Annotated in this window: 103 protein-coding genes and 1 tRNA gene (2 of these 104 running past the window's edge); 39 read left to right on the forward strand and 65 right to left on the reverse strand. The window is 69.4% G+C overall.

Features of this window, described 5'->3' with window-relative positions; all coding sequences use genetic code 11:
• Positions 1 to 476, reverse strand: partial view of a DUF3857 domain-containing protein gene (locus Q0654_RS20860; RefSeq protein ID WP_298857007.1) — the start only. The gene continues 1570 nt to the left of window position 1, outside the view; 476 of the gene's 2046 nt are visible here — the first part of the coding sequence; it begins with the start codon at positions 474 to 476; the stop codon falls past the left edge of the window.
• 271 nt (positions 477 to 747) lie between these two features.
• Between Q0654_RS20860 and Q0654_RS20865 the strand changes: the two genes are divergently transcribed.
• Positions 748 to 1134 (forward strand): hypothetical protein, encoded by a 387-nt coding sequence (locus Q0654_RS20865; protein WP_298857009.1) that lies wholly within the window; start codon positions 748 to 750, stop codon positions 1132 to 1134.
• A 278-nt stretch (positions 1135 to 1412) separates the two neighbouring features.
• Positions 1413 to 1865 carry a hypothetical protein gene (locus Q0654_RS20870; RefSeq protein WP_298857011.1) on the forward strand — a complete coding sequence of 151 codons (453 nt, stop codon included), beginning with the start codon at positions 1413 to 1415 and terminating at the stop codon, positions 1863 to 1865.
• A 163-nt stretch (positions 1866 to 2028) separates the two neighbouring features.
• Here Q0654_RS20870 and Q0654_RS20875 read toward each other — a convergent pair whose 3' ends face one another.
• From Q0654_RS20875 to Q0654_RS20895, 5 genes are all read right to left on the reverse strand, one after another.
• A complete protein-coding gene (locus Q0654_RS20875; protein ID WP_298857013.1) occupies positions 2029 to 3306 on the reverse strand; it encodes an RNA polymerase sigma factor in 1278 nt (425 codons plus the stop codon).
• Positions 3299 to 3667 carry a DUF1428 domain-containing protein gene (locus tag Q0654_RS20880; RefSeq protein ID WP_298857015.1) on the reverse strand — a complete coding sequence of 123 codons (369 nt, stop codon included), beginning with the start codon at positions 3665 to 3667 and terminating at the stop codon, positions 3299 to 3301. Before Q0654_RS20880 ends, Q0654_RS20875 begins: the two co-directional genes overlap by 8 nt.
• Positions 3668 to 3690: 23 nt before the next feature.
• Positions 3691 to 4143 (reverse strand): SRPBCC family protein, encoded by a 453-nt coding sequence (locus Q0654_RS20885; RefSeq protein ID WP_298857017.1) that lies wholly within the window; start codon positions 4141 to 4143, stop codon positions 3691 to 3693.
• Between the two features lie 22 nt (positions 4144 to 4165).
• Positions 4166 to 4498, reverse strand: a complete 333-nt coding sequence (locus Q0654_RS20890; protein ID WP_298857019.1) for a YciI family protein — start codon at positions 4496 to 4498, stop codon at positions 4166 to 4168.
• Positions 4499 to 4574: 76 nt separating this feature from the next.
• Positions 4575 to 4850 carry a hypothetical protein gene (locus tag Q0654_RS20895; RefSeq protein WP_298857021.1) on the reverse strand — a complete coding sequence of 92 codons (276 nt, stop codon included), beginning with the start codon at positions 4848 to 4850 and terminating at the stop codon, positions 4575 to 4577.
• Between the two features lie 263 nt (positions 4851 to 5113).
• Between Q0654_RS20895 and Q0654_RS20900 the strand changes: the two genes are divergently transcribed.
• Positions 5114 to 5875 (forward strand): DUF4349 domain-containing protein, encoded by a 762-nt coding sequence (locus tag Q0654_RS20900; RefSeq protein WP_298857023.1) that lies wholly within the window; start codon positions 5114 to 5116, stop codon positions 5873 to 5875.
• A gap of 444 nt (positions 5876 to 6319) precedes the next feature.
• Here Q0654_RS20900 and Q0654_RS20905 read toward each other — a convergent pair whose 3' ends face one another.
• From Q0654_RS20905 to Q0654_RS20915, 3 genes are all read right to left on the reverse strand, one after another.
• Positions 6320 to 8533, reverse strand: coding sequence for a TonB-dependent receptor (locus Q0654_RS20905; protein ID WP_298857025.1), 2214 nt, complete (start codon positions 8531 to 8533; stop codon positions 6320 to 6322).
• Between the two features lie 131 nt (positions 8534 to 8664).
• On the reverse strand, positions 8665 to 11841 hold the full coding sequence (locus Q0654_RS20910; protein WP_298857027.1) for an EAL domain-containing protein: 3177 nt from the start codon (positions 11839 to 11841) through the stop codon (positions 8665 to 8667).
• Positions 11838 to 12665, reverse strand: coding sequence for a transporter substrate-binding domain-containing protein (locus tag Q0654_RS20915; RefSeq protein WP_298857030.1), 828 nt, complete (start codon positions 12663 to 12665; stop codon positions 11838 to 11840). The genes Q0654_RS20910 and Q0654_RS20915 overlap by 4 nt, the downstream gene beginning before the upstream one ends.
• A gap of 182 nt (positions 12666 to 12847) precedes the next feature.
• Here Q0654_RS20915 and Q0654_RS20920 point away from each other — a divergent pair, with 182 nt between their 5' ends.
• On the forward strand, positions 12848 to 14425 hold the full coding sequence (locus tag Q0654_RS20920) for an inorganic phosphate transporter (RefSeq protein ID WP_298857032.1): 1578 nt from the start codon (positions 12848 to 12850) through the stop codon (positions 14423 to 14425).
• Complete coding sequence (locus tag Q0654_RS20925) at positions 14425 to 15285, forward strand: alpha/beta hydrolase (protein WP_298857034.1); 861 nt, start codon at positions 14425 to 14427, stop codon at positions 15283 to 15285. Before Q0654_RS20920 ends, Q0654_RS20925 begins: the two co-directional genes overlap by 1 nt.
• 383 nt (positions 15286 to 15668) lie before the next feature.
• Here the strand turns inward: Q0654_RS20925 and Q0654_RS20930 are convergent, their stop codons facing one another.
• The 16 genes from Q0654_RS20930 to Q0654_RS21005 form a co-directional block, all read right to left on the reverse strand.
• Positions 15669 to 15938: a hypothetical protein gene (locus Q0654_RS20930; RefSeq protein ID WP_298857036.1), complete on the reverse strand. Its 270-nt coding sequence runs from the start codon at positions 15936 to 15938 to the stop codon at positions 15669 to 15671.
• A 265-nt stretch (positions 15939 to 16203) separates the two neighbouring features.
• On the reverse strand, positions 16204 to 18198 hold the full coding sequence (locus tag Q0654_RS20935) for a head maturation protease, ClpP-related (protein WP_298857038.1): 1995 nt from the start codon (positions 18196 to 18198) through the stop codon (positions 16204 to 16206).
• A 10-nt stretch (positions 18199 to 18208) separates the two neighbouring features.
• Positions 18209 to 18619, reverse strand: a complete 411-nt coding sequence (locus Q0654_RS20940; RefSeq protein ID WP_298857040.1) for a hypothetical protein — start codon at positions 18617 to 18619, stop codon at positions 18209 to 18211.
• The gene (locus tag Q0654_RS20945) at positions 18612 to 19145 is read right to left on the reverse strand and encodes a hypothetical protein (protein ID WP_298857042.1); all 534 of its coding nucleotides are present in this window, start codon (positions 19143 to 19145) and stop codon (positions 18612 to 18614) included. The genes Q0654_RS20940 and Q0654_RS20945 overlap by 8 nt, the downstream gene beginning before the upstream one ends.
• Before the next feature lie 267 nt (positions 19146 to 19412).
• Entirely contained in the window at positions 19413 to 20612 is a 1200-nt protein-coding gene (locus tag Q0654_RS20950; protein WP_298857044.1) for a hypothetical protein, read from the reverse strand.
• A gap of 469 nt (positions 20613 to 21081) precedes the next feature.
• Positions 21082 to 21549 carry a hypothetical protein gene (locus tag Q0654_RS20955; RefSeq protein WP_298857046.1) on the reverse strand — a complete coding sequence of 156 codons (468 nt, stop codon included), beginning with the start codon at positions 21547 to 21549 and terminating at the stop codon, positions 21082 to 21084.
• Complete coding sequence (locus Q0654_RS20960; protein ID WP_298857048.1) at positions 21546 to 21830, reverse strand: hypothetical protein; 285 nt, start codon at positions 21828 to 21830, stop codon at positions 21546 to 21548. The genes Q0654_RS20955 and Q0654_RS20960 overlap by 4 nt, the downstream gene beginning before the upstream one ends.
• Positions 21817 to 21981 carry a hypothetical protein gene (locus Q0654_RS20965; RefSeq protein ID WP_298857050.1) on the reverse strand — a complete coding sequence of 55 codons (165 nt, stop codon included), beginning with the start codon at positions 21979 to 21981 and terminating at the stop codon, positions 21817 to 21819. The genes Q0654_RS20960 and Q0654_RS20965 overlap by 14 nt, the downstream gene beginning before the upstream one ends.
• Positions 21978 to 22241: a hypothetical protein gene (locus Q0654_RS20970; protein WP_298857065.1), complete on the reverse strand. Its 264-nt coding sequence runs from the start codon at positions 22239 to 22241 to the stop codon at positions 21978 to 21980. The genes Q0654_RS20965 and Q0654_RS20970 overlap by 4 nt, the downstream gene beginning before the upstream one ends.
• Positions 22238 to 22417 (reverse strand): hypothetical protein, encoded by a 180-nt coding sequence (locus tag Q0654_RS20975; protein WP_298857067.1) that lies wholly within the window; start codon positions 22415 to 22417, stop codon positions 22238 to 22240. Before Q0654_RS20975 ends, Q0654_RS20970 begins: the two co-directional genes overlap by 4 nt.
• Before the next feature lie 299 nt (positions 22418 to 22716).
• The gene (locus Q0654_RS20980) at positions 22717 to 22938 is read right to left on the reverse strand and encodes an AlpA family phage regulatory protein (protein WP_091237418.1); all 222 of its coding nucleotides are present in this window, start codon (positions 22936 to 22938) and stop codon (positions 22717 to 22719) included.
• Between the two features lie 109 nt (positions 22939 to 23047).
• Positions 23048 to 23674, reverse strand: a complete 627-nt coding sequence (locus tag Q0654_RS20985) for a hypothetical protein (protein ID WP_298857069.1) — start codon at positions 23672 to 23674, stop codon at positions 23048 to 23050.
• Complete coding sequence (locus tag Q0654_RS20990; RefSeq protein ID WP_298857071.1) at positions 23674 to 24882, reverse strand: integrase arm-type DNA-binding domain-containing protein; 1209 nt, start codon at positions 24880 to 24882, stop codon at positions 23674 to 23676. Before Q0654_RS20990 ends, Q0654_RS20985 begins: the two co-directional genes overlap by 1 nt.
• A 220-nt stretch (positions 24883 to 25102) precedes the next feature.
• A tRNA-Leu gene (locus Q0654_RS20995) sits at positions 25103 to 25189 on the reverse strand.
• Positions 25190 to 25283: 94 nt separating this feature from the next.
• A complete protein-coding gene (locus tag Q0654_RS21000; protein WP_298857073.1) occupies positions 25284 to 25691 on the reverse strand; it encodes a Fic family protein in 408 nt (135 codons plus the stop codon).
• A 34-nt stretch (positions 25692 to 25725) separates the two neighbouring features.
• On the reverse strand, positions 25726 to 25950 hold the full coding sequence (locus Q0654_RS21005; protein ID WP_298857075.1) for an AbrB/MazE/SpoVT family DNA-binding domain-containing protein: 225 nt from the start codon (positions 25948 to 25950) through the stop codon (positions 25726 to 25728).
• Positions 25951 to 26145: 195 nt separating this feature from the next.
• Here Q0654_RS21005 and gspL point away from each other — a divergent pair, with 195 nt between their 5' ends.
• The 7 genes from gspL (at position 26146) to mazG (ending at position 31856) form a co-directional block, all read left to right on the forward strand.
• Complete coding sequence (gspL, locus tag Q0654_RS21010) at positions 26146 to 27294, forward strand: type II secretion system protein GspL (RefSeq protein WP_298857076.1); 1149 nt, start codon at positions 26146 to 26148, stop codon at positions 27292 to 27294.
• Positions 27291 to 27776: a type II secretion system protein GspM gene (gene gspM / locus Q0654_RS21015; RefSeq protein ID WP_298857078.1), complete on the forward strand. Its 486-nt coding sequence runs from the start codon at positions 27291 to 27293 to the stop codon at positions 27774 to 27776. Before gspL ends, gspM begins: the two co-directional genes overlap by 4 nt.
• 214 nt (positions 27777 to 27990) lie before the next feature.
• Positions 27991 to 28761: a type II secretion system protein N gene (locus Q0654_RS21020; protein WP_298857080.1), complete on the forward strand. Its 771-nt coding sequence runs from the start codon at positions 27991 to 27993 to the stop codon at positions 28759 to 28761.
• An 8-nt stretch (positions 28762 to 28769) separates the two neighbouring features.
• The gene (locus Q0654_RS21025; RefSeq protein ID WP_298857082.1) at positions 28770 to 29576 is read left to right on the forward strand and encodes an inositol monophosphatase family protein; all 807 of its coding nucleotides are present in this window, start codon (positions 28770 to 28772) and stop codon (positions 29574 to 29576) included.
• A 5-nt stretch (positions 29577 to 29581) separates the two neighbouring features.
• Positions 29582 to 30145 carry an ADP compounds hydrolase NudE gene (gene nudE / locus Q0654_RS21030; protein ID WP_298857312.1) on the forward strand — a complete coding sequence of 188 codons (564 nt, stop codon included), beginning with the start codon at positions 29582 to 29584 and terminating at the stop codon, positions 30143 to 30145.
• Positions 30142 to 30951, forward strand: coding sequence for a 3'(2'),5'-bisphosphate nucleotidase CysQ (gene cysQ, locus Q0654_RS21035; protein WP_298857084.1), 810 nt, complete (start codon positions 30142 to 30144; stop codon positions 30949 to 30951). Before nudE ends, cysQ begins: the two co-directional genes overlap by 4 nt.
• 92 nt (positions 30952 to 31043) lie before the next feature.
• A complete protein-coding gene (mazG, locus tag Q0654_RS21040; protein WP_298857086.1) occupies positions 31044 to 31856 on the forward strand; it encodes a nucleoside triphosphate pyrophosphohydrolase in 813 nt (270 codons plus the stop codon).
• A gap of 291 nt (positions 31857 to 32147) precedes the next feature.
• Here mazG and Q0654_RS21045 read toward each other — a convergent pair whose 3' ends face one another.
• Together Q0654_RS21045 and Q0654_RS21050 are read right to left on the reverse strand one after the other, a co-directional pair.
• Complete coding sequence (locus tag Q0654_RS21045) at positions 32148 to 33665, reverse strand: aminotransferase class III-fold pyridoxal phosphate-dependent enzyme (protein ID WP_298857088.1); 1518 nt, start codon at positions 33663 to 33665, stop codon at positions 32148 to 32150.
• Between the two features lie 555 nt (positions 33666 to 34220).
• Positions 34221 to 36737, reverse strand: a complete 2517-nt coding sequence (locus Q0654_RS21050) for an Ig-like domain repeat protein (protein WP_298857090.1) — start codon at positions 36735 to 36737, stop codon at positions 34221 to 34223.
• A 174-nt stretch (positions 36738 to 36911) separates the two neighbouring features.
• On the opposite strand from Q0654_RS21050, the gene queA reads away from it, so the two are divergent.
• From queA to secF, 5 genes are all read left to right on the forward strand, one after another.
• Positions 36912 to 38036 (forward strand): tRNA preQ1(34) S-adenosylmethionine ribosyltransferase-isomerase QueA, encoded by a 1125-nt coding sequence (gene queA, locus Q0654_RS21055; RefSeq protein WP_298857092.1) that lies wholly within the window; start codon positions 36912 to 36914, stop codon positions 38034 to 38036.
• A 105-nt stretch (positions 38037 to 38141) separates the two neighbouring features.
• Entirely contained in the window at positions 38142 to 39263 is a 1122-nt protein-coding gene (gene tgt, locus Q0654_RS21060) for a tRNA guanosine(34) transglycosylase Tgt (protein ID WP_298857094.1), read from the forward strand.
• Between the two features lie 96 nt (positions 39264 to 39359).
• Positions 39360 to 39686: a preprotein translocase subunit YajC gene (yajC, locus tag Q0654_RS21065; protein ID WP_298857096.1), complete on the forward strand. Its 327-nt coding sequence runs from the start codon at positions 39360 to 39362 to the stop codon at positions 39684 to 39686.
• A gap of 68 nt (positions 39687 to 39754) precedes the next feature.
• The gene (secD, locus tag Q0654_RS21070) at positions 39755 to 41641 is read left to right on the forward strand and encodes a protein translocase subunit SecD (protein ID WP_298857098.1); all 1887 of its coding nucleotides are present in this window, start codon (positions 39755 to 39757) and stop codon (positions 41639 to 41641) included.
• Positions 41642 to 41662: 21 nt separating this feature from the next.
• A complete protein-coding gene (gene secF / locus Q0654_RS21075) occupies positions 41663 to 42637 on the forward strand; it encodes a protein translocase subunit SecF (protein ID WP_298857100.1) in 975 nt (324 codons plus the stop codon).
• Between the two features lie 383 nt (positions 42638 to 43020).
• Here the strand turns inward: secF and Q0654_RS21080 are convergent, their stop codons facing one another.
• Positions 43021 to 43821 (reverse strand): inositol monophosphatase family protein, encoded by an 801-nt coding sequence (locus Q0654_RS21080; RefSeq protein WP_298857102.1) that lies wholly within the window; start codon positions 43819 to 43821, stop codon positions 43021 to 43023.
• 150 nt (positions 43822 to 43971) lie between these two features.
• Here Q0654_RS21080 and Q0654_RS21085 point away from each other — a divergent pair, with 150 nt between their 5' ends.
• The 3 genes from Q0654_RS21085 to Q0654_RS21095 all read left to right on the forward strand — a co-directional run bounded on the left by Q0654_RS21085 (position 43972) and on the right by Q0654_RS21095 (position 46841).
• Positions 43972 to 44823, forward strand: a complete 852-nt coding sequence (locus Q0654_RS21085; RefSeq protein ID WP_298857104.1) for an RNA methyltransferase — start codon at positions 43972 to 43974, stop codon at positions 44821 to 44823.
• Between the two features lie 411 nt (positions 44824 to 45234).
• Complete coding sequence (locus tag Q0654_RS21090) at positions 45235 to 46182, forward strand: histone deacetylase (protein WP_298857107.1); 948 nt, start codon at positions 45235 to 45237, stop codon at positions 46180 to 46182.
• Positions 46183 to 46196: 14 nt separating this feature from the next.
• On the forward strand, positions 46197 to 46841 hold the full coding sequence (locus Q0654_RS21095; protein ID WP_298857315.1) for a rhomboid family intramembrane serine protease: 645 nt from the start codon (positions 46197 to 46199) through the stop codon (positions 46839 to 46841).
• A gap of 499 nt (positions 46842 to 47340) precedes the next feature.
• On the opposite strand, the gene Q0654_RS21100 is transcribed toward Q0654_RS21095, so the two are convergent.
• Positions 47341 to 50004 (reverse strand): alpha-amylase family glycosyl hydrolase, encoded by a 2664-nt coding sequence (locus Q0654_RS21100; protein ID WP_298857109.1) that lies wholly within the window; start codon positions 50002 to 50004, stop codon positions 47341 to 47343.
• A 370-nt stretch (positions 50005 to 50374) separates the two neighbouring features.
• Here Q0654_RS21100 and Q0654_RS21105 point away from each other — a divergent pair, with 370 nt between their 5' ends.
• Positions 50375 to 53032 carry a TonB-dependent receptor gene (locus Q0654_RS21105; RefSeq protein WP_298857111.1) on the forward strand — a complete coding sequence of 886 codons (2658 nt, stop codon included), beginning with the start codon at positions 50375 to 50377 and terminating at the stop codon, positions 53030 to 53032.
• Between the two features lie 614 nt (positions 53033 to 53646).
• Here Q0654_RS21105 and Q0654_RS21110 read toward each other — a convergent pair.
• Positions 53647 to 55164: a tryptophan halogenase family protein gene (locus Q0654_RS21110; RefSeq protein WP_298857113.1), complete on the reverse strand. Its 1518-nt coding sequence runs from the start codon at positions 55162 to 55164 to the stop codon at positions 53647 to 53649.
• A 713-nt stretch (positions 55165 to 55877) separates the two neighbouring features.
• On the opposite strand from Q0654_RS21110, the gene Q0654_RS21115 reads away from it, so the two are divergent.
• Positions 55878 to 56504 carry a glutathione S-transferase N-terminal domain-containing protein gene (locus Q0654_RS21115; protein ID WP_298857115.1) on the forward strand — a complete coding sequence of 209 codons (627 nt, stop codon included), beginning with the start codon at positions 55878 to 55880 and terminating at the stop codon, positions 56502 to 56504.
• Between the two features lie 320 nt (positions 56505 to 56824).
• Here the strand turns inward: Q0654_RS21115 and Q0654_RS21120 are convergent, their stop codons facing one another.
• From Q0654_RS21120 to Q0654_RS21145, 6 genes are all read right to left on the reverse strand, one after another.
• Positions 56825 to 58411, reverse strand: coding sequence for an amidohydrolase family protein (locus tag Q0654_RS21120; RefSeq protein WP_298857117.1), 1587 nt, complete (start codon positions 58409 to 58411; stop codon positions 56825 to 56827).
• A 411-nt stretch (positions 58412 to 58822) separates the two neighbouring features.
• Positions 58823 to 60181: a GTP-binding protein gene (locus tag Q0654_RS21125; RefSeq protein WP_298857119.1), complete on the reverse strand. Its 1359-nt coding sequence runs from the start codon at positions 60179 to 60181 to the stop codon at positions 58823 to 58825.
• Positions 60181 to 60726 carry a YceI family protein gene (locus tag Q0654_RS21130; RefSeq protein WP_298857121.1) on the reverse strand — a complete coding sequence of 182 codons (546 nt, stop codon included), beginning with the start codon at positions 60724 to 60726 and terminating at the stop codon, positions 60181 to 60183. Before Q0654_RS21130 ends, Q0654_RS21125 begins: the two co-directional genes overlap by 1 nt.
• A 30-nt stretch (positions 60727 to 60756) precedes the next feature.
• Positions 60757 to 61488, reverse strand: coding sequence for a cytochrome b (locus Q0654_RS21135; RefSeq protein ID WP_298857123.1), 732 nt, complete (start codon positions 61486 to 61488; stop codon positions 60757 to 60759).
• The gene (locus Q0654_RS21140; protein WP_298857125.1) at positions 61469 to 62209 is read right to left on the reverse strand and encodes a YceI family protein; all 741 of its coding nucleotides are present in this window, start codon (positions 62207 to 62209) and stop codon (positions 61469 to 61471) included. Before Q0654_RS21140 ends, Q0654_RS21135 begins: the two co-directional genes overlap by 20 nt.
• Positions 62206 to 63693, reverse strand: coding sequence for a GTPase (locus tag Q0654_RS21145; protein WP_298857128.1), 1488 nt, complete (start codon positions 63691 to 63693; stop codon positions 62206 to 62208). The genes Q0654_RS21140 and Q0654_RS21145 overlap by 4 nt, the downstream gene beginning before the upstream one ends.
• Before the next feature lie 206 nt (positions 63694 to 63899).
• Between Q0654_RS21145 and Q0654_RS21150 the strand changes: the two genes are divergently transcribed.
• The 4 genes from Q0654_RS21150 to Q0654_RS21165 all read left to right on the forward strand — a co-directional run bounded on the left by Q0654_RS21150 (position 63900) and on the right by Q0654_RS21165 (position 69485).
• Positions 63900 to 67430, forward strand: coding sequence for a two-component regulator propeller domain-containing protein (locus Q0654_RS21150; protein ID WP_298857130.1), 3531 nt, complete (start codon positions 63900 to 63902; stop codon positions 67428 to 67430).
• A gap of 120 nt (positions 67431 to 67550) precedes the next feature.
• Positions 67551 to 67934: a response regulator gene (locus tag Q0654_RS21155; RefSeq protein ID WP_298857132.1), complete on the forward strand. Its 384-nt coding sequence runs from the start codon at positions 67551 to 67553 to the stop codon at positions 67932 to 67934.
• Positions 67927 to 68544, forward strand: a complete 618-nt coding sequence (locus Q0654_RS21160; protein WP_298857133.1) for a chemotaxis protein CheX — start codon at positions 67927 to 67929, stop codon at positions 68542 to 68544. The genes Q0654_RS21155 and Q0654_RS21160 overlap by 8 nt, the downstream gene beginning before the upstream one ends.
• A complete protein-coding gene (locus tag Q0654_RS21165; protein WP_298857135.1) occupies positions 68541 to 69485 on the forward strand; it encodes a GGDEF domain-containing protein in 945 nt (314 codons plus the stop codon). The genes Q0654_RS21160 and Q0654_RS21165 overlap by 4 nt, the downstream gene beginning before the upstream one ends.
• 60 nt (positions 69486 to 69545) lie before the next feature.
• On the opposite strand, the gene hemE is transcribed toward Q0654_RS21165, so the two are convergent.
• From hemE to Q0654_RS21190, 5 genes are all read right to left on the reverse strand, one after another.
• A complete protein-coding gene (hemE, locus tag Q0654_RS21170) occupies positions 69546 to 70610 on the reverse strand; it encodes a uroporphyrinogen decarboxylase (protein ID WP_298857137.1) in 1065 nt (354 codons plus the stop codon).
• Entirely contained in the window at positions 70607 to 70864 is a 258-nt protein-coding gene (locus Q0654_RS21175; protein ID WP_298857139.1) for a hypothetical protein, read from the reverse strand. The genes hemE and Q0654_RS21175 overlap by 4 nt, the downstream gene beginning before the upstream one ends.
• 10 nt (positions 70865 to 70874) lie before the next feature.
• Positions 70875 to 73592 carry an HAD-IC family P-type ATPase gene (locus Q0654_RS21180; protein ID WP_298857141.1) on the reverse strand — a complete coding sequence of 906 codons (2718 nt, stop codon included), beginning with the start codon at positions 73590 to 73592 and terminating at the stop codon, positions 70875 to 70877.
• 114 nt (positions 73593 to 73706) lie between these two features.
• On the reverse strand, positions 73707 to 74777 hold the full coding sequence (gene aroB, locus Q0654_RS21185; protein WP_298857144.1) for a 3-dehydroquinate synthase: 1071 nt from the start codon (positions 74775 to 74777) through the stop codon (positions 73707 to 73709).
• Positions 74764 to 75345: a shikimate kinase gene (locus tag Q0654_RS21190; RefSeq protein ID WP_298857146.1), complete on the reverse strand. Its 582-nt coding sequence runs from the start codon at positions 75343 to 75345 to the stop codon at positions 74764 to 74766. The genes aroB and Q0654_RS21190 overlap by 14 nt, the downstream gene beginning before the upstream one ends.
• A 45-nt stretch (positions 75346 to 75390) precedes the next feature.
• Here Q0654_RS21190 and xrtH point away from each other — a divergent pair, with 45 nt between their 5' ends.
• The 5 genes from xrtH to ahpF all read left to right on the forward strand — a co-directional run bounded on the left by xrtH (position 75391) and on the right by ahpF (position 80350).
• Positions 75391 to 75918, forward strand: a complete 528-nt coding sequence (gene xrtH, locus Q0654_RS21195; RefSeq protein WP_298857148.1) for an exosortase H — start codon at positions 75391 to 75393, stop codon at positions 75916 to 75918.
• Between the two features lie 40 nt (positions 75919 to 75958).
• Entirely contained in the window at positions 75959 to 76792 is an 834-nt protein-coding gene (locus tag Q0654_RS21200) for an NAD-dependent epimerase/dehydratase family protein (protein ID WP_298857150.1), read from the forward strand.
• A gap of 130 nt (positions 76793 to 76922) precedes the next feature.
• Complete coding sequence (locus Q0654_RS21205; protein WP_298857152.1) at positions 76923 to 77621, forward strand: response regulator transcription factor; 699 nt, start codon at positions 76923 to 76925, stop codon at positions 77619 to 77621.
• Positions 77622 to 77991: 370 nt separating this feature from the next.
• On the forward strand, positions 77992 to 78555 hold the full coding sequence (gene ahpC / locus Q0654_RS21210; RefSeq protein ID WP_298857154.1) for an alkyl hydroperoxide reductase subunit C: 564 nt from the start codon (positions 77992 to 77994) through the stop codon (positions 78553 to 78555).
• A 217-nt stretch (positions 78556 to 78772) separates the two neighbouring features.
• On the forward strand, positions 78773 to 80350 hold the full coding sequence (gene ahpF / locus Q0654_RS21215) for an alkyl hydroperoxide reductase subunit F (protein WP_298857155.1): 1578 nt from the start codon (positions 78773 to 78775) through the stop codon (positions 80348 to 80350).
• Between the two features lie 80 nt (positions 80351 to 80430).
• On the opposite strand, the gene dxs is transcribed toward ahpF, so the two are convergent.
• From dxs to Q0654_RS21255, 8 genes are all read right to left on the reverse strand, one after another.
• Positions 80431 to 82332, reverse strand: a complete 1902-nt coding sequence (gene dxs, locus Q0654_RS21220) for a 1-deoxy-D-xylulose-5-phosphate synthase (RefSeq protein WP_298857157.1) — start codon at positions 82330 to 82332, stop codon at positions 80431 to 80433.
• 227 nt (positions 82333 to 82559) lie between these two features.
• Positions 82560 to 83639, reverse strand: coding sequence for a hypothetical protein (locus Q0654_RS21225; protein ID WP_298857160.1), 1080 nt, complete (start codon positions 83637 to 83639; stop codon positions 82560 to 82562).
• A 111-nt stretch (positions 83640 to 83750) separates the two neighbouring features.
• On the reverse strand, positions 83751 to 84365 hold the full coding sequence (locus Q0654_RS21230) for an HNH endonuclease (RefSeq protein WP_298857162.1): 615 nt from the start codon (positions 84363 to 84365) through the stop codon (positions 83751 to 83753).
• Positions 84366 to 84651: 286 nt separating this feature from the next.
• Positions 84652 to 85140 (reverse strand): N-acetyltransferase, encoded by a 489-nt coding sequence (locus Q0654_RS21235; RefSeq protein WP_298857164.1) that lies wholly within the window; start codon positions 85138 to 85140, stop codon positions 84652 to 84654.
• 98 nt (positions 85141 to 85238) lie between these two features.
• Positions 85239 to 87035, reverse strand: a complete 1797-nt coding sequence (locus Q0654_RS21240) for an acyl-CoA dehydrogenase C-terminal domain-containing protein (RefSeq protein ID WP_298857166.1) — start codon at positions 87033 to 87035, stop codon at positions 85239 to 85241.
• Positions 87036 to 87063: 28 nt separating this feature from the next.
• Entirely contained in the window at positions 87064 to 87573 is a 510-nt protein-coding gene (locus Q0654_RS21245) for an LEA type 2 family protein (protein WP_298857168.1), read from the reverse strand.
• A gap of 81 nt (positions 87574 to 87654) precedes the next feature.
• A complete protein-coding gene (locus Q0654_RS21250; RefSeq protein ID WP_298857170.1) occupies positions 87655 to 88362 on the reverse strand; it encodes a UDP-2,3-diacylglucosamine diphosphatase in 708 nt (235 codons plus the stop codon).
• A gap of 74 nt (positions 88363 to 88436) precedes the next feature.
• Positions 88437 to 89078, reverse strand: a complete 642-nt coding sequence (locus tag Q0654_RS21255) for a peptidylprolyl isomerase (RefSeq protein ID WP_298857171.1) — start codon at positions 89076 to 89078, stop codon at positions 88437 to 88439.
• A gap of 198 nt (positions 89079 to 89276) precedes the next feature.
• Between Q0654_RS21255 and gltX the strand changes: the two genes are divergently transcribed.
• The 3 genes from gltX (at position 89277) to Q0654_RS21270 (ending at position 93009) form a co-directional block, all read left to right on the forward strand.
• Positions 89277 to 90671 carry a glutamate--tRNA ligase gene (gene gltX, locus Q0654_RS21260; protein ID WP_298857172.1) on the forward strand — a complete coding sequence of 465 codons (1395 nt, stop codon included), beginning with the start codon at positions 89277 to 89279 and terminating at the stop codon, positions 90669 to 90671.
• A 72-nt stretch (positions 90672 to 90743) separates the two neighbouring features.
• A complete protein-coding gene (locus Q0654_RS21265; protein WP_298857174.1) occupies positions 90744 to 91250 on the forward strand; it encodes a Fur family transcriptional regulator in 507 nt (168 codons plus the stop codon).
• A complete protein-coding gene (locus Q0654_RS21270) occupies positions 91237 to 93009 on the forward strand; it encodes a succinylglutamate desuccinylase/aspartoacylase family protein (protein ID WP_298857176.1) in 1773 nt (590 codons plus the stop codon). Before Q0654_RS21265 ends, Q0654_RS21270 begins: the two co-directional genes overlap by 14 nt.
• A 17-nt stretch (positions 93010 to 93026) precedes the next feature.
• On the opposite strand, the gene Q0654_RS21275 is transcribed toward Q0654_RS21270, so the two are convergent.
• The 4 genes from Q0654_RS21275 to Q0654_RS21290 form a co-directional block, all read right to left on the reverse strand.
• Positions 93027 to 93806 (reverse strand): response regulator transcription factor, encoded by a 780-nt coding sequence (locus Q0654_RS21275; RefSeq protein WP_343230156.1) that lies wholly within the window; start codon positions 93804 to 93806, stop codon positions 93027 to 93029.
• Positions 93794 to 95014: a hypothetical protein gene (locus Q0654_RS21280; RefSeq protein ID WP_298857179.1), complete on the reverse strand. Its 1221-nt coding sequence runs from the start codon at positions 95012 to 95014 to the stop codon at positions 93794 to 93796. The genes Q0654_RS21275 and Q0654_RS21280 overlap by 13 nt, the downstream gene beginning before the upstream one ends.
• Before the next feature lie 94 nt (positions 95015 to 95108).
• Complete coding sequence (locus Q0654_RS21285; protein ID WP_298857180.1) at positions 95109 to 95477, reverse strand: hypothetical protein; 369 nt, start codon at positions 95475 to 95477, stop codon at positions 95109 to 95111.
• A gap of 19 nt (positions 95478 to 95496) precedes the next feature.
• Entirely contained in the window at positions 95497 to 97074 is a 1578-nt protein-coding gene (locus Q0654_RS21290; protein WP_298857182.1) for an ATP-binding protein, read from the reverse strand.
• 231 nt (positions 97075 to 97305) lie between these two features.
• Between Q0654_RS21290 and Q0654_RS21295 the strand changes: the two genes are divergently transcribed.
• Both Q0654_RS21295 and Q0654_RS21300 read left to right on the forward strand, forming a co-directional pair.
• Entirely contained in the window at positions 97306 to 97887 is a 582-nt protein-coding gene (locus Q0654_RS21295; RefSeq protein WP_298857184.1) for a hypothetical protein, read from the forward strand.
• A gap of 198 nt (positions 97888 to 98085) precedes the next feature.
• Positions 98086 to 98319 (forward strand): hypothetical protein, encoded by a 234-nt coding sequence (locus Q0654_RS21300; RefSeq protein ID WP_298857186.1) that lies wholly within the window; start codon positions 98086 to 98088, stop codon positions 98317 to 98319.
• A 445-nt stretch (positions 98320 to 98764) separates the two neighbouring features.
• Here Q0654_RS21300 and Q0654_RS21305 read toward each other — a convergent pair whose 3' ends face one another.
• Positions 98765 to 100861, reverse strand: a complete 2097-nt coding sequence (locus Q0654_RS21305; protein WP_298857188.1) for a TonB-dependent receptor — start codon at positions 100859 to 100861, stop codon at positions 98765 to 98767.
• A gap of 157 nt (positions 100862 to 101018) precedes the next feature.
• Between Q0654_RS21305 and Q0654_RS21310 the strand changes: the two genes are divergently transcribed.
• A complete protein-coding gene (locus Q0654_RS21310) occupies positions 101019 to 101486 on the forward strand; it encodes a MerC domain-containing protein (protein WP_298857191.1) in 468 nt (155 codons plus the stop codon).
• A 20-nt stretch (positions 101487 to 101506) separates the two neighbouring features.
• On the opposite strand, the gene Q0654_RS21315 is transcribed toward Q0654_RS21310, so the two are convergent.
• Complete coding sequence (locus Q0654_RS21315; protein ID WP_298857193.1) at positions 101507 to 101995, reverse strand: DUF4442 domain-containing protein; 489 nt, start codon at positions 101993 to 101995, stop codon at positions 101507 to 101509.
• A 213-nt stretch (positions 101996 to 102208) separates the two neighbouring features.
• Here Q0654_RS21315 and Q0654_RS21320 point away from each other — a divergent pair, with 213 nt between their 5' ends.
• The gene (locus tag Q0654_RS21320; RefSeq protein WP_298857195.1) at positions 102209 to 102364 is read left to right on the forward strand and encodes a 30S ribosomal protein THX; all 156 of its coding nucleotides are present in this window, start codon (positions 102209 to 102211) and stop codon (positions 102362 to 102364) included.
• Positions 102365 to 102465: 101 nt separating this feature from the next.
• On the opposite strand, the gene Q0654_RS21325 is transcribed toward Q0654_RS21320, so the two are convergent.
• Genes Q0654_RS21325 through ccmA form a run of 10 tightly spaced genes read right to left on the reverse strand, consistent with a single transcriptional unit; the run spans position 102466 to position 110635 of the window.
• Positions 102466 to 103587, reverse strand: coding sequence for a homoserine O-acetyltransferase (locus Q0654_RS21325; RefSeq protein WP_298857200.1), 1122 nt, complete (start codon positions 103585 to 103587; stop codon positions 102466 to 102468).
• Complete coding sequence (locus Q0654_RS21330; protein ID WP_298857202.1) at positions 103584 to 104777, reverse strand: tetratricopeptide repeat protein; 1194 nt, start codon at positions 104775 to 104777, stop codon at positions 103584 to 103586. The genes Q0654_RS21325 and Q0654_RS21330 overlap by 4 nt, the downstream gene beginning before the upstream one ends.
• Before the next feature lie 5 nt (positions 104778 to 104782).
• Positions 104783 to 105220 carry a cytochrome c-type biogenesis protein gene (locus Q0654_RS21335; RefSeq protein ID WP_298857204.1) on the reverse strand — a complete coding sequence of 146 codons (438 nt, stop codon included), beginning with the start codon at positions 105218 to 105220 and terminating at the stop codon, positions 104783 to 104785.
• Entirely contained in the window at positions 105217 to 105759 is a 543-nt protein-coding gene (locus tag Q0654_RS21340; RefSeq protein WP_298857317.1) for a DsbE family thiol:disulfide interchange protein, read from the reverse strand. The genes Q0654_RS21335 and Q0654_RS21340 overlap by 4 nt, the downstream gene beginning before the upstream one ends.
• The gene (locus Q0654_RS21345) at positions 105759 to 107738 is read right to left on the reverse strand and encodes a heme lyase CcmF/NrfE family subunit (RefSeq protein ID WP_298857205.1); all 1980 of its coding nucleotides are present in this window, start codon (positions 107736 to 107738) and stop codon (positions 105759 to 105761) included. The genes Q0654_RS21340 and Q0654_RS21345 overlap by 1 nt, the downstream gene beginning before the upstream one ends.
• A 31-nt stretch (positions 107739 to 107769) precedes the next feature.
• Positions 107770 to 108321, reverse strand: coding sequence for a cytochrome c maturation protein CcmE (gene ccmE, locus Q0654_RS21350; RefSeq protein WP_298857209.1), 552 nt, complete (start codon positions 108319 to 108321; stop codon positions 107770 to 107772).
• An 11-nt stretch (positions 108322 to 108332) separates the two neighbouring features.
• Complete coding sequence (ccmD, locus tag Q0654_RS21355) at positions 108333 to 108524, reverse strand: heme exporter protein CcmD (protein WP_298857210.1); 192 nt, start codon at positions 108522 to 108524, stop codon at positions 108333 to 108335.
• Positions 108521 to 109270 (reverse strand): heme ABC transporter permease, encoded by a 750-nt coding sequence (locus tag Q0654_RS21360; RefSeq protein ID WP_298857215.1) that lies wholly within the window; start codon positions 109268 to 109270, stop codon positions 108521 to 108523. Before Q0654_RS21360 ends, ccmD begins: the two co-directional genes overlap by 4 nt.
• The gene (gene ccmB, locus Q0654_RS21365; protein ID WP_298857217.1) at positions 109267 to 109950 is read right to left on the reverse strand and encodes a heme exporter protein CcmB; all 684 of its coding nucleotides are present in this window, start codon (positions 109948 to 109950) and stop codon (positions 109267 to 109269) included. Before ccmB ends, Q0654_RS21360 begins: the two co-directional genes overlap by 4 nt.
• Complete coding sequence (gene ccmA, locus Q0654_RS21370) at positions 109943 to 110635, reverse strand: heme ABC exporter ATP-binding protein CcmA (protein ID WP_298857219.1); 693 nt, start codon at positions 110633 to 110635, stop codon at positions 109943 to 109945. The genes ccmB and ccmA overlap by 8 nt, the downstream gene beginning before the upstream one ends.
• Positions 110636 to 110974: 339 nt before the next feature.
• On the opposite strand from ccmA, the gene Q0654_RS21375 reads away from it, so the two are divergent.
• Positions 110975 to 112236 carry the 5' portion of a S8 family serine peptidase gene (locus tag Q0654_RS21375; protein ID WP_298857221.1) on the forward strand. It continues 2851 nt past the right edge of the window, so the window shows 1262 of its 4113 coding nt (coding positions 1-1262); the start codon lies at positions 110975 to 110977; the stop codon falls past the right edge of the window.

Genomic DNA, 112236 nt, shown 5'->3' on the forward strand with positions numbered 1-112236 from the left:
AGCGCGGACACCTGGCCCGTTGCCATGTCGCTCTCGAACTCGCCCTCGCGGCGCGCGAGCGTGATCGATTCGGGCTTGAAGCGGTCGCTCCAGACACCCTCGCGGCGCACCTCCACGGCGTGGATGCGCAGGCGCTCGAAGGCGGGATTGAAGCCGATCTCGAAGCGCGCGGCGGTAGCGAGCAGTGGTTCGCTGGCGGTTTCGATCACGTGCTCGTGGAAGCGCACCGGCTCGGCGCCGCGATAGTCGCTCTGCTCGTCGATCAGCCAGTTGCGCCAGCTCGCGCCGGAGGCGCCGGGCGCATCGGCCGGCCATTCGGCAGCGATCTCGACGCGCTCGACGAAGGCCTCAGGCGGCCCATACTCGAACGCGAACTCGCCGCGCTCGAAGCGCTGGACATCGGTGGGCGCGGCCGTGGCAAGGCCGGCGAACGAACAGACAAGAGCCGCCAACGCGGCACGGACAACAGCAAACATGCGCAGTATTCCCCCTTCATGGACGTGCCGAAGGGGCACGCCCGCGCGAGTCTAGCCAAAGGGATGGAGCGAGTGTGAGCGCAGGGGCGGTTGATCTGATACTCGCCGATCAGCGGGGTTCTGCGTCGGGGTTCCGCCGTGCATCGACTGGCTGCATCGCGGATGTTCGCTTGGGGCGCGCGCGCGTCCGACGGAGCGCACTTCGCACTGCGGGTCCTCGGAAGAGCTTGGGCTCCAACGGGCACATCAATCGAACGCGAGGTGCCTGCGCGTGAAGACGTACCGAGAGCTGCGCAAGCACCCACCTGATTTCATCGTCCGCTATCGCCTGTACGCGCCCTCGGAAGGTGGCCGCACGTTGACCTTCCAGCACCTGCGCTGCGACTTCCTCTACGCGGGTGATGATCCGGCCAGGGATGGTATCCATATGATCCACCCCGAGTTCCTCGATGCAGCGGGCGAGCCCCTGCCGAAGGACAGGCCGGTTCCGCTCATGGGCAGGGCATCCATGTGGATTCTGGTGGCGGAGACGCGGGCATCGGTGCATCGGGGGCGTCTCCGGCTTGGCGTCCGCGGGCACTTCATGGAAGCGGCCCGCAGGATCGGCGATGTGGAGGTTGAGTCGATTGAGGGGCTGCACGAGAATCCGTCGGCGTGATCATGCAATCGGGCCGTCGACCTTTGGCGTTCAGCCATTCAGCGGACTTTTGCGTGCTCTCTGGGCATCGAGTAGGACGCGCTGGTTGGCTGCACCGAGAACCAGCGGGAAAGTCCGACGGGGTCACGGCCCCCGGAGCATGATTCAATCTTTGAGCGCGCGCCAAGCGGAGTTGCAGGGCTTTGTAATCGCGCAGTGCTGAAGGCGCCAACTCTTGTTCTTGCATGCGACAGCCCGCTGGGAATGGCTTGGGCACGTCCACAGGAAGTCATCCACTCATGAAGATTCAGGTTTGCCGTTTGTTCGTCGTCTTGATCGCCTTGTGGGCGGCGTCCCCCGGCCATGCGGCGGACAGCGCATTGCTGACGGAGCGCAGCACTTGGGGCGAGCTCGCGCGGCTTTCTGAGCCGACGAAGGACTGCCCGGGAGGACGCTTGGAACAACTTCGCCAGCGTGTCGGTGTGGCAGGCCCTTCCTCGATCGAGGAGCTCGATCGGCAACAGTCGGAGGCTGAGGTGGCAGACCGGAAAGCCGGTGCATCGACCTCGATCGTCTGGCTATACCCGGTGTCGGACTTCATCCGGCAGCACCTGCGGACACCCTCCGAGCTGTATACCTTCGAGTACTCCACCGATCCCGACCGATCTCCCTGGTGGGGCTTTCGGGGCCTGCTGGTGGCGCGACAAGGGTGCGTGATCCACGCCGAGATCACCGGGTTCGATCACGGTTGATCTGACGGGTCGGGCGCAGGTCCTCGGCTCGCGTGGAACCGGGTCAGGGCGAGGTCGAGTGTGCTGCAGACGACGATGGCGAGCATCGCGATCCTGCGCAGGCGTTCGAGCCCTACGCGGGGCCCACGGTTGGCACAAGCATTCCGCTACTGCCGAGCTTGGTCTATCGGTACTCGCGGCTGGTCTGCTCGCACGTCTGCAGTGACTCCCACTGCCGCTCGAAGTACCGCCGCTCCGGCTCCTGCTTCGACAGCTCGAAGGCCCGCCGGAAATGCGCTGCAGCGTCCTCGCTGCGCCCCAGCCTCCGCAGCAGCTCCGCTCGCGCTGCATGCGCTGGGCAGTAGTCCTTGAGCGCGCCCGAGTCGATCAGCTGTTCGATCAGCGGCAGGCCGTACTGGGGGCCGGCGGCCATGGCGATGGCGACGGCGCGGTTGAGTGCCACGACCGGCGTGTGTTCGAGGCGCAGCAGCACTTCGTAGAGGCCGACGATCTGGCGCCAGTCGGTGTCTGCGGCGGATGGCGCTTCGGCGTGGACGGCGGCGATCGCGGCCTGCAGCTGGTAGGGGCCGATGCGGCGGGCGCGCAGGGCCTGCTGCACGCGGGCGCAGCCCTCCTCGATCAGGGCGCGGTCCCAGCGGCTGCGGTCCTGATCCTCCAGCAGCACCAGGTCGCCGGCTTCGTCGCTGCGCGCGGCGCGACGCGCTTCGGTGAGCAGCATCAAGGCCAGCAGACCCTGCACCTCGGGTTCGGGCAGCAGTTCGACCAGCAGGCGGCCCAGGCGAATCGCCTCACCCGACAGATCGCCGCGGGTCAGCTGTTCGCCCAGCGTGGGCGCATAGCCTTCGGTGAAGACCAGATAGACCACCTTGAGCACGGCATCCAGACGCGGCGCCAGTTCGTTCGGCGCCGGCACGATGTAGGGGATCTTCGCGTCGCGGATCTTGGCCTTGGCGCGGACGATGCGCTGGGCCAGCGTGGCCGGCGAGGTGAGGAAGCTGCGCGCGATTTCTTCGGTCGTGAGTCCGCAGACCTCGCGCAGGGTCAGCGCGACCTGTGCCTCGAAGGCGAGCGCCGGATGGCAGCAGGTGAAGACCAGGCGCAGGCGGTCGTCTTCGACGGGCTCGATGTCATCAAGCTGGGGTTCGTCGCGCAGCAGCTCCTCTTCGATGGCGATGCCGCGGGCGATCTCGTCGAATCGCGCGCGCCGGCGCACCCGGTCGATGGCCTTGAAGCGTCCGGCCGAGACCAGCCAGGCGACCGGGTTGGCGGGCACGCCCTCCTTGGGCCATTGCTCGACCGCGGCCGCGAAGGCGTCGGAAACGGCGTCCTCGGCCAGCTCGAAGTCGCCGAGCAGGCGGATCAGGGTCGCCAGCACCCGTCGCGAGTCGCTGCGATAGAGCGCGTCGATCTGCGCGGCGAGTGCGGGCCCGGCCTCAGCCATCGGCGCGCGCGCCGACCAGCACCTCGAAGCCGCCGTAGCCCATGCGTTTGCAGTCGAAGGGCATGGACTCGGGCGACATGCTGGCGATGCGCGGATCCTCCATCACCTTGGCGTTGACCTCGTCGCGGTGCGCGCGCGAGCGGTAGCGGATCCAGGCGAAGACCACGGTCTCGCCCTCGGCGGCGCCGATGACTTCAGGGAAGGGCCGGGAGAAGTCGTTCTTCATGTCTTCGGCCACGCACTCCCAGTACTCGAGCGCGCCGTGCTCCAGCCAGACTTCGCAGGCGGTGGCGGCGATCTTGCGGTAGTCGACGATGCGGTCGGCGGGGCAGGGCAGCAGGAAGCCGTCGATGTAGGACATGGGGTGTCTCCTAGTGTGGGGGTTCAGGGGCCATGATCGGGAATGGTCGGCTCGACCAGCTGGGCCAGCAGCTGCATCGATTCCTGCCAGCCGAGATAGCAGGCCTCGACCGGAATCGCATCGGGAATGCCGCTCTGCTCGATGCGCAGCTCGGTGCCCATCGGCAGCTCGCGCAACTCGACGGTGGTGAACATGGTGCCGGGCAGTGCCTCCGCATCGAAGCGGTCGCTGTAGCGCAGGCGCTGGTTCGGCACCAGCTCCAGATACTCGCCTCCGAAGCTGTGCGTGGTGCCGGTCGAGAAGTTGGTGAACGACATCTTGTAGAAGCCGCCGACCCGCGGATCGGAGTGGGTGACCTTGCCGGTGAAGCCATGCGGCGGGCTCCATTTGCACATGGCGTCGGGGTCGAGAAAGGCGCGATACACGCGTTCGGCGGGCGCGCGGATCACGCGGTGCAGGGTGACGGTGCCGGGCATGTCGATACTCCTTGGCAGGGGCTCAGGGCTTGAGTTCGCGGATCGGGCGGATCTCGATGCTGCCGACCCGCGCGGGCGGGATGCCGGCGGCGACTTCGATGGCCTGATCCAGATCCTTGGCGTCGATCAGATAGAAGCCCGCAAGCTGCTCGCGGGTTTCGGCGAACGGCCCGTCGGTCACCTGCACCTGGCCGTCGCGCAGACGCACGGTGGTGGCGGTGGACACCGGCTGCAGGGCATTGCCGGCGAGCATCAGGCCGCGTTCGACCAGGCCGCCGGCGTAGTGCATGCAGTGGGCGTCGGGCAGTTCAGCCTGGTGGGATTCGTTGTAGTAGACGAGACAGAGGTATTTCATTCGGGAGCCGGGATTGGGGATTCGGGATTCGGGATTCGGGATTGGGGATTCGTGGAGCGCGCGCTGGCGGAGTCTGCTACGGGTTGGAGCGTTCGAGCGAGTGCAGTTCGAGCAGGCAGCCGGGCGGCAGCGGTTCGCGGGTGGCGATGCGCAGGGCTTCGTTGAGATCGCGGGCCTCGATCCATTGCACTGCAGCAAGGTTGGCGGCGCGGCTTTCGGCGAGCGCACAGGGGTGGGCCGGTGTGGGGCCGGGGCCGAGGCGCAGGGCCTCGCCGGCCAGCCGCCAGCGGGCGCCGCGGCCTTCGGGCGCGGGCTCGCGAACGGCTTCGTACAGCAGGGCGAGATAGGGCATGGCGCGTGCCTTGCCACCCGGCATAGGGCGGCTGTTCGTAGATGGTCGAAGCAGTGCGGACAGTTTCGACAGGTCCGGAGCAGGCGCGCTCGGCGGTCGGCACCCGCGCGCGCGTTCGCATGCGCTGTGCGGGAGCGCCACGGTTCATGCGCGGGACTCTAGGCTGCGCCAGCGCACGGCGCGGCGGGTCGCCCGACGTGCATCGCCCCATCGCCCAACAAGGGAGAGCCTTCATGCTGCGTCCGGTCCTGTGATGCCTGCTGGTGTTCGTCTTGTTGGGCTGTGCCAAGAAGGAAGCCGTCGAGTCGGCTCCAGCGGCGATGCAGGGCATGGCCAACGCGGAGGCTCTGCTTGCCTACGAACACAGCGTGGCGATCGAGCTGCCGCCGGCAGCGCTGTCGACGCGCATGGCGGCGCTGCGCACCGCCTGCACGCAGGGCGTGCACGGGCGCTGCAGCTTGCTGGAGTTCACCGAGAACGCCGGTGAGTACGCCAGCGGGCGGATGCAGATGCGGTTGGTGCCAGAGGCGGTCGAGCCGATGTTGGCCGGCGCAGCGGAAGGCGGCGAAGCCACTCGCCGCAGCACGCGTGCCGAGGATCTGTCGGTGGCGGTGGCCGACAACGCGCGCGAGCGCGATCGCCTGAGGCTGCAGCAGCAGCGCCTGGATGCCCTGGCGGATCGCACGGATCTGTCGGTGGCCGAGCATCTGCAGCTGGCGCGCGAGCTGTCGGCACTGGAGGCCGAGCGGCTTTCGGCGGAACGCGTGGCTGCGCAGCAGACGCTGCGGCTGGAGACCAATCTGCTGAGTCTGGAGTTTCGCGCCAGCACGCCGAGTGGCTCGCGCTGGTCGGCGCTGGGCCTGGTGCTGTCGGAGTCGATGGACAACTTCGTCGACGGCCTGATCGAAGCGATCGAGGTCATTGCCTACGCCTTGCCCTATGTGCTGCTGGCCTTTCCGCTGGCCCTGCTGTGGTGGGCGCTGTGGCGCCTGGCGACGCGGGGTTTGCGGCGAGGTCGGGAGTGAGCGCCGCATTCTGGTGAGCGTCCGATCAGCGGGTGGCCTGAGGGAGTGCCCCGATGCCTGCAGGGTGGGGTGGCTGTGGTGCAGGTGCGGCGAGTGTCCAGGCCATGGTGGGCCAGGGCCCACCCTATGCAGCTCGTGCTGCTGCACGCCGAAAGCCGAATGCCGAGTGACGAGTGCTGCGCTTCACGCGGGCAGCTGCGTGATCGCAGGCGGGCAGCGGCGTTCCCGAATCCCCATAGGGTGGGCCCTGGCCCACCATGAGCGCGATGCTGGCCTCGCTCTGTACTGTCGCAAGAGGGTGGTGAGCACATCGCCCGAGCCCATCACCACGAGCGCGCGAGGCGGGAAGCTCGCTGCGGGCAGGCGATGGGAATCGCTCTGTTCCTTGGCGGCGGTGTCCGCCGCGGCGCGCAGGCGATCGCCTGCGCGCCGCGCGAGGTCCAATCAGAAAGTCGTGGTGAACTCGACGCCCCATACCCGGGGCTCATTGACGAAGCCGGTGAGGTTGTTGAAGTCGATACCACCCACGGCGACCAGCTTGTCGGTGATGTTGCGGCCGAACAGGGCCAGCTCGTGCTTGCCGTAGTTCCAGCTGTAGCCGGCGCGCAGGCCGCCTTCCAGCAGGGCCTTGCCGCGGAACTCGGCGGCCTCGTACAGGAAGAAGTTGATCTCGCTGCGGTAGGCCCAGTCGGTGTAGATGAAGATCTCGTCCTCGCCGACCGGGATGCTGTAGCGGGCAGTGACGTTGGCGACGTTCTTCGGCGCCTGCGGCAGAGGGTTGCCGTAGATCGACACCGTACCGGCTGTGGCGCCGGCCGGGTCCAGCACGGTGCAGCCGCCGCCGCAGGGGGCGATGGCCAGGCCGCGGTCGCGGATCTCGGTCTTGTTGTGGCTGTAGCCGAAGGTCAGCAGCAGGTTGTCGGTGACATAGGCATCGAGATCGACTTCGACACCGCGGCCGATCGACTTGTCGGCGTTGATGAGAGTGTTGAAGTTGGTGGTGCCGCCGACGGCGGTCAGCTGCTGATCCTTCACCTCATACGCGAACGCAGCGATGTTGAAGCGCGCGCGACCGTCCCACAGGTTCGACTTGAAGCCGAGCTCGATCGAGTCGACGGTCTCGGAATCGGCCACCGAGATCGAGTCGCCGAACAGCAGGCGGCCCTGGATGCTGGGCGCGCGGAAGCCGCGGGCGTAGCGCGCGTAGACGGTCCGGTCCGAATCGATGAACCAGCTTGCGGACAGATCGCCCGAGACATTGCTGTCGCTCGGATTGGCGGTCAGTACGCCGGTGGCGCCGCCGCCGATCGGGCTGACCAGGCGCTGGGCGCTGAAATCCTTCTCGTCGCGGGTGAAGCGCAGGCCGCCGGCCAGGCGAAGGCTGTCGGAAACGTCGTACTCGCCCGAGGTGAACAGGGCGTAGGCCTTGTTGCGCTGCTCCTGAACCGCGTAGCCGTTCTGCGCGCCGCTGAAGGTGTTGAAATTGAAGCTGTCGATGGTGATGTCTTCATCGAACAGGAACAGCCCGGCCTGCCAGTCGAAGGCGCCCCACTCATTCGAGGCCAGGCGGAATTCCTGGGTGAGCTGGCGGTGGTCCGGCAGGCCGTCGGCGCTCTGCGCGTCAAAAGGGATGAAGCCCGGGCCGAAGGGCGGCGCGTAGCTGGCGCCGAAGCCGCCGTCGATGTCGCCGCGCGAGTAGCTGTCGACGCTCTCGTAGCCGGTGACCGAGTACAGGGTGACGCGGTCGAGATCGAAGGCCAGGCGCGCGCTGCCGCCGACATTGCGCAGGGTGCTGCGGTTGTCGCCGTCAATGGCGACCACGCTGCGGCGGAAGCCGTCGACCAGGTCATTGCTGCCGGGCTTGAACACATTGGCGCGGAACAGGCGAGCGGTGCCGTCGAGGTCGCGCAGATGCACATTGAACAGGGCGCGGCTGCTGTCGTTCGGCTCGTACAGGAACTGCGCGCGGCCGGCGAATTCGCGGTAGCCCTCGTACTGGTCGCTGCGACCGGTGAACGCGTTGTCGACCCAGTCGCCGCGGCGCTGGTACAGACCCGACACGCGCGCCGACCAGGCCTCGGACAGGCCGCCGCCGATGGCGCCTTCGGTGTTCACGGTGTCGAAGCGGCCGTAGGCGAACTGGCCATAGCCGCTGCGCTCCTGCGCAGGCTGCACCGATTCGAACTTCAGCACGCCGGCCGGCGTGTTGCGCCCGAACAGGCTGCCCTGCGGGCCGCGCAGCAGCTCGAGGCGATCCAGGTCGAACACCGGGAAGCCTTTCAGCAGAGGGTTCTCCAGCACCACCTCGTCGTAGATCAGCGAGACCGGCTGCGAGGCATTGAGATCGAAGTCGCCGTTGCCGAGACCGCGGATGTAGAAGCGCGGAAACGCGCGGCCGAAGCTGGATTCGATATTGAGGCTGGGCAGGCGCCCGGACAGGAAGCGGATGTCCTCACCGCCCGAACCCAGGATGTCCAGCTTCTCGGCGCTGACCGTGGTGATCGCCAGCGGAATCTTTTGCGGGTCCTCGGCGCGGCGCTGGGCGGTGACAGTGATGGCGTCGAGCTGGGCGGGCGAGGTGGACGCGTCCTGCGCGAACGCGGGCAGGGCGGCGGCCAGGGCCAGGCTCAGGGCGGCCGGACGGAGAGTGCGCGGCATGTCGATGTCCTTGGAAGGGGCGTTCGGGGTCGGGGCCCCGGCTGGGGCCTGCGCATGCTGCGGCTGCACATGGGCCGTGCGCAAGCGACGCGCCGTCACTTCAGCTGCACCGAAGTCGCTTGCGTGTGGCGTCAGGGGCTGTGCTTGCCGTACCGCTCGAACAGCGCATCCGGCGGCAGCGGCTTGCTGAACAGGTAGCCCTGCGCCAGCGCGCAGCCGCGCGCGCGCAGGAAGTCGCGCTGGCGTTCGGTCTCGACGCCCTCGGCCAGCACCTGGATGCGCAGCTTGCGGCCGAGGTCGATCACCGCTTCGACGAGGAATGCGTCGCTGGTGTCGGTCTCGATATCGGTGATGAAGCTGCGGTCGATCTTCAGCTTGTGCACCGGGAAGCGCTTCAGCGAGGCCAGCGAGGAATAGCCGGTGCCGAAGTCGTCGATCGCCAGCTTGACGCCGAGGCCATGCAGCTCGCGCAGGAACACCTCGGCGCGCTCGCCCTGTTCCATCAGGCCGCTCTCGGTGATCTCCAGCTCCAGCCGCTCCGGCGGCAGCCCACTGTGCTCCAGCGCGCGCCGCACCCGCGCCTCCACCGGATAGCGGCCGACCTCCGAAGGCGACAGGTTGACCGCCACGCTGCCGAAGTCCCAGCCCCGGTCCAGCCAGCGCCGGGCCTGCAGGCAGGCTTCGAGGGTGACCCAGTCGCCGAGCTGGTTGATCAGCCCGGTCTGTTCGAGAATCGGGATGAACTGGTCCGGCCCCACCGGCGGCAGGCCGGGCTGGTTGAGACGCACCAGTGCCTCCAGGCCGACCATCCGGCCGCTGGCGACCTCGACCAGCGGCTGGTAGACGAGGCTGAACTGCTGCTCCTGCAGGGCAAGACGCAGCCGCTGCTCCAGCTGCATGCGCTGTCGCGCCTGCTCGCCCATCGCCGGAGCGAAGCGTCGCCAGGTGTTGCCGCCGCCGCGCTTGGCCTCGAACAGCGCGACTTCGAGCTTCCGCAGCAGCAGCTCGGCCTCGCCCTCGGCATCCTCGAAGCGGATCAGGCCGAGGCTGGCCTGGGTATAGGCCCGCTCGTCCTGGCCCAGCTTGATCGGTGGCCGCAGGCAGGCCTGCACGGCCTGCACGAAGCGTTCGGCCTCATCGACGCCGGTCAGGCGTTCCAGCACCAGCACGAACTCGTCGCCGCCGAGACGGGCGAGGGTGTCGCCGGGCCGCATGAGGGCGCCCAGGCGCAGCGCTACTTCGCGCAGCAGTTCGTCGCCGTGCCCCCAGCCGGCGTTCTCGTTGACCGCGCGGAAATTGTCCAGGTCCAGCATGATCGCCGCGCCCAGCTGGCGCGCCTGGCGATGTGCATCGAGCGCGGCCTGCAGGCGGATCAGCAGCAGATCGCGGTTCGGCAGGCCGGTCAGGGCGTCGAAATGGGCGATCCGGCTGAGGCGCGCATCGGTCTCGCGCTGGCGCGTGATGTCGGTGAACAGCAGCACCCTGCTGGCCTGTTCGGCCTCGCCGCCGTCCACCCGCGCCAGCGACAGCAGCAGCGTGTGCAGCTGGCCGCTGCCGTGGCGGGCCAGCACTTCGCCCTGCCAATGGCCATCCTGCCGCAGGGCCTCGCGCATCGCGCGGGCGTAGTCGGGATCGCGCTCCAGGTCGGCGAGCAGCGAGGCCGGCTGCTCGCGCAAGCGCTCTTCGTCGCTGCCGAGGAACTCGCAGGCGGCCGGATTGGCCGACAGGATGCGGCCGCGCGCGTCCAGCAGCAGGATGCCGTCGCGGCTGCTGCGCAGGGCCAGCGCCTGCTGTTCGAGATGGGCCTGCATGCGCTCGCGCTGGCGGCGCTGGCGCATCAGCTGCAGGGCGTATTCGATGTCGCCGGCGACCTCGGCCAGCAGCGCTTGCTGCTCGTCCTCCAGGTCGAAGGGGGTGTCGGAGTGCAGCACCAGCACCAGCCGCTGCCCTTCGTGTTCGCCCAGGCAGACCAGGCTCAGGCCGGACAGTCCGGCGCTGGCGCAGGCCTCGGCCCAGGCGAGCCCGGGACGCGGGCTGACCCGCCGGCTGTGCACCCGCAGGGCCGGCGGTTCGTGGGCCAGCAGCTCGAACAGCGGTGAGTCGGCGTCTTCCAGCAGGATCTCGGGCAGGCGTGCGCCCGCGTCGAGCCCGCTGGCGACCAGGCGGCGCGAAGGCGGCGCGCTCGCGATCCAGGCCAGCCGGTAGCCACCCGAGCGCACCGCGGCCGCGGTGACCCGCTCGAACAGGCTGGCTTCGTCCTTGCTGAATACCAGCGCCTGGTTGCAGGCACTGAGCATGCCGTAGAGGCGGCCGAGCTGGGCGATGCGTTCGCTGTGGCGAACCCGCTCGGTCACGTCCCAGCTGACCCAGACCACGCGGTCCGCGCCGCTCACGGCCGTTGTTCGGGCCTCGAAGATCCGCTCGCTGCCACCGATCAGCAGGCGGTACTCGGCCCGCCCCTTGCCTTGCGCCAGCGTATCCGCGATCAGGCCCATGAAGGCGGCCGTCTGTTCGGTCGGGAAAAGATCCTTGATGAGTCGCCCAAGTGCCTGTTCCGGCGGCACCATCAGCAGCTCGGGGCGGCTGGCGTGCACGCGCAGGAAGCGGCCTTCGGCATCCAGCAGGAAGGAGATGTCGGGCACCGAGCCGGCAAAGGCATCGAGCTCGGCTTCACGCGCCTCCCGCGCGGCAGCCTCGATGTCGGTCTGCCGGGCCGCGCGCTGCTGCCAGAGCGCGAACGCAACGCCGATGCCCGCCAGCATCAGGATCAGCGCGGCGGTGAGGCGCGCAAGGCCGCTGCGTGAAGCGTCCATGGCGTCGAGCGCATCGGCTTCCAGCTGGGCCAGTGCGGCCTCCAGCCGTCGCTGTTCACCGCGCATGGCCAGCCGCACCTGTGGCGCCGAGGCGGCATCGCGATCGGCGAGCAGGGTATCGAGCGCACGCAGCGAGTCGAGCAGGCGCTCGACCGACGCAGCCGTGTCGGGATCGGGCGGCGTGTCGCGCCAAAGCCCGCGCAGCGCGCCCTGTCCGCGGCCGATGTCGGCCGCGGTCTGCTGCGCGCGCTGCAGGCTGGCGCGCACCAGATCGAGGCCGCTGCCGCTGTCGCCGGCGGCATGACGCTCGGCGTGCAGCTGGGCCAGCAGGGTGGCCTGGCGGATGGTGGCGATCTGGTCCTGCCGCACCAGCAGCTCGGCGTGCGCGCGCTGGGCGTGCTGCTGGCTGCCCGCCAGCAGCAGCATGGCCAGCAGGATGACGCCCGCCGAGGCCCAGGTGCGGGCGATGCGTCGCCGTTGCTGCGCTGGCCTCATGGCTGGGCCCGTCCCTCGATGGCAGGGAGCACGTCCGACTCCAGAAAGCCGTAGGCGGCGACGGCGCGCAGATGCTCCGGGCTGCCGAGATAGGCCGCGAGCGCAGCATCCAGGCGCGCGGTGAACCCGGCTTCGGCATGTGCGAGGGCAAACGCGGGATAGCCGCGTCGCGGGGTGTCGATCAGCTGCAGCGTGAGCGCGCCGCCGCTGGACCAGTTCTGCGCCATCCAGCGCAGGCTGGGCGCCGACAGCGCGAGCGCATCGGCCTCGCCCAGGCTCAAGGCTGCCATCGCCGTGCGCGCATCGGGCAGGCGCAGAATGCTGTGCTCACCCAGAACGAACTGGCCCGGATCCGCAGCCTCGACCGAGCCTTCAATCACCGCCAGGCGGATCGGCTCGCCGGCGACCGGCGGTGGATCGCGCAGCAGCAGCGCAGGGCCGACGGCCGCGGTGGGACGGGTGAAGCGGACGCGACGCTCGCGCTCCGGGGTAATGAAGAGACCGCCGGCGATCAGATCGATGCGGCCGGCTTCGAGCTCTTCCAGCAGGCTGCCGAAGTCGAGGCGCACGTGCTGCACGGCGTCGATCCCGAGCCGATGCAGCACGTGCTGCAACACGTCCACCGACTCGCCGCGCAGCTCGCCCGCGGAATCCATGTAGGCATAGGGGGCTTCCAGCGCATAGCCGATGCGCAGCGGATAGCCGCGCTGCAGTCGTTGATCGATGCTGCTGTGACCGGGCGACAGCGCGTAGAAGGCCAGCGCGACGCCGAGGCCTGCGACCGCGAGCACGGCCAGGAGCGTGTGCCTGCCGAGGGCGCTCACGGCTGTCTCCGCAGGTTCGCTCCACGCGCGTGACGATCAGCAACGGCCGCACGCCGCGCATGCGACCCGGCGGGTGCTTCGCCCATCCATGTCAATCCGAGAGGAACAGGAAGAACTGCCATAGTCGATCCGGCATCATATCTCGGCTGCCCGCAGCCCGCGGGCCTGATCGCCTTGCCACCATGACCCAAAGCCCCGCCTCCGTCCAGACCGCGCCCCTGAAGTCGCGCGGTGCCGACATCGTTCGCCTCGCCATCGCCATCGCTTTCGTGCTGGCGGTGGTCGCCTACACCTGGGTCGCACACGGGCATCTGAGCCTCAGCCTCGTGGTTGCAGCAGCGTTCGGCGCCTACATGGCGATGAACATCGGTGCCAACGATGTCGCCAACAACGTCGGCCCGGCGGTGGGTGCGCGGGCGATGAGCCTGACCACGGCCATCGCGATCGCCGCGGTGTTCGAAGCGGGCGGCGCGATCATCGCCGGCGGCGAGGTGGTGGGCACCATCAAGAGCGGCATCATCGATCCGTCCAAGATCGAGGATCCACAGACCTTCATCTGGCTGATGATGGCCGCGCTGCTGGCGGCGGCGCTGTGGTTGAATCTCGCGACCGCGCTGGGCGCGCCGGTTTCGACCACGCATTCGATCGTCGGCGCCGTGCTGGGCTCGGGCATTGCGGCGGCCGGCTGGGACATCGCCAACTGGAGCACGGTCGGCAGCATCGCCGCGAGCTGGGTGGTGTCGCCGGTGTTTGGTGGTGTGATGGCGGCGATCTTCCTCTACGTCGTCAAGCGCACCATCACTTACCAGGCCGATCTGCTGGAGGCATCCAAGCGGATGGTGCCGGTGCTGCTGGCGGTGATGGGCCTCGCTTTCGCCACCTACCTCGCGCTGAAGGGCCTGAACCAGCTGGTCAAGGTGAGCTTCGCGCAGGCACTGGCGGCAGGCGCGGTGGTGGCTGTCATCACATTTCTGTGGACGCGGATGCGCGTGCGCCAGAAGGCGGACCGGCTCAGCAACGACAAGGACGGCGTCAACAAGCTGTTCGGCATGCCGCTCGTCTTCGCGGCAGCGCTGCTGAGCTTCGCCCACGGCTCCAATGACGTCGCCAACGCGATCGGCCCGCTGGCTGCGATCTACGACACCCTGCTCACCCAGGGCATCCACGGCAAGGCCGCGATTCCCCTGTGGGTGATGCTGGTGGGTGCGCTGGGTCTGGCCGTCGGCCTCGCCCTGTACGGCCCCAAGCTGATCAAGACGGTCGGCACCGAGATCACCGACATGGACCACATGCGCGCCTACGCGATCGCAATGGCGGCGGCAGTGACGGTCATCATCGCCTCGCAGCTGGGCCTGCCGATCAGCACCACGCACGTGACCATCGGTGCGGTGTTCGGCGTGGGTTTCCTGCGCGAGTACCTGAAGGCCAACTACGCGCGGATCATCGCCGAGATCGAGGAGCATCATCGCGACAACGGCGCCGAGCAGCACGAGGTCGAGGCCTTCCTCAAGGCCTTCGAAGCGGCGTCCCGTGGCGACAAGGACCGCATGCTCAAGGAGCTGAAGGCCGCCGGCAAGCGCGGCGAGGCGGCGATCTCGAAGGCCGAGCGCAAGGGCCTGCGCAAGGTCTACCGCAAGGACCTGGTCAAGCGCGCCATCATGATGCGGGTGATCGCAGCCTGGATCATCACCGTGCCGGCCACGGCCGTGCTGTCGGCGATCATCTTCTTCACCATCCGCGGCATGCTGCTGCCCGCCTGATGACGAGCACCGGCGCGCTGCGCGAACTGCACTGCCGCGCCTTTGGCGATCCCGTGGCTGAGCCCGTGCTGCTGGTGCATGGTCTTGGCTCGACCGGCGCCGACTGGGCCTTCCAGATCGAAGCGCTGGCAGCGCGCTATCGCGTGCTGGTGCCCGACCTGCCCGGCGCGGGCCGCAGCGCTGCGCCGAAGCGGCACGCGATCGGGGTGTATGCCGAGCGGATCCTGAGCCTGCTGGACGCGCTCAAGGTTCCGCGCACGCATCTAGTGGGCTTCTCGCTCGGCGGCGCGGTCGCCCTTGAGCTCGCCCTGCAGGCGCCGGAGCGTGTGCTGCGCCTTGCCACCATCAACAGCCTGCCAAGCTACCGGCCCGACACCTGGCGCAAGCGGCTGGAGCTGCACGGCACCCTCGGCCTGGTGCGCTCGCTCGGGCTGCGGCGGGCGGCCGGCATCGTCGGGCGACGCCTGTTTCCGCACCCGCACCAGGACGCCATGCGCGAGCGCGTCCGCGCCGTGCTCGCGGCCTATCCCAAGGACGTCTACCTGGCGCAGGCGCGCGCCCTGGCCGGCTGGTGTGCGCTGGCGCGGATCGATGCACTGCAGGCGCCGATGCTGATGCTCGCCGCCGAGCACGACTACACGACGCTGGCCGAGAAGCAGCGGTGGGCGCGGCGGATGGGCGCGGAGCTCGCGCTCGTGCGCGGTTCGCGCCACGGCACGCCCTTCGATGCGATCGCCGCCACCAATAGCGCCCTGCTGGCCTTCCTGGGCGGACAGCCGCTGCCGCCCGAACTGGCGGTGGACGCCCCCGAGCAGACGCCGTTGGCTGCGCCTGAAGTGCTGGCGGCACTGGAGCGCTGAGGCGTCCAGCCTTGGGCGTGCCGGCAACAAGGCCGTCGGCAGGCCGGCGTTCCTGGACAGTCAGTCTAGAGACCGCTGCACACGGCGCTTTCAGCAGCGAGCACGGCGGCCACGCCGGGCGAGCCCCTGCGGATCGCATCGCCTTGCACAACATCCCGTGGTGCCGAAGGGGGGACTCGCGGAACCTCGGAATGGCCTTCCCTGCTTGACTTCGGCGTTTTGCGATGCCCCCAACTTCCCGGATTATGCCCCCGGGCCGAATCAATACTCGGGTTCGATGACCGATCCGGCGCCGGCGCCGGGCTCGCCGCAGGGGTTTTCCCCCACAAGGGTGAAAACCTCCCGAGCACGGGCGCCTTTGCTCACCCAAGAGGGTGAGCGGTTCACACCCGCTCGATACGCACCACGCGCCCGCCCTGCACGGTGAACAGTGCCAGGCCGGTGTCGCGCTCGAACTCCCAGCGCTCGGCGACCGCCGCGCCGTGCTCATTGACCAGGGTCACGATGCGCCAGGGCGTGCCGCAGGCGCGCAGCTTCGTCATGGGCGCACCCACGGTGATGACGGACTGTCCGCAGCGCTCGGAGTGCGACGGGCTGGCGCTGGCCAGCGCAGGCAGCAGCAACGCGAGGGAGAGAATCAGGGCGCGAGGCATGGGCGGCTCCAGGTGGGGGCCTCTGCGAATCTGCAGAGGGGGGCAGACAGGGCCTCACGGGATTTCGTGACGCCCCACCAATCCACGCGCCGAGCCTGCCACGCCGCGCGCCGTATCGCCACAAAAGGCGAAGGCCCCACCTCACGGCGGGGCCTTCTACGCACGTCAGCAGCTACCAGACCACCTTCGCGCGCCCGGCCCTTGGCTCTCGCCGTCGCCGGTAGACCGCTGCAGGACCATGCGTAGCACTGCAGCGGCGGGTTCCTTACTCGCTGATCGGGATCTTGACCACGCCACGCCAGTCCAGGAAGCGCCCGCCGAACACATGGCGCACGCGGTACTGCAGGTCGTCGGAGTTGGTCAGAGGCTCTTCAATCACGACAGGGCCGTTGTCACCGTCGAGCATGGCGAGCTCGAAAGTATCGATCTGCGGCGGCGCAGCCATGACGTAGGCCGCACCGGCGCCGAGGCGCGGTTCCACCACCAGCTGCAGGCTGCTCAGCCAATTCGGCGTGCCGGCCTCCACCGCGCCGCTCTGCTGCATGTGGCGGGTGCTGGCGGCCAGCAGCATTTCAGCGATCGACTCCAGCTCAGCCGGTACCAGCAGGAAGCGCGGCTGCAGGTTCAGCAGGCCACCGCCGAGCGCAGTCTGCTTGCGCAGCAGCGTGCGGGCTGCGCCGAGGGCGTTCACGTCCAGGGCGCTGGCCGAGGCGGTCAGGTTGCCGTGATCGACGTGGAACAGCGTCTTCGTGTCCTGCATCGTCTGGCCAGCACCTGCGTTCGCGAGCAGCAGCGCATAAACCTCATCGGCCTCCCGCCGCTTGGCGGCCTGCCCCATCGCCTGCTGGGCACGCGCGAAGGCGCCGAGGTCGTCATTGCGGACAGCCTCGAAGGTAAGGCGGATGCTGCGGCCCCACTTGCTCACCGCGTACTCGGCCTGATCCTCATCCATCGAACCGAACTGGTATTCGGCCGACTCGGGCACCGCAAGAAGCTCCGGGGCGCTGCCGATGATCGGGCGGTGCTGCGTCTTGAAGTCGGGCACCGTGGTCGGGAGCACCCACGCGACGTGGGACTGCGGCTCGATCTCGTAGCCGTTGCGCAGGGCCTTGGTGGCGCTGTTGGCCAGGATGCGGGTGAAGTCGCTGGTGGTCATGGCTGCGCGGATCGCTTCGGCCATGTTGTAGCGGTGAACGGTCTTGCCGGCGCGGCTCAGCACGGTGTTTGCGATGTCGCCGATCGACATGCCCACCAGGTCACGCGCGGCCGCATGCGGCTTGCGCAGGGACAGGCCAGAGCGCAGCAGCAGCGCATCGGCGGCGGCTTCGTTGAAGTCATCACCGGCGCGCGGCTGCGAGGCCGAGTAGGCCGTGCCCTGCACGGGGCTAGCACCTTGACCGACATGCGCCAGCAAACGCGCCTGCGCATGCTCCAGGCTGACGGTCGGGTCGGCCAGCAAGTCGGCCTCCAGCCGAGCCACGCCGTCCATGTCGCGGAAGCCGGCGAAGACGCCGCGCAGCATGCCGTTGCGCTGGATCAGAGCGGCCATCGGATCGCCAGCAGGGACAGCGGGAGCCGCACGCGAGGCGGCGGGGTTCGGGTTGGGCATGGTTGCACCTCGAATGCGGTTGAAGGCCGCAGCGACGCGCGCGGCCAGGTTCTCGGGGGGAGCGCCGGCAGGCACTTCGGGGATCTCGGCAGAGCCGCCGATGATCTGATCAGCCAAGCCAAAGGCCACCGCCTCTTTGGCGGTAAAGAAGTGATCCGTGCCGTCCATCAGCATCGGCAGAATCTCTTCCTCGCTGCGGCCGGATTTTTCCGCATAGGCCACCGCCATCACCTTCGCGTGCGCCTCCAGCTCATCCGCTGCGGCACGCAACTGCGCGGCATTACCGCCCGAGTTTGAGAACCACGGGCCATGGACCATGATCAGGCTGGCTTCGTACATGCGCACTTCGTCGGCAGCCATCGCAACCAGACTCGCAATGCTCGCAGCCACACCCGTGACGGTCACGACGATGCGCGCGGGATGCACCTTCAGCGCGTTGTAGATCGCGAGGCCCGCGGAGACGCTGCCCCCATAGCTGTTGATGCTGACGTGGATCTCGCTGATTCCGGACATTGCCGCGAGCTGATCAAGAATCGCGGCCTCATCGGCATTGGTGGGCGAGGACCAGTCGGGCCCACCGATATCGCCGATGATCCGCAGTTCGGCGCCGTTGGCGGTGGGGAGTAGAGCGAGGGTGCGGGGCTTGGGCATGCCCGCAGAGTCAGCCCCCGCCGGGTGACATTGCACGCGCATCCATGTCACCAGCGCTCGCGAGTATGCGCAGCAGCTGCCGGCGCCCGGGCAAGCGCCGCAGCCGGCTGCACTGCATGGCCTCGAACGTGTGCCGCTGCAGGGAGCCGGCCGGCGGCGGCGTCACCAGCAGCCGCGGCCAGGCGCGAAGAATCAGGGGCTCTTCCGACTGGATCGCCTGCACCCGAGCGAACAGGCCACCGCCGACCACCGCACCCGCCGAGCGCAGATGCGCATCGCGAGCCAGGCGAACCGCGACGCTTGGCAGGGCGTCTTCGGCGATGCACAGAATGGATGCCTGCAGGTCCGGCGGCCACGGCCGGCCCGCTTGCTGCAGCGCCCGAGCGCGCGCCAGAACCTGCGAGGCCGGCGCTTCAATCATCGGCCGCCTCGCCGTCGTCGACGCCGTCGTCGTCGTCCGCCAGGCGCATGCCCCGCACCGCGCCCACAGCCTTGGCCACCGTCGCCTCGATGGCTGCATAGCAGGCCGATTCAGATTGCAGCACCGGCAGCTGTGCGCGTAGCGCTGGCGGGATCGCGCCAAGGATTGGGGCGATGCGAGCGCCGGTCTTCTCCAGCACGGCAGCCATCACCGCGACGGGCGCCAGCTCGGCCCTGCGCGCGTCGTTGTGCATGCGCAGGCCCTCGATCCGGGCGCGCAGCAGCTGGCGGCGCTCGAACTGCAGCTCGGGCGAGGATTGGCGCGCGCGGTCGGCGGCCGTGTCGCGGAGACGCTGCGTGTAGGCGCGGACCCACTCGCGCAGCGATGCGCCCTCGACCAGCACACCAGCAGCGACCAGACGCGAGACATGCTGCTGCGACAGGCCGACCAGCAGGCCGAAGTCGGCTTGACTCTGCGCCGGTTTGTCCAGGTCGAAGCCAGCCAGGAAGCCAGAACTCAGGGGCATACAACCCCCCTCGCACCGCACACAGCCCCATGCTGCACCCCATGACTAGAGCGGGAATGCGGCCATGCAACCCGCATCCCGATCACTGCCGGGAGGACCCGGACCGCCGAGGACATAACCCCCCACCCATGCCATAACCGGTCGCCGAGCCCTAGCCCTAGTCGCGTTTTGCGGCCATGCAACCCGCATCCAGGCGCGCAGGGGAGGACCCACCCCCGGCCACCGGCCGAACCGGTCGCCGGATTTCCGGAGACGCCGGATTTGTTCTCAGCCCCTGACGGTTTCATATCCGGATGCTTTCCCATGCGTAGCTGAATCCATCTCCGGTAATCCGGTTCTCCGGCGATCCTCGACAACCCACAGGCCGGTGTTGCCGATTACGTCGCGACGGTGACGAACCACCAGCGAGCCGAACATGCGATCGCGCTGGCGCCCGAGGTACTTGCCAAGCCGGCGCGGGTTGATACCGCCCGGGCCGCCCGCGACGGCATCCAGCGCTCCGCGCAGTGGGCCATCGCGCCCAGCTTCAACGATGGCGTCTGCGACGCTTACAGCTCGATCACTGAAGGCGCGGCGCCACTCGGTCAGCACCTCGACTGCCGCTTCGCGCTCCGGGTCATCACGGTGCAGGGTGTCCAGGCAGGCGCACGGGTCGGCCATTCCCAGCGCTATCAGCGGGTCACGCACGCGCCGCGACCAATCCTCGAAGCTGCCGAGCGGCGGGCGCTGCGCCTCGACGGTGCGGCCCCACATCGCAATGGTCAGTAGCGCACGGACCAGCGGCACCCGCTCTTGGCGCGCACGCGCCACCGGGCAGAACTTAAACTCCCGCGTCTCCGGACGCTCGATACCCGGGTCGATATGGCAGACCAGGAAGCGCCGGCTCAGGTCGCCTTGGATCACCAGGTTATTGCCGGTGGCGAGGAACAGTGAGGCCACCTGCACGCGGGGCATCGAGCTGGAGCCCAGCACGCGGATGGCGACCTCGCTCTGCGTCATGGCGCTATTGAGCGCAGCCGAGCGCAGCGGCGTCTCCAGGTTGTCCAGGCACACCACCGGGTCACCGGCCAGCAGGGTGGCGCCGAGCCGCTTCTCGGCCTCTTCTTCCTTCGGTGGCCAGGACACCGCAGCCGAAGGCCGGCCCGTCGCCAGCACCGCGCACACGTCCGCCAGCTTGGACTTGCCCGAGCCGCGCACGGGCGCGGTGAAGCCGAAACCCGGGCACGTGCTCAGGCTCGGCCGCAGCACCGCCGACAGCATCGCCGCGATCGCCGTTGCTTCGTCGCTCGGGTCGACGAACACGAACCCACCCAGCAGCGCGCGCAGCGGCAGCAGCGCCGCCTCGGCTTCGGACTTCGTTGGCTTCGTGGGGATCGCGCCCCAATCTTCCGAGCTGCACACCACCGCGCGGCTGCGCGCGTCGTAGCCCTCCCGAACAATCGTGCCATCCGGATGCACCACGGGCACACATGCCACCCGCGAACGGGCTGCACCTGCCAGCGCCCGACGCGCCCGAGGTACACGGCCGGCAGCTGGGGCGGACAGCCCACCGGGCGAATCTCCGTCGTGCCGTCTTTCAGCTTGAAGGCGGCGACGAATCGGGCCGAAGCCTCGAAGGCTTCCAGCAGCATCGGCCCCGAGGCCGGCACCAGCGAAGGCAGGGAATCATCCCGCCGAACGCCTGCCGTCTTGGCGCCGAAGGTCAGGCGCACCAGCACATCGCCTCGGGCATAGAACGGCAGGCCCTTCGCCAGCAGCGCGACCTCGGCGGCGTCGGCCGATTCGTGGATCCGCCCCTTGCGGACAATGACCTCGGGCCGTGTGTCGGCGCCCGGCGGATCACCGGCCCGGCCGCGCTTCTTGGCGACTTGCGCCAGGCGCTCAAGATCTCGAGCGCTGGCCTTGTCCACCGCGGTGAGGTAGCCACCCGCGCCGGTCATGTCAGCACCGCCCGCGCGCCTTCCACACGCTCGCAGGCCACGCGCAAGCGGGCCAGGTCTTCGGCACTCAGCGGCTCGCCTGCGGCCAGCGAGCCCGCGGCGATCTCGATCACCAGGGCCTCGCGCCCCAGCACGCCCAAGGCCGCAGCCCACGCCGCCTCACGCGAGGCACGCCAGGCCGCGCGGCGCTCTTCCGGCGTGTGGGCGCGGCGCAGGTTCGGCGGGAACAGGTCGCGCCGCTGCAAGCCGAGGGCGGCCACAACGTCATCCACCGAACAGCCCGCGAAGCAGTGCAGCAGCACGCGGCCATCGTCACCGGCGGCGATCGACAGCGAGGCCGCGCGGTCTTCATGCGCAGGGCAGCGGCACAGGTAGCCGCGACCGGACCGCCGAGGGCGATCCAGACGCGACAACACCAGTTCCAGCGGCCCCGCTTCAATCTCCCGCAGAGCCGCGCCCATCATGCGGCCTCCGGCGGCGAGCTCGATCGACGCAGCGCCAGCGCTAGGGCCTGCACGTCTTCCATCAGCTCGGGCACCGCCACTTGAGCCGCGCGGCGGATCGGCTCGGAGACGGACCGGAACACGGACAGGCTCACGCAATCCGGGTCGGCCTCGATCCTGCGCAGCTGCTGCACCACCTCGGACAGCTCGCCCGCCAGGAACGCGGCGTGCGATGCCAGGGTGGCGCGCGCGTGGGCCGGCGTGCGCGGCAGGGGAATCACCTTGCGCTTACTCACGGCCATGGTGGCGGCCCTCCGCTGCAGGGCGCACGAACTCGCGACCCTCGGGCGTGATGCGCACCGCGGGCAGCTCGCGGACGGTGCGCTCGGCGAATCCGCGCTTGCTGGCGCGGGCCTCGCGGCGGGCGTTTCGCTTCGGCTTGCGGCGGCTCATACGCGCGCATCCACGCCCGCAGCGCGGGCCATCTCGCGGAGCTTCTTCAGCGGTTCGGCGATGTCGCCGAGCGCGCGATCCATGGTGTCCGCGCCGAGGTTCGCGAGGTAGAACGGTCGGCGGTGTTGCTCGCGCTGAGTCTCGCCGATCAACGCGCCGAACAGGGCCTCGGCTTCGGCGAGGCGATGGTCTGCCAGCGACACGGCGTCCAGCAGGTCACCCAGGTCTGAAACCGTCATGGTGATGGTCTTGGCGCTCATGCCGTCACCTCGGCGCGCAGGGCGGCGGCGATGGCGCGCAGTTCGGCGGCCAGGCTCTCGCTGTCGAAGATGGCGCGGCCCTCCAGGGCCATCGCCGCGTGCTGCAGCAGGCCGGGCCACTGTGGGCGGGGGACGTTGGTGCTCGCGGCCGTTGCGGCCGGGGTGCGGGTGTTCATGGTGCGGGCTCCTTGTTGACGGAGCCTGCCGGGCGCTTCCAATACGCCGGGTGGCAGGCTGTACGACGGGTTGGAAGCACCGGACAAGGAGCCGGCGGGCCTTTCGGCCCCCATCGCACAGCCCGCCGTAAAGCGGACAGTCGCGACCATGCCCTTCTCGCAGGCATGAAAAAAGCGCCTGCTAGGGCACGGCGCTTTGCGCCTTGTATCTCGGGGCTTCCACCTCCCGGCTGTCGCTTGTGCGGCAGCGCTTGAAGCATCGCACCGCACGCGCCCGCACGTCAACGCCTGCGCGCGCATCACGCGGCCCTCGGCGCGCTGCGGCTGGCGGCGATGCGGTCGGCAATCCAGGACTCGACCTCAGATTCGACCCAGCCGGCGCTATTCGGCCCCAGCTGCACGCGGCGCGGGAACTTGCCGGCGCGCTCCATGGCGTAGATGGCGGTCTTGCGGAAGCCCACCCGGCTTTCGACCTCGGGCAGGCGGATGATGCGAAGCGGACGCGACGGAACAACTTCCATAGTGCTTTCCCTCTTGGCTCACGGCGCGTTCGTTGCCGTGCGTGAGGGAAAGGCTAGGACCGGGAACGGAACCTGCCGCGTGTTCCGCTTTGTGCGGAGACCGGCAACTCTATCGGCCGTGCCAACCCACATCTTTCAGGACGCGTCGCGCCCGCTCGATCGAAACAGCAAAGCTCGCTGCCAGACGCTTGACTGCAAGCGCCCTGTCCACGCCTTGCGCCCGTAGTTTCTTGGCGAACTCGCGCTGCGCCTCTCCGTCTCCCGTGGCTGCGCGCTGCTGCTTGCGGCGAACAGCATCCTTACCCACTCGCTCAACCACGAACGCGAGCCAGAACAGACGCGCAACCTCATCTTTCAGCCGAGCCCGCGCGACCACCTCGGCGACAGCAGGGGCGCCCGAAGGGAGCACTCCGGGCCCCCCCCAATTCACGCCGCGCACGAACTCCAGGAGGCTGCGCAGCATCAGCAGCGCGCGCAGCCGCGCGGGCTTCGGGAGCAACGCTGCCGCAGGGGCAGACCATTCAACGGAGACGAACCAGTCGCCGGCCTCGTGCCTCACCGCGAACGCGGCTTCAATGCCCTTGATCTCAGGTAGTCGCTCCGCATTGATCTTTCTTTGAACTATCTCGGAAAGCTGCAGCGGCAGCGCTGACAGCGCAGCGGCGCTAGACCCGCACTCCATCAGCCGCTGGAAGACATCGACCTCATCTTCGCCAAGTCGAATGAAGTCGCGCATCACTCACCTCGGCCCGCAGGAGGCTGATTGCTACGCCTCAACGTCTCCAGATAGTCCGCCCACGCCTGCATCATCCGGCGCCGATCGGGCAGGTGCTGCGTGCGGTTGTAGGCGCGGCCGAGCGGGTCTTTCACCTCGTGCGCGAGCTGGTGTTCGATCCAGTCCACGCGAAAGCCGAGCGCTTCATCCAGCAGGGTGCGCGCGGTGGCTCGGAAGCCGTGGGCACTCTGCCGATCGCGCCATCCGATGCCGGCCAGCGCGGCGGCGAGGGTGTTCTCGCTCATCGGGCGGCCCTTGCCGCGGCTTGCGGGGAACACAAAGCCGTCCGGGCCGGTTGCGGCATGCACTTCGCGCAGGATCTCCACCGCCTGACGCGCCAGGGGCACGATATGAGGCTTGCGCATCTTCATTCGGGCGTCTGGAATCGACCAGGCACCGCTTTCCAGGTCGATTTCGCTCCAAGCGGCGCTGCGCAGCTCGCCAGGGCGCACAAACACCATCGGGGCGAGCCGCAGGGCCGATTTCACGACAAAAGACGCCTGCGAGCCCTCGATTGCGCGCAGCAGCTCGCCCAAGGTCTCCGGATCGGTCACCGCGGGGTGACTCACGGGCCTGCGCGACGCCAAAGCGCCCTGCAGGTCGCGCGAGGGGTCGCGCTGGGCGAATCCGCAGGCCACGGCGTAGCGGAAGACCCTGCCGGCCACGCTGCGGGCCCTGCGGGTCGTCTCCAGGATGCCGGCAGCCTCGCAGCGGCGCAGGGCCGCCAACAGCTCGGGCGGTTCGATCTCGCCCACGGCCCGGGCGCCGAGGTAGGGGTTCAACTTCTCGCGGAGAATCCACTCGATCTTCGCGCGGGTGACTGCGCCGATGTTCTGGCGCCCCAGCCAGGCATTTGCTACGGCCTCGAACGTGTTTTCGACGGCCGCGCGCTTGCGGGCCTTGGCGTCCTTCTTGGCTTGGCCCGGGTCGATACCCTTGGCGACCAGCTCGCGGGCCTCTTCGCGGCGCTTGCGGGCCTCAGTCAGGCTCACTTCGGGGTACTTGCCCAGCGCCAGGCGCCTTTCCTTGCCGTCGAACCGGTACTTGAGCCGCCACAGCTTCCCGCCGGCTGGCGACACCTCCAGGTACAGGCCGCGACCGTCGAACATCCGCCGAGGCTTGTCTGCGGGTGCTGCCTTTCGGCAGGCCATGTCGGAGAGCTGGCGCATGGGGCACCTCGTGGGGGCATTTTTCGGCCGCTGCGGCCGGCGCCCCAAGTATGCCCCCGAAAACTTCCCCAACCAATGCGGAATGCCCCCGGTGCGTTCCCCTCCGTTGGCGTCCGGAGCCCCTGTGGCCTTTTCGGCGGGAGCCCCTTGTTTTACTGGCCTTCCCGGCCCTTTCCGCACGCCTCCGCACGCTTGCGGAAACCGTGCGTTTCACTCCCCTTGGTGCCGAAGGGGGGACTCGAACCCCCACTCTGTCGCCAGAAACGGATTTTGAGTCCGCCGCGTCTACCGATTCCGCCACTTCGGCGGGGATGTGCTGAACGTTCGGCGCATCCGCGAGGCGGCGGTCGAACGGGCGCGGAGTATAGCAGCGGCCGGCGCGCGCGATGGGCGCGGGGCGCTCAGAAAGCGTCCGGCTCGATCCGCTGCCGCAGCCAGTCGGCAAAGGACTCCGACTCCATGGAACCCATGGAGAGGTCGAGCAGGGTCAGCAGCCAGTCGGCCTCGCTTGCGGCGAGGCGCCAGCCATTCAGGCGCAGGAACAGTTCGGTGCAGAGCAGGGCGGTGCGGCGATTGCCGTCGCGGAAGGGCTTGGCGGTGCACAGGCTGTGGCCATAGCGGGCCGCGAGGGCGGCGGCATCGGGCTCGGGTCCGAATTCCCCGCCCACCGTGGCCTGCTCGTGGGCGGCGCCGAGGGCGATGTCCAAGGCATCGGCGTCGCGCAGCCCCGGTGTGCCGCCGAAGTCCTTGATCAGCTCCGCCTGAAGGCCGATGACCGCGCTGCGGTCCAGCCAGATCCAGTCCCTCACAGCGCGGGCCTCGCGTGGGCCACGGGCCTTGCCCTCATCGCGCCAGCTCCTGCAGCAGGGCCCGGCGTTCGTGCATCAGCGCATGGGCCGTGCGCATCTGCTCGCCCAGAGCCGGATTGCGGGTCGAGAGGTGCAGGCCATCGGCGCTTTCCGTCAGGTACAGGGTGTCACCCCGGCCGATCCCCGCGCGTTCGACTGCGCTGCGCGGCAGGACCACGGCCAGCGAGGTGCCGATCTGGACGAGTCGCAGCGTATGCATGGCGGTTCCGACGGGTGGCGCCCAGGTTGGCAGGCCCGCAATGGCCTGCAAGAGCCGCGCCGCGTCGGGCGTCGCGCGAACGGGAAGGGCGGCCCGCATTGCTACAATCGTCGTCCGCTTCGCGCGGCCTTCCCGCCGACTGCTACAGTCCGGCGCTTACTTCGCCCCAGTGTGCTGTCCATGCCCGAGCGTGTATTGCTCCAACTCGACTCGCAGGGCCGCCCGACCTGGCTGGAGACCGCGCAGCGCGGCGCGCTGCCGATGCAGGCCTGGCCGCCGGCCGGTCGCGAGGCGGTGCTGCTGCTGCCGGCCGAGGCCGTGCTGTTGACTCGCGCCCCGCGCGTGGCGCGCAGCGAGGGCCTGCTGCGCCAGGCCCTGCCCTTCGCGGTGGAAGATCGACTCGCAACGCCGGTGGAGCAGCTGCATTTCGCCTTCAGCGGTGCGGGCGATCCGGTCGAACTGGCCGTGGTCGAGGCGCGGCGGCTGCAGGAGGCGCTGGCGGCCCTCGACGCCCAGGGCCTGACTGCGGTGGCCGCCTACAGCGAAGCCAGCCTGCTGCCGGCGACGGAGCCCGGGCATGGCCTGGTCGTGCTGGCTGGCGAGCGTGTCCTGCTGCGCAGCGCCGACGGCGTGCTGCTCAGCGAGCGGGCGAGCCTGCTGCCGCAGCTGATGGCGCTGCTGGAGGAGGCCAAGCCCACGGCAGCCTGGACCGTGATCCGCTGCGGCGACGCCGCCCTCGACGCGCTGCCGCCGGCGCTGGCGCTGCAGGCGCAGTCGGTGTCGACCCTGTCTGCCCTGTTGGCGCTGCGGCTGGGCTCGCCGGCGGGTCCGGATCTTCTGCAGGGCCGTTTCGCGCCGCGCCTGCGCGGCGATGCCTTGCCCTGGCTCAAGCGCGCAGCGGCCGTGGGCGGACTGGCCGTGCTGCTGGCGTTCGCGCAGGCCCTGGTCGAGCGCCAGCAGCTGCAGGCGCGCATCGAATCGCAGCAGATGGCGATGGCCGATCTGCTGCGCGAGGCCCTGCCCGGCACCACCACCGTGGTCGATCCAAGGGCCCAGCTGGAGATCGAATACACGCGCCTGCTGCGCGGCGCCGGTGGCGACGACGCCCTGGCCCTGCTGGCGCGGGTGGCCCCCAGTGTGGCCGGCAGCAGCCGCTACACGCTGGAGTCCATCGATTACCGGAGCGGCGGGCTGGAGCTCACCCTGCGCGCTCCCGATGTGGCGACATTGGACGGCCTTCGCGAAGCGCTGTCCGGTCTCGGGCTGTCCGCCGAGCTGACCTCGGCCACGCCGGGGCAGGGGGGCGTCGAAGGCCGCATCAGCCTGCGCGGGGGCCGCGCATGAAGGCCTGGTGGCTGGGCCTGTCCGATCGCGACCGCCGCGTGCTGACGGTGGGCGGCGTGCTGGCTGCTCTGCTGCTGCTGTATGCGCTGGCCTGGCTGCCGCTGCAGCGTTCGCGCGAGGCCCTGCGCGTGCAGGCGGCAGCGCAGGATGCGAGCTACCGCTGGATGCAAGCGGCCGCGCCCGAAGTGCAGCGGCTGCGCGCGGCTGGTGTGGGCGCACTGGCGCAGGACGGCCGCTCGCTGCTGGCGCGTGCCGATGCGGGGGCGCGCGAGTCGGGCCTCGGCACCAGCCTGCTGCGCGTCGAGCCGGTCGCCGAAGGGCAGATCCGCATGGTCTTCCAGCAGGTCGGATTCGATGCGCTGATGGCCTGGCTGGAGCCCTTCGCACGCAGCCAGGGCCTGCGCGTGTCCGAGTTCAACGTGCAGACCACCGGCGCCTCCGGCCAGGTCGATGCGCGGATCGGGCTGGAGGAGCGTCGATGAGGCGTGCTTTCGTCGTGCACCCGCTACGCCCGAAGGCGAGGCGTCAATCGCCGCACCAGGCGTTCCGGCCAGCGTCGAGCTTTGGTGGGCCAGGGCCCACCCTATGGACGCGCGAGTGCGCTGCTTCTGGGCCCGCAGGCGACGTACGCGTCAATAACGGCCGGGCTCGGGTCATGGCGCCACTGCAACCACCATGTTTTTCCGAGGGCTATCGATGAAGCTGCTGCTGCGTCTGTTCGTATTCGGCCTGGTGCTGGTCCTGATCCTGGGCCTGGTCGCCGCCTTCCTGCCGGCGTCGGCCGCGCTCAGCCTGGTGCAGGACCGCATGCGCGACGTACGCATGGAGGGCGTCTCGGGCAGCGTCTGGAATGGCCGTGCCGATGCGCTGACCGTGCGCGAGCGTGCGCTCGGCGCCTTCAGCTGGAAGCTCTCGCCCTGGGCCCTGTTCTCCAAGCGCATCGATGCCGACATCACGCTCGACGGCCCCGAGGTGAAGGCCGACGGCTTCGTCAGCCTCACCGGTCCCGGCAGCCTGCAGCTGCGCGGCATGCGCGCCAGCGTCGATGCACAGCGACTGCAGGGCGTGCTCGACGTGCCGGCGCTGGTGTTCAAGGGCCGCGTCGAGTTCGACCTGCGCGAGCTGGTGGTGGACCAGTACTTCCCGGCCAAGGTCGAGGGCAGCGCGCTGTGGCGCGAGGCGGCGGTGGCCGGCAGCGCCGACGCGCGCCTAGGGGACATCCGCGCCGACTTCGCGACCCAGGGCGTCGGCACCATTGCCGGCACCGTCACCGATTCCGGCGGCCCGCTCAGCATCGAGGGCGGCACGTTCTCGGCTGGGCTGCAGGGGCTGAGCGCGGAGGCCACCCTGCGCGCGCGCGATGGCGATGCGGCCGTGCAGCGCGCACTGCAGTACATCGGCCAGCCGCAGGCAGACGGCAGCTCGCGGCTGGAGATCCGCGGGCAGATGAATCGCGTGGGCGGGTGAGCGCAGGCATGAGCCCGAGCCAGCCCACCCCGGAGTTCCTCGACCACGCGCTGGAGGTCGCCAAACGCGCGGCCGCCGATGCGGCGGAAGTCATCCGCCACTACTACCGCGGCCAGTTCGAGGTCATCACCAAGGCCGACGAGTCGCCGGTGACCCGCGCCGACGTCGAGAGCGAGCAGGCGATCCGTCGCGTGCTGACCGCGGCTTTCCCTGAGCACGCGATCTACGGGGAGGAGGAAGGCACGACCGGCAGCGGCGACTGGCTGTGGCTGGTCGACCCCATCGACGGCACCAAGAGTTTCGTGCGCGGCTATCCGATGTTCAGCACCCAGATCGCGCTGATGTTCCGCGGCGAGCTGGTGCTGGGCGTGTCCTCGGCGCCGGCATTCAACGAGCTGGCCTGGGCGCGGCGCGGTGGCGGCGCCTTTCTCGACGGCGCGCCGATCCGACTCGCCCCCGCGCAGCCGCTGGAGCGCAGCGCGCTGTCGACCGGCAACCTCAAGACGCTGGCCGCGGCACCGGGCTGGAACGCGCTGGCCGGGCTGGTGCGCCGCGCCAGCCGCACGCGCGGCTATGGCGATTTCTACCACTACCACCTGCTGGCCCGCGGCGGCATCGATCTGGTGATCGAGTCCGATGTGAACATTCTCGACATCGCCGCGCTCGCGGTGATCGTGCGCGAGGCCGGCGGGGTGTTCTCCGACCTCGATGGCCGCGAACTCTCGCTGGCCACCACGACCGTGCTGGCCGGCAACACCGAGCTGCATGCCGAAGCGCTGGCGGCCTTCCGCGACTGGCGAGGGGCGGGCGCGTGAGCGCGATCAAGCCGCCGCCGCAGCTGCCGACCATCCACTCGATCGATGAGCTCGACTATGGCGGTCGTTTCCAGGTCGAACAGTTGGAACTCGAATTCAGCAACGGCGCGCGCCGGCGCTTCGAGCGCAGCAAGCCGCGGGGCCGCGGCGCGGTCATCGTCGCCGCGATGCAGGACGCCGAGACCCTGCTACTGGTGCGTGAATACGCCGCCGGCCCGCACCGCTACGAGCTGGGCCTGGTCAAGGGGCGCATCGATCCGGGCGAGGACGCGGAGACCGCAGCCAATCGCGAGCTCAAGGAAGAGGCCGGCTTCGGCGCACGCCGGCTGACGGTGCTGCGCGAGTTGACCCTGGCGCCGACCTACTTCACCCATTCGACGACCCTGGTGCTGGCCGAGGACCTTTACCCCGAGCGGCTGGAAGGCGATGAGCCCGAACCGCTGGAGGTGATTCCCTGGCCGCTGGCGCGCCTGCACGAGCTGATGCTGCGCCCCGACTGCTCGGAAGGGCGCTCGCTGGCGGCGATGTTCATCGTTCGCGAATACCTGCAGCGGCGGGGTGCGCCGTGAGCGCGGCGGCCTTCGTGCTGGATGCGGCGGCACGCAGCGAGGTGCTGGATATCGCGCGGCGCGCCGGTGCCGCCATCCTCGCGGTCTATGCCCGCGATTTCGAAGTCGAGGCCAAGGCCGATCGCAGCCCGCTGACCGAGGCCGATCTTGCTGCGCATGCGCTGATCCGCGATGGCCTCGCTGCGCTCGCGCCCGCGATTCCGCTGCTGAGCGAAGAGTCCGCGCCGGAGGACCTCAGCGAGCGCCGCAGCTGGCAGCGCTACTGGCTGGTCGATCCGCTGGACGGCACCCGCGAGTTCGTCAAGCGCAACGGCGAGTTCACCGTCAACATCGCCCTCATCGAAAGCGGCCGCGTGGTGTTTGGCGTCGTCTATGCCCCGGTGCTGGACGCGCTGTACTGGGCGCAGGCGGGGCAGGGCAGCTGGCTGTGCCCGGCGGACGGCGAACCCGCGCAGCTCAGCGTGCAGCAGCCCGCGCCGCGTCCGCTGCGGGTGGCGGTGTCGCGTTCGCACCTCGATCCGAAGAGTGCGGCGATGATCCAGCAGCTGCAGCAGCCCCTGCAGGTGCCGCTGGGCAGCTCGCTGAAGTTCTGCCGCCTGGCCGAGGGTCAGGTCGATCTGTATCCGCGCTTCGGGCCCACCGGCGAGTGGGATACGGCCGCTGGCCAGTGCGTGCTGGAGGAGGCGGGCGGCGCGGTGCTGGGCCTTGATGGCCTGCCGCTGCGCTACAACCAGCGCGAAGGCCTGATCAATCCCGACTTCATCGCGCTCGGCGACGTCGAGCTGCCCTGGCGCGAGTGGCTGTAGTTCGCTTTCGAGCCCCCATGAGCGCGGCCGCGGGCTCGGGGTGAAGGGGCGTGCCGTCGACCCGCATTCATTCTTCAGACTCCGAGCACACCATGCCCGCCGAAATCCCCACCCACGCCGATCCCGTCGAGCGCCTGCGCGCGATCATGGCCCAGCTGCGCAACCCCGACGGCGGCTGCCCCTGGGATCTCAAGCAGAACTTCCGCACGATCGCCCCTTGCACCATCGAAGAAGCCTACGAAGTCGCCGATGCCATCGACCGCGGCGACTTCGACGAGCTGCGCGATGAGCTGGGTGACCTGCTGCTGCAGGTGGTCTTCCACGCGCGCATGGCGGAAGAGGAGGGCCGCTTCGCCTTCGCCGATGTCGCCGAAGCCATCTGCGACAAGCTGATCAGACGGCATCCGCATGTGTACGCCGAGGCCAGCGCCGACGAGGCCGACGCCGCGCTCGCGCAGTGGGAGGCGCAGAAGCGCGCCGAGCGCGCGGCCAAGGGCGAGACCGACACCAGCGCCCTGGCCGGGGTGACCCGCGGCCTGCCGGAGTGGGCGCGCGCGCTCAAGCTGCAGAAGAAGGGCGCGTCGGTCGGCTTCGACTGGCCCGACGCCGCGCCGGTGATCGCCAAGCTGCACGAAGAGCTGGAAGAAGTACGCGCCGAACTCGCCAAGGGCCGCGGCCATGAGGCGCTGGAGGACGAGATCGGCGACGTGCTGTTCGTCGCGCTGAACCTCGCGCGCAAGGCCAAGGTCGACGCCGGCAGCGCCCTGCGTCGCGCCAACCTGAAGTACGAGCGTCGCTTCCGTCGCATGGAGACGCTGGCCGCTGAGCGCGGCACCACGCTGGAGGCACTGGGGCTGGCGGAGCAGGAAGCGCTGTGGGATGCCACGAAGGCCGAGGGTTTGTAGCGCGAAGCCGGGATTTGGGATTCGGGATTCGGGATTGGAGGAATCGTCGCGCGGCTGCGCTGGCGCCAAGCCCCCCAAGGGTGGGCCCTGGCCCACCACGAGCTCCGCCCTGCCCCGGTCCGGATCTCTCACCCGGAACCTCCCGGTCGGCAGTTGAAGCTCACGCTGTAGTGGCGACTCGCCAGCGCGCGTCGTCAGCCAGCGGCGCTACCAAGGCCCCAGAACGCAGAAGCCCACCTTGCGGTGGGCTTCTGCGTTCCAGCGTGTCGACGCCGAAGCGTCGCGGACGTCTCAGGCCGCCGCCGCGGAGGCCTTGCGGGGGCCTTCCAGCAGGGCGCGGCGCACGCCGGCCACCACTAGGTCGACCTCGGCGCTGGTGATGCCGAAGTGCGGGGTGAAGCGCAGCGAGTTGACGCCGCCGTGGATCACGCCGAGGCCGTGCTCGCGCATGTACTCCTCAGTGCTGCCGGTGCCGTAGCACTTGAAGTCGTCCGACAGCTCGCAGGAGAACAGCAGGCCGGTGCCCTGCACCTTGGTGATCAGGCCGCCGAGCTCGGCGCGCAGCTTCTCGAGCTTTTCAAGGAACTCGCGGCCCTTGGCGACGATGTTGGCGCGCACCTCGGGGGTCAGCATCTCAAGCGTCGCGCAGGCCACATCCATCGCCCGCGGGTTGGTGGTCATGGTGTTGCCGTAGACGCCCTTGCGGTACAGGCCGGCGGCGCGTGCGTTCACCGCCAGCACGCTCAGCGGGTACTGGCCGGCGTTGAGCGCCTTGGAGTAGGTCTCCATGTCCGGCGCCTCGTAAGCTTCAAAGCCCGGGTAGTCGACGATCGACAGCACGCCGTGGGCGCGCAGGCCGGCCTGGATCGAGTCAACCAGCAGCAGGGTGCCGTGCGCCTTGGTCAGCTCCCTTGCTGCGGCATAGAACTCCGGCGTGACCTGGCGACCGGGATCGCCTTCACCCATCACCGGCTCCAGGAACATCGCCTCGATATACCAGCCCTGCTGGTCGGCCTCGGCGAAGGCCGCGCGCAGCTCCTCGACCGAATACGGCGTGATCGTGATCAGCTGCGGCTCGTGGTGCTTCCAGCTCGCCAGGTGCTTGGCATAGGTCGGGCGCGTGCTGTCGGAGTACAGCATCGGCAGCTCGGTGCGGCCGTGGAAGGCGCCCTTGACCGCGATGCGCTTCACCCGCTTGCCGGCGTGGCGGCCGCCCGGATCGGTGTGCAGCTTGGTGTTGACGTCGGCGATGCGGCCGGCCAGCGAGACCGACTCGGAGCCCGAGTTCAGGCACAGGAACTTGTCGTAGGGACAGCCGCCGCGGCGATGGCCGACCTCGCGCTTCAGCGCCTGCGAGAGCTTCAGCTGCGACAGGCTGGCGGTCATGATGTTGGCCATCACCTGCGGCTGCGCCATGGCCTCGATCACAGGCGTCGGCGTGTGGCCGAAGCCGAGCATGCCGTAGCCGCCCGAGTCGTGCAGCACCGCGCCTTTGAGCGTGATCACCCACGGGCCGCGGGCAGTCAGCGCCACGTAGGGATTCACCGCGTCATCGGTATAGAAGTTGACGTAGTCGGCGTGGATGGCGGCCAGCTGCTCGGCCTCGTCGGCGCGCAGCAGGGCGTCGAACTCGCCGCCGCGCAGGGCCTCGAAGGCGGCGACGGCGGCCTCCACGGCTTCAACGAGTTCGGGGAACTGGCCGCCGAGGCGCTCGACCGTCGCCTCGTCGAGTCCGCGGCAGCGCGGCGAGCCGCCGTAGCTGCGCAGGGGTTTCAGGCGCTCGATCAGGCTCGGCGTGGCGGTGTTCATCTGGCTGGCTCTCCCCGGTGGTTGGGCGGACGCGCGCTCGGCGCGATCAAGGCCCAATAAAAACAAAAACTTAGCCAGATAGTATCACCCGGCATAAGGGCCGCGTAAGCCGGTGAGGGCAGCGTGATCGTCGCAGTCGTCGTGTCGCTCAGCAGAATATCTTGCGGAATCAGGGGCTTCCAGCGCTGCCGTCAGCAGCGGCCGTGCCAGCGCAGGCGCGCCGGCTGAGCCCGCGCTCCGCACTGCGTGCGACGCGTCTATGTGTACTGGCGACACCACGAAGAAGAACCGCCCCGCCCGCATGCCAGGGGTGCATGCATGCGGGCAGGGGAGGCCTGTGTCACTGCGTGCGGGAGGCAGTGAGCGGGAAGCATGCGAGAACCATCCGCCTACCGCGACCGCCTCTGGCCGCTCGTGGCGGCAGCGCGCTGCGCGAATTCCGCGACGACTGGCTCGCCAAACACCCTTGAATCCAGATGCCGCGCTTTGCCACGAATGCCCAGCGACGCCCTCGCTACGGCGTCTGGATTTTTTACCCGCTCTGAGCTGGGCCGTTCAGTCTTCGGGTGTTTCGAAGCCATTGGCGAACAGCCGCAGCGGCAGGCTGCCCGCATTCGCGCTGTTGTTGGCAGGGTCGAGTTCCCGGCTGAAACCGGCCGGGTCCAGGCTCAGGCTGGCGCTCGCCGTGATGGACGCCGGCGGCGCCGCGCCCACGCTGCCGCTCAGCTGGATCTGCAGGCTGGCGCCGGGGGGCAGCGCTGCGATCTGCAGGTCGATCGCGCCGCTGCCGCTGGCGGCCGGACAGGCGGAGCCGGTGCAGGTCCAGGCCGGATTGAGCAGGCCAGCTGGCGCTGGCGCCTGCAGGCGCAGCGCATAGGCAACATCCGGCCCCGAGTTCTGCACATCGATGCGGAAGCGCAGGCTGTCATCGGGCAGGTAGAGCGGGTCCAGCGCGAGCACGCCCACGGATGGATCGGCAGGCGAGAGCAGGCGCAGGCTGTCGCTGTCGCTGCTGTTGCCGAAGTCCGCGTTGGCCGAGGTGAAGCGCGCGGTGATCGCGTAGTCACCGACCGCAGCGCCGGGCCCGAACTCGATGCTGCAGCTCTGCACGCCCTCGGCGCTGACCGGCGCGCTGCAGGCCAGCGTGCTCGCACCGTTGACCGCGGTGACCGCGTAGGTGCCCGAGGGCGCGCCGCCCTCTTCTTCGATGACGTCGAGCAGGGCGTCGAAGACCACGCTCACCCCGCGATCGCGCGGGCTGGCGACCGGGCCCAGGGCGAGCGCGGTGCGGAAGGGCGGCTGGATCACCAGCGTGTAGCTGCGGCTTTCGCTGAAGGGGCCACCGAGAGCCGCGCTGCTGCTGTCGCTGACCGCGACCGTGAAGCTGAAGCTGCCGAACTCGGTGGGGGTGCCCGCGAGCAGGCCATTGCCGCCGAGGGTGATGCCGGCCGGAAGTGTGCCGCCAGTGCGGCTGAAGACGAGCGGCACGGTGGCGCCGGTGGCGGCCGTGTCGAAGAGCTGGCTGTAAGCCACCCCGATCTGGCCGTCCGCGAGGCTGGCGGGCTGCAGGCGCAGGTCGGGCTTCACCTGCACGCTGGCCGTGCCGAAGCTCTCGGCAAAACCGGGCGCACCGCTGTAGCGGGCACGCAGGACGCGCGGCCCCACGGCGGTTGCGCTCAGGCTGCAGCTGCCGGCGCCCGCGCTGAGCGTTGCGCTGCAGCTGTTGCCCTGGTCGTCGCGGATCAGGACGTCGCCGCTCGCGATGCCTTCAGGCGCGTTGACAGTAACGGCGGTGGCGTATGTTGACCCGATCTGCACGGCCTGAGCCGGGACGCCGCTCAGATCGATGCTGGTCGCCAGACTGACGTAGGCGTAGGCGGCACCTGCCAGTGTCTGACCGTCGATCACCGTGCCCGGCGCCGTCACTCCTGCGATGTTGCCACCGAGGGCCAGTGCGCTGCCGAATTGGTCCTCCCGCGCACCGCCGTCTGCCAGCACGCGCTGCCGCCGGAGCCACTGGCCATCGTCAAGCAAGAACAGCTCGGCGCTGCCGCGTAGGCTGTCGCCTGCGATGGTGTCGTACGGTGCGCCTACCAGTAGGCGTGGGCCGGACAAGCGCACCTCGGTTCCGAACTGCGCGCCCGATGAGACCTCAGGGCTGGCCAACTCGCTCAGGCCTTGCCATGCACCTGTGGAACGGAGCCAACTCAGTACGAGGCCTGAATTGGTAGGGCCGTTGGCCTCAGCGTCCGGTGCGCCAGCCACAGCGACGTCACCATCGATATCTACCGACCAGCCAAGGCGGTCGCCCTGAGCCGGCGCCGAGCGCCGGAGGTTTGCCTCCAGTGTCCAGTTAGATCCGCTGCGGCGCCAAACAAAGGCTCCGCCCTGATCGACAGCAACGCCATCAAGGCCTGGAGCGCCAGCAATCAGCGCTTCGCCGGACAGCGCCACCGACAGTCCGAGTCGGTCATTGGCAACTCCACCGGACAGGCTCAGGCGCTGCTGCTGCGACCAACTGCTACCGCTGCGGGTAAACACATACACCGCGCCTCGCGACTGGTTGAAGCCAATGGCGCCCACCGCGAGGGTGTCGCCGTCGATGGCCACCGCGTCGCCGAAGCGAGCGTTGCCGACAGGGTCGCTCGCGCGCAGGGTGGCTTCCAAAGTCCAAGCCGAACCAGTCCGCAGAAACACGTAGGCAGCACCGCTTGCGCTGAGCCGATCGGGCGCACCGACCACAAGGCGATCGCCGTCCTGAGCGACGGCGTCGCCAAAGAAGTCGCTTGCGCCTCCGTCAGGCGAAATGATCTTTGCCTGTAGATTCCAGTGTGTCCCGCTGCGAACGTAGACATCGACCAGCGGATCCGGGAATGCACCCGGCGCCCCAATCACCAAGGTGTCGCCCGAGCCGCTCGCGCTCAGGCCATAGGCTTCGAACAGGCCAGGATCCGAGTCGATCAGGCGGGTCGGCGCCGGCAGCGACTGTGCTCCAGACCGCACAGGCAAAGCGATGAGTGCAAGCAGGATCGAAGTGATCAGGCACAACGTGCGTGACGCGGAGCGAAGCATATCGAGCCTCCGGAGACCGGGCTGGGTCAAGCTGTAATTGCAAGCCACATGCCGTCGCTGCGGTCGCGCGCTGGGCCTCGGAACGAATGTGCGCCGTATCACGTCGCAGTCAACAGCTGCACTTTAGGCGGCCATGGCGCCATTCAATTGTCGCGCCTGCCGCGCGCGACGATAATGCGCGGCTGCCCGCCCACTGCTGGTCACCCCCTTTCCGTGAAGAAATCCGACTTCGACTTCGAGTTGCCGCCCGCGCTGATCGCCCAGGCGCCGCTGCCCGAGCGCTCGGCCAGTCGCCTGCTGCATCTGCAGGCGGACGGCGGGCGCGTGGATCGGCATGTGCGCGACCTGCCCGAACTGCTGCAGGCGGGCGATCTGCTGGTGTTCAACGACACTCGCGTGATCCCGGCGCGGCTGTTCGGGCACAAGGACAGCGGCGGCCGCGTCGAGATCCTGATCGAGCGCATCACCGGCACCCACGAGGCGCGCGCCCAGCTCGGCGTCAGCAAGTCGCCGAAGGCCGGCGCATGCATCACGCTGGATGCCGGCGGCGAGTTCGAGGTGCTGGGCCGGGAGGGCGAGTTCTACCGGCTGCGCCTGCGCGGCGACGAAGCGCTGGAGAAGCTGCTGCTGCGTGCCGGTCGCCTGCCGCTGCCGCCCTACATCCAGCGTGAGCCCGGCACCGACGACGCCGAGCGCTACCAGACCGTGTTCGCCAAGCACGTCGGCGCAGTGGCCGCACCCACGGCGGGACTGCACTTCGACGAGCCCCTGCTGGCCCGGCTGCGCGCGCGCGGCGTCGAGTTTGGCCACGTCACCCTGCATGTGGGCGCCGGCACCTTCCAGCCGATGCGCGCCGAGAGCGTGCACGAGCACACCATGCACAGCGAGTGGCTGAACGTCGGCGCCGAGCTGGTCGAGCAGATCCGCCGCACGCGCGCTGCCGGCAGGCGCGTCATCGCGGTGGGCACGACGGTGGTGCGCGCGCTGGAGACCGCGATGCGCGAGGGCGAAGTGCAGCCCTTCGCCGGCGACACCCAGATCTTCATCTTCCCCGGCTACCGCATCCGTTCGATCGATGCCCTGATCACCAACTTCCACCTGCCGCAGTCGACCCTGCTGATGCTGGTCTCGGCCTTCTGCGGCCGCGAGCGCATCCTTGACGCCTATCGCTATGCAGTCGAACAGCGCTACCGCTTCTTCTCGTATGGCGATGCGATGCTGCTTGAGCCCATGGCTCAAGCAGCCGGGATTCGTAATTCGGGATTCGGGATTCGCTCAGAGCAAGAGCCCTGTCCCTGAGGCACCGCCGGGGTTCTGGCTCGCTCGATTGGGCGACGGAACAACGGCGTGCCGCGACCCGCACATACGAATCCCGAATCCCCAATCCCGAATCCCGGCCCTCCAATGCCCCGTCTCCAGTTCGACCTGCTCACCACCGACGGCGCCGCGCGCCGCGGGCGGCTCACGTTTCCGCGCGGCACGGTGGAGACGCCGGCCTTCATGCCGGTCGGCACCTACGGGACGGTCAAGGCCATGTTCCCGGAGGATCTGCGCGCGCTCGGCGCTGAGATCATTCTCGGCAACACCTTCCATCTCTACTTGCGGCCGGGGCTTGAGGTCATCCGCGCGCATGAGGGCCTGCACGGTTTCGCGCGCTGGGACGGGCCGATCCTCACCGACTCCGGCGGCTTCCAGGTGTTCTCGCTGGCGCATCGCCGCAAGATCACCGAGGAGGGCGTGAACTTCGCCTCGCCGGTCGACGGCAGCAAGGTCTTCCTGAGCCCCGAGGTGTCGATGGAAATCCAGCGCGTGCTGGATTCCGATGTCGTCATGATCTTCGACGAGTGCACGCCCTACCCTGCCACCGAGAAGCAGGCGGCGACCTCAATGCAGCTCTCGCTGCGCTGGGCCGAGCGTTCGAAGCGTGCGCATGAGGGCAATGACGCCGCGCTGTTCGGCATCGTCCAGGGCGGCGTCTACCACGACCTGCGCAGCGTATCGGCGCGCGGGCTCATCGACATCGGCTTCGACGGCTATGCGGTCGGCGGCCTCGCCGTCGGCGAGCCCGAGGCCGAGCGCAACGCCATGCTGGAGCACACCTGCCCGCAGCTGCCGACGGACCGCCCGCGCTACCTGATGGGTGTGGGCCGGCCCGAGGACATCGTCGAGGCCGTCGCCCGCGGCATCGACATGTTCGACTGCGTCATGCCGACCCGCAATGCGCGCAACGGCCACTACTTCACCAAACATGGTGCGATCCGCATCCGCAACGCCAAGTACGAGAAGGACACCCGCCCGATCGAGGAGGGCTGCGGCTGCTACGCCTGCGCGCGTGGCTTTTCCCGCGCCTATCTGCGTCATCTGGAGCGCTGCAACGAGATCCTCGGTGCCATGCTGGCCACCCAGCACAACCTTTTCCATTACCAGGCCTTGATGCGCGACATCCGCGCCGCCATAGACGCGGGGCGGTTCGAGGACTTCCGGGCCGAGTTCTATCGCCAGCGGCAGACGCCGGCCCCGGAGTGAATCCGGGCCACAGCGGCGCGCATGGCATAATCCGCGGCTTTGCGGCGGCCAGGACGGCCGCGGCAGCCCTCAACCGTCAACGGAGCGCACCGCCCCATGGACTTCCTGATCTCCCCCGCCTTCGCCCAGGCCGCTGGGCCGCAGCCCTCGCCCTGGTCGCCGCTGATCATGCTGGCGATCTTCTTCGCTGTGTTCTTCTTCCTGGTGATCCGTCCGCAGATGAAGCGCGCCAAGGAGCACCGCAGCATGGTGTCCGCCCTGGGCAAGGGCGATGAGGTGATCACCTCGGGTGGCCTCGCCGGCCGCATCGACGACGTCAGCGACAGCTTCATCACGGTCGAGATCGCCGACGGCGTGCGCGTCAAGGTGCAGAAGCAGGCCGTCACCGCGGTGCTGCCCAAGGGCACGCTGAAGTCCGCCTGATCGCGGGCTCCATCGCGCCGCCCATTCCATCCGGCCGCGCTTGGCGCGGCCTTCCCGGGTAGACCCCCATGCTTGATTTCCCTCGCTGGAAGTACGCGCTCGTCGCGCTCGTACTGCTGTTCGCGGTTTTCTATTCGCTGCCCAACATCTACCCGCAGGACGCAGCCATCCAGGTCAGTGCGAACCGCGGTGCGAGCATCGACGCCGCCCTCGTCGAGCGCGTCCGCGGCGTGCTTGAGGCCCGCCAGCTGTCGCCCAAGTCCTTCGAGCAGCGTGAGAGTCAGGGCGCGACCCCGGCCAGCGTGCTCGTGCGCCTGCCCTCGCCGGAAGAACAGCTGATCGCCGCCGACCTGGTGCGCGCCGAGCTGGGCGACCGCTACACCGTGGCCCTGAATCTGGCGCCGACCGTGCCGGCCTGGCTGCAGGCGATCCGCGCCAAGTCGATGACCCTGGGTCTCGACCTGCAGGGTGGCGTGCACTTCCTGATGGAGATCGACCAGAACGCGGCGGTCGAGAAGCGCGAGAACGGCTTCGCTGACGACATCCGCGTGCTGCTGCGCGAGAAGAACCTGCAGTACACCCGCGTCGACCGCACGCCCAACGGCATCGTCGTGCAGCTGCGCCGTGCAGAAGACCGCGAGGCCGCGGCCACCGAGATCGCAGGCCGTGTCACCGACCTGCAGCTCAGCGAAGGCAGCGAGCCGACCCAGCTGATCGGGCGCATGCGCGAAGAGGTGCTGAACCAGATCCTCTCCGATGCCCTGGAGCAGAACGTCGGCACCCTGCGCAACCGCATCAACGAGCTCGGCGTGGCCGAGCCCATCATCACCCGCCAGGGCAACAGCCGCATCGTGGTGCAGCTGCCGGGCGTGCAGGACACCGCCCAGGCCAAGCGCATCCTCGGCTCGACGGCGACCCTGGAGTACCGCGCGCAGGTCGACGGCAATGCCCAGGAAGCACGCGACGGCGGCCGCGTTCCGCCCGAGGCCAAGCTCTACAACATGCGCGAGCTTGGCCCAGACGGCCGGCCGGTGCCGGTGCTGCTGAGCAAGCGGGTCATCGCCTCGGGCGATCAGCTCGTCAATGCCGTGTCGCAGCTCGACCCGCAGAGCGGCACGCCGGCGGTGTCGGTCACCCTGAACGCGGTGGGCGGCCAGCGCATGCTGGAATTCACTCGCGAGAACGTCGGGCGTGGCATGGGCGTGGTCTTCATCGAGCGTCGGCCAGAGACCCGCATGGTGGACGGCAAGGAAGTCCGGACGGTGCGCATCACCGAGGAGGTGATCAATCTGGCCAGTATCCGGGGTGTGTTCTCCAACCAGTTCCAGACCACTGGCCTGTCGAGCCCGGAAGAAGCTGCCCAGCTCGCCCTGCTGCTGCGCGCGGGCTCGCTGGCCGCGCCGGTCGATATCGTCGAAGAGCGTGTGGTCGGGCCCTCGCTGGGCGCCGAAAACATCGAAGCCGGCGCGCGCGCCGTTGTCCTCGGGTTCCTGATGGTCTGCGCGCTGATGATCGTCTACTACAAGGGTTTCGGACTGATCTCGGTGTTCGCCCTGTTCATGAACCTGCTGCTGCTGGCGGCCGTGCTCAGCGTTGCGGGTGCCACTCTGACCATGCCCGGCATCGCCGGCATCGTGCTGACGCTGGGCATGGCGATCGACGGCAACGTGTTGATCATCGAGCGCATCCGCGAGGAGCTGCGCGCCGGCAACACGCCGGTCAACTCGATCGTGGCCGGCTATGAGCGCGCGTGGACAGTCATTCTCGACTCCAACGTCACCAAGCTGATCGCCGCGGTCGCGCTGTTCTCCTTCGGTTCCGGCCCGGTGCGCGGATTCGCCGCCGTGCTGTTCTTCGGCGTGCTGACCTCGATGTTCACTTCGGTGACCGTCAGTCGCGCGCTGGCCACCCTGTTCTACGGCCACGGGCGGAAAGTCCGCTCGGTTTCGGTCTGACGCATTCGACGGAGCCGAGCAATGGAATTCTTCAACCCCAACAGCAATGTCAACTTCATGCGCATCCGTCGCGCCACCATGGCGGTGGCGGTGGCGCTGATGCTCATCTCGATCGTGGCGCTGGCCACGCGTGGCCTGAACTTCGCCCTGGACTTCACCGGTGGCACCCTGGTCGAGGTCGAGTTCGCCGAGACCACCGAGCAGAGCGCGGTCACCGAGCGCCTTGAAGCGGCCGGTATCGAAGGCGCCCTGGTGCAGCGCTTCTCCGGCACCAGTTTCTCGGTGCGGCTGTCGCCGAAGGCCGTGGCCGAGGACGAAGCCACCGCCGCCGCGGATGCCAGTATCGCCGACGGCAATGCGGCCACCGCGGGTCGCGTGCTCGAGGCCCTGTCCGCCGGCGGCGCTAAGGTCGAGATCAAGCGCAGCGAGTTCGTCGGCCCGCAGGTCGGCGCCGAGCTGGCCTACAACGGCATCATCGCCGTGCTGGTGGTGCTGGCCGGCATCATGATCTACATCGGTCTGCGCTTCGAATGGAAGTTCGCGGTCGCCACCGTGGTCGGCGAAGCGCACGACGTGATCGTGACGCTCGGCTTCTTCGCGATCATGGGCTACGACTTCGACCTGACCGTGCTGGCGGCGATCCTCGCGGTCGACGGTTACTCGGTGAACGACAAGATCGTGGTCTTCGACCGCGTCCGCGAGCTGTTCCGCGCGACCCGCAAGGACACGCCGCAGGACGTGATCAACCGCGCGATCAACAGCACGCTGTCGCGCACCATCATGACCTCGCTGACCACCCTGCTGACGTGCATCGCGCTCTACATCTGGGGCGGCCCGACGCTGGAAGGCTTCGCGATGGCCCTGATCGTCGGCATCGTGGTCGGCACGGCGTCCACCATCTTCTTCGCCAGCCCCCTGCTGCTGACGCTGGGCGTGACCAAGGAAGACCTGATGCCCAAGGCCAAGGACGACGCGGAGCTGAATCGGCGGCCCTGAGCGCGCCTTCGGCGCGCTGCAAACGACAAGGGCGCCCCGCGGGGCGCCCTTTCTGTTTGCGGGATTCGGGATTGGGGATTCGGGATTCGCAAGAGCCGGCGCTACTGACGGGATGCGATGGGTACGCGTTGTCGGACTGCCCCCCGAGCTTTTCAGCTGGGCGGTGTTCCTAAAGAAACCTTGGCTCGTCATCCCCGCGGAGGCGGGGATCCAGGGTTCCTGCGGCTGTCGCAAGTCTTGCTGGGCCCCCGCCTCCGCGGGGGCGACGGCGAAGACATGCCATTGCAAGCGTTCTGATTATTGAGAGCTCGCGTCGAGGTTTCGAGCCTGTCGAATCCCGAATCCCCAATCCCGTGATCGCGGCAAAGCCGCGACCCCCACGATCAGTCAAACGCCGCCGCATACCCCGAGTTGACCAGGGACTTTTGCACCAGCTCGCTGACCTTGAGGTTGCCGGCGACGATCTGGCCGTACTTGAAGTAGTCGGTGCCGCCGCGGAAATCGCAGACGCGGCCGCCGGCTTCGCGCACCAGCAGCACGCCGGCGGCGATGTCCCAGGGCATCACCCCGGCCTCGAAGTAGGCGTCGGCGCGGCCGGCGGCGACATAGGCCAGATCCAGCGCGGCCGAGCCGGTGCGGCGCACGTCCTCGGCGTCGCGCATGAGCTCGCGCACGGCCTCCAGCTGGGCGCCGATCTTCGAGCGCTGGCGCGGGGCGAAACCGGTGATCAGCATCGCGCCCGACAGGTCATTGCGCTGGGATACACGGATGCGCTTGTCGTTCAACACCGCGCCCGAGCCCTTGGTCGCGCTGTAGATCTCGTTGCGCAGCGGATCGTAGATCACGCCCAGCACCGGCTCCTGGTTGTCCAGCAGCGCGATCGACACGCAGAAGTGCGGGATGCCGTGCAGGAAGTTGCTGGTGCCGTCCAGCGGATCGATGACCCAGGTGTAGCGCGACTTGCCGGTCTGGCCCGATTCCTCGGCCAGGAAGGCGTGGTCGGGAAAGGCGCGCTTGAGTTCGCGGATGATCTCGGCTTCGGCCTGGGCATCGACCTCGCTGGCATAATCCTGCTTCGATTTCTCGAAGACGCTCAGGGATTCGACGCGGCCGACATGGCGAAGGATCAGGTCGCCGGCACGGCGTGCCGCCTTGACCACGACGTTGATCGCGGACTTCTGCATACGCACTCTCGCTGGGAAAAGAACGGGCACGGCCAGGCTGGCCGTCCCTGAAGGGCGGGGGAGTGTACTGCAAAGGCCCGGGCGAGTCCCGCCCGCCGGCTGAACCGCCTGCGCCCGGCCGTCTTCGGCACCCTCAAGCCAAGGAATCCCATGCTCGACGCCATCGCCATCGTCCTGGTCGGCACCCAGCACCCCGGCAACATCGGCTCCACCGCCCGCGCCATGAAGACCATGGGACTGTCCGACCTGCGCCTGGTGCAGCCCGAGCAGTTTCCCGACATCCAGGCCAACGCGATGGCGGCCGGCGCCGACGACGTGCTGGAGCGCGCCCGCGTGTTCGATCGCCTGGAGGACGCCATCGCCGACTGCCGCCTGGTGCTGGGCTGCACCGCGCGCCGGCGCGGCGTACCGCTGCCCGAGTACGGGCCGCGTGACGCCGCGTCGCTGCTGCTGCAAAGCGCGCGCAGCGGCCCGGTCGCGCTGATGTTCGGCCGCGAGCGCACCGGCCTGACGAACGAAGAGCTGCAGCGCTGCCAGGCCGCCGTGCACATCCCGGCCAATCCCGAGTACAGCTCGCTGAACCTGGCCCAGGCCGTGCAGGTGCTGAGCTACGAGCTGCGCATGGGGCATCTGTTTCCAGCGCAGGCGGACGCGCCCCAGCCCGCGGCGCCTTCTCCACTTGCCGCGACCCTCGAGCGCGGCGACGCGCTGGCGACGCAGGCGCAGGTCGAGCGCTTCTTCGGACACCTCGACCAGACCCTGCACGACATCGACTTCCACAAGGGCCGCTCGCCCGACGTGGTGATGCAGCGCCTGCGCCGGGTGTTCCTGCGCGCCGCGCTCGACGAGCGCGAGCTGCGCGTCCTGCACGGCATCCTCGCTGACGCGCAGCGCATGGCCGAGCTGGCGCTGAAGTCGGGCCTGCATGTGCCAACAGCGGAGCGTCGCGAGGCGGGGGCGGGCGAACACGAGGGGCGCAACGAAGGCCAAAACGAAGCATAGGGTGGGCCCTGGCCCACCGTGAGCGCGGCGCTCGCCCCGGCCTTCGTCCACCCGATGTCGCTGCGCTCGACGCTCGCCCCAGTCTTCGTTCACCAAACGTCGAGGGCATCCCGGCGCGAGGCGCCCTGCGCACCCTTCGGGCCTTGAGTCCCGCGCCTAGGGCCGATGTCGAACGCGGCTTCTGATCGCGCCGCGCGCAGGGCATGCCGACGATGCGGAAGCGGTGTCGCATCGGCACGGATGTCTGCCGCAGGGCGTGGTCGACATGGCGGACCGGGGCATGTGTCGGACCCATGGTGGGCCAGGGCCCACCCCATGAAATGGGATGTTTGCGTCGCGAATCACACGCTGCCCACGGCTGTCGTTCTTCCATGGCGCCCCACCACTGCCGCTCACTCTGTCCAATCACCGATGCGCGCCTACTACTGCCACCACTTCGTGCTGCCGCTGCCGCCCGAGCACCGCTTTCCGATGGACAAGTACCGGCGGCTGTACGAGCGCGTGCGCGGTGTCGAGGGCATCGAGCTGGTCGAGCCGGAGCCGGCCTCGATCGAGGACCTGCAGCGCGTGCACTGCCACGACTACATCGCGCGCATGCACGAAGGCCGCGCCAGCGAAGCCGAACTGCGGCGCATCGGCTTTCCGTGGTCGCCGGCCATGGTCGAGCGCTCGCGGCGCTCCTCGGGCGGCACCATCGGCGCGCTGACCTCGGCCCTGCGCGGCGATAGCGTGGCGGTGAACCTGGCCGGCGGCACCCACCATGCGGCCTTCGATCGCGGCGGCGGCTATTGCGTGTTCAACGATTCGGTGGTCGCCGCACGTCATGTGCAGGCGGCAGGGCTGGCTGATCGCCTGCTGGTGGTCGACCTCGACGTGCATCAGGGCGACGGCACCGCCGCCCTGTGCGCGAACGACCCCACGATCCACACCTTCTCGATGCACGCCGCGCGCAACTACCCGGCGGTCAAGCCGCCCTCGGACCTCGATGTCGCCCTGCCGGACGGCACCGACGATCAGGCCTATCTTGATCTGCTCGACCATCACCTGCCCCGCGCCATCGCCGCCGCGCGCCCCGACGCGCTGATCTATCTGGCCGGCGCCGATCCGTTCGAGGGTGACCGCCTCGGCTTTCTCAAGCTCAGCAAGGCCGGCCTGCGCGAGCGCGACCAGCGCGTGCTCGACACCTGCCGCCGGCTGGGCCTGCCGCTGTCGATCAGCATGGCCGGCGGCTATGCGAACGATGTCGAAGACATCGTCGACATCCACCATGCGACGGTGCTTGCAGCGCTGGCGCATGCGCGTGGATGTGCGGACGCGCCCGAGCCGCACGCCGCCGCCGCTACACTGCCGGACTGCTGATTCGCGCTGGAGCCCTGATGCCGCCCGTACCTCCCATCACCAAGGTCCTGCTGCTCGCTTGTGGCCTGGTCTACGTGCTGCAGCTGGTGCTGGGCGAGCTCGCGATGCTGCCCTTCATGCTCTGGCCCGCGGGCGAGTACACCCGTGCGTTCAACGGGCAGATTGTCAGCGTTGGCTTCCTGCCCTGGCAGCTGTTTACCTACGGCTTCATGCACGGCAGCGAGACCCATCTGCTGTTCAACCTGCTGGCGCTGTGGATGTTCGGTGGTGATGTCGAGCGTGTGCTGGGGCCGCGCCGCTATTTGCTCTACGTGCTCACCTGCATCGTTGGCGCGGGCCTGATCCAGCTGGTGGTGACGACCATGGCGGCGCAGTCGGGCGAGCTCTACAACACTGTGGGGATCTCGGGTGGCGTGTTCGGCGTGCTGCTGGCCTTCGGCATGGCCTTTCCGAACCGGCAGGTCATGCTGCTGATTCCGCCGATTCCGATGAAGGCGCGCACCCTGGTGGTGGTGTACGGCGTGATCGAACTGGTGCTTGGCGTTTCAGGCACCCGCACCGGCATTGCCCACTTCGCGCATCTCGGCGGCATGCTGTTCGGCTTCCTGCTGCTGCAGTACTGGCGCGGCCGCTGGCCCTTCGAGCGCAGACGCCCATAGGGTGGGCCCTGGCCCACCATGCGCCGGACGCTCGCGCCAGCACGCCGCGACTCGTACGTTGCGCCGCCACGCAGCGCGCCTCGCGGTGCAGCGCCAACGCTGGGCCAGGGCCCACCCTATCAGCCGGCATCACGCGCGGCCGACCGATCGCGCGCCGCGCGCTCGCCATTGTCTGTCGCGGTTCGAAAGTTGCGGCGCATCGCAACGCGTATCGCAGGGCAGCGCCAACGGTGGGCCAGGGCCCACCCTATCAGCCGGCATTGGACGCGGCCTGCCCCATCACGCGCCGCACGCTCGCCACTGTCTGTCGGGATTCGAAAGTTGCGGCGCATTGCAACGCGTCGCCAGTCAGCGCCAGCGATGGGCCAGGGCCCATCCTATCAACCTGCATAGGGTGGGCCCTGGCCCACCATAGGCGGCACCCTCGCGGCGGTCTGAACGGTTCTGCGATTCCTGACCCACATTCGCAGGGTCGAGGGCACACTCGCGCTCGGAATGCCTACTCCAGCCGCAGCAGCATCGAGTCCATCCACAGCGGATCGCGCGCACCGTCGCCGCCGCCGAAGCGCATCGCGCCGCCCTCGGCCGTGAGCGCGCGGTAGCCGCCGTCGTAATCCCAGGTGCTGATGTGCAGCACTGCGCCGTGCAGGGATTCAAGCTCGCCGAGCAGGCGCGCGGGCAGGGTGATGGTCAAGGTGCTGGTCTCGGGGTCGACCGCGAGCGCGGCCGCGCCGATGGCCGTGCCCTCGCGCTTCGCGTCGGCACCCTCGTACGAAAACAGCGCGTTCGACCAGCCGTGCAGGCGCAGGCGGCGCTGCCAGCGCAGGTCTTCGGGCATCGCGGCATTGAGCAGGGGCAGGGCGCGCGCACCCGCATCGGCGCCGGGCAGGGCGATGTGCAGCGTCAGCGCCATGCGGTCGAAGCCATTGGCCGGGTTCCAGTCGCGACTCAGCGCGCGCAGCCGCACGCTCAATCGCAGGCTGCCCCCGCTGGCCTCGGCGCGCGCATGGGTGAGATCGAGCAGCCCGCGTTCGCCCCAGCCCGGATCGGCCGGGTAGCGATAGTGCCCCTCCGGGCCACGGTCATCGCCGACCGGGTCCTCGCTTTCGGCCAGCACGGTCCAGCGCGGCTGCACGCGGAAGTGCGCGCTGTCGGAGGCGAGCCCGGTCGCGGTGTCGATGAGCTGCAGGCGATGGCTCAGGCCGGGATCGGCAAGGCCGCGCACGTCGAGCTGAACGGCGAAGCGCCCGTCTGCATCCACCTGCACCCGCGTGCCGCGCCCGACTTCGCCATCGAGCACCAGCTGCAGTGCACCGCCAGCGCGAGCGCGACCGGCGATGGAGAGGTGTTCTGACACCGCCGCATCACCCAGCGCATCGAGCTTCGGTCGCTGCGGTGCGGTGGCTTCGGTCGATGCGGAAGACGTGGCCGACAGCACCCGCCACACCCGGCCATCGCGCGCGGCCAGGGCGAGATCCACGCGGCCCTGCGCATCCACCGCCAGTGCAGGGGCGTCGCCTTCGATCGCGAACAGCGGCTGCAGCCGCGTGCCCGGCGGCAGGCCGGTGTCGATCGCGCCGTAGGCGCTCGCTGCATCGGCGGTGTTCAGTGCGACCAGCGCGGAACCCTGGTCTGATTCCATCACCCAGGCGATGACGCCCGGCGCGGCGGCTTCCGCTGCCAGCACGCGCGGCCGGCCGCGGCGCAGGGCCCACTCGCCGTGGCGCAGCGCCGTGGCGCGCTGCAGATAGCGGTAGAGCGGATGCGCGGTATCGAAGTGGTCGCGTCCCTCGCTGCCCCAGCCGCGGGCGAACATCGCGCCGCGCATGCGGGTGAAACCCTGCTCGGTGCCGTAGTAGATGACCGGAATGCCGGGCAGCGTCATCAGCGCGAGCAGGGCCTGCTTCAGCCCGGCCTCGCTGCCGCCGGCGAGGAAGCGGTCGACATCGTGGTTGTCGACGAAGCTGGGCATGCGGTGCGGATCGGCGTGTACGGTCAGCACGCTCTCGATGCGGTGCTTGAGCTCGGCCGGCGGACGCCCCCGCGCGAACACGTCGAGGCTGGTGCCATAGAGCGGGAAGTTGATCATCGCCGGCAGCAGCGGGCCGGCCTCGTCGCGCGCGTAGCGTTCGATGCGCCGCGCCTGCACGTCCTCGAAGGGGCGGTCGATGCCGAAGCCCTCGCCGAACAGCAGGAAGTCCGGCGTGCCCGCGCGCCGCGCGACCTCGATCACGCCCGGTGCGGCGGGGTCTGCGGCGAACAGGAAATCGCGGAAGTAGGCCGGCGGCACATAGAAGGCGGTGTCGACGCGGAAGCCGTCGACGCCGACCTCGCGGATCCAGTGGCCGTAGGACTGGCGCAGGGCCCGTCGCACCAGCGGGTTCTCGGTGTTCAGATCATCGAGGTCGGCCATCTGCCAATCGAGCAGCTGCACCGGGTCGCTGTAGTCCTGGATCGGCGGCGTCCAGTGGTAGATGTCGAGGCTGCGCTGCCGCATGTCGCGCGCGTCGTTCTGGTCGAAGGGCCACTGCGTCGGCCGCGCGGTCGGTGCCGCGCCGGCATTCGCGCGCCAGTCCGCGGCGACCTCGAGTGCGGCTTCGCCCGGCGGGTAGCGGAAGTAGTTGCCGACGTGATTGACCACGATGTCCTGCACCAGACGCATGTCGCGCGCGTGCAGCCCTGTCGCGAGCGCGCGGTAGTCGTCGAGCGTGCCGAAGTGCGGGTCGACCTCCATGAAGTGCTGCGCCCAGTAGCCGTGGTAGCCACCGTAGCCGACCGCCTCGTCCCACCACTGGTGGCGCACCGGCGGGGTGATCCACAGCGCGGTCGCACCGAGGCCGCGGATGTAGTCGAGTCGACGCGTGAGTCCCACCAGATCGCCACCGCTGTAGCGGCGTGAGTCGGCCGGATCGTATTCGTTCGCGCCCTGATCGTTGTTGTCCGGCTCGCCGTCGTCGAAGCGGTCGATCAGGGCGAAGTAGAGGATCTCGTCGCGCCAGTCGCGCGTGGCCGACTCCGGCTCTTCCGCCTGCACGGACGTGACGGCCAGGCTGATGGTCGCGCAGAGCAGCAGCGCCCTGCCGAGAATGGATCGCGATCCGTCATATCGCCTCGAAGCCGCGCGCGGTGCGGTCGATCCGAAGGTCTGTGGTGCGCTGTGCATGTGCAGCATCCGGTGGGCTGGCGTGATCGGAAAACCTGCCGCATCTGACAGGATGGATTGCTGCGTTGCAGCGCAATCTCCTGTGGCCCCGGCAATCACGCGAAGCCGCGGCAGGCCTCATCTTGGTGCCGACCCAGACCCTTGCGCGACGCCTCCGCGGGGCGCTTTGCATGAATACGTATGCAGCTTGGGTCATGTGCCAAAGGGCCGGGGCTACCATCGCTCCGCGCTGCAGGGGACGGGGGAATGTCCCGACGGCGAACTCAGGTCGGGCCGCCATCGGCAGCTCACAGAACAGACCCGGCGCGGGCCATGCAGCGGCCGCGTAGCCGGGCTCACACATCGCAGACCGTATCGAGTGGAGGGGACAATGTTGAACTTGAAGCGCAACGTGCTGAGCATGGCGCTGGCGTCGGCCGTCGCAATGATGGCGCAGTCGGCCTGGGCGGATGCCGGCATGGCTGCCCAGCAGGCGGACGACGAGGAAGCCGCCAAGGAAGCCGCCGAAGACGAGGCCAAGTCCCTCGATACGATCGAGGTCGTTGGCATTCGCGCCGGCATCGAGAGCGCGATCGAGACCAAGCAGATCGCCGACTCCATCGTCGAGGCGATCTCGGCTGAAGACATTGGCAAGCTGCCCGACGTTTCCATTGCCGACGCGCTCGCCCGCCTGCCCGGCCTGACCTCGCAGCGCGACCGCGGTCGTTCGACCGAGATCAATGTGCGCGGTCTGTCCGGCGATTTCGCAACGGCCACCCTCAACGGCCGCGAGCAGGCCAGCATGGGCACCAACCGCGGCGTCGAGTTCGATCAGTACGCCTCCGAAACCATGCGCCAGGTGGTCGTGTACAAGACGCCGACCGCAAGCCTCGTGGGTCAGGGCCTGTCCGCCACCATCGACCTGCAGACCGTGCGCCCGCTGGATTTCGATGATCGCGTGATCGCCGCCAACTACCGCCGCGACCAGTACAAGCTGGAAGAATCCAAGCTGTACGGCGAGCGCGCCAGCTTCGCCTACATCGACCAGAACCAGGCCAAGACGGTTGGCTTTGCGCTCGGCTATGCCTACCTCAACTCGCCGCAGCAGTCGAACAGCTGGCGTGCCTGGGGCTATGAGCCCAACGGCCAGCTCGGCGGTGTCACCATCCAGGGCCGCACCACCGATCTGGTCCGCAAGGGCATCACCGCGGCGATGGAGTACCAGCCCAACGACAGCCATCGCGGTGCGCTCGACGTCTACTACTCGACCTTCGATTCCGACACCATCCAGCGCGGACTGGAAATCGGCCTCGGCAACTGCACCGAGAACTGCTACCTCGCCGATCTGGTCAGCCGAAACGGCACCAGCTCCACCTACCGCAACGCACGTCCGGTGCTGCGCACCGACCAGTACAAGAACGAGGATTCGCTGCTGTCGGTCGGCTGGAACCACCAGTTCCGCATCAACGACGACTGGCGTCTGACCACCGACCTCAGCACCTCGCGCGCCGACCGCGATGGTCGCAACTTCGAGAGCAATGCCGGCTTTGCGCCGGGCTTCGCGGGCACCACGCTGGGCGTCTCGCTGAACCCGGGCGGCTGGTACGACATGGATTTCGGCGCCGATTTCGGCGACGTCTCGCAGCTGCGTCTGTGGGATCCGGGCGGCTGGGGCGGCGACGGCTTCGACAAACCCTACGCGGTCGAGGACACCATCAACCAGGCGCGCGTGGAGTTCGAGCAGCTGTTCAGTGACGGCGCCATCAGCAGCCTCAAGTACGGCCTGAACTACACCAGCCGCGACAAGGATCGCTTCGCCTCCGAAGTTGCGCTGTGCATCCAGGCCTGCAACGACCGCGCCTCGTTGCCGTATCCGACCGGCGCCTCCTTCGGCTTCGGGTTCTTCGGTCTGCCCAACCTGCCGACCTTCGACCCGAATGGTGTCCCGTACAACCGCATCGACCGCTTTGCCCAGAACGGCTTCGCGCGAAAGAACTTCGGCGTGGAAGAGGACATCACGACCCTCTACGCGCAGGCCAACCTCGACAGCCAGTGGGGCAGCGTGCCGGTGCGCGGCAACGTCGGTATCCAGGTGCAGCGCGCGGATCAGGAAGGCTTCGGCCTCCGGACCTTTGCCGACAACGCCGCTGGCGATCCGGTCAGTGACGGTGTGAGCTATACCGAGGTCCTGCCCAGCGCCAACCTGATCTTCGATGTGACTGAAGAGCAGAAGCTGCGCTTGGGCCTGGGCCGCCAGCTGGCGCGTCCGCGTATCGACGACATGTCTGCCGGGTTCGGCTTCGGCATCAACCAGGCCACCCAGCGCTGGGAGGCTGGCGGCGGCAACCCACGGCTGCGGCCCTGGATCGCCAATGCCTTCGATGTGTCCTACGAGAAGTACTTCGGCGGCAAGGGCTACGTCTCCGCTGCCTGGTTCTTCAAGGACCTCAAGTCCTACGTCTACAACCAGGTGCTGGAGTTCGACTTCACCGGCTTGCCGGTGCCCTCGGGCGCCCAGCTGCCCCCAACCAACATCGGTACGATCAACAGCCCCGCCAACGGAGAGGGTGGTCTGATCGCTGGCTGGGAGTTCGCGGTTTCGATTCCCTTCGAGTTGTTCTGGGAGCCGCTTGAGGGCTTTGGTCTGCAGGGTCACTACACCGATACCCGCACCGGCATCAGCCCGAACGGCCCGGGCACCAGCGAGCCGCTGCCGGGCTTCTCGAAGTACACCTCGAACGTCACCCTGTACTGGGAGCGCTTCGGTTGGGGCGTGCGGGCATCGAGGCGCCACCGTTCGGAGTTCGTGGGCGAGATCCAGAACGTCTTCCTGGACCGCGAGCGCGTGCTGGTCAATCGCGAGGCCATTGTCGACCTGCAGGTCAACTACACCTTCAATCAGGGCGCGCTCAAGGATCTGGCCTTCTTCTTCCAGATCAACAATCTCAGAGACAAGCCGTTCCGCACCAACTTCGGCAGCGAGGAAACCCCGCGCGAGTACGTCGAGTACGGTCGCAATGCCCTGCTGGGCGTGAGCTACAAGTTCTGATGCGCTGAAGCATCGATCCATCCCCCGGCAGCACCCGAAGCCCACGCCGTCTCCCCGCGGCGTGGGCTTCGGCTTTGTGGCGTTGGGCTGCTGGCCGGGCGTCGCGCACGTGGTGCCATGGCGCCGGCTGAATTCGTGTGCGCCTGGAGCTGCTGGGTGCCCAGGCCGAAAAGCAAGGGCGGAAGCGCGTGGCGATGGCCCGAAGCAATGGCGCGGACAGGGCTCGCCAGCAGTTCGCCGCCGCCCAGAACGTCGAATAGGGTGGGCCCTGGCCCACCACGCGCTGGAACCTCTGGCTCAGGCGACGTGCTTGTGCTGGGCCGGGGGCCAGCCCAGGGTGCAGAGCTTGGATGGCCTGCGCGAGGTTCGAGGCGTCTGAGTCCGGACGCCCGCATCACATGGGCTCTTCCTGCGCCGGGCGCGCGGATGCGGGCGGCGATTCCACCGAGTCGCGAGCCGTCGAGCGCCTGTCGTCAGCGCCGGGCCGAAGCGCGGCCCGCTCGCTGGGCCCAGCCGCCCGCGCGGCGCACAGGAAGGTGTGCTCGGGCGCGTATGCGCGAGCCGTTACGGGGGCAAGCGTCGGGCTTAGGGTGGGCCAGGGCCCACCCCATGAACTACGCGGCCTTAGGCCTTGCCGCGCAGTGCCGGTCGATGAACTGCTCGTGGGTCGGCATGGCCTGGACGCAGGCGGCGATCACGTCGCGTACGGTCTCGACGTGCTTCTGCACGGCCTCGTCGTCCTGCGCATCGACCAGGGCGTGATAGCCGCGCGGCTGCATGCGCTGGCCGTGCATCACCTGCACCCAGCTGGGCTCGGCGAACAGCTCGTGGCCGTCGCGGAAGACGCGGCCGTTGCTGCGGAAAAGCTCCATCTTGGCGCGCAGTTCGGCCGGGATATCCATGGTCCGCACGTAGTTCCAGAACGGCGTATCGCTGCGCTCGGTGGCGTGGTAGTGCAGGATCAGGAAGTCGCGGATCTTGTCGAACTCCCAGTGCGAGTGGGCGTTGAACTCGTCGATATCGGTCTGATCGAACCCGGCGTGCGGGAAGAACGCGGTCAGCCGCGCGATCGCCGACTGGATCAGATGGATGCTGGTCGACTCCAGCGGCTCCATGAAGCCGCTGGCAAGCCCCACCGCGACCACGTTTTTGTTCCAGAATTTGCGGCGTTTGCCGGTGACGAACTTCAGCACGCGCGGTTCCGCCAGCGGCTTGCCTTCGAGGTTCGCCATCAGCATCGAGGTGGCTTCGTCTTCGCTGATGAAGTCGGACGAGAACACGTGGCCGTTGCCGACGCGATGCTGCAGCGGAATGCGCCACTGCCAGCCGGCCGTGCGCGCGGTCGAGCGCGTGTACGGCGTGATCGCCTGTCGCGTCTCGCAGGGCACGGCGACCGCGCGGTTGCAGGGCAGCCAATGGCTCCAGTCGATGTAGCCGGTCTTCAGCGCCTGCTGGATCAGGATGCCGCGGAAGCCCGAGCAGTCCACGAAGAGCTGGCCGGGGATGCGCTCGCCGCTCTCCATCGTGATCGACTCGATGAAGCCGCTTTCCGGATGCTGCTGCACCGAGGCGACCTTGCCCTCGGTGCGGCGCACGCCGCGCGCTTCGGCATATTCGCGCAGATAGCGCGCGTACAGGCCGGCGTCGAAGTGGTAGGCGTAGGCGATGTCGGCCAGCGGCGAGTTCGGGCGGTCGGTCCGCGCCGGGATGAACTTGTTGGCGCGCGCTGCGGCGGTGTTGATCGAGTAGTCGTCGAGGTGCCCGGCGCGGCCCTGCTGATGCAGCTTCAGCCAGTAGTGGTAGAAGGGCACGATGCCGAGGTCCTGGCCGATCTTGCCGAAGCCATGGATATAGCTGTCGCCGACCTGGCCCCAGTTGACGAACTCGATGCCGAGCTTGAACGAACCCTGGGTGCGGCGGATGAAGTCGGCCTCGTCGAGTTCGAGTGCTGCGTTGAACAGCTTGATCATCGGGATGGTGGCTTCACCCACGCCGACCGTACCGATGTCGTCGGATTCGACCAGACGAAGGCTGTAGCTCCGGCCCAGCACCTTGGCCAATGCCGCCGCCGCCATCCAGCCGGCGGTGCCGCCGCCGACGATCACCACTTCACGGATCCGCTGGTCCTGCATGTTCCCGCCCCTTCGCTGATCGTGGGTGCGTCTGTCGCGCACGTCCACGCGAGTGTGCCCCCGGCGGGGGTGGTGGGGAAGTCGATGTGGCGCCGCATACGTATGCATCCCGTGCTGCAGCAGCCCTGGAGTGCGCTCGGCGCCAGATGACCCCAGAGCCTCTGGCGGCGCGGATGCAAGCCTCTCTCCCCTCGCGGGATGCGCAGGAGGGTGTTTGTCGGCTGCCCGTGGCAACCGATGTTCTCCGCAGCCCAAGCGAAGCGAAGGCAGGTTGGGCAGAGGGGGCGAATCTCGCGGCAGGCCTCATCCCCCTCTCCCCCGTCCCCTCTCCCACGGGGAGAGAGGGGAGAAGAGCTGCCCCGATGCGAGCCGCGCGCAAGTCATCCAAGCGCTACTCATGCCGATGCGCAGAAACAGAACGAAGAGCCCTCTCACCTCGTGGGAAGCGCAGGAGAGTGTTCGTCGGCTGCCGCTGGCAGCCGGAACTCTCCACAGCCCAAGCGAAGCGAGGGCAGCTTGGGGGGAGGGGACATATGCACGCCTTCCGCGGGTCGCGCCAGCTGCTACGTGGTCACGACAACGCAAGCCACTGATCGCGGCGTCACCGCGCCTGCGGATTTGCCAGCGTCTGCTGCCTCGCCGACACTCGCCGCGCGCGCTCGGCTAACGGCCAGCCGGCCACCGCGATTCCGTCGACTTTGCAAGGAGTCTCCATGCAGCTGATCTACTCCCCGACCTCGCCTTACGCGCGCAAGGTGCGCATGCTGGTGATCGAGAAAGGCCTTACCGATCGTGTCGAAGTGGTCGTCGCCAACCCGCTGCAGGATCCGCCCGAGCTGCTGGCGGCCAACCCGCTGGCCAAGGTGCCGGCGCTGATTGTTGAGCCCCACGTCGAGCCCGGCGGCGGGCCGGGTTTCACCCTGTTCGACAGCCCGCTGCTGTGCGCCTATCTCGACAGTCTCTGTGTCCCGCGCCTGATTCCAGAGGCTGGCCCGGAACGTTGGCAGGTGCTGCGCCGCGAGGCTTTGGCCGACGGCGTCACCGACGCCGCGGTGTCGAGCGTGATGGAAAGCCGCCGCATCGAGTCGCAGCGCTCGCCCGAATGGCTGGCGCGCTGGCGCAGCGCGATCCTGCGCGGGGTGGTCGAGCTTGAGAAGGAAGCCGAAGTACTCGGCGGGCGCTTCGACTTGGGCGCGATCGCATCGGCGACCGCGCTGGCCTACCTCGACTTCCGCCTGCCGCAGATCGACTGGCGCGCGCAGGCGCCGGGCCTGTCGGCCTGGCTTGAAGGTGTATGCAGCCGCGAGAGCTTCGCAGCCACCGTGCCGCCCGCGGCTTGAATAGGGTGGTGGCTCGAATAGGGTGGGCCCTGGCCCACCAGGAGCCCAACGCTTGCCCCGGTCGCTTTCGTGAATCAGCGGCGAGTGGGCAGCGTTGATGTGCGTCCACGAATCCGACAGAGGCGAGATCAGCGCTCATGGTGGGCCAGGGCCCACCCTATGGGACGCAGCTCCGCGAAGGAATTCGCGTCGCCGGATTCTCATGAACCCCGAACCCCGAACCCCGAATCCCGAATCCCGAATCCCGAATCCCGAATCTCGGCACACGGCACACGGCACACGGCACACGATACGCAACGCCGATACCGCGGCTCCGGCAACTACAGCCCCGGCTGCTTCAGCCTTTCAATGCCCTTTGCCTGCTTGTCCGCCGCCACCAGCGCGCGCACTTCACCCAGCAGCTCCGCGGCGTCGAAGACGATGCCGTCCTTGATCGTGTAGCGCACGCCGCCGACGCGTTCGGGCTCGCCCTCGGCGTTGATGCGGATATGGCCGGTGCCATAGAGCACCTTGAGATTGGCCAGGGGGTTCTCGCGCAGCACCACGAGATCGGCGAGCTTGCCGGGTTCGATGCTGCCGATGCGGTCGTCGGCCTTCAATGCTTCAGCGCCGTTGAGCGTGGCCGCGGTCAGCACTTCCAGCGGATGGAAGCCGGCCTCGCGCAGCAGCTCCAGCTCCTCGATGGTGCCGAAGCCGTACAGTTTGTAGATGTAGCCGGAATCGCTGCCGACGGTGACGCGGCCGCCGCGGTTCTTGAAGTCGTTGATGAAGGCCATCCAGCGCACGTAGTTGTCGCGCCAGGCGATCTCCTGCTCGCTGCCCCAGTCGAAGAAGAAGCTGCCGTGGCTGGTGCGGCTGGGGCGGAAGAAATCCCACAGGGCGGGCAGGGTGTAGTCCTCGTGCCACTCGGCCATGCGCGCGCGCATCAGGTCGCGGGTGGCCTGGTAGATGGTGAAGGTCGGGTCGATGGTGAAGTCGAGTTCGAGCAGCTCCGTCATCACCGCTTCGTACTTCTCGCTGCCCTTCTCGGCCGCCTGCGCCCATAGCCGGCCGGCCTGCTCGAAGCGGTGCTGCTCGTTCATGTAGTTGTAGCCGGGCGGGTAGTCCTGCACGGTCTGGCCGTCGAACAGAGCCTCGGGCAGGCCGTACCAGTGCTCCATCGTGGTCAGGCCCCAGCGCGCGGTGGTCAGCACGTTGACCCGCTTCACGTCGAGCTGGGCGTGGTGGCAGGCCGAGCCCATGTCCTGCTTCTTCAGCTCATCAAACGCGGCTTCCAGAATGTCCGGACGGTAGCCGAAGCACTTCATGCCCAGCGCACCCCGACGCTTCATGTCGCGCACCCATTCGCGGGCGTGCTCGGGCGTCAGCATCGGGCCGATGCGGCCATGGCCGAAGAAGGCGTAAGGGAAGATCCGCGGCGCGGTGATGGTGTTGGACTCCGAGCGTTTCTGTTCCGACACGCACCAGTCGATGCCGTTGCCGCAGCCGGGGTCGCGCACGCTGGTAATGCCGTGCGCCAGCCACAGCTTGTAGACGTACTCGGCGGTCACGCCCTGTTCGTCGCCGCCGATGTGGCCGTGCATGTCGACGATGCCGGGCATCACGTAGTGGCCGCTGAGATCCATCTCGCGGCCGCCGGGTTTGAGCGCGGGGCGGCGCTCACTTCGGATCGGCGCATCGGCACTGCCGACGATGCGCACCTCGGTGATTCGGTTATTCTCGATCACCACATCGGCCGGGCCGAAGGCCGGGCTGCCGGTGCCGTTGATGACGGTGACTCCGCGCAGGATCAGCTGGTCGTACGGGCCTTCGCCCTCGTCGCGCTCGGGCGCCGGAGGGATCGCAGCCTGCGCGCAGGTGGCGGTGAACAGCAGGGCGAGCGCGGCGCGGAGCAGGCTGTGGCGCATGGACTGGGCCTTGGGTGAGAACGCGAGCGCAGTGTGGCGTCCTGCACGCCTGCATAGGGAGGGGCGCAAGTCATGCCGGAGCCGGGAATCGGGAATCGGGAATCGAGAATCGGGAATCGGGAATCGGGAGCGAAGCGGCGCGCTTGCGGACCGCCGGTCCGCGCTCCGCTGAGCGCCGGAGCGCTGCGCGCGTCGGCCGCGGGATTCGCAAGAGCGCATTGCGCTGTGCAGGTGGGCACTTGCGTTTCTCCTCTCGATCGCGAATGGCGAACCCTCTGGCGATGCCTGCTGCTGCTTCCCTTCTCCCGACGGGAGAAGGTGGCGCGCAGCGCCGGATGAGGGGCTGTGCGGAGCGGGAGCAGCTGGGTGCCGACAGGCCCGGGGGAAGGCCGCACACGCGCCGCTGCGCCCCTACTCCCCGCGCTTGCGCAACCTGCGCAGAATCTCCTCGCGCGCTTCGCGCAGCACCGAGTCGCGGTCGAGGCTTTCGACGATTTCGGCGACGACGCGCTTCGGGCCCTTGTCGCCCCAGCTCTTGCCCTGGGCCAGATAGCGTTCGGCCGAGCGCGCGACCAGCAGGGTGGCGTACCAGGCCAGCGCGCCCTGCGCGGCGGCGGTGAGTGCTGTGGAGAGACCCGCGCTCATGCCCTTCAGCGCCGAGGCGACCAGATGCACGCCCCAGATCGCGCCCATCAGCGCCGCCAGCTGGGCCACGACCGTCGCCAGCAGGCGGCTGGCTTCGGCGCGGCTCATCGGCAGCGCATAGAGCTTCGACAGGTGCACGACGAGCGCCACGTCAAGCGCGGCCGCCGCGAGCAGGTCGGCGACCGGCACCGGGTTCATCGCCACCGCCACGCCTTTGGCCAGGCAATAGCTGCGGGTGATGCGTGCGGCCAGCTCGGCGCGCAGGCGGGTCAGGCGCTCGCCGACGCTGTCGGCGAGGTCGCCGGCGAACAGCGCGGCGTTGAGCGCGGCCAGCGCCTTGCCCTCGGATTCCAGAATCGCAAACACGCGGGCGCGCACTTCACCGACATCGATGCTGCGTGGGCGTGTGTCGAGCTGCTCCCGGCCTTGAGCGTCGACGCGCAGGACGCGCTCCGGCGCGGGCTGGGCGCGGGCCAGCAGCAGGTTCTCGGGCTGAACGATGCCGCGGGTGTGCTCGAGCAGGCGCGCGCGCAGGGTGTCGAGTTCGTCGCTGCGGTAGCGGTCGGCCTTGTTGAGCACCAGCAGCAGCGGGCGCTGCTGGGCAGCGAGCAGGCGCAGGGCGTCGAGTTCGACCTGGGTGAGGTCGCCGTCGACCACGAACAGGATCAGGTCGGAACGCCGCGCCACCTCGAAGGCCAGCTTCTCGCGCGCTTCGCCCGAAAGCTCGTTGATGCCCGGCGTGTCGATCAGCTGCACGCCGTGGGCTTCGGCTTCGCGCCAGGCCTGCTGACCGCGCGCGGTGGTGGTGCCGTGCAGGACGCCGGTTTCGAAGGCTTCGCTGCCGGCCAGTGCATTGAGCAGCGAGCTCTTGCCGACGCTGACGCGGCCGAACGCGGCCAGGTGGATCTGGCCCTGCTCCAGGCGGCCGAGCATGGCTTCGACTTCGGCGTAATCCGCCGCCAGCTCGCTGCGGATCTCGGCCGGAATCGAGGGGTCGTCGAGCAGGCTGCGCAGGCTGTCGGCCGCACGCAGCAGGGGGTCGCCGTCCGCTGCGGTCGAGGCGTCCTCGCCGCGCCGGAAGGGGGCGGCGAGGCGCTGCATCCAGCGGGACAGGCGCGAGGCCATCAGCGGCTCAGCTTCAGCTCGGTCTCGACCTTGACGTCGTGGGCAATGGTGTCGGCATCTTCCCAGTCACCGCCGCCGACGCCGAAGGCGCTGCGGTCGAGCGTGGCGCTGCCCTTGAGCGTCGCGCTGTCGCCCTCGGTGTCGAAGCTGAAGAGCAGCTCGACCGGCTGCTGCACGCCGCGTAGCTCCAGCGTGCCAAGCGCAACGAAGCCGCCGTCGCGAGCCTCGAAGCGCTCGGCGCGGTAGCGGGCCTTGGGGAAGCCTTCGGTGTTGAAGAAGTCCTCGCCGACCAGATAGCCGTCCCACTCCTCGTCGCCGGTGCTGACGCTGGCGAGATCGATCTCGACATCGAAACGTGCCGACGCGAGATCGGCGGCATCGAAGCGGATGCCGGGCGTAAAGCGGTTGAAGCGGCCGTCAATGGGGCCTTCGCTGTATTCGGCGACGAAGGCGAGCTTCGAGGCCGCCGGGTCGACGGTCCAGTCGCTGGCAGAGGCGGGCAGGGCGAGAGCGGTGAGCAGCAACAGGGCGAACATGGGTTTCATGCGGATTCCTTGGGCATGAGAGATGAGGGTTCAGGGCGCGGCGCCACGCTCAGCGGAGGTCGCGCCCGCTTCGGATACGCGCGTGGGGTGTGCCGTGGACGCAGCCTCGGGCTGCGCGGGCGGGCTGGCGTCATTCGCCGGTGATTCGCCCGCGCGCGCTGCGGGCGAGGCCAGGCCCGGCAGCATCCGCGCCAGCGTGGCGTCGCGATCAAGGAAATGGTGCTTGAGCGCGGCGGCGACATGAAGGGCGATCAGTGCCGCGCCCGCATAGAACAGGGTCTCGTGCACGTCGCCGGCGAGCGCGCGCAGCTTCTGCGGCGTATCGATGAAACCGGGCGCGTCGAAGCCGAGGATGCTGTAGGTCTGGGTTTCGCGGTCGAGCGCGGTGAGGCTGGGGATCTTGAAAACGCCGAACCAGTCCAGCGGCCTGCGCGCGGCCGAGTTGTAGAGCCAGCCGGACAGCGGCATCACCAGCATCGCGACATAGATCAGCGCATGCGCGCCGCTGGAGGCGAGACGCTGCCAGGCGGGCATGCCGGCGGGGTAGGGTGGGCGCCGGTCCACGAGCCGCCAGAGCAGGCGCAGCACGACGAGGCCGAGCACGCTCATCCCCAGCGACTTGTGCAGGCCGTAATACCAGAGCGCGTCGACGTCCTCCATGGTCAGACCGACGAAGGCGGTGGCAAGAATGGTGAGCGCGGTGGCCCAGTGGAAGAACTGGCTGCCCCAGCCCCAGGTGGCGTCAGTGCTGCGCAGTGGCATGGTCGTGGGCCTCGTCGGTCTCGGGTGGCTGCGGAGCTTCAGGGGCAGCGTCCGCTGGGGTTGGCGCTTCCGCTGCGTTGTGGGTGCCGTCATCGACGGCATCGCTTGAGCCTTCATCGCCTTCGCCTTCGCCTTCGCCTTCGCGCTCGCTGCGACGCTGCCGGCGTGCTTCGACTTCGATCCACACCTCGACCGCGTTGCCGACCGCGCCGGCATGCCGGTCCATGCCGAAGTCGCGGCGGTCCAGCGTGGCGGAGGCCGAGGCGCCGAGGCTGTGGCGCGGCACCCAGGGCAGATCGCGGCCGATGCGGTTGATGCGGGCCGTGAGCGTGACCGGCGCGCGCATCCCGCGCAGTTCGAGCTGTCCCTCGATGCGAAGTTCCCCGTCTGTGCCGGGCTGCACGGAGGTCGATTCGAAGCGCGCAGTCGGATGGCGTTCACTGTCGAAGTAGTCGCGCCGCGCCATGCGGCGGTTCCAGTCGGCATCGCCGAAGTCGAGCCGATCGAGCGGCAGCTCGACCTCGATCTGCGCCGCTTCGGGCGCGTCCGCGTCGTACTCGATGTAGCCGCGCGGCGCCGACAGGGTGGCCATGGCCTGGGCGAAGCCGGCGTGCGAGACGCGGATCAGCACGCGGCTGTGCACGGGGTCGATGGCATAGCGCTCGGCCTCGGCGGCGCAGGCCGCGAACAGCAGGATCGACGCGCTGACGATACGTTTCATCGCTGCACCTCGCGTTCGCCGCGCAGGGCTTCGAAGCCCAGTGTGGCCAGTCGCTTCAGCGCTTCCGCGCGCGGCGCGGCCAGCTGCTTCTCGAAGGCATCCAGGGTGGCCGTGCGATCGAGCGCGCTGCCCTGGGCCAGGGCCTCGGCCGCCGCGCGTCCGAGTGCATCGAACAGCAGCCCGTAGGCCACGGCATGGACCAATCCGCCGCCGAGCGTGCCCAGACCGGGGAAGGCTTTCAGCGCGTTGCCGGCGATCGCCAGCAGCACCGCGCTGTGGCTACGGACGCGCCCGCCGGCGGCCTTCAGGAATGCATCGACGTCGAGGTCGCGCAGGCTGCGGCCGTGCAGGCGCGCCAGCTCGTGCAGCATCGCCGCCGCCAGCCCGCCCTGGATGATCAGGTCGGTGCCGGGCGCGACGGTGGCGAGTGCCGCGACCAGCGCGCGGCGGGTGTAGCGGCGCAGCACGGCCTCGGATTCGCGGCTGCGCGCAGACTGCTCGGCCTCGGCCATGCGCGCGTCGAGTGCGGACAGTGTCGCCGCTTCGCGGGCGGGCTCCAGGCTGCCGGCCTCGATGCCGGCCAGCGCGCGCAGGGCCCGAGGCAGCTCGCCGAGATCGGCGGGGCGTTCGCGTTCGAACGTGGTCTCGCGGCCGTCGGCCTCGACGCGCTGCAGCTGCTCGCGATGTCCCGCGCTGACGGCCAGCACGCGCAGGCCAAGGCCCGCGTAGCGCTGCCGCAGATGCGCCAGCAGGGCGCTGCGTTCGCCGTCGGCGTAGCGGTCGGCTTTGTTCAGCAGCAGGAACAGCGGGCGGCCGAAGCGGGCCAGCGCGCGCAGGTCGGCGTCCTGGCCGCGGGTCAGATCGCCCTCGCAGACATAGAGCAGGGCGTGGACGCGCGCGGCCTCGGCGCGGGCAAGCCCCGACAGCGCTGCGCCTTCGGCGCCGTGCGTACCGGGCACGTCGGCGATCTCCAGCGCCCCGCCTTCGAACTCGGCGCGGTGGTGGCGGATGTCGGTGGTCGAGCCGCCGCGCACGTCGATCGCGGCTTCGGCCTCCGGCACCAGCGCGCGCAGCAGGCTGCTCTTGCCGGCCGAGATGTCGCCGAACAGGGCCAGCTGCAGCACGCCGCGCGCGCGCCGCGCATCGAGTTCAGCCAGTTCGCCGCGGGCGAACCCGGCCGGCTCGCCCAGCGCTTCGAGTGCCTCGAGCCGCGCCTCGATGCGCGCGCGGTCGATGGGCTCGGCGCGCGGCGCGCGGCCGGGGCCGCCGCGCAGCAGGCGTATGGCGAGCCAGGCGCCGGCGGCGCCGAAGCCCGTCAGCACCGCGAGCAGCATGCCGCGCAGCCAGCCGGGCAGGGCCTGCAGCTGCGTCCAGACGTCGAGGCTGCGTTCCAGCAGGGCCAAGCCCAGGTACAGCAGGGCCGCGGTCGCCACGAGGGCGAGCAGGGCCAGCAGCAGTCGCAGGGGATCACCGGGTCGACGCACGCGCGGGCGGTCTCGATGGAAGAGGCGGGTCGATTCTACGGATCGCGCCTGTCTGCGGTGCATCACGGCGCGTTGCCGGGCTGCAACGGCGCGTTGCAGCGAGGCTGTGGCAGGATGCGCGCTCAAGCGATTGCTCAGGCCTTGAACCGATGCGTTTTCCGCGTTGCCTGCTCGTTCCTGTTGCGCTGGTGGGGATGTTCCCCTGTGTGCGTGCTGCCGCCCCGCCGCTGCCGGAGACGCCGCTGTTCGACAGCTTTGGCACCGCCGACGGCCTTCCATCGAGCAAAGTCTATGCGCTCGCGCAGGATCGCGAGGGCTTTCTCTGGATAGGCACCGTGGAGGGCCTGGCCCGCTACGATGGCGTCGGCTTCGAGGTCTACCGGCACGCTTCCGACAATCCGCACTCGCTGCCGGCCAACAACGCCCAGGCCCTGCACGTGGACGGCGAGGGGCGCCTGTGGGTTGCGACCGAAGGCGGCGGCATCAGCCTGCTGGACTCGCAGCGGCCACCGCGCTTCCGCCACTTCAACCGCAGCACCGATCCGCGGATCGAAGCCGACGATGTGTTCGCGATCGCCAGCGACGCTGACGGCAGCCTGTGGTTCGGGGGTTTCCGCACCGGTCTGTATCGCATGCATCTCGGGCGGGGCGAACTGGATGTCTACCGCCATGATCCGGCGCGCGCCGGCAGCCTCGGCGGCGACACTGTCCTCTCCCTGCTGCAGGAGCGCGACGGCACCCTGTGGATTGGCACCACCGGAGGCCTGTGCCGACCGCTGGGCGCAGGCTTCGACTGCCATCGCCCGCCCTCCGCCGCTGCCCGTGGGCACTGGATCTGGCAGCTGGCCGAGCGTGCCGACGGCGGCTTGCACGTGGGCACTGCCGACGCGCTCTGGCGCTTCGACCTGGATGGCGACGGCCCGCGCTTCGCGCGCTGGGAACGGCTGCCGACGGCCAACGTGCTGTCCATCCTTGACGAAGGCGATGGTCACCTCTGGGTGGGTCTTTCGACCGGGCTGCAGAGCCTGCGCGGGCAGGACTGGATTGCTGCCGACGTGCAGCCCGGACTGCGCGGGGCGTTTCCGGGGCGGATGGTGATGTCGATCCTGCGCGACCACGAGGACGGCCTGTGGTTCGCTTCCGACGGCGGTGGGCTGGCGCGGCTGCCGCCGGCCTGGCGCGACTTCAGCGTGCTGCGTCGCGAGCCCGAGCGCCGTGGCTCCGTGCCGCTCAGCCTCGCCGAGGCTCGCGATGGCGGACTGCTGGTGGTGGGCCACGCTTTCGAGCTTGAGCGCCTCGACTTGGGCAGTGGCGAAATCCGCACCCTCCGACCGGGCGAGGATCTGGCGCCGAATCGCCCGCGCTCGGTGCTGCAGCGCGCCGACGGCAGCCTCTGGCTGGGCCTGTTGGATGGCCTGCTGATCCGTTTCGCTGACGGCCGCGAGCAGCGCTTTGGCACCGACGGCGAACATGCCGTTCCCAGCGGCGAGATCGACCACCTGCTGGAAACGCCCGAGGGCATCTGGCTGGGCGTGATCGGCGGCGGCCTGCAGCTGCGCGATCCCCAGGGGCGCGTGCTCCGCGATTTCGGCGGCCCCGTGGCTGGCGGCGCACTGGTCGAGACCGAACATCTGGCGCGCGCGCCGGACGGTGCGCTGTGGTGGGCCGGCCCGGGAGGATTGTTCCGGCGTCCGCCCGAGGGCGGCGAATTCACGCCGGTGCCCGGCTCGCCGGCGACCCGGGTTTTCGGCTTCGACTTCAGCGGCGGCGATGAGCTCTGGCTGCACCATCTCACCGGACTCGAGCGACATCGCTGGGATGGTTCCGCGCTGGAACGCATCGAAAGTATCGGCGTCCAGGCCGGGCTGCCCGAAGTGGAGTCGGGTGGCCTGGTCGTGCTGCCTGACGGCGAGCTCTGGCTGACCACCGGCCGCGGCCTGTTCCGCTACCGCCCGCCGCTGGACGGCGAGTTGGCCGAGCTGCGCCAGTTCACCGAGCGCAACGGGCTGCCCAGCAGCGAGTTCCGCAATCGCCAGGCCCCCCTGCTGACCCGCGAGGGCTACATCGCCGCGCTGACCCTGGGCGGCGTGGTGGTGTTCGATCCCGCCCGATTGCGCGGCCCTGCCAAGCCTTCGCCGCTGCACTGGCACGAGGCCTCGGTGATCCGGCGCGGCGAGCGCATCGAGCTGCCGGCGGGGCCGATCGAACTGCAGCACGGCGACCGCGATCTGCGCATCGGCCTGCGCCTGCTGTCCTTTGCCGATCCCGGCACGCACGCCTACCGCTTCAGGCTCGAAGGCGTCGACCCCGGCTGGATCGAGACCGGTCGGGTGCCCGAGCGCGCCTACGCGCAGCTCCCGCCCGGCCGCTACCGGCTGCAGGTCAGCGCGGCCGGGGCCGATGGCCGCTGGGTCCCGGCGCTGATCCGCGAACTGCATGTGGCGCCCGCCTGGTGGTGGACGCCAGCGGCATGGGTCGCCTACGCGGTGTTCGCGCTGCTGGCGCTGCTGATGCTGGTGCTGGCCTACCGGCGGCGACTGGCGGCGCGCTATCGGCTGCGCATGGCCGAACAGGCGCAGCGCCTCGCGCAGGAGGCCTCGGAGGCCAAGGGCCGGTTCCTGGCTACCCTGGGGCATGAGGTACGCACGCCGATGGCTGGCCTGCTGGGCATGAACGCCCTGCTGCTGGCCTCGCCACTGAACGCCGAACAGCGGCGCCAGGCCGAGGCCGTGCGTCGCTCCGGACAGATGATGCTGAGGCTGGTGAACGAAGCGCTCGACGTCGCGCGCATCGAGGCCGGCAAGCTCGAGCTGCTGCCGCAGCCGGTGGATCTGCCGGCGCTGCTCGAGGAGGTGGTGGAACTGCAGCGCCCGCTGGCCCGGGCCAAGGGACTGCGGCTCACGCTGAGCGTGGCGCCCGACGCTGCGCTGCAGATCGAAGTCGACCCCCTGCGCCTGCAGCAGGTCCTGCTGAATCTGCTGGGTAACGCCGTCAAGTTCACCCGCGAGGGCGCGGTCGAGCTGCAGGTCTCGGCCTTCGACTGCGCGCGCGCCGCCCGCGTCGGGCTGCGTTTCGAGGTCGTCGACACTGGGCCCGGCCTCAGCGAGGCCCAGCTGGCCGGGCTGTTCCAACCCTTCGCCCAGGCCGATGGCGCGCGCACCGCGCGTGAGCACGGCGGCAGCGGGCTGGGACTGTCGATCAGCCGGCAGCTGGCCGAGGCGATGGACGGCAGCGTCAGCGCGCGCAGCGCGCCCGGCCTTGGCAGCCGCTTCGCGCTGCAGATCGCAGCGCCTGTTCTTGGCGCAGCGCTGCCTCGCGGTGCGCCGGCGGCGCCACCGGTGCCGTCCGTCCCGCGGATCGAGCTCGCCGTACTGCTGGTCGAAGATCACCCGGACGTGGCTGAGGCCCTGGTCGGCCTGATGCGCACCTGGGGCTGCCGGGTCGAGCGCGCGGCCCACGCCTTGGAAGCGCTGCCGCTGCTGGAGGCGCAGCAGTTCGATGTTGCCGTGCTGGATATCGATCTGCCGGGCGTCGACGGCTTCCAGCTGGCTGGCCTGCTGCGGGGGCGGGTGCCGCGCCTGGTGGCGCTGACCGCGCGCGCCGAAGCCGACAGCGCCGCGCGCGCGGCCGAGGCGGGCTTCGCCGTGTTCCTGCGCAAGCCAGCCGAGCCGGCCGAACTGCGCGCGGCGCTGGGGGGTGTCGCGACGGACGGTAGCTCCCCGGCCTGCAAAGAATGATGGCTGCGCCGCCAGGGCGAGGCAGGGCGCTTCACAGCGGGCGCGGCAGTTGTCAGGCTTCGCGTCTGGACAGTCCGGCCCCACGGCACCCCGCCGGGGCCCCAGTCGGGGAGAGTGGCGATGCATGCTGAGGACGGCGCTGCGGTGCTGGTGGTGGATGACAGCCGCGTCTCGCGGATGATGCTGGCGGCCCTGCTGCGCGAGCAGCGCCCGGGGCTTGAGATCCACGAGGCTGCCGACGGCGCCGAGGCGGTCGCGCGTGCCGCCGAGCTGAAGCCCGATCTGATCACCCTCGATATCAACATGCCGGTGATGGACGGCTTCGAGGCCGCCGAGCGCATCCGCGCCCTGCTGCCGCAGACCACCATCGTCCTGCTCACCGCCAATGTGCAGGCTGCCAGCAAGGCGCGCGCCGAGGCGCTGGGCGTGCACTTCCTCGCCAAGCCGATCACCGAAGCGGTGGTGCGACAAGCGCTGTCGCTGTGGGAGGCCGGCCATGGCTGAGACCTTCAACGCGCTCGAGCTCGATGCGCTCGGCGAGCTGTTCAACATCAGCGTCGGACGTGCGGCCTCCTCGCTCAGCGAGCTGACCGGCGAGACCGTCAGCATGAGCGTGCCGCTGGTGCACCTGCTCACGCCGCCCAAGCTGGTCGATCTGCTCGATCCCGAGCGCGAACGCCGCCTGACCAGCGTCAGCCAGCGTTTCGAGGGCAGCTTTTCCGGACGCGCCCTGCTGATGTTCCCGAGCGAGACCAGCCTCGAAGTGGTGCGCCTGATGCTGGGCTCGCAGACGCCGCTGGACCAGCTCACCGAGATGGAGCAGGACGCGATGTGCGAGATCGGCAACATCATCCTCAACACCTGCTTCTCGACCATCGCCGACATGCTGGGCGAGCGCTTCGACTGCGCCCTGCCGGCCTTCGAGCTGGCCGGTACCGAGGAGCTGCTGGGTCCGGTCGGCGAGGACGGCCACATCCTGTTCGTGCAGATCCAGCTGGCGCTGGAGCAGCGCGACATCGAGGGCTTCGTCGCCTTCATCCTTGGCGCGTCCAGCCTGCTCAACCTGCGCGCCGCGCTGGCGCGCATGCTGGGCCCCGCGGCCGCCGAGCCATGAAGCCGCTGGAAGGTCTGTGCGCGGTCGTGCTCGATCACCTGCGCTCGGGCGTGCTGGTGCTCGACGCCGGACAGCGCGTGCGCTACCTGAACCCCTGGCTCGCGGCGGCGCTGGGTGAGGCCGCCGCAGGGGCTGCCCTCGGCGAGCCGATCGCGAGGCTGCTCGAAGGCGCGTCGGGACGCCGACTGCAGGCCGCGATCGACGCGGCGCTGCGTGGATTGCCGGGGCTGCTGTCGACCGGCCTCAACCCGCACCCGCTGCCGCTGCGCCAGCGTCGTGCCGACGGCAGCGAGGGCGAGCCGATGGCGCAGTCGGTGCAGGTGCAGGCGCTGCACATCGGCGACGAGCCCTGCGTGCTGGTGACCGTGGCCGACGTCAGCGCGATGATGCGGCGCGAGGGCCTGCTGCGCGAGCAGGCGGAAAAGCTGAGCTCGCTGTCGCTGACCGACGAGCTGACCGGCATCGCCAACCGCAGGCGCCTGAACCACTACCTCGAGGACAGCCTGCGTCGCGCGCAGCGGGCCGAAGCGCCGCTCAGCGTGATCCTGCTCGATATCGACCACTTCAAGGCCTACAACGACAGCCTCGGCCACATCGCCGGCGATGCCTGCCTGGTCAGCGTGGTCGACTGCCTGAAGTCGCTGGTGCGCAGCGCCGGCGACCTGCTGGCGCGCTACGGCGGCGAGGAATTCTGCGTGGTGCTGGCCGAGGAGGGCGGACACTCCGCGCTCGACGTCGCCGAGCGCCTGCGCCAGGCGGTGGAGTCGCTGCGCCTGCCGCATCCGGCCAGCCCGACGGCTGCCCACATCACCATCAGCCTGGGCGTGGCGACCTGGACGCCCGAGCGGCGCCTGAGCGCCACCGGTCTGCTGCTGAAGGCCGACCGCTACCTGTTCGAGGCCAAGCAGGGCGGGCGCAACCGGGTAGCGCCGGGGCGGTGATCCGCAAGCGCACGGCAGGCCCGGCGGTGGCCACGCCCGGACGCGCCCGGACTGCGGCGCTCAGCGCTTTGCGCTGAGCGCGTGCACTGCCTCGACCAGGGCCGCCACGTGCTCCGGGTTCATGTCCGGCGAGACGCCGTGGCCGAGGTTGAAGACATGGCCGGGGCCCTCGCCGTAGGAGGCCAGGGTCGCCGCCACTTCGGCGCGGATCACTTCGGGTTCGGCGTACAGCACGCAGGGGTCGAGATTTCCCTGCAGCGCCACGCGGCCGCCGGTGCGCGTGCGCGCCTCGGACAGGTCGGTCAGCCAGTCCACGCCCAGGGCCTCGGCGCCGGTGTCGGCCAGCTCGCCCAGGTAGGCGCCATTGCCGCGGCCGAACAGGATCAGCGGGGTGCGCTCGGCGCCCTGGCCGCGGTCCAGCGCCTCGGCGATGCGCTTCAGATAGCGCAGCGAGAACTCGCGGTACAGGCGCGGGCTCAGGACGCCGCCCCAGGTATCGAAGACCTGCAGGGCCTGCGCGCCCGCCGCGCGCTGCGCGGCCAGGTAGGCGATCACCGCCGCGGTGGTGACTTCGAGCAGGCGATGCAGGGCGGCTGGCGAGTTCAGCGCCATCGCCTTGATCTTGGAGAAATTGTCCGAGCCGCCGCCTTCGACCATGTAGCAGGCCAGGGTCCACGGGCTGCCGGAGAAGCCGATCAGCGGCACCCGGCCGTGCAGCTCACGGCGGATCAGGCTGACCGCGTCCATCACATAGCCGAGGTCCTGCGCCATGTCGGGCACGGCGAGCCTCGCGATGTCGGCCTCAGTGCGCACCGGGCGCTCGAACTTCGGGCCTTCGCCTTCGGCGAAATACAGGCCCAGGCCCATCGCATCGGGCACGGTGAGGATGTCGGAGAACAGGATGGCCGCGTCGAGCGGGAAGCGTTCCAGGGGCTGCAGGGTGACCTCGCAGGCGAAGTCCGGGTTCTTGGCCATGGCCAGGAAGCTGCCGGCGCGGGCGCGGCTGGCGCGGTACTCCGGCAGGTAGCGGCCGGCCTGGCGCATGATCCAGATCGGCGTGCAGTCCACGGGCTCGCGGCGCAGGGCGCGCAGGAAGCGGTCATTCTTGAGGGGTTCGAAAGTCATCGACGCGGCGCCTCCGCGCCTTCGGAAAAGGTGATGCGGAAGCCGCGCTTCAACTGGGCGTCGCGCGCCGCCTCGAAAGCGGCGAGCGCCTCGGCCTGGCCGGGGTAGACCTCGCGCTTGGTGCTGGCGCGGCCGCCGACCTGGCCGCTCTCGCGGTGCAGCCACCAGCTGCCGAGCAGGTCTTTCTCCAGCGTGAGTTTGAGGTAGCGGGTGGGCTCGCCGGCGGCCGGCGGCTGCTGCAGGAAAATTCGCATGGGGCGCAGTTTAGCCGTTGCGGCTGTGCCCCAGACGCCGGAACAGCCACTTCTCGATCTCCAGCACCACCAGCAGCAGCACGCCGATGCCGATCACCAGCAGGCCGTCGCGCAGCGACACCGCCTCGGTGTGGAACAGCGCCTGCAGTGCCGGCAGGTAGGTGAAGGCCAGCTGCGCCAGCACCACGCAGCCGACGCCGATCAGCACCGCCGGCGTGCCCAGCACGCCCTGCCAGCTCAGCGAGCTGCCGCCGATGTAGCGCACCGCGAACAGGTAGAAAATCTCCAGCACCACGATGGTGTTGACCACGAGCGTGCGCGACAGCTCCAGGCTGTAGCCGGCGGCCTGGCTGGCATAGAACACGCCGAAGGCGGCGATCACCACCAGCACCGAGACGAAGGCCACCCGCCAGAGCAGGAAGCCGTCGAGCAGCGGGGCGCTGCGACCGCGCGGCGCGCGCTGCATGACGCCCGGCTCGGCCGGCTCGAAGGCCAGCGTCAGGCCCAGCGCGACGGCGGTGACCATGTTGATCCACAGGATCTGCACGGCGGTCACCGGCAGGGCCAGGCCGAACAGCAGCGCGGCGAGGATCGCCAGCGCCTCGCCGCCATTGGTCGGCAGGGTCCAGGCGATGACCTTGCGCAGGTTGTCGAAGATCACCCGGCCCTCGCGCACGGCGGCGACGATGGTGGCGAAGTTGTCGTCGGCCAGCACCATCTCGGCGGCCTGCTTGGCGGTTTCGGTGCCCTTCATGCCCATCGCCACGCCGACCTCGGCGCGCTTCAGCGCCGGCGCGTCATTGACGCCGTCGCCGGTCATCGCCACCACCTCGCCCTGCGCCTGCAGGGCTTCGACCAGGCGCAGCTTGTGCTCGGGCGTGACCCGCGCGAACACCTGGATGGCGCGCGCGGCCTCGGCGAAGGCCGCCGCATCGAGCGCGTCGAGCTCAGGCCCGGTGATCACCCGCGGGCTCTGGTGCAGGCCGAGCTCGCGGGCGATCGCCAGCGCAGTGGCGGCGTGGTCGCCGGTGATCATCTTCACCCGCATGCCGGCGCTGCGGCATTCGGCAACGGCCTGGACGGCCTCCTCGCGCGGCGGATCGATCAAGCCGACCAGGCCGAGCAGGCGGCAGCGGCCGGGCAGGGCGGCATGCTCCAGCGCCTGGCCTTCCTGCAGCGGCGCTTCGGCCAGCGCCAGCACGCGCAGGCCGCCAGCGGCGAGGGCTTCGACGCGGCGCCGCCAGTGATCGGTGTCCAGCGGGCGTGCGCCGTCCTCAACGGCGACTTCGGCGCACAGCGCCAGCACGCGCTCGGGCGCGCCCTTGACCAGGGCCATGCGCGCGTCGCCGATGCGGTGCTCGGTGGCCATGTAGAGATGTGCGCTGTCGAAGGGCAGCTCACTGAGCCGAGGATGGGCGTTCTGCTCGGCCGCTTCGTCCAGGCCAAGCCGCTGCGCGAAGGCGCGCAGCGCGCCCTCCATCGGATCGCCGAGCACGCCCCAGTCGCCGGAGTCCTCGGCCAGCAGGCGGGCGTCGTTGCAGAGCAGGGCGACGCGCGCGGCGCGGGCGGCGATTTCGGCCGGTGGATCGGCGCCCTGCCAGTGCACCTCGCCGTGTGGCGCGTAGCCCAGGCCTTCGATGCGGGCCTCGCCCTCGGCAGCGACCAGGCGCTCCACACTCATCTGGTTGCGGGTCAGCGTGCCGGTCTTGTCCGAGCAGATCACGGTCACCGAGCCCAGCGTCTCCACCGCCGGCAGCTGGCGAACGATGGCGCGGCGCGCGGCCATGCGTTGCACCCCGATCGCCAGGGTGATGGTCATGACCGCGGGCAGGCCCTCGGGGATCGCCGCCACCGCCAGCCCGACCACGGCGAGGAAGGCCTCGGTCCAGTCGGTGCCGTGCAGCCAGACCGCCAGCAGCAGCACCAGCACCGACACCGCGAGGATGAAAACGGTGAGCTGGCGGGCGAAGCGGTCCATGCGCTCGATCAAGGGCGTGCGCAAGGTCTGCACCTCGCCGATCAGGGTGCTGATATGACCGAGCTCGGTGGCGGCACCGGTCGCAACCACCAGCCCGCGCGCGCTGCCGGTGGCGACCAGGGTGCCGCTGAAGGCGAGACAGCGGCGATCACCGAGCGCGCTGTCGGCGGCCACCGGCTCGGTGGTCTTCTCCGCGGCGACCGATTCGCCGGTCAGGAGGGCTTCGTCGATCCGCAGGCTGTGGGCCTGCAGCAGGCGCAGGTCGGCCGCTACGCGGTCGCCGGCCTCCAGCAGCACCACGTCGCCCGGGACCAGGTCTTCCGCCGGCAGCGAGACGCGCTGGCCGTCGCGCAGCACCTGGCAGCGCGGATCAATCAGGCCGCGGATCGCTGCCAGCGCATTCTCGGCGCGGCCCTCCTGGATGAAGCCGACCACGGCATTGAGCAGGACCACCGCGAAGATGACGATGGCATCCAACGCATGGTCGAGCAGCAGGGTCAGCAGGCCCGCGCCCAGCAGGACGTGGATCAGCAGGTTGTTGAACTGGGCCAGGAAGCGCCGCAGCGGGCCGCGCCGCGGCGGTTCGGGCAGGCGGTTCGGTCCGTGGCTGGCGAGACGGCGTCCGGCCTCGGCCGATGACAGTCCCGTGGCCCTGGCAGCGAGCGCGTTCAGCGCGGTGGCGGTCGTCTGTGCGTGCCAGTCCGTGCTGCTGATCGGGCTTCTCGGCGGCGTTCTTGCGTCGGCGGACATGCGCGGTCTCCAGCGGCTCGGCCTCCGATTCAAGCACGCCAGCCGCCGCGCCGAGGGGCTTTGCTCAAGTGTTCCGCCGCAGACCGATTGGCGCGGCGGGCGCCCCAGCGCCGATCAGGCTGCCAGCGCCGCCAGCACGGCGTCTTCGTCCACGCCTGCGACGATCTCGGCCGCACCGGCCTGCTTCCACAGGATCAGGCGCAGCCGGCCCGACAGGGCTTTCTTGTCCAGGCGCATCAGCTGCAGCAGGTAGGCGGGATCGAAGCCGGGCGGGATTTCGACCGGCAGGCCAAGGCGCGCAAGCAGGTCCGACAGGCGTCGTGCATCCGCTGCCGGCGCCCGGCCGAGCTGCGCCGACAGCCGGGCCGCGATCACCATGCCCAGGGCGACCGCCTCGCCATGGCGGAAGCGCTCGTAGCCGCCCGCGGTCTCCAACGCATGGCCGAAGGTGTGGCCGAAGTTCAGCAGGGCGCGCTCGCCCTGTTCTGTCTCGTCGCGGGCAACCACGTCGGCCTTGTAGCGGCAGCTGCGCAGGATGGCTTCGGCCAGCGTGTCGGCATCGCGCGCCAGCAGCGCATCGGCATGGTCGTCCAGCCAGTCGAGGAAGCCCGCATCGAAGATGGCGCCGTACTTGACCACCTCGGCGAGCCCTGCGCGCAGCTCGCGATCGGGCAAGGTGGCGAGGGTGTCGGTATCGGCGATCACCGCGCGCGGCTGGTGGAAGGCGCCGACCAGGTTCTTGCCCTGCGGCAGGTCGACGGCGGTCTTGCCGCCGACCGAGGAGTCGACCATGGCCAGCAGGGTGGTGGGCATCTGGATGAAGGCGATGCCGCGCATCCAGCAGGCGGCGGCGAAGCCGGCCAGATCGCCGACCACGCCACCGCCGAGGGCGATCACACAGGCATCGCGGTTCGCGCGCAGCCCTGCCAGCGCGTCGATGGCCTCGCCGAAGCGGGCGAGGGTCTTCTCCTGCTCGCCTGGTGGCAGCACCAGGCTGGCGTGGTCCAGGCCGTCGAGGCCGGCGCGCACGCGCTGCAGGTAGTGGCCGGCCACAGGGTCATCGCAGACCACCAGTACCTGCCGCCCGGGCAGCAGCGGCCGCCACAGCGAACTGTTCTGCAGCAGTCCGGGGCCGATGTGGATGGGATAGCTGCGCTCGGCGAGCTGGACGTCAAGACTGCGCACGGGATTCGGGTCCGGGACTCGGGGACAAGGGGAGGGGCCGCCGCCAGCGGCGATCGAGCACGCGGGCGAGGCGATCCGCCGCCGATCCGACGTGGGACTGGTTGGACTCGAACACCAGGTCGCAGACCTCGCGGTACAGCGGGTCGCGCAGGCGGGCCATGTCGGCCAGGCGCTGGTCGCGGTCGGGTACGGCCAGCAGCGGCCGGCTGCCGTCGTTTCGCAGGCGCTTCAGCTGCTCCTCGACCGAGGTCCGCAGCCAGACCACGAAGCCAGCGCCGCGCAGCAGCTCGCGATTGTCTGCGCGCAGCACCGCGCCGCCGCCGGTGGCCAGCAGCAGGCCGCCGGCGCTGCTGCCGAGGACCGCGGCCAGGGTGGCATGCTCGCGTTCGCGGAAGCCCGCTTCGCCCTCGTGTTCGAAGATCAGCGGAATGCGCGCGCCGCAGCGCTGTTCGATCTCGCGATCAAGATCGATGAAGCGCAGCCCGAAGCGCTTGGACAGGCGTCGACCGATGGTGCTCTTGCCGGCGCCCATCGGCCCGACCAGGATGAGGTTCGACGCGGGATTCATGGGCGGATGCTAGCATCGCCGGCTGGTCTTCCCCGGGTGTCGCCGATGCTGCGCTTCTTCCTCATTTTCATGGGCCTGCTGATCACGCTGTTCGCGGCGCGCATCAGCACCTACGGCACGAAGTACGTGACCGAGCCCTTCACCGGCGTGCTGGCCGATATCAGTGCGCACCTGATCATGATGTTCGATGCGAACGTTCACGCCGAAGGCGTGATCATCCAGAGCACCACCAACGGCTTCGCGGTGGCGATCGCGCCCGGCTGCGACGGCATCGAGGCGGTGATCATCCTGATCTCGGCGCTCGTGGCCTTCCCCTCACCCTGGAAGCACAAACTGATCGGCGCGGTGATCGGCTTTTTCTGCATCCAGGCCCTGAACCTGGTGCGCATCATCAGCCTGTTCTACATGGGCCAGTGGAGCCAGGTCGCCTTCGACTGGTTCCACCTCTATTTGTGGCAGGCCCTGATTGTCCTCGACGCGCTGGCGGTCTGGCTGATCTGGCTGCGCTATCTGCCGAAGACGCCGCGGCGACCGCCGCCGCCGAGTTCGCCGGGCGAGCCGGCCGCGGCGTGATGCGCGGCGCCCCGCTGGAATCGAGCCTCTGGCCAGTCGCGTGAATCCGCCGATCCGACGCCCGCGTCGCGTGTTGATCGCCGGCTGCGGCGACCTGGGTGGCCGGCTGGCGCGACTGCTGCTTGCGGCGGGGGACGAGGTCTTTGGGCTGCGTCGCAACGTGGCGGCACTTCCGCCGAGGGTGCAGCCCGTCGCAGCCGATCTCTTCGATCCGCACAGCCTTCAGCGCCTGCCCGAAGCGATCGATGCCGTCATCTGCACCATGACGCCGGCAAGCCGTGACGCAGCGGGCTACCGGCGCGCCTACATCGAGGCGCCGCTCAACCTGGTCCAAGCGCTGCTGCCGGCTTCGCCGCGCTGGCTGTTCGTCTCCAGCACGGCGGTCTACGCCGGCGATGACGGGCGCTGGATCGACGATGACAGCCCGGCCACAGCGGACAGCTTCAACGGACAGCTGCTGCTGGAGGCCGAGCGCAGCCTTGCGGCGCTCGTTCCGCACTTCCTTGCGCTGCGTCTGGCCGGCATCTACGGCCCGGGGCGGCGCATGATGCTGCGGCGCGCGGCGTCGGGCCAGCCGGCCAAGCCCCATTGGGGTAATCGCATCCATGCCGATGATGCGGCGGCGGCGATCGCATTCGCCCTGGATCGCCCGTCGCTTGAGGGCGCGATGATCGTCAGCGACGGCGCGCCGGCGCGCGAGGACGTGGTGCTCGCCTGGCTGGCGGAGCGCTTGGGATGTCCGCCTCCCAGCCTGCAAGGGGCGCCCGAGAGCGGCCGTCGGATCGCCCCGAAGCGCCTCTTCGCGGCCGGATTCGTCCCGAATTACCCCGATTTCCGACTGGGCTATTCGTCACTGCTGCAGGAGACGGAGTGAGCGGCTATAGTGCCGTCACATTTTTTTTAGCCCGGATGCCGCCCCGACACGGGCGACCGCTGGTCTGCATTTTGCAGGCGCCGGTCGCGCAAACCAGTTCGGCGGGCGCGCACATGCAGGAGCAGGCTACATGGCTGAAGCGGCAGGCTTGGTCGGGCTGGTCGAGGATGATCCCGATCAGGCGGCACTTTACGGTTTCTGGCTCGAACAGGCCGGCTTCACCGTGCGCCACTACGAGGACGCCGGCGATTTCCGGCGCCGCCTCGGGGTGGAGTCCGTGGATCTGCTGCTGCTCGACTGGAACCTCCCCGACGAGAGCGGGCTGGATGTCCTGACCTGGCTGCGTCGCGACGGGCATACGCGCCTGCCGGTGATTTTCCTGACTGCGCGCAATGACGAATCCGACGTGGTGGCCGGCCTGCGCGCCGGTGCCGACGATTACCTGTCGAAGCCGCCAAGGCAGGGCGAACTGCTGGCCCGAGTTGACGCCATGCTGCGCCGCGTCGGGCTTGGTCAGGATGCGGCCAGCGTCGAGGAGCTGCCGCCTTATGTCATCGACTACAGTCGACGCCGGATCAGCATGGAGGGCCGCGACATCAGCCTGACCGAGCGCGAATTCGATCTCGCGGCTTTCCTGTTCCGCCGCCGTGGCCGCGTGGTCAGTCGCGAGGCCCTGCTCGAAGGTGTCTGGAACATCCGCAGCGATGTCGCCACCCGCACGGTGGACACCCACATCAGCCGCCTGCGCAAGAAGCTGGAGCTGGCCGGGGAACACGGCTGGCGACTGAACGCGGTCTATCAGCACGGCTATCGACTCGAAGCCGGCTGAGCCTCCGCCTCGAACTGCACGGCTCCACGCGGTCTTCACCGCCCGATCAGCGAAGCGCCCGCTGCCCGCCAGCGGGCGTTCTGCTTTGGCGCCTGCTGCGCCCCAGCAAGAGGCGAGCGGTAGCCGAGTCTTTCATCGCCTTCAGCTATCGTTCGGTCAAGGTGTTCGGCTGCGGCCTGAGAGAAAATACATGTAGATCAGTGTCTTCGGCCTTGTCGAGGCGTTCACTGGGAGTCGATGCGCTGCTTGATAGGATTTCGCTATCGCAGCAATTCACGAAATCTTCTTTACCCCTTGATAGGCGCTGCCTACCATTGCGGCCAGTTTCATTCGCGAAGCTTTCGCACTTCCCCACCCCAGGAGATCCCGCATGTCCCTGATCAACACCCCCGTGCAGGCCTTCAAGGCCCAGGCCTTCCACAACGGCAAGTTCATCGAAGTCACCGACGCCAGCCTGAAGGGCAAGTGGTCGGTCCTGATCTTCATGCCGGCCGCCTTCACCTTCAACTGCCCGACCGAAGTCGAGGACGCCGCCGAGAACTACGCCGAGTTCCAGAAGGCCGGCGCCGAGGTCTATATCGTCACCACCGACACCCACTTCTCGCACAAGGTGTGGCACGAGACCTCGCCGGCGGTGGGCAAGGCCAAGTTCCCGCTGGTGGGTGACCCGACCCACCAGCTGACCCGCGCCTTCGGCGTGCACATCGAAGAGGAAGGTCTTGCCCTGCGCGGCACCTTCGTGATCAACCCGGAAGGCGTCATCAAGACCGCCGAAGTGCACAGCAACGAGATCGCGCGCGACGTCACCGAGACCCTGCGCAAGCTGAAGGCCGCGCAGTACACCGCCGCCAATCCCGGCCAGGTCTGCCCGGCCAAGTGGAAGGAAGGTGCCAAGACCCTGGCTCCCTCGCTGGACCTGGTCGGCAAGATCTAAGCAGCACGTCCAAGAGGCCCGTCGCCGCGACTGCAACGCGAAGCGGCGAGCGGGCCCAGGCATCCATCGGTGCCGCCTCGCCTGTCCCGGCGCACGCCGGGACAGGACTCTGAATCACCTCTCCCTCTCGCGCGCTTGCGCCTGTCGTCTTGTGTCCATGGAGACCACAGGCGCAAGCCCGCCTGCCCCCGAGCCTCCCCTCCCCAGGAGTACCGCCATGCTCGACGCCAACCTGAAAGCCCAGCTCGCCGCCTATCTGGAAAAGCTGCAGCTGCCGATCGAACTGAACGCCGCGCTCGATTCGGGCGAGGCCTCGGAAGAGCTGCGCGCGCTGATCGAGGACATCGCCGCGCTCTCGGACAAGATCACGGTCGGCACGCTCGCCGCCGAGCGCGTGCCTTCGTTCGAGATCCGCCGCGCCGGCACCGAGATCGCGGTCGCCTTTGCTGGACTGCCGATGGGCCACGAGTTCACCTCGCTGGTGCTGGCCCTGCTGCAGGTGGGCGGCCATCCGCCACGCGAGGACGCCGACGTGATCGAACAGGCGAAGGCGCTCAAGGGCGACTACGTCTTCGAAACCTACTTCTCGCTGTCCTGCCAGAACTGTCCCGACGTCGTCCAGGCCCTGAACCTGCTGGCCGTGCTGAATCCCGGCGTGAAGCACATCGCCATTGATGGCGCCCTGTTCCAGGACGAGGTCGAGCAGCGCCAGGTGATGGCCGTGCCCAGCGTCTACCTGAACGGCCAGCCCTGGGCCAGCGGCCGCATGACCCTCGCCGAAATCCTGGCCAAGCTCGATACAGGTGCTGCCGCCCGTGCGGCCGAAAAGATCGCCGCCAAGGAGGCCTTCGACATGCTGGTGGTCGGCGGTGGCCCGGCCGGCGCGTCCGCGGCGATCTACGCGGCCCGCAAGGGCATCCGCACCGGGCTGGTGGCCGAGCGCTTCGGTGGCCAGGTGATGGACACGCTGGGCATCGAGAACTTCATCTCGGTCAACCACACCGAGGGTCCGAAGCTGGTCGCGCAGATGGAGCAGCACGTCAAGGACTACGAGGTCGACGTGATGCCGCTGCAGCGCGCGGCTGAACTCATGCCGGCCGGCGCTGATGGCCTGGTCGAGATCAAGCTGGAAAGCGGTGCCTCGCTTAAAGCGCGCAGCGTGGTGCTGTCGACCGGCGCACGCTGGCGGCAGATGGGCGTGCCCGGCGAGGAGGAGTACCGCAACAAGGGCGTGGCCTATTGCCCGCACTGCGATGGTCCGCTGTTCCGCGGCAAGCGCGTGGCGGTGATTGGCGGCGGCAACTCCGGTGTGGAGGCGGCGATTGATCTCGCCGGCATCGTCAGCCACGTCACCCTCGTCGAGTTCGACACCAAGCTCCGCGCTGACGAGGTGCTGCAGCGCAAGCTGCGCAGCCTGCCGAACGTCGAGATCCTGGTGAACGCGCAGACCACCGAGGTGTTGGGCGACGGCGAGAAGGTCACTGGCCTGAACTGGCGCGACCGCGGCAGCCTGGAGATCCAGCGCATCGAGCTTGAGGGCATCTTCGTGCAGATTGGTCTGCTGCCGAACACCGAGTGGCTGCGGGGCACGCTTGCCCTGTCGCCGCGCGGCGAAATCGAGATCGACGCCCACGGCAAGACCTCGCTGCCTGGCGTGTACGCGGCCGGCGACTGCACCACTGTGCCCTATAAGCAGATCATCATCGCCATGGGGGCAGGCGCCACCGCGTCGCTCGGCGCCTTCGACCACCTGATGCGCGCCAGCGCGCCCGGCGAGCAGGCCAAGGCGGCCTGATCCTCGGCATCCACAACGCTGCAAACGAAAACGCCCCGCGCATGCGGGGCGTTTTCATTGGGCGTAGCAAAGCGACAGGCTCAGCCGCCAACCACCTTGGCCGGCGTCACTTCCGGAAAACGCGCGCGGACGCTGGCCAGCACGCCGGCGGCATCGAGGCCGACCATGGCCAGAAGCTCTTCGCGGCCGGCATGTTCCAGGTACTCGTCGGGCAGGCCGAGGTGCAGCACCGGCAGCTGCACGCCTTCCGCGGCCAGCAGTTCGGCCACGCCGCTGCCGGCGCCGCCGAGCACGGCGTTGTCTTCGATCGTCACGAAAGCCTCGTGGCTGCGCGCCAGCTCCAGCACCAGCTCGCGGTCGAGCGGGCGCACGAAGCGCATGTTGACGACGGTGGCGTCGAGTGCCTCGCCCGCGGCCAGCGCGGCCGGCAGCAGGGCGCCGAAGCTCAGGATCGCGAGGCGGCGGCCGCGGCGGCGCAGGTCGGCGCGACCGATTGGCAGCGTGTCCAAGCCGGGCTGCACCGCCACGCCCGGGCCGGTGCCGCGCGGGTAGCGCACGGCCGCGGGGCCTGCGTGCTTGAAGCCGGTGCTCAGCATCTGCCTGCACTCGTTCTCATCCGACGGCGCCATCACCAGCATGTTGGGGATGCAGCGCAGGTAGGACAGATCGAAGGTGCCGGCATGGGTGGCGCCATCCGGACCGACCACGCCTGCGCGGTCGATCGCGAACAGCACGTCGAGGTCCTGCAGGGCGACGTCGTGGATCAGCTGGTCGTACGCGCGCTGCAGAAAGGTGGAATAGATCGCGACCACCGGCTTCGCGCCTTCGCAGGCCATGCCCGCCGCAAGCGTCACCGCATGCTGCTCGGCGATCGCCACGTCGAAGTAGCGCGCCGGATACTCCTTGCTGAAGCGCACCAGGCCCGAGCCCTCGCGCATCGCTGGGGTTATGCCCATCAGCTGTGGGTCGGCAGCCGCCATGTCGCAGAGCCAGTCCGAGAACACGTCGGTGTAAGTGGGCTTCTTGGCGCCGCCCTTGGCGACCAGACCCTTGTCCGGATCAAAGGGTCCGACCGCGTGGTAGCCGATCTGGTCACCCTCGGCGAGCTCGTAGCCCTTGCCCTTGGTAGTGATGACGTGCAGCAGCTGCGGACCATCGAGGTTCTTCAGCGTACTCAGCGCGCCGACCAGCTGGCCGAGGTCATGGCCGTCGATGGGTCCGGTGTAGTGGAAGCCCATTTCCTCGAACAGGGTCGAAGGCACGAACATGCCTTTCCAATGCTCTTCCCAGCGCCGCACGAAGCGCGCGGCCGGGTTGCTGCGCTTGGAGCCCAGCAGTTTCTTGCCGCCTTCGCGCATCGCGTTGAGTGTGCGGCTGGCGGTGATGCGTCCGAACATCTTGGTCATGCCGCCGACGTTTTCGGAGATCGACATCCGGTTGTCATTGAGGATGACCAGCAGGTTGGGCGGTGGCTCCATGCCGCCGGCATGGTTCAACGCTTCGTAGGCCATGCCGGCGGTCATCGCGCCGTCGCCGATGATGGCCACGACCTTGCGCGGGTCGCCCTTGGCCTGGCAGGCGATGGCCATGCCCAGCGCGGCCGAGATCGAGGTCGAACTGTGGCCGACGCCGAAGGTGTCGTAGGCGCTTTCCTCGCGCTTCGGAAAGGGCGCCACGCCATCCTTCTGCTTGACCGTGTGGATCGTGTCGCGACGGCCGGTGAGGATCTTGTGCGGGTAGCACTGGTGGCCCACGTCCCAGACCAGGCGGTCGTCGGGCGTATTGAAGGCCCAGTGCAGGGCGACGGTGAGCTCGACCACGCCGAGGCCGGCGCCGAAGTGGCCACCGCTCTTGCCGACGGACTCGATCAGATAGGCGCGCAGCTCGGCGGCGGCCTGCGGCAGCTGGTCTTCGGAAAGCTCACGCAGCTGCGCCGGCGCGTCGATGCGCGCCAGCAGGGGATAGCGATTGGGGTCGATCATCCGCGAATTGTCCGGCCTCGCGGGGGGGAGGGCAACAGCAGCGCGCCCCGCTGGGCGCGCGGGATTCGGGATTGGGGATTGGGGATTCGTGAGAAGCGGGGTTGCGGTGTGCTTGCGTTCAGCCTTGCGCGTCAAGCGCACCCGGTTGGGTGGAGGGGCGTAGCAGAATCAAAAAACATTGGAGTGGCGCCCTGGGTTGGCGATCCCCAATTCCCAGTCCCCGCTCCTCAGCCCCTCAAGCCACGCAGTCGATCCAGCAGCCCGGTGCGCGCGGTCTCGGCCGCGACGCTGGCCTGGACCTGTTCGGGTTCGGCGAAGCCGGTGGCGAGGTAGGCATTCAGCAGGTCGCAGACCTCTTCGCGGCTGGCGCCTGAGGCCGCGGCGATCTCATCGACCGTCGCCGGGGCCTTCATCATTACGGTGGCGATGCGGAAGTGCTTTGGGAACTCGCGCTCGATCTGCGGCCACTTGCCCAGCTTGAAGCGGGTGGCGGGATCGAAGCCGATCAGCTGGCCCTCGCCGGCGTGCAGGGCCGCCAGCCAGAGCAGGCGCTGGATCGGTTGACGGCCGCCCAGCTCCGCTTCCAGTTCGCCGAGACGCGCGGAAGGAACGGGCTGCAGCTCGCGATCGCCGAGCGCCGAGCCGAGGTAGGCGGCATAGGGCTTGAGTGCGGCGCCGCCCAGATAGGTGCGGGAGGCGGGGTCGATCACCAGCTTCGGCGCATCGCCGCGCTGGATCTGCACCGGTTGCAGCAGCACGCCGGGCTGGAGGTGCTCGAACAGGCTGCGCGCGCGCGGCGGTTCGGGCGCGCTCGGTGCTGCTGCAGGCATTGCCGCCGGTGGCGCTGGCGCCGCGCTGGGCTTCGACTGCGCCGGCGCGGGAGCCGGCGGAGTGCTCGCGGCGGGCGCCGGCGACGCGGCGGCGGGCGCGTTCGGCGTGCCCGCCAGCGGCTGTGGCTGCGACTGCGGCTTGGGGGCTGGGCGATCCGCTCGCGAGCTCTCGCCGGCGAGTCGTGACATCAGGTTGACCAGGGCGTCTTCGCTGACCGGGCTGTCCAGCTTGTGGTCGGCATCGGCGCGGCTGCCGGCGGTGATCGCGATCAGCAGCTTGCCCGAGGCCTGGGCCTGCATCAGCCCCATCTGTCCGTAGATGGAGTCGGCATCGATGATCAGCGCCTGCGCATCGGCCTCTGCGCACAGCTCGAAGCCGCCGCCACTGCGCGCTGCGGCCGCCTTGAACAGCTGGGTGAAACTGGCCTCGTCCGCCCGGCTGAAGCCGGACAAGGCGATCTTGCGGAACTGTGCCATGAACCCCCCTGACGTGCGGACCGGCGCATCCGCACGGGAACGTTGCAGCGTGCGGCCGTCGAATGCGGCCTTGCATGAAGCCCGGCAGTGTTGACGAATCGAACGCGAGCGTCAATTCGGCCGCATGCCTGGCCCCCGCTTCGGCAGGTGTCCGCGCAGGAACTCCATCTGATCGGCCAGGATATTGCGGTTGGAGAGGATCAGGTGTTCGACCCAACTCGGCCGGTAGGGCACGGCCAGCAGCGGCATGCGTGCTTCCTGCGGCGTACGGTTGCCCTTGCGCAGATTGCAGGCAAGGCATGCGCTGACCACATTGGTCCAGACATCGCGGCCGCCGCGCGAGGTCGGCACCACGTGGTCGCGGGTCAGCTCGTGGCGACCGAAGTGGTCGCCGCAGTACAGGCAGAGGTGCCGGTCACGTGCAAACAGGGCGGTATTGTTCAGCGCTGGCGCCGGGTCGATCGCCGAAGGCCGGGCATGGCCGCGAGCCGCCACGATCGGATGCAGCGTGATCATGCTCTGTCGGCCGCGCGCGCGGTTGAAGCCGCCCCGAACCACGGCGCAAGGTTGACCGAGGGTCCAGGCCACCGCTTCGCGCACGTACAGGCAGACCGCGTCCTGCCAGCTCATCCAGTCCAGGATGCGGCCATGTGCGTCGAGCGAGAGTACGCGGGTGCGCTCAAGGGTGCGCTCAAGTTCGGGGGCCAGTGATGCCGCTGACTGCATGCTGGATGCTCCTTTCCGATCCTCCGGAGACGATGGCGCCTCGCGGATGCGAGACGCGCCATAGTCGGAGGAGCGCAGGCGGAGCGGAGCCGTGGATGCGCCGCCGTGTCAAGCACTCAGCCGGCCATGCGCGTTGCGATGGCACGCGCGAGCGAGCCCGAGCATAGCCGGTTTGCGCGAAGCATGGGTGACCGCGGCGTCTCGGCATGGCTCGCGCGTCGCCCCGGGGCCGGGCCAGGCGAACGGTCGCGCTGCGCCCCCGCGGATCAGGCCGCGGTACCGCCGCTCACAGCGGCTTGGTCATCCGCAGCAGCTCGACGCCGAAACCGATGCCTTCGTAAAGCTCTCGAGCGCGCGTGTTGCCGGGAAACACCGCCAGCGTCAGCCGCTCGCAGCGGTGCTCGCGGGCGAAGTCTTCGGCGTAGCCGATCAAGGCGCGCCCGATGCCTTTGCCGTCGGCTCCCTTGGCGACAGCGACATCCGAAACATGGCAGTTCAGGTGGCCGGTGAAGAAATCGGTGACCGTCTGCAGGTGCAGAAAGCCCAGCCGCTTGCCGTCGCTGGCGTCCTCGGCCACGAACAGGAAGGACCCCGGTGGCTGGTTCTCCAGATGCTTGATCAGGTCGCGGCGGATGCCCTCCGAGACCACGTTCTTCTTGCGCCACTTCGGCAGCTCGAAATCGACGAGGCGTTCGACCAGCCCCAGGATGAAATCGTCGTCGTCGGCTTCGGCGGAACGGATCAACAGCTCGGTGTCACCGGCCTGGATGTGCATTGGTTCGCGTGCAAGCGTGCAGTGGAGGAGGCACTGTTTTACCCCGTCCGCGCGGGCGGGGGAAGGGCGGGCCGGCCAGCGCCGGCCCGCCCCCGGTGTCAGGCGATGGCGAACAGGGATTCGTCGAGCGCCATCAGGCTGTCGCTGCCGGCGCGGATGGTGGCCGCGTGGCCCAGCGTGCGCGGCAGCAGGCGCTTGAAGAAGAAGCGCGCGGTTTCGCGCTTGGCCTGGCGGAAGTCGTCCGCATGGGCGCCGGCATCGGCGGCCGCGACCGCGCGCGCCGACCAGTAGGCGAGGGTGACGTAGCCCGAATAGAACAGGTAGTCGACGGCCGCAGCGCCCAGTTCCTCGGGGTTCTTCTGCACGCGCTGGGCGATTTCCATGGTCAGCTGCTGCCAGTCCTGCGCCGCCTGCGCCAGTGGCGCGATGAACTCGGCCAGCTCGGGCTTGCCGGTGTTGGCGCTGCAGAAGTCGACGATCATGCCGAGGAACAGTTTGAAGCCGGCACCCTGCTGCTGGATGACCTTGCGGCCGAGCAGGTCCAGCGCCTGGATCTGCGTCGTGCCCTCATAGATGGTGGTGATGCGCGCATCGCGCGCCAGCTGCTCCATGCCCCATTCGCGCACGTAGCCGTGGCCACCGAAGCACTGCAGGGCGTGGTAGGTGCACTCCACCGAAGCCTCGGTCAGCACGCCCTTGACGATCGGGGTGAGGAAGCTGAGCAGCGCGTCGGCCTCGGCGCGCGCCTCCGGCGTCTGCGCCTTGTCGACCAGGTCGACCAGGCTGGCGGCATGCAGGGCCAGTGCCCGGCCGCTCTCGGCGAAGGCCTTGCAGGTCAGCAGCATGCGGCGGATGTCCGGGTGCACGATCAGCGGGTCGGCCGGCTTGTCGGGGCGCTTGGGCCCCGACAGCGAGCGCATCTGCAGGCGGTCGCGCGAGTAGGCCAGTGCGTTCTGGTAGGCACGATCGATCAGGCCCAGGCCCTGGATGCCGACCGCCAGCCTTGCCGAGTTCATCATGGTGAACATCGCATTCAGGCCCTTGTTGTGCTGGCCGATCAGCCAGCCCTGGGCCGCGTCGAAGTTCATCACACAGGTGGCCGAGCCGTGGATGCCCATCTTGTGCTCGATGCTGCCGCAGCGCACTGCGTTGCGCTCGCCGACGGCACCGTCTTTGGCCACCTTGAACTTGGGCACGATGAACAGCGAGATGCCCTTGGTGCCGGCCGGTGCATCCGGCAGGCGCGCCAGCACGAGATGCACGATGTTGTCGGTGAGGTCGTGCTCGCCGCCGGTGATGAAGATCTTGGTGCCGGAGACCGCGTAGCTGCCGTCGGCCTGAGGCTCGGCGCGGGTTTTGAGCAGCGCGAGATCCGAGCCGCAGTGCGGCTCGGTCAGGCACATGGTGCCGGTCCAGCGGCCCTCGACGATCGGCTTCAGGAACACCTCCTGCTGCCAGGCTTCGCCGTGGTGCTTGAGCGCCTCGGTGGCGCCGTGCGACAGCAGGGGGTAGTTGCCCCAGCTCAGGTTGGCGGCGTCGAGCATTTCCTTGAAGGCCGCGCCGACCAGCTCCGGCAGGCCCTGGCCGCCGAACTCTTCGGGCGCGGTCAATCCGCTCCAACCGCCTTCCACGAACTGCGCGTAGGCCTCGCGAAAGCCCTTGGGCGTGCGCACCGCGCCGCTGTCCCTGTCGTGCGCGCAGCCTTCGGCATCCGCGCTCATGTTGATGGGCGCCAGCACCTGCTCGGCAAAGCGCGCGGCCTCGTCGAGCACCGCGTCGACCAGCTCGCGGTTGAAGTTCTCGCCGCCGGGCAGCTTGGCGGCGTGGGCTTCAAAGCCGACCAGGTCATGCAGGGCGAAGCGCAGGTCGCGGACAGGGGCGCGGTAGCTGTTCATGGCGGAGTCTCGTGGGCTCGTTTGGGGATCAGCGCAGCACGCCTTCAAGCCCCGGCATCGGGGTCAGCGCGCTGTCGAATTCGAAGCGGTCCTGGCGGGTGCCGGGTTCGCTGGTGGAGAGGGTGCCGGCCAGCCGGTAGCCAAGGCCGCGCCTTGACTGCAGCGCATCGCGCACCGCAGTGGCCGCGCTGGGGGAGGGCGTCAGCGTGATCCGCACGACCTCGGCGCTGTTGGGCGGGACGCTGTCGGCCACGGCATGGTCGATTGCGGCAGCCGGTTCGCCGGCGACGCTGAGTTCCGCACGCAGCTGCTCGAAGCGCATCGCCACCGTGCTGAAGTTCTGCACGCGCAGATCGAGCTCCCAGCGTCCGTCATCCAGCACGCGCAGTTCCTGCACGCTGGCGCTGGGCGGGAAGATCCGCTTCTTCGGGCCGCTTGCGCAAGCGCCCAGCAGGCCGGCCAGGATCGCTACAAGCAGCCACAGCAGAGGACGGGCGCGGAGGTGGTGTTGCGGTGGCGTCGAGCGCGATGGATTCATGACCATGCTCCTGCGTACGGTGGGGAGGATAGCAGCGGTGACCGTCGCGGGCGGGTCAATCCGTCCGCTCAGGGGGCGGGCTCAGAGGCGCGAAAGCTGCCAGTCGCTGCCGGTGATGCGCAGCACACTGCCGTGGTCATACCAGTCGCCCAGCACGTAGCGACGGGCGCCTGAAGGCAGCGCATGCACGGCGGGGCGGTGCGTGTGGCCATGGATCATCCGGCCAACACCATACAAACGCAGCATGGCGTCGACCGCCTCGGGCTGGGCGTCGGTCAGCTCGGACTGCAGCGACTGCTGGTAGCGCTGGCTCTCGCCGCGCGCCTGCGCTGCGAACGCTTCGCGATCGGCCAGCGGCCGCGCGAGGAAGACCGCCTGCCAGTCCGGGCTGCGGCTCTGCGCCCGGAAGCGCTGGTAGGCGATGTCGGCGGTGCACAGCAGATCGCCGTGCAGCAGCAGGGTGGGGTGGTCACCCAGCTTCAGGACGCAGGGGTCGGGCAGGAGCTGGATGCCGCAGCGGCGGGCATAGGCAGGCCCCATCAGGAAATCGCGGTTGCCGCGGATGAAACCAAGCCGCGTGCCGGCGCGCGCGCAGGCCGACAGCGAGTGCGCCACCTCGTTGCCCAGCGCACCCGGCGCGTCGTCACCGATCCAGGCCTCGAACAGGTCGCCAAGGATGTACAGGGACTCGGCCTGCTGGGCCTCATCGCGCAGGAAGCGCAGGAACAGCTCGGTGATCTGTGGGCGTGCCGTGTCGAGATGCAGATCTGAGATGAAGAATTGGCTCACGCAGTGCGCCGCTTGCAGGAGGGAGGCAGTGCCGGACGGGAGTGCGGATCCCGCCCGGCGCACGACGGGCCGGTTCAGCCCGCGGGAGTGTCGGCCAGCAGCTCGGCGCTTTCGATCACTACCGGCTCCATCGGCACGGCACTCGGCAGCGGGCCCTGGCCGCCGGTCGGGATGGCGATGATCTTGTCGACCACTTCCATGCCTTCGACGACCTTGCCGAACACCGCATAGCCCCACAGGCCGTCCTGCTCGGAGACGAAGTCGAGGCGCTGGTTGTCGACCACGTTGATGAAGAACTGTGCGGTCGCGGAGTGCGGATCATTGGTGCGCGCCATCGCGACCGTGCCGCGCAGGTTGGACAGGCCGTTGTTGGCCTCGTTCGGAATCGCCGCGCGGGTCGGCTTCAGCTGCAGGTCGGCGGTGAAACCGCCGCCCTGGGCCATGAAGCCCGGGATGACGCGGTGGAACACGGTGCCGGCGTAGAAGCCGTCGCGCACGTACTGCAGGAAGTTCTCCGCGGACTTCGGCGCCTTGACCGGGTCGAGCTCGATCACGATGCGGCCGAGATTGGTGGTGAGCGCGACGCGCGGCGCGGGGGCGGCCGGCTGCTCGGCGGCGGGCGCAGGCGCCGGTGCCGGGGGAGCGCTGGGGGCGGTGTCCTGCGCGAAGGTGGCGAAGGGCAGGAAGGCGAGCGTCAGGGCAAGGCTGCGAAGCATGTCGGCTCCTCGTTGGGCGAAGGGAATCGGATGACGGTGGTGCGCTCGGCGGCGACGGCCGGCGCCGGCCACAGGGCCGGGCCCGGCATTGTAGGCAGCAAGCGGGTCGCGCCGCGCGCCGCTGGACCCCGGGTCGCGGCCGGAGGTTCCCGATGGCGCTGCTACAATCCGCGCCCGTTTTCGCCGCCCGGCCACGCCATGACCTGTCGCACCCGCTTCGCCCCCAGTCCCACCGGCTACCTGCACATCGGCGGCGCCCGCACGGCGCTCTATTGCTGGCTGGCCGCACGCCACGAAGGCGGGCAGTTCGTGCTGCGCATCGAGGACACCGACCGCGAGCGCAGCACCCAGGCCGCGGTCGACGCCATCCTCGACGGCATGCGCTGGCTGGGGCTGGACGCCGACGAAGGTCCGATCTTCCAGACCCATCGTCTGGAGCGCTACCGCCAGGTCGCCTCGGAGCTGGTGCAGGCGGGCAAGGCCTACTACGCGTACGAAACCCGCGAGGAGATCGACGCCATGCGCGCCGCCGCCACCGAGCGCGGCGAGAAGCCGCGCTACGACGGCCGTTCGCGCGAGCTGAACCTGCCGCGCCGCGACGACCCCAACCGGGTCATCCGCCTGAAGAATCCGCTCACTGGCAGCGTAGTCTTCGACGACCGCGTCAAGGGGCGCATCGAGTGGTCGAACACCGAGCTTGACGACCTCGTGCTGATCCGCTCGGACGACTACCCGACCTACAATTTCGCCGTGGTCATCGACGACCTCGACATGGGCATCACCGACGTGATTCGCGGCGACGACCACGTCAACAACACGCCGCGCCAGATCAATCTGTACGAGGCCCTGGGCGCGCCGGTGCCGCGCTTCTCGCACCTGCCGATGATCCTCGGTGCCGACGGCGCCAAGCTCAGCAAGCGCCACGGCGCGGTCAGCGTGATGCAGTACCGCGACGACGGTTACCTGCCGCATGCGCTGCTCAACTACATCGTGCGCCTCGGCTGGAGCCACGGCGACCAGGAGATCTTCTCGATCGAGGAGATGGTCCGCCTGTTCCGAATCGACGACGTCAACCGCGCGGCCTCGCGCTTCGATTTCGACAAGCTGGCCTGGCTGAACCAGCACTACCTGAAGACCGACGACCCGGCCGAGGTCGCCAAGCACCTGCACTGGCATCTGGAGCAGGCCGGCTACGATCTCGCCTCGGGGCCGAATCCGGCCGACGTCGTCGTCGCCCTGCGCGATCGCGTGAAGACCCTGAAGGAAATGGCCGAGCGTGCGGCGCTGTGGTACGGCCCCATCCAGGCCTGGGACGAGGCCGCGGTCGAGAAGCATCTGAGGCCGGCGGTCGCGGTGCTGCGCGAGGCGCATGCACGTTTTTCCGCCCTTCAGGAATGGAGCCCGACCGCCGTACACGGCGCTCTGGAAGCCACCGCGGCCGCGCTGGCGCTGGGCATGGGCAAGGTCGCCCAGCCGCTGCGCGTCGCCACCACCGGCGGCACGGTGTCGCCGTCGATCGAGCACACGGTCTTCCTGGCTGGACGCAAGGGCGCGCTGAAGCGCATCGAGGACGCGATCGCCCGGGTCGGTTGAGGGTTTCTGCGCCCTCAGATGTCGGTTGAACCGCGACCGGAGCCACGCAGGCCCGATGCTATGATCCGGCGCATGTCGCACGAGCCCAAAGCGGCCCACCAGGCCTGCAGCCATCCAGAGAGCCATGTCCATGACGCCGCCGCCTACCTCGCCGAGGTGGAGGCGGTCTGCCGTGAGCGCGGCCTGCGGCTGACGGCCCTGCGCGAGCAGGTGCTGCGCCTGATCGCCGACGCCGACCGGCCGGTCAAGGCCTATGCCTTGCTCGACCAGATGCGCGACGCGCGCGGGCCGGTCGCCCCGCCGACGGTCTATCGCGCGCTCGACTTCCTGCTGGCGAACGGCTTCATCCACAAGCTGGAATCGATCAACGCCTTCGTCGGCTGCCATCACCCGCGGCACCAGCATTCGGTGCCATTCCTCATCTGCCGGGGCTGTCTGGCCACGGTGGAGTTGGAAGACGAAGCCGTGACCCGCCTGTTGCTCGGACAGGCGCGCGCGCTGGGCTTCGAGCCGCACGCGCAGACCCTGGAAGTGCATGGTCTCTGCGCCGATTGCGTGGCGGCGAATGCAGGCCGCTGAGGCTGCGCTGACCGCAGCGGAGCGGACTCGCCCCCCAGGGCGGCGCAGCTTTGTCTGGCGCGCCTGGGTCCTGCATGCGCTGCTGGCGTGCACGGCGGCCGCTGCCTCCGCCAGCGAAGCGCCGCGACCGGCGCCCGAACTGGGCCCCTGGCCGGATCCGATCGCCGAAGAGCCTCCCGCAGAGGGCGGTGAGACGCTGGCACTGCCGGCGATCGAGGACGATGCACGCGCCGTCCAGGAGGCTCTGCCCGAGCCCGCGGAGGCCACGCCCCCCGGCGCCATCGAAATGGGGCCGCCGGCGCCCGACACCTTTGCGCCGCCGGGCGATGCTCCGGCGTCCGTTCCGGGGCCTGTCGATGCAGCGGCCTCCGCAGGCGCTGCAGGCGTGAATGCTTCGCCTGACCCGGCTGCCGCAGCCGAAGTGCAGGGCGAAACGACGCAGGCAGACGCAGTGCTACCGCAGGCCCGACCTGATTCGGCGACCGCGGGTGATGGACCCGCCGACTCGACGGCCGACCTCGCCGCCGACAGCGAGACCTTGCAGCGACTCGCCTACGACTGGCCGGGCCAGGCCGATGCCGGCCCACCCGCGATCGAACCGGTGGGCGACCCTGACAGTCCTGAGTTCGTCGGCCCGCGGGTGATCCGAAGCTTCAGCCTGCTGGGTGCCGAGGTCGAGCCGGGCACGCGTACCCGCCTGTACTGGAACGCCAGCCAGACCTATGCCGGTGGCGACATGCGCACGCCGGTCGACGTCGTGCACGGCGACCGCGCCGGACCGGTGCTGTGCCTCACCGCCGCGGTCCATGGCGACGAGCTGAACGGCGTCGAGGTCGTGCGCAGGGTGATGAAGGAGCTCTCGACCAGCCCGCTGGCTGGCACCGTGATCGGCGTGCCCGTGGTCAATCTGTTCGGCTTCAGCCGCAACTCGCGCTACCTGCCGGACCGCCGTGACCTCAATCGCTTCTTCCCCGGCAGCCCCACCGGCAGCATTGCCTCGCGCATCGCCCACAGCTTCTTCGATCAGGTGGCGCGCCATTGCGACGCCCTGGTCGACATGCACACCGGCAGCTTCGACCGCATCAACCTGCCGCAGGTGCGCGCCGACCTGCGCATACCGCACGTGCTGGAGTTCACCCGCGGATTCGGCGCCACTCCGGTCCTGCACAGCGCGGGTTCGCGCGGCATGCTGCGGGTGGCGGCCACCCAGGCCGGAATCCCCGCGGTGACCTTCGAAGTGGGCGGCCCGGGCGAGCTTGAGCCGCGCGAGATCGAGGCCGGCGTGCAGGCGCTGCTTACCCTGGTACACAAGCTCGGCATGGTGCGCGACAGCCCGGCATGGCTGGAGCCGCAGGCGATCTTCTACGAGTCGCGCTGGGTGCGCGCCAACCGCGGCGGCATGCTGATCAGCGACGTCAGCCTGGGGGAGCGCGTGCAGCGTGGGCAGCGCATCGGCCTGATCGTGGATCCGCTGGAGAACTCGGAAACGGACATCGTCGCGAGCGTGTCGGGACGCGTCATCGGCATGGCCCTGAACCAGGTGGTGCTGCCCGGCTATGCGATCTTCCACCTCGGCGAGGAGACCAGCGAAACCGGCGCGGTCACCCAGGCCGCGACCGGCCAGGCGGTGCTGCCCTTCGAGGAAGACGCGGGACGTCCGCCGGTCAATGGCGAGCCCGGACCCGACCCCATGGAAGATCCATCGGGCGATGCCGAAGTCGAAGGTGAGGGCGACGCGCGTGACGAGAACTACGAGTAGCGGGGGTCGGTGGCGCGTCAGCCGTCGCCGCGCGGCTCCTCGCCCGGGCGCACGAACAGATAGCCGCGGGCGCGGATGGTCTTGATCAGCCGTGGCTGCGCGGGATCGTCGCCGATGCGCGCGCGCAGCTGCGAAACCAGCAGGTCGATGCCGCGGTTCTGGCCGTCGTAGTCGATGCCGCGCAGGCCGCTGAACAGTTCCTGCCGCGACATCACCACGCCGGCGTTCCGCAGGAACAGGCGCAGCAGGCCGAACTGCGCTTCGGTGAGGTCGATCGGCTCCCCCTGCACGCGCACTTCATGCGCACCCTCGTCGAGGGTGATGCCGGCCAGGCTCAGTACGGCGGGTGCGGCCGCACGCGCAGGGGTGGCCGCCGCGGCCGGCGGCACGCTGACCGGCACCGGGTCGCGGCGCAGCAGCGCCCGCACGCGCGCCAGCAGCACGCGAGGCTCGACGGGTTTGCGCACGTAGTCGTCCGCGCCCAGCTCCAGCCCCAGCACCTGGTCGATGCTGTCCTCGCGCGCGGTGAGCATCAGGATGCGTCCGTGATACAGCGGCCGCACCTGCCGGCAGACGCCGAAGCCGTCTTCGCCGGGCAGCATCAGGTCGAGGATCACCAGCGCATAGGGCTCGGCGAGGATCCGCGCCACCGCGGCGCGACCGTTCGGTTCCAGGTCGACCTGGTAGCCCTGGGCGCCGAGGTATTCCTGCAGCAGGCTGCCGAGTTCGGGGTCGTCCTCGACGACCAGAAGGCGCAAGGGCGCAAGCTCAGTAGGGTCAGGCGTCAGCGGTTCCATTCGATTCCGACATCGATGCTGGTACGGTCCAGAGAAGCCTCGATGCCGCCAATCGCGGACAGCTGCCGGCGCAGCCGCAGCTGCAGGCTCCAGCGGGCATCGAGGTGATAGCGATAACGGGCTTCAAGGCTGCGGTAGATCAATCGGTTGACGCCGAAGGTGACCGGCTTGGGCGGGCCTTCGTCGCTGTCGAAGTCGACCGGCGGCAGCACGACCGGCGGTTGGCCGCTGCCCCCGCGGTAGCGATAGCGGCTGTCGTCCAGAGACAGTGACCATTCGTGCGATTCGCTGCTGCGCCCGGCGTGGAGGCTGGCGCGTTCGAGATCGCGCGACTGAACCCGGCTGCGCGCCTGCTCCTCGCGGTACTCCAGGTCGGCGGCCAGCCACCACTGCACCTCGCGGCCGAAGATCAGCTGGCCGCGCAGGCTGCCGGCCCAGTGCAGGGCGTCGAGTCCGGCGAAGCGGCTGCTGTCGTAGCGGCGCGCTGCGCGCTCCAGGCCAATCCGCAGCGACAGCGGGTCGTGGCTGAAGCCAGCGGCGAGTTCGAGGCTGCCGTCGCTGAGCAGGGGTTCGCCTTCGCGGTTGAGGTGGCGCAGGCCCGGTGCCAGCGACAGGCCGAACAGTCCGCTTGGACGCCACTCGACGCCGCCGCGCAGGCGCAGGTCGGCGAGGTCGAACTCGCTTTGCCGGGCATAGCGGCGCAGGTTCAGGTCGGCGTCGAAGCGGCTGTTGATCGTGCCCGTGCCGACGCTGCGCAGGCGCAGGCGGCCCGCGGCTTCGGTGTACTCATCCGGACTGCCGCCGATGGTGCCGATGGCCGTGCTGGTGCCTTCGCGACGCGCGTCGAAGTCGGCGAAGCTGGCCACGTTGTCGTCATGGCCGAGGGCGAGGCGCATGCCGAAGCGGGTGGTGGCGCGTGAGGTCAGGCGGAAGCGGGCCTCGTCACGCAGGGCCTGGAGGTTGGCGCGGACGTTGCGCGGAAGCTCCAGTGCAAGCAGGCCGTCGATCTCGTCGATGCTTTCCTGCATGCGATGCAGGCGATACAGGCTGAGCGCACGTTCGGCGCGGGCGCGCAGGCGCTGCGGGTGCTCCGCGATCAGGGCGTCCAGCCATTCCAGGGCGGCAAGCTCGCCCTGTTCCTCGCGCGCGGCGAGCGCGGCTTCGAGGCAGGCCTCGGGCTCGGGGCACTCGGGTACGGCGGCATGCAAGAGGCCGGACGGCCCGAAGGGAACCAGACCGGCAAGGAGCAGTCGGCCGGCAAGCGGCAGTCGCGCGGAAGTGATGGAGCGGCGCGTCGTCCGATCAGGTGCCGTCATCGGGCTTGGGCGGCGGCGGCAGGGTGATTCGGCCGCTGTCCCAGAGGTTTAGATCGATTTCGCCATTGTCGACATTGCGGTCGGCGGGGTCGCTGCGTACGGCAGCATCGATCGGTTCGGGGTTGGGGGCGCGGTCGCGCTGGCCGAGAGCCAGCAACGGATCGCGTCCGGCGCGCCGGGGCGCGCGGTTCCAGATTCCCCAATCCTCGGCGGCGGGCTTGGTCGCTGCCACCGCTGCCGCTTCGGCCTTGTCGGCACTGCGGTCGCGGGAGCTGCGGGAAGGATCTGCGGCCAGGGCGTCAGCCTGGGCGGCGCAGAGCAGGACAGCCAGCATCGCGAGCGATTGGGTCTTCATGACGCGCGAGTGTAGCTGTTCATGATCGTGCAGGCGAGGGGGTGGCGCTGCCAGCGGCCCAGGGCAGCTCCAGCTCGAAGCGGGCGCCGCCCAGCGCGGCGACGCCGCAGGCGATGCGGCCACCGTGGCGTTCGGCAATCCGGCGGACGATGGCGAGGCCCAGGCCATAGCCCCCCGAACTCTTGCTTCGAGTCTCGTCGAGGCGCGAGAACGGCTCGAAGATCCGCTCGCGCTGGGACTCGGGGACACCGGGGCCGTCGTCCTCGACGGCGATGCTTACGCCACCCGGCGCTTCGCGCAGCTGCACGGCCACCCGGGAGTGGGCATGGCGCAGCGCATTGCCCAGCAGGTTCTGCACTGCCCGGCGCAGCAAGGCGCGGTCGGCCGAAAGGGGGCGCTGGGTGGGCGGCAGGTCGATCGACAGGGCGATATCGCGGGCGAGCAGGCTCTGGTCCCGCAGCACATCGCCGAGCTCCTGGGCGACATCGAAGGCCTGGGTGGCCAGGACCATGCCGCCCTCGTCGAGCCGCGAGTAGGTGATGGAGGCGTCGATGAGACTCTCAAGCTCATCGAGGTCGCGGCGGATGCCGGCCACGCGCTCATGCTGTGACTCGTCCACCCGCAGCAGCTCCAGCCGCAGGCGGACCCGCGCCACCGGCGTTCGCAGGTCGTGGGAAATCCCCTGTACGAGCTCCTGCTGGGCGCGCAGCAGGCTGCGGATGCGGGCGGCCATGCGATGGGTGGACTGCGCAAGCCTTCCGATCGCATCGGGCGAGGTCGGGCCCAGCTCGCCCAGCTCGAAGTCCGCGGTGCCGAAGCGCGACAGCGCGCGATCGATGCGCTGCAGCCGCCGCTCGAGGCTGCGGATCGCCCACATGGCGACGGCGGAGAAGGCCAGGGCCGCCGCGACGATGACCGACAGCACCACGGGCAGGGGCAGGGGCCCCAGGCTCGGGACGGGACCCACGGCGAGCACGTCGCCGCGCTGGCCGTAGGGCGCGAAGAAGCGGGTGCTCGGACGGCCACCATCGCGCCATTCGATCTGCATCACGACTTCGCCGGCGGCGATGCGCTCGCGCTGGCGTGGATCCAGCTCGACCTCGTCGAGACCCAGGTGGCGCACCGGATAAGGCAGGCTGTCGGCGATCCGCTGCAGGGCCTCGCGCTGCGTGTCCGGCGGCAGTCGCCCCAGCTCGTTGAGCAGGAAGAAGGTGGTGGCCCGCCACTGCTGTTCCGTCCAGTTCTGGAACAGCAGCACCAGCTGCTCGTTGTCGCTGCCGGGCAGGGCCAGTCGCGCCCGGTACTGCTGCTCGCCGGTGCGCTCGACCACCAGGGTGCGCGGCGGTTGCGGGGTCGTCTCGACGCGCAGTTCGGCGGTCAGCAGGCGTGCGGCGATGTCCAGCCAGCGCTGGCGCTCTTCGCCCGAGTGGCGGGCGACGCCTTCCGACATGAGCTGCATGGGCGCCGTAAGCACTGCTTCCCGATAGTTCGCCGCGCGCAGGGATTCGATCAGTCCGAGGCCCGCCAGCACGCCGCCGGCGATGACCAGCATCGCCAGGATCAGGCCGACATAGAGGCGGACGAACAGGCTGGACACGAGTGGATCGACACCGGAAATCGCCCGAGCACAGGCCGGCGCACGCTAACACGCAGGGCGAGCTGGCGCAGGCCCGCCTACAAAGCGGATACAAAGGTCGGACACAGGCTGCGCTGCGCTGATCGGCTGCTACGCAAGCCCCACATTCGGGGGACTGAAAACAAGGCGCCCGCGTGGTTTGCTCCACAGCATCGCCGCAGCATGCCGGCCCACGAAAGGAATTCGCCCACCATGCGCTTCAGCCTGCACTCGCTGGTCCCCGTGGCCGTGCTGCTGCTGACTGCCGCGGCCGTCGCCAGTGCGCTGCAGCCCGAGGCTGTCCGGCCCGAGTCCGGCGTCGCCGCGGCGCGGGCGCCGACGGGCGGTCAGCTGAGTGCGCGCGGGCTGTGGGCGGACGCGCGCGGCAACACCGTGCTGGTCAGCGAGCGTCTGCCGTTGGACGCCGCCGACCGGCCGCCGGCCGTCGAGCTGCGCTACTTCGACGCGCTGGGGCGCACTGCCTGGCTGCTGAGCCTGGGCGAGGGCGCAGTGACGTCACTGGTCGAAGATCACGAGGTGCTGTATCTCGCGCTGGCGCGTCCGACCTCGGCGGCCTTCCCGGACGCCCGCACCACCCTGTTGGCGATCGCGATGGACTCGGGCGCGATGCGCTGGAAGCTGGAGCTGGAGGGCGAGGTCACCGATCTGCTCGCCGACGGCGCCGGCGGCTTGCGGGCGCGCAGCCTGCGCACCGAGCGCAGTGGCGCATCCAGCGAACATCTGCTCAGCCTGCGCGACGGCGCGCTGCTGTGGGATGTGGCGCTTGATGACTGACACAGGGCCACGGAGCGCGGCCGTTCCGGCTGCACCGCTCTGGCGCCGCGGTTGCGATCGGCCGCAGGCGCGGGTGGTTCGAGCGAATTCAGGTGTCTGTCGCGGCGCACCGCGCCAGCGGCGTGATCAGGAGGATGAAGCGGCAAGGCGCACTGCTGGCGCGCCGCGTGTTGTCCATGAACCCGAAGGAGGTGGCCCATGCTGATCCTGTCGTTCGTGTTCCTGCTGCTGGCCCTGGGAGCCTTCTGGCTGACCAGCGCGCACCCGGCGCGCAACGTGCTGCGCCTGCGGAAGACGCTTGTTTCCTTCTTCCTGGTGCTCGGATTCCTGAGCCTCGGCTTCCAGTTCGTGCTGGACCCTCCGCTGGGTCCCCGCGAGTCGGTCCTGTCGCTGCAGGCGGGCGGCACCGCATCGGTAGCGGGCAGCCGCTGAGCGGTCACGTGCCGTGTTCTGCCGCGTCCCGGCGCGGCGCATTCCGCGTCAAGTCCTAGTTCCGTGTCCTTACGCTCTTGGCTTTTCTATCCCGCGGTGCGCTTGAGCACCGCGCGCAGTCGGCGGCGCCGATCGGCAGGGAGGCCGGTGCGGGCCCATGCGGCGATTTTCTTGCCGCCTACCCGTCTTCGTTTCCGGCCCGGCTGCCCTGCAGTGCGGCGCAGGCCAGGCCGGAAGCCCGGGACAGTTCGCGACAGACGACGGCGGGTCCAGGGGTGGAGCCCGTCGTCGTCCACGCGGCGTGTGCCGCACTCGCAGGGCTGCTGATCGGAGGCCTGCGGCGCCGGGGATGGCAGCTCGGGCGCGCCCAGGCTGCGCGGAGACCGGACCGACGTCGAACTGTCGCCGTTGGTCCGATCCCGCAGCAGATTGCCGGGATTGCGCCTCAGAAGAAGGCGCGCAGTCCGAACAGGAGATTGCGTCCCGGCAGGGGGGCGACTTCCTTCAGCACCGAGGTGTGCATACGCCCCTCGCGGTTGCCCAGGTTGTTTCCGCGCAGATAGACCTCCCAGCCGATGTCGCCGACATCCCAGTGATAGGCGAGGCTTGCGTTCAGCAGGCTGAAGCCATCGGTAGGCTCCTCGAACTCGGCGACATCGTCCTGCCGCGCGTAGCGCTGGGTTTCCACCGAGGCGCGCCAGCCGCCCAGGTCCCAATCGATGCCCAGCGTGGTGCGCGAGGGAGCGATGCGCGGCAGGCGGCCGCCCTGGTCGAGCTTGGCGTTCACGCCGTCGCCGCTCAGGCGCAGATTCCACGCGCCGCTGGCGTTGTCGACGACCGCCCAGCTCAGCTCGGTCTCGAGTCCGCGGAAGGTGGCGTCGGCCTGGGTCCAGAGCCGCACCGGCAGTCCGTCCTCCTCTTCGCCGGTTTCGTCGAGATAGATGAAGTCATTGAGACGATTGCGATAGATGGACAGCTTGCCGCTCAGCGGGCCGGCGTGCAGATGGGCGCCGATCTCGATCTGGCGCGCCGTCTCGCTGGACAGCGTGGCATCGCCGATCTCGAAGGCACTGGTGGCGAGGTGCGGACCGTTCGAGTAGAGCTCTTCGGCGTTCGGCGCGCGCTCGGCGCGGTCGAATCCGGCGCTGAAGTGAAGGGCGTCATTGAGGCGGAAAAGCGCGCCGGCGGAGGCGCTGAAACCCGAGAAGCGGCGGCGCTCGTGGCCCTCGGCCTCGACTTCGACGCGATCCGCGCGCAGGCCCCATTCGAACTTCCAGCGATCGAGATCCTGCTCCTCGATCAGGAACAGGCCGATGTCACGAGTCAGCGAGGGCGGCACGAAGGCCTCTTCGCCCACCGCGCTGAAATCGCGCCGCGAGGTCTGCACCCCGAGCGCGCCACGCCAGCCGGCGATGGGCGCGTGCACCAGGTCGGCACGCGCTTCGACGGCATCGTTGTCGAAGCGCGTTCCGATCTCGTCGCCTTCCAGCTCGACGTGCCGGTAGTTGTTGGCGCCGATACGCAGGTTCATCGACTCCACGCCGGCGAAGGGCTCGGTCAGGCCGCCCTTGAGGTCGTAGCGGGTCTGTCCGAGGTCGATGCGGACCTGCTCCTCGCCCTCTTCTTCCTCGTCTTCGCCCTCGTGACCATGCTCATGCGCGTGTTCGTGGTGGCCATGGCCCGGAACGCCGTAGAGCGTTTCATAGCGGCTGACCGCAAGACCGAGGAAGCCGCGGCTGCCGATGTAGCTGGCTCCGACCGCGCCGCCGCGCGTGTCGACCGCGCTGTTCGGCAGCAGTCCGAAGGGATTTTCCTCCTCTTCGTGGCCGTGCTCGTCCTCGTGTTCGTTTTCGTGCTCGTGCTCGTGCTCGTCGTCATGCTGATGTCGCGCATAGCCCGGGATCTCGTAGTCCGAGGTGTCGCGGCGGAAGCCATCGAGGTGCCAGGCGATTCGCCCGGCCGCGCCATCTAGGCGAAACATGGCACTACGTTCGTCGGCCACGGTGCCGGCGCGCAGTTCGGCGCGTCCGCTGATCGGCGCATCCGGCAGCGCGCTGGGCACGCGACCGTCCACCACATTCACTGCACCGCCGATCGCGCCCGGCCCATAGAGCAGGGTTGCCGGACCCTTTAGAACCTCGATCTGTTCGGCGAGGAAGGGCTCGATGCTGACCGCGTGGTCGACGCTGGTGGTCGATGCATCCAGGCTGCCGATACCCTCGTTCAGCACCTGCACGCGCGCGCCTTCCTGGCCGCGGATGATCGGGCGTCCCACGCCCGTGCCGAAGAACGAGGTCTGCACGCCGAGCACACTGGACAGCGTCTCGCCCAGGGTTCCCGCACGGCGGTCGTCGAGCGCTTCGCCGGCGAGCACCTCGACGGGCTGGACCACGTTCTCGGAGTTCGAGCGCAGCGGTGACGCGGTCACGATCAGCTGGTCCAGGGTGCGTGCGCGCTCTTCGTCATGGGGGGCCATACCCTGACCGAGGACCAGCTGGGGCAGAAGGGCGCTGATGACGAGCGTGAGAGGGTGGATCTTCATGCGGGCTCCGGCGTTATAACGTTGCGATCTGAGGTCCAAAAAGAGGGCGCTCAGATGGCGCCCTCGTCTTGGAAGCGGCAGACGTTATACTATGACATCTCGGGATCGCGCAGGCCGAAAGTCCTGCGCCACGCCCGCTGTCGTATCGGAGCCACGCATGGCGATGCATTCCCCTGTTGCTCAGCGCCTGGAGCGCCTGCCTTCGCTGGCCGTGGATGCCGTGGGAGCGGCGCGCGACGGTGCCGATCGCGTTGGCGCCACCGCCTCATTCCTGTGTGCCGTCCACTGCGCCAGCTGGCCGCTGCTGCTGGCCCTTCTGCCTGCGCTGGGGGCCAGTTTCCTGGCCTCGGAGTGGCTGGAGCGCGGCTTCGTCGTCTTCGCCACCCTGCTCGCGCTGTCGAGCCTGCTTGCTGGCTTCCGCTGGCATCGCGGGCTCAGCGCGTTCGCGCTGCTCGCGCCGGGGCTCGGCCTGCTCTGGTTCGGCAGCTTCGGGCCCCTGCACCACGAACTGGTGCCGCACGCCGTGCTGATGACCGCCGGTGGCCTGCTGGTCGCCGCCGCACACCTGCGCAATCTGAAGCTGTCGGCGCGCACCCACCGGCACGGGCCGGACTGCGGGCACTGAGCCTGCGGTCCTGCCGCGGCTCAACGCTGGCGCGGTATCCAAGCCCACAGCATCCGGCATTCGATCGGCGCTTCGCCTGATTCGTCAGCCACGCTGACCGGCACCAGCAGCTCGCCCTTGGGCTCTGCGCGGATGTGCTCGATCTGTTCCGCCGTCAGCGCAGCGGTGGCCCGAAGCGCGCCGACCGTGCGGCGCTTGAAGTCGACCTGCAGGCTCTTGATCAGGGGCAGGCGGTCGTCGGGCAGGTGCCAGCCCAGGCAGAAGCCCGTGGCGGTCTCTGCGAGCAGGGCCATGGCGGCCGCATGCACGCCGCCGATGTGGTTCTGCATCGGTCGCCGATTGGCGATGACCAGCACCACCCCCTCGGCATCGATCCGCTCGAAGTGCAGGCGCGCGGTGCCCACCATCGGGACCGCGCGGCCGAGGATGCGATCGCGCAGCCAGGGGCGGATCCAGGCGGGAAGGCGTTCGAGCTGGGCGATTCGGCGCGCGAGGCGGGTGTCGGACATCGGTTTCCTCCTGAAATGGGCGGCTCATCGCCCGGCGTGCGCGCATGCTGGGGTGGCGACTCCCTCCCGCGCCCGAGGCGATGATCCTCGCATGCCGAAGGTCCGCCCTGGACACTGCAGGCGGAGCGCTGTCGGCTTGCGCTGCGGGCTTGAGGTGATAGGCTACGCGGCCTTCCGAAGCGACCCGCTTCCAGACTTTCCAAGGAGCACATTATGGGCAAGGGCGATACCCGCACCCGCAAGGGCAAGATCTACAACCACAGCTACGGCAACGCGCGTCCACGCGGCGCCAAGGCGACCGCGCTGGCGGTGACCCCGAAGGCGGCTGTGGCGCCGGCCAAGAAGGCTCCGGCCCGCAAGAAGGCCTGATCCTCGCACTGCCCCGGCAGGCTCGCGACGACGCCCCGCCCCCGAGCGGGGCGTTTTCGTTGGTGGGACGGCGGTGTGACCGTTGGTCGGGACACGCGCGGTCAGGGGGCTGCCACCGCGCACATGAAATCCTCGATCAGCGGCGAGAAGCGCGCGAAATCGACCAGGAAAGCGTCATGCCCTTGCGGCGAGGGCAGGCTGGCGAAGTGCACGTCGGCGCCGCCGCGGCGCAGCCCTTCGGCGATCTGCGACTGCTGTTCGATCGGGAACAGGATGTCGGTCTCGACGCCGATCACCAGCGCCTGCTGCAGGCGGATGCGCGCGAGCCCGCGCAGCACATCGCCCTCGCCATATTCCGCGCAGTCGAACCAGTCCATCGAGCGCGAAAGGTACAGGTAGCAGTTGGGGTCGAACTGGCGGATGAAGCGCCGCGCGTGGCCTTCCAGGTAGCTTTCGACCTGGAACTCGTGGCCGAAGGGATCGTCCTCGCGCAGTTCGCTGTCCAGCCGCACGCGGCCGAAGCGGCCATGCCACTCGATCGCCGAACGGTAGGTCAGTACGCCCAGCTTGCGGGCGATGCGCATGCCGTTCTCGGGGTAGGCGTCGTCGCTGTAGTCGCCGCCATTCCACAGCGGATCAAGGCGGATCGCCTCGCGTTGCAGCGAGCGCACGGCGATCGAAAAGGGCAGGGCGTGGGCGGCGCCGCAGACGTTGAGCATGCGCCGCGCCGCCAGCGGGTGCTGCAGCAGGAAGGCCAGCGCCGTCATCCCGCCCATCGAGCAGCCGACCACGGTGTCGAGCTGTTCGATGCCGAGGCCCCGCACCAGGGCGTAGGCGGCGCGCGCGCCGTCCTCCACGGACAGCTCGGGGAAGGTCAGCCGCCAGGGCTCGCCCGTAGCGGGATTGATCGAGGCCGGACCGCTGCTGCCGCGGCAGCTGCCCAGCGAGTTCACGCAGATCACGAACCAGCGCCGGGTGTCGATGGGTTTGCCCGGGCCGATCACGGCTTCCCACCAGCCGGATTCCGGATCGTCGGCATGGCTGGCGGCGTGCGCGCTCGGCGACAGGCCGGTGAGGACCAGCACCGCGTTGCTGCGGTGGGCGTCGAGTTCGCCCCAGGTCTCAAAGGCGAGACGGCCGCCGTCCAGACAGCCGCCGCGCTTCATCGGAAACGGCGAGGGCAGGTGGAACCAGCGGGTGGCGGGCGGTACGAATTCGGTCACGGCAGGATCCGGTCGATCACCACGCTGGCGCGGCCGGTGCTGACGGCGACAGGGTCGGTCAGGCCTTCCAGGTCGCCCGCCTGCGGGGTGGCGTTGCCGCTGGCGGAGACGCGCGCGCCCACCACCACTTCGGGAAAGGCGCCAAGATTCATGCCCTCGATCATGCCCATGCTCTGGTCCAGCAGCACCGTGGTCGGCAGCGATGCGGCGGAAAGTCGCTGGATCGCCAGCGGCGCGCGCGGGCCCTGCGGGGCGCGCGCGAACACGAACAGCACGGCGTCCGCCGGCAGCCGTGCGGCCAGTTCGGGGGCGAGGCTGACCTCGACCTCGATGCGGGCGCCGGTCGAGTCAGCGGACGCCGGCGTGATGGGAGCCGCGGGCGCGGTTCCCGGTGCAGTCGATGCGGTCGCCGCCGTCTCGGGCAGCAGTGCCAGACCGGCCTGGCGGCGCGCCTCGTTGATCTGCTGCGTCAAGGCCGGGCGTGCCGGTGCGTCCTGCGGCATTTGCGCGAGGATCGGCTCCCACAGCTTGGCCGCGTCCGCCGGACGGCCGTCCTGCACGGCGGCGATGCCGAGCAGCCAGGCGGCGCGCGCGTGCCCGGGCTCGCGCTGGTGGGCCTGCTCCAGCAGCGCCAGCGACTCGCCGGCAAAGCGGCGGGTCGGGGTCGCCAGGGCCTTGGCTTCGGCATAGTCGAGCTGGATCTCGATGTCGTCGGGCTGCAGGCGGAAGGCGCGGCCCAGTGCGGCCTCGGCGGCCGCAAAGTCTTCCTGCGCGCGGCGCGAGCGGCCAAGCAGGATCCAGCCTTCGACGTCATTCGGCTGCGCTTGCAGGCGCGCTTCGAGTGCGGCGATCGCTTCCTCCATGGTGGTCGGTGCCGGCGGGGCGACATGGCTGGCGGGGTCCAGCGCCTGCGGGCTGCCCACCCACAGGTACAGGCCAACCGCAAGCGCGGGCACCAGGGCGCCGAGGCCGAGCAGCAGGGGTGGCGGGGCTTTCGCTGCGGCGGGCTCGGGCGGCAGGGCCTGCAGACGCTCGCGGAGATCGGCATCGGTCAGGGCGCCGGTGGCTGCCGCGGCGCGCAGGGCGCGGCGCTTGTCCGCGTGCGCGTCGAGCGTGGGCGGCTTCAGCAGCGGGCGCAGCACAAAGGCCAGCGCGGCGATGCCGAGCACCGCGGCCAGGATCCAGAACATGGGGCTTACCACTCCTCGTCGTTGGGGGTGTCGCGTCGCGCGGGGGCGTCCTTGAGGCCGGCGCTGCGGCGACGGACGATGATCCCCAAGGCGATGGCGCCGGCCAGCAGCACGCCAGCCGGGGCGAACCACAGCACCAGGTTGGCGCCCTGCATGGGCGGCCGGTACAGCACGAAGTCGGTGTAGCGCTCGGCCAGGAAGTCCTTGATCTGCTGGTCGGACTTGCCCTCGCGCATCAGGTTGAAGACTTCGCGGCGCAGATCCTGCGCGATCATCGCGTTGGAATCGGCCAGCGACTGGTTCTGGCACATCACGCAGCGCAGCTCGGCAGCAAGCTTGCGGAAGCGGTCCTCCTCGGCCTGGTCGCGGAAGGGCAGGGGATCGATGGCCAGGGCCGACAGGCTGGTCAGCAGGCCGAGGGCGAAGGCGAGCAGGCGCCTCATGGGCCGGTGCCCTCGGTGGCCGGCAGGCGCGGCAGGATCTCGCGCTCGACGTCGGCCCAGGTGATCGGGCCGATGTGCTTGTACAGCACGCTGCCGTCGGCGCCGATCAGGAAGCTTTCGGGTGCACCGTAGACGCCGTAGTCGATCGCGGTGCGGCCTTCGAAGTCGACCACGATCAGCGCATAAGGGTCACCGAACTGGTTGAGCCAGCGCAGCGCGTCCTCGCGCTCGTCCTTCCAGTTGAAGCCGACCACCGGCACGCGCCCGGAGCGCGCGAGGCGCTCGATCACCGGGTGCTCGTCGCGGCAGCCCGGGCACCAGCTGCCGAATACGTTCAACAGGTAGGGCTGGCCCAGCAGCTCCTCGCTGCGCACCCTGCGCTCCGGCTCGTGCAGGCTCGGCAGCTCGAAGGCAGGCGCCTGGCGGCCGACCAGCGGCGACGGAATCGCGTTGGGATCGCGCACCGTCGTCAGCCAGATCCCCGCGCCAAGAAGCGCAGCCAGCAGCAGGAACACGATCAGCGGCAGCAGGCGCTGGATCATGCGCGCGCTCCGAGTGCATCCGGGCTGGCGGCGCCGGGCGCGGCGGCTGGTTCGGCCGCGGGCACGCGACGGAAGCGGCGATCGAAGGCGACCACGAAGCCGGCGATCGTCATCAGCAAGGCGCCGAACCAGATCCAGCGGATGAAGGGTTTGACGTAAACGCGCACGGCCCAGGCCTCGCCGTCGCCCAGCGGCTCACCCAGGGCGACGTAGAGATCGCGGGTCAGTCCGGGATCGATGCCGGCCTCGGTCATGATCTGGCCGCCACTCTTGTAGGCGCGCTTTTCGGGGTGCAGGGTGGCGACCCGGCGGTCGCCGTCGTACACCTGCACGGTGCCGCGGTCGGCCTCGAAGTTCGGGCCCTCGCGGTGGGCGACGCCGTCGAACTGGAAGCGGAAGCCGCGGATCTCGGTCGACTCGCCCGGCTTCAAGGCCAGGTCACGCTCGATGCTGGTGCTCTCCACCAGCAGCACGCCGGCGACGAACACGCCGACGCCGAAGTGGGCCAGCAGCATGCCGCTCATTTCGGCGGTGAAGCGGCGGCCGGGCGCGGCCGTCCGCCAGCGCTTCCAGGCGTAGATCGCGGTGCCGGCCATCACCCAGGTCGCGCCGGCAACGCCCGCCCAGGTCTTGAGCGTGCCGTCCGCGATGCTGAAGAAGGCGACTGCCGTGGCAAGCACGGACAGCGTCAGTGCGAACTTCAGCAGGGGCGCGAAGCGGCCCCAGTGCTCCTGCTGCCAGCGGGCGAAAGGGCCAAACGGCATCAGCAGCACCACCGGCACCATCAGGGCGGTGAACAGGAGGCTGAAGTAGGGCGGGCCGACCGACATCTTGCCGAGGTTCAGCGCATCGGCCAGCAGCGGATAGAGCGTGCCGATCAGCACCATGGCTGTGGACGCGCTGAACAGCAGGTTGTTGACCAGCAGCAGGGTGTCGCGCGACAGCGGCGCCGCCGGCTTGCCGCGCTCGATGTTGCCCGAGCGCAGCGCATACAGCAGCAGCGAGCCACCGACCACCACCAGCAGGAAGATCAGGATGAACACGCCGCGCTCGGGATCGGAGGCGAAGGCGTGCACCGAGGTCAACACGCCGGAGCGAACGAGGAAGGTGCCGAGCAGGGACAGCGAGAATGCGGCGATGGCGAGCAGCAGGGTCCAGCCGGCGAAACTGCCGCGCTTCTCGGTGACGGCCTGCGAATGGATCAATGCGGTGCCGACCAGCCAGGGCATGAAGCTGGCGTTCTCGACCGGATCCCAGAACCACCAGCCGCCCCAGCCCAGTTCGTAATAGGCCCACCAGCTGCCAAGGCCGATGCCAAGGGTGAGAAAGGCCCAGGCCACATTGGTCCAGGGCCGGCTCCAGCGCACCCACTGCGCATCCATCTTGCCGCCGAGGAGTGCCGCGATCGCGAACGCGAAGGCCACCGCGAAGCCGACGTAGCCGGCGTACAGCATGGGCGGGTGGAAGATCAGGCCCGGGTCCTGCAGCAGCGGGTTAAGGTCGCGGCCTTCGGCCGGTGCCGGCAGCAGGCGATCGAAGGGGTTCGAGGTCAGCAGGGTGAACAGCAGGAAGCCGACGCTGACCCAGCCCATCACCCCCAGCACGCGCGCCACCACCTCCAGCGGCAGGCTGCGCGAGAACGCGGCCACCGCCACCGTCCACGCCGCCAGGATCAGCACCCACAGCAGCAGCGAGCCCTCGTGCGCGCCCCACACCGCCGAGATGCGATACATCATCGGCAGCAGGGTGTTGCTGTTGTTGGCCACGTAGGCCACCGAGAAGTCCTGCTGGATGAAGGCCGCCGTCAGGATCAGGTAGCTGAGCAGCAGGAAGGCGAACTGGCCGTAGGCGGTGGAGCGCGCCACCGCCATCATCCCGGCGTGTTCGCGCCAGGCGCCGTACAGGGGCAGGGTGGACTGCACCACGGCCAGCACCAGGGCCAGCACCAGTGCGAAGTTGCCAAGTTCGGGAGTCATGCCATCGGTCTCGGGCGCGGCGCACGCCGCATCAGTAGCCGCTCTTGCCGTCGGCGGGCGGGCTGGCAGGGGGGGCTTCGACCGCCTCGACGGCATCGCCACCTGCACGCAAGGCTTCGGTTTCCTGCTTCAGTTTCTCGGCGCGGGCGATGCGCGCCTGGGTCATCTTGTCGGCGACCTCGGCAGGCATGTAGGTCTCGTCATGCTTCGCAAGCACCTGATCGGCGACGAATACGCCGTCCTCGATGCGGCCCTTGGCGATCACGCTCTGACCCTCGCGGAACAGATCGGGCAGAACGCCGCGATAAACCACGGGATAGTCGGCCTCGCGATCGGTCACCTGGAAGCGGTACTCGACCTCGCGGGTCGCTTCGACGCGGCCGCTCTGCACGCTTTCCTCCAGCACCACGCCGCCAAGCCGGAACACCCCGGACTCGGGCGCCTTGCCAGCCATCACCTCGGAGGGCGAATGCAGGTAGTTGAGATTGTTCTGCAGGGCCAGCGCGATCAGGCTGCCGGCCACCAGGCCAGCGCCCAGGATCAGGCTGGCAACGATCAGGCGACGCTTGCGCACGGGGTTCATGGCGTGCTCCTTCAGGGAATCGGATTTTCAGCGGTGGTCGCGGTGCGGGCGGCCGCGCGTCGCTCGCGCAGAGCGATCTCGCGCCGCAGCCGGCGCAGGCGCCAGGCGGGCACCACGAGGTCCCACAGCAGAAAGGCCAGGAACAGCGCGAAGCAGGTCCATACGTAGGCGCTGTATTCGCCCATGTCGAGCCAGGCGCTCATGCCGCACCTCCCAGCGCCCGACGCACCCAGTCCTTTCCGCGCTCGGCCTCGGCGATGGCGATGCGGGTGCGGGCCAGCAGAGAGGCCACGAACCACAGCTTGGTGCCGAACGCGAGCGCGATCAGCGGCGCGATCATGCTCGGATCCATCGCCGACTTGCCGAACAGGCGGATGGTGGCGCCCTGGTGCAGGGTGTTCCACCAGTCGACGGAGAAATGCACGATCGGCACGTTCACGAAGCCGATCAGGGCCAGGAAGCTGGCGGCGCGGGCGGCCGCGCGGCGGTCTTCGATGGCTGCATACAGCCCCATCACGCCCAGATAGAGGAACAGCAGGACCAGCTCGGAGGTGAGCCGGGCGTCCCAGGTCCACCAGGTGCCCCACATCGGCTTGCCCCAGATCGCGCCAGTCAGCAGGGTGATCGCGGTGAACGCGGCACCGATCGGCGCGCAGTTCATCGCCAGCTGCTCGGACAGCTTGATCCGCCAGACCAGGGCGATGAAGGCGTTGACCGCCATTGCGCCATAGATGAACAGGCTCATCCACGCCGCCGGCACATGCACGAAGATGATCCGGAAGGTATCGCCCTGCTGGTAGTCCGGTGGCACCAGGTACAGCCCGGCATAGAGTCCCCAGACGATCATCGGGATGGCGATGCCGTACAGCCAGGGCAGGCAGCGTCCGGCAAACGTGTAGAAATTGGGCGGCGAGCCCATCTTGTGGAACCAGAGCAGGACGGGATTCATGTCATCGCGATCCGAAGCGCGGTGGCCGTGGCCAGCGGCGCGAGAATGGTGAGCAGGGCGACGCCGGCTCCGAGCAGCAGCAGCGCGCCGGTGTAGGGAAGCCCCTGCGCTGCCGCGGCGACGCAGCCGGCGCCGAGGATCAGGATCGGCACGTACAGCGGCAGCGCCAGCAGGGCGAGAAGCATACCCGAGCGCCGCATGCCGACAGTCAAGGCAACGATGACGCCGCCGACCAGACTGAGCAGGGGCGTGCCCAGCAGCAGTGAGGCCATCAGCACCGGCAGCAGGCCCGGCGGCAGGTACAGCAGTTCGGCCAGCAGCGGCGTTGCAATCAACAGGGGCACGGCCGTGGTCAGCCAGTGCACCAGCACCTTGCCGAACAGCATCAGGGCCAGCGGCTGCGGCGCCAGCAGCAGCATCTCCAGGCTGCCGTCCTCGAGATCGCCGCGGAACAGGGTGTCGAGAGACAGCAGGCCCGACAGCAGCAGGGCCACCCAGACCACGCCGGGCGCAATCAGGGCGAGCGTGGATTTCTCGGGGCCGATGGCCAGCGGGAACAGGGTGGCGACCAGCAGGGCGAAAAGCACCGGATTCAGCGCATCGCCGCGGCGCCGCCAGACCAGCAGGAGGTCGCGGCGGAGCAGGGCGGCAAAGGCGGTGAGTGCGGAAGAATCAGCCACGGGCGGCCTCCATCACGGCGAGCTCTGGCTCCGGATCGAGGCTCAAGGTACGGGTGCGCACCGCGCCGGTGGCGTAGGCGCCGTGGCTGGTGATCAGGGCCGAGCCGCCGCGGCCGAGATGATGCGCAACGAGGCGATTGACCAGATCGATACCCTCCAGGTCGAGGTTGGCGTAGGGCTCGTCCAGCAGCCAGAGCCGCGCCGGCACCAGCAGCAGGCGGGCCAGCGCCAGCCGCTTGCGCTGGCCCGCCGAAAGCTGCCGCGCCGGACTGTCCTCAAAGCCGGCCAAACCCACCGCAGCCAGAGCGGTCACCGGCGAAATGCCGGGGCGCTGGCCGAACAGGCCGCGCGCGAAGCGCAGGTTCTCTTCGGCCGTCAGCTCGCCCTTGTGGCCGAGCAGATGACCGAGCAGGGCACAGGTCCTGGCCACCGCTTCGCGATCGGCGATGGCGCCATCGATCCTGACTTCGCCGCATTGTGCCGGCAGCAGGCCCGCCAGCACGCGCAGCAGGGTGGTCTTGCCGCGCCCGTTCGCACCGTGCACCAGCACCGCCTCGCCAGCGCCGACGTGGAAATCGAGCGGGCCGAAGATGGGGTCGTCATTGCGCGCAAAGCCGAGGCCGTGCACGGCGAGCAGCGGCGGCGAGGACGCGGCAGCGAAGTCGAGGGGGTCGGGGCTGTTCATCTGGGCGCGCATGCTACCGGTGGGTACGGGGGGCGTCGATGCGCTGGATCAAGTCTTCCTATCCGGTCGCCCCCATGCCGAGCATGCGCCGCGTCAAGCCAGATGCCGGGGTGCGATGCGGCGCCGCGGCCGTGGGGTGCGCGCCAAGTCGCTGATGCGAAAGGCCTGTCCGGCCGCGGTGGGCCCCAAGCCTGGGCGTCGTGACGGTGTCCTGCGGAACGTTGTGCAGAGCTGGGGTGAATGCCTACAGAGTCGCTACAGACCCGCACTTTCGCTTTTCGATCCGCTAGTTACACTGCCGTCATCCGTCCGGTCGCCCGGCTGCTGACCCTGATCCCCATGTCCCGCCTTCGCTCCCTGCCATTGATGCTTCTGTGCACCCTGCTGGTGTCGGCGGGCGCTGCGCCGCTGTCGGCGTCGGCGGTGGTGCCATCGGAGACCGCTGCGAAGGGCCGCTATATCGTCCACCTGGAATCGCCGCCGACCGCCCTGTTCGAAGGGTTCGGCGCAGGGGCCGACCCGCGCAAGCGCGCGCTGGCGCCCACCCATCCCAAGACCGCCGGGCAGGCCCGGCTCGACGTCGGGAACGCTGCGGTCAAGGCCTACCGCGCCCATCTCGGCGAGGAGCGCGCCGAGTTCGAACGCAAGGCCGCCAGCCTGCTCGGGCGCTCGACCAAGCCACAGCTTGCCTTCGATCTCGTATTGAACGCGGTCGTGCTCGAACTGACGGTTGCCGAGGCCGGTCTGCTCGCCGATCTGCCCGGAGTGAGCCGCGTCGAGCCCGATTTCGTGCGCCGCCTGCAGAGCGATGCCGGCCCCGCATGGGTAGGTGCGCCGTTGCTCTGGAGCGGTGACGCCGGTCTGCCCACGCTGGGCGAAGGCGTCGTGGTCGGTGTGATCGACAGCGGGGTGAACGTCGCCCATCCCTCGTTCGCGGGGCAGGGGCCGATCGACGGCCACATCCACAGCTTCCCTCGCAGCATCAACCCTTCGATCTGTGCGAACCCGACCAGCCCACCCTGCAATGGCAAGCTTGTCGCACTGCGCGACTTCACCCTGGGCAGCAGCAGCCGCGAGCCTGACAACGGCCTCGATCAGGACGGCCACGGCACCCACGTCGCCGGCACGGCGGTCGGCAACCGCCTGCGCGTCAACGTCAGCGTCGCCGGGGAAACCGTCGAGCGCGAGATCTCCGGCGTCGCCCCGCACGCGAACCTGATGGTCTACAAGGCCTGCGAGGTCGAGGCCGACTGCCTCGGCAGCTGGCTGCTGGCGGCGATCAATGCCGCGGTGGCCGACGGTGTCGACATCATCAACTACTCGATCGGCGGCGACCCGCGCGATCCCTGGAGCAGCAGCGACGCGCTGGCCCTGCTTGCGGCCCGCGAAGCCGGCATCGTGCCGGTGGTGGCGGCCGGCAACGAGGGCCCCGGGCCGGGCTCGGTGACCGCGCCGGGCAATTCACCCTGGGTGATCAGCGTCGCCAACATCTCGCACAACCGCAGCATTGGCAGCCGGCTGCTCGACTTCAGCGGCGGCAGTGCGCTGCCGCCAGGCAGCGGCAGCCTGCTGGGCGCCGGCGGCACGCAGGGATACGGCCC

The sequence above is a fragment of the uncultured Aquimonas sp. genome (assembly GCF_937888285.1).
Classification (GTDB): Bacteria; Pseudomonadota; Gammaproteobacteria; order Xanthomonadales; family Xanthomonadaceae; genus Aquimonas.

Bases quoted from the DNA above. Each gene is read 5' to 3' on its own strand.
- Q0654_RS20870 (WP_298857011.1), top strand. From the start codon at position 1,413: ATGAAGATTCAGGTTTGCCGTTTGTTCGTCGTCTTGATCGCCTTGTGG.
- Q0654_RS20875 (WP_298857013.1), bottom strand. From the start codon at position 3,306: ATGGCTGAGGCCGGGCCCGCACTCGCCGCGCAGATCGACGCGCTCTAT.
- Q0654_RS20880 (WP_298857015.1), bottom strand. From the start codon at position 3,667: ATGTCCTACATCGACGGCTTCCTGCTGCCCTGCCCCGCCGACCGCATC.
- Q0654_RS20885 (WP_298857017.1), bottom strand. From the start codon at position 4,143: ATGCCCGGCACCGTCACCCTGCACCGCGTGATCCGCGCGCCCGCCGAA.
- Q0654_RS20890 (WP_298857019.1), bottom strand. From the start codon at position 4,498: ATGAAATACCTCTGTCTCGTCTACTACAACGAATCCCACCAGGCTGAA.
- Q0654_RS20895 (WP_298857021.1), bottom strand. From the start codon at position 4,850: ATGCCCTATCTCGCCCTGCTGTACGAAGCCGTTCGCGAGCCCGCGCCC.
- Q0654_RS20905 (WP_298857025.1), bottom strand. From the start codon at position 8,533: ATGCCGCGCACTCTCCGTCCGGCCGCCCTGAGCCTGGCCCTGGCCGCC.
- Q0654_RS20910 (WP_298857027.1), bottom strand. From the start codon at position 11,841: ATGAGGCCAGCGCAGCAACGGCGACGCATCGCCCGCACCTGGGCCTCG.
- Q0654_RS20920 (WP_298857032.1), top strand. From the start codon at position 12,848: ATGACCCAAAGCCCCGCCTCCGTCCAGACCGCGCCCCTGAAGTCGCGC.
- Q0654_RS20925 (WP_298857034.1), top strand. From the start codon at position 14,425: ATGACGAGCACCGGCGCGCTGCGCGAACTGCACTGCCGCGCCTTTGGC.
- Q0654_RS20930 (WP_298857036.1), bottom strand. From the start codon at position 15,938: ATGCCTCGCGCCCTGATTCTCTCCCTCGCGTTGCTGCTGCCTGCGCTG.
- Q0654_RS20935 (WP_298857038.1), bottom strand. From the start codon at position 18,198: ATGCCCAAGCCCCGCACCCTCGCTCTACTCCCCACCGCCAACGGCGCC.
- Q0654_RS20940 (WP_298857040.1), bottom strand. From the start codon at position 18,619: ATGATTGAAGCGCCGGCCTCGCAGGTTCTGGCGCGCGCTCGGGCGCTG.
- Q0654_RS20945 (WP_298857042.1), bottom strand. From the start codon at position 19,145: ATGCCCCTGAGTTCTGGCTTCCTGGCTGGCTTCGACCTGGACAAACCG.
- Q0654_RS20955 (WP_298857046.1), bottom strand. From the start codon at position 21,549: ATGATGGGCGCGGCTCTGCGGGAGATTGAAGCGGGGCCGCTGGAACTG.
- Q0654_RS20960 (WP_298857048.1), bottom strand. From the start codon at position 21,830: ATGGCCGTGAGTAAGCGCAAGGTGATTCCCCTGCCGCGCACGCCGGCC.
- Q0654_RS20965 (WP_298857050.1), bottom strand. From the start codon at position 21,981: ATGAGCCGCCGCAAGCCGAAGCGAAACGCCCGCCGCGAGGCCCGCGCC.
- Q0654_RS20970 (WP_298857065.1), bottom strand. From the start codon at position 22,241: ATGAGCGCCAAGACCATCACCATGACGGTTTCAGACCTGGGTGACCTG.
- Q0654_RS20975 (WP_298857067.1), bottom strand. From the start codon at position 22,417: ATGAACACCCGCACCCCGGCCGCAACGGCCGCGAGCACCAACGTCCCC.
- Q0654_RS20980 (WP_091237418.1), bottom strand. From the start codon at position 22,938: ATGGAAGTTGTTCCGTCGCGTCCGCTTCGCATCATCCGCCTGCCCGAG.
- Q0654_RS20985 (WP_298857069.1), bottom strand. From the start codon at position 23,674: ATGCGCGACTTCATTCGACTTGGCGAAGATGAGGTCGATGTCTTCCAG.
- Q0654_RS20990 (WP_298857071.1), bottom strand. From the start codon at position 24,882: ATGCGCCAGCTCTCCGACATGGCCTGCCGAAAGGCAGCACCCGCAGAC.
- Q0654_RS21005 (WP_298857075.1), bottom strand. From the start codon at position 25,950: ATGCATACGCTGCGACTCGTCCAGATCGGCACCTCGCTGGCCGTGGTC.
- gspM (WP_298857078.1), top strand. From the start codon at position 27,291: ATGAAGGCCTGGTGGCTGGGCCTGTCCGATCGCGACCGCCGCGTGCTG.
- Q0654_RS21020 (WP_298857080.1), top strand. From the start codon at position 27,991: ATGAAGCTGCTGCTGCGTCTGTTCGTATTCGGCCTGGTGCTGGTCCTG.
- Q0654_RS21025 (WP_298857082.1), top strand. From the start codon at position 28,770: ATGAGCCCGAGCCAGCCCACCCCGGAGTTCCTCGACCACGCGCTGGAG.
- mazG (WP_298857086.1), top strand. From the start codon at position 31,044: ATGCCCGCCGAAATCCCCACCCACGCCGATCCCGTCGAGCGCCTGCGC.
- Q0654_RS21045 (WP_298857088.1), bottom strand. From the start codon at position 33,665: ATGAACACCGCCACGCCGAGCCTGATCGAGCGCCTGAAACCCCTGCGC.
- Q0654_RS21050 (WP_298857090.1), bottom strand. From the start codon at position 36,737: ATGCTTCGCTCCGCGTCACGCACGTTGTGCCTGATCACTTCGATCCTG.
- queA (WP_298857092.1), top strand. From the start codon at position 36,912: ATGCGCGGCTGCCCGCCCACTGCTGGTCACCCCCTTTCCGTGAAGAAA.
- tgt (WP_298857094.1), top strand. From the start codon at position 38,142: ATGCCCCGTCTCCAGTTCGACCTGCTCACCACCGACGGCGCCGCGCGC.
- yajC (WP_298857096.1), top strand. From the start codon at position 39,360: ATGGACTTCCTGATCTCCCCCGCCTTCGCCCAGGCCGCTGGGCCGCAG.
- secD (WP_298857098.1), top strand. From the start codon at position 39,755: ATGCTTGATTTCCCTCGCTGGAAGTACGCGCTCGTCGCGCTCGTACTG.
- secF (WP_298857100.1), top strand. From the start codon at position 41,663: ATGGAATTCTTCAACCCCAACAGCAATGTCAACTTCATGCGCATCCGT.
- Q0654_RS21080 (WP_298857102.1), bottom strand. From the start codon at position 43,821: ATGCAGAAGTCCGCGATCAACGTCGTGGTCAAGGCGGCACGCCGTGCC.
- Q0654_RS21085 (WP_298857104.1), top strand. From the start codon at position 43,972: ATGCTCGACGCCATCGCCATCGTCCTGGTCGGCACCCAGCACCCCGGC.
- Q0654_RS21090 (WP_298857107.1), top strand. From the start codon at position 45,235: ATGCGCGCCTACTACTGCCACCACTTCGTGCTGCCGCTGCCGCCCGAG.
- Q0654_RS21100 (WP_298857109.1), bottom strand. From the start codon at position 50,004: ATGCACAGCGCACCACAGACCTTCGGATCGACCGCACCGCGCGCGGCT.
- Q0654_RS21105 (WP_298857111.1), top strand. From the start codon at position 50,375: ATGTTGAACTTGAAGCGCAACGTGCTGAGCATGGCGCTGGCGTCGGCC.
- Q0654_RS21110 (WP_298857113.1), bottom strand. From the start codon at position 55,164: ATGCAGGACCAGCGGATCCGTGAAGTGGTGATCGTCGGCGGCGGCACC.
- Q0654_RS21115 (WP_298857115.1), top strand. From the start codon at position 55,878: ATGCAGCTGATCTACTCCCCGACCTCGCCTTACGCGCGCAAGGTGCGC.
- Q0654_RS21120 (WP_298857117.1), bottom strand. From the start codon at position 58,411: ATGCGCCACAGCCTGCTCCGCGCCGCGCTCGCCCTGCTGTTCACCGCC.
- Q0654_RS21125 (WP_298857119.1), bottom strand. From the start codon at position 60,181: ATGGCCTCGCGCCTGTCCCGCTGGATGCAGCGCCTCGCCGCCCCCTTC.
- Q0654_RS21130 (WP_298857121.1), bottom strand. From the start codon at position 60,726: ATGAAACCCATGTTCGCCCTGTTGCTGCTCACCGCTCTCGCCCTGCCC.
- Q0654_RS21135 (WP_298857123.1), bottom strand. From the start codon at position 61,488: ATGCCACTGCGCAGCACTGACGCCACCTGGGGCTGGGGCAGCCAGTTC.
- Q0654_RS21140 (WP_298857125.1), bottom strand. From the start codon at position 62,209: ATGAAACGTATCGTCAGCGCGTCGATCCTGCTGTTCGCGGCCTGCGCC.
- Q0654_RS21155 (WP_298857132.1), top strand. From the start codon at position 67,551: ATGCATGCTGAGGACGGCGCTGCGGTGCTGGTGGTGGATGACAGCCGC.
- Q0654_RS21160 (WP_298857133.1), top strand. From the start codon at position 67,927: ATGGCTGAGACCTTCAACGCGCTCGAGCTCGATGCGCTCGGCGAGCTG.
- Q0654_RS21165 (WP_298857135.1), top strand. From the start codon at position 68,541: ATGAAGCCGCTGGAAGGTCTGTGCGCGGTCGTGCTCGATCACCTGCGC.
- hemE (WP_298857137.1), bottom strand. From the start codon at position 70,610: ATGACTTTCGAACCCCTCAAGAATGACCGCTTCCTGCGCGCCCTGCGC.
- Q0654_RS21175 (WP_298857139.1), bottom strand. From the start codon at position 70,864: ATGCGAATTTTCCTGCAGCAGCCGCCGGCCGCCGGCGAGCCCACCCGC.
- Q0654_RS21180 (WP_298857141.1), bottom strand. From the start codon at position 73,592: ATGTCCGCCGACGCAAGAACGCCGCCGAGAAGCCCGATCAGCAGCACG.
- Q0654_RS21190 (WP_298857146.1), bottom strand. From the start codon at position 75,345: ATGAATCCCGCGTCGAACCTCATCCTGGTCGGGCCGATGGGCGCCGGC.
- xrtH (WP_298857148.1), top strand. From the start codon at position 75,391: ATGCTGCGCTTCTTCCTCATTTTCATGGGCCTGCTGATCACGCTGTTC.
- Q0654_RS21205 (WP_298857152.1), top strand. From the start codon at position 76,923: ATGGCTGAAGCGGCAGGCTTGGTCGGGCTGGTCGAGGATGATCCCGAT.
- ahpC (WP_298857154.1), top strand. From the start codon at position 77,992: ATGTCCCTGATCAACACCCCCGTGCAGGCCTTCAAGGCCCAGGCCTTC.
- ahpF (WP_298857155.1), top strand. From the start codon at position 78,773: ATGCTCGACGCCAACCTGAAAGCCCAGCTCGCCGCCTATCTGGAAAAG.
- dxs (WP_298857157.1), bottom strand. From the start codon at position 82,332: ATGATCGACCCCAATCGCTATCCCCTGCTGGCGCGCATCGACGCGCCG.
- Q0654_RS21225 (WP_298857160.1), bottom strand. From the start codon at position 83,639: ATGGCACAGTTCCGCAAGATCGCCTTGTCCGGCTTCAGCCGGGCGGAC.
- Q0654_RS21230 (WP_298857162.1), bottom strand. From the start codon at position 84,365: ATGCAGTCAGCGGCATCACTGGCCCCCGAACTTGAGCGCACCCTTGAG.
- Q0654_RS21235 (WP_298857164.1), bottom strand. From the start codon at position 85,140: ATGCACATCCAGGCCGGTGACACCGAGCTGTTGATCCGTTCCGCCGAA.
- Q0654_RS21240 (WP_298857166.1), bottom strand. From the start codon at position 87,035: ATGAACAGCTACCGCGCCCCTGTCCGCGACCTGCGCTTCGCCCTGCAT.
- Q0654_RS21245 (WP_298857168.1), bottom strand. From the start codon at position 87,573: ATGAATCCATCGCGCTCGACGCCACCGCAACACCACCTCCGCGCCCGT.
- Q0654_RS21255 (WP_298857171.1), bottom strand. From the start codon at position 89,078: ATGCTTCGCAGCCTTGCCCTGACGCTCGCCTTCCTGCCCTTCGCCACC.
- gltX (WP_298857172.1), top strand. From the start codon at position 89,277: ATGACCTGTCGCACCCGCTTCGCCCCCAGTCCCACCGGCTACCTGCAC.
- Q0654_RS21265 (WP_298857174.1), top strand. From the start codon at position 90,744: ATGTCGCACGAGCCCAAAGCGGCCCACCAGGCCTGCAGCCATCCAGAG.
- Q0654_RS21270 (WP_298857176.1), top strand. From the start codon at position 91,237: ATGCAGGCCGCTGAGGCTGCGCTGACCGCAGCGGAGCGGACTCGCCCC.
- Q0654_RS21275 (WP_343230156.1), bottom strand. From the start codon at position 93,806: ATGGAACCGCTGACGCCTGACCCTACTGAGCTTGCGCCCTTGCGCCTT.
- Q0654_RS21285 (WP_298857180.1), bottom strand. From the start codon at position 95,477: ATGAAGACCCAATCGCTCGCGATGCTGGCTGTCCTGCTCTGCGCCGCC.
- Q0654_RS21295 (WP_298857184.1), top strand. From the start codon at position 97,306: ATGCGCTTCAGCCTGCACTCGCTGGTCCCCGTGGCCGTGCTGCTGCTG.
- Q0654_RS21300 (WP_298857186.1), top strand. From the start codon at position 98,086: ATGCTGATCCTGTCGTTCGTGTTCCTGCTGCTGGCCCTGGGAGCCTTC.
- Q0654_RS21305 (WP_298857188.1), bottom strand. From the start codon at position 100,861: ATGAAGATCCACCCTCTCACGCTCGTCATCAGCGCCCTTCTGCCCCAG.
- Q0654_RS21310 (WP_298857191.1), top strand. From the start codon at position 101,019: ATGGCGATGCATTCCCCTGTTGCTCAGCGCCTGGAGCGCCTGCCTTCG.
- Q0654_RS21315 (WP_298857193.1), bottom strand. From the start codon at position 101,995: ATGTCCGACACCCGCCTCGCGCGCCGAATCGCCCAGCTCGAACGCCTT.
- Q0654_RS21320 (WP_298857195.1), top strand. From the start codon at position 102,209: ATGGGCAAGGGCGATACCCGCACCCGCAAGGGCAAGATCTACAACCAC.
- Q0654_RS21330 (WP_298857202.1), bottom strand. From the start codon at position 104,777: ATGTTCTGGATCCTGGCCGCGGTGCTCGGCATCGCCGCGCTGGCCTTT.
- Q0654_RS21335 (WP_298857204.1), bottom strand. From the start codon at position 105,220: ATGAGGCGCCTGCTCGCCTTCGCCCTCGGCCTGCTGACCAGCCTGTCG.
- Q0654_RS21345 (WP_298857205.1), bottom strand. From the start codon at position 107,738: ATGACTCCCGAACTTGGCAACTTCGCACTGGTGCTGGCCCTGGTGCTG.
- ccmE (WP_298857209.1), bottom strand. From the start codon at position 108,321: ATGAACCCCGTGCGCAAGCGTCGCCTGATCGTTGCCAGCCTGATCCTG.
- ccmD (WP_298857210.1), bottom strand. From the start codon at position 108,524: ATGAGCGCCTGGCTCGACATGGGCGAATACAGCGCCTACGTATGGACC.
- Q0654_RS21360 (WP_298857215.1), bottom strand. From the start codon at position 109,270: ATGAATCCCGTCCTGCTCTGGTTCCACAAGATGGGCTCGCCGCCCAAT.
- ccmA (WP_298857219.1), bottom strand. From the start codon at position 110,635: ATGAACAGCCCCGACCCCCTCGACTTCGCTGCCGCGTCCTCGCCGCCG.